Origin of the sequence: Streptomyces malaysiense (assembly GCF_000980885.2) — a bacterium.
GTDB classification, from domain to species: domain Bacteria; phylum Actinomycetota; class Actinomycetes; order Streptomycetales; family Streptomycetaceae; genus Streptomyces; species Streptomyces malaysiense.
Map to the genome: position 1 here is coordinate 228667 of NZ_LBDA02000006.1, position 80744 is coordinate 309410.

An 80744-nucleotide genomic window follows, 5' to 3' on the forward strand; every position below is an offset into this window, starting at 1 on the left:
GCGCTCGCCCACGCCGACGACGCGGGCGGCATCCCCGAGGGCCGCAACCGCCTCACCGGCAAGATCGCCGACGCCAGCTTCATCGGCGTCTCCACGCAGTACGTCATCGACAGCCCGGCCTGCGCCGAACTCTCGGTCTACGTCCAGAACGTCGAACGGGACGCCCGCCTGGTCCCCGGCGCGGACGTCGTCCTGCACTGGAGCCCCGCGCACACCTTCGGCCTCGACGCGGCCCAGGCCATCGACGCGGGCACCGGGGAAGAGGTCGCCGCCTGATGTCGACGCTCACCGAGGCGCCCCCGCCGCTCGCCCCCGCCGAATCCGCGGCCGAGCCCCCGCGCAAGCGCGGCCGCTTCACCCCGTACTGGCTGCTGCTGCCCGGCATCCTGTGGCTGGTCGTGTTCTTCGCGCTGCCGCTGGTCTACCAGGCCTCCACGTCCGTGCAGACGGGCTCCCTGGAGGAGGGCTACAAGGTCACCTGGCACTTCGCGACCTACTGGAACGCCTTCTCCGAGTACTGGCCCCAGTTCCTGCGGTCGATCTTCTACGCCGCCGGTGCCACCGTGCTGTGCCTGCTGCTCGGCTATCCGCTGGCGTACCTGATCGCCTTCCGCGCGGGCCGCTGGCGCAACCTGATCATGATCCTGGTGATCGCGCCGTTCTTCACCAGCTTCCTGATCCGCACCCTGGCCTGGAAGACGATCCTCGCCGACAACGGCCCCGTGGTGCACGCGCTGAACTCGCTGCACGTCCTGGACCTCACCGACTTCCTCGGCTGGACGGCCGGCGACCGGGTGCTGGCCACCCCGCTCGCGGTGGTGTGCGGACTGACGTACAACTTCCTGCCGTTCATGATCCTGCCGCTGTACACCTCGCTGGAGCGGATCGACGGGCGGCTGCACGAGGCGGCCGGCGACCTGTACGCCAAGCCGTCGACCACCTTCCGCAAGGTGACCTTCCCGCTGTCGATGCCGGGCGTGGTCTCCGGCACACTGCTGACCTTCATCCCGGCTGCCGGTGACTACGTCAACTCCGAGCTCCTCGGCTCCACCGACACCCGCATGATCGGCAACGTGATCCAGACGCAGTTCCTGCGCATCCTGGACTACCCGACGGCGGCGGCCCTCTCCTTCATCCTCATGGCCGCGATCCTGGCCATGGTGACGATCTACATCCGCCGGTCCGGGACGGAGGACCTGGTCTAAATGCCCGTCGTCAACTGGCTCAAGCGCCATCTCGTCGTCATCGCGGGACTCTTCACCCTCGCGTATCTGCTGCTGCCGAACGTCATCGTCACGCTGTTCTCCTTCAACAAACCGAAGGGGCGCTTCAACTACCAGTGGCAGCAGTTCTCCCTGGACGCCTGGAAACAGCCGTGCGGCGTCGCCGGCATGTGCGACTCGCTGTCCATCAGCCTCCAGATCGCCGTGTGGGCGACGCTGGGCGCCACCGTCCTCGGCACGATGATCTCCTTCGCGCTGGTCCGCTACCGCTTCCGCGCGCGCGGCGCCATCAATTCACTGATCTTCCTGCCGATGGCGATGCCCGAGGTCGTCATGGCCGCCTCGCTGCTCACCCTGTTCCTCAACATGGGCGCCCAGCTGGGCTTCTGGACGATCCTGATCGCCCACATCATGTTCTGCCTGAGCTTCGTCGTCACCGCGGTCAAGGCGCGTGTGATGTCGATGGACCCGCGGCTGGAGGAGGCCGCCCGGGACCTGTACGCGGGCCCGGTGCAGACCTTCCTGCGGGTCACCCTGCCGATCGCGGCACCAGGAATCGCCGCGGGCGCGCTGCTGTCCTTCGCGCTCTCCTTCGACGATTTCATCATCACCAACTTCAACGCCGGATCGACCGTCACCTTCCCCATGTTCGTGTGGGGTTCGGCGCAGCGCGGCACGCCCGTTCAGATCAATGTGATCGGCACGGCCATGTTCCTGCTCGCCGTGGTGCTGGTCCTGGTGTCGATGCTGATCAACAATCGCCGTAACAGTCAAAAGGCGTAAACCGAAAAGCGCGCAATGGAAAAGCGCGGAAAAGCTCTGTAGGGAGTTGAAATCATGGCCCCAAGCGCCATGAGTCGTGGCCAAGACAAGTGGATCGCATCTCTTTCCGAAGCCCAGCCGGTCCCGTACTGGCTGGAAGACCCCGGCAAGCCGGGGCCCGAGCCCGCCCTCACCGGCCCCGAGACCTGTGACCTGCTGGTCGTCGGCGGCGGCTACAGCGGACTGTGGACCGCGCTCATCGCCAAGGAGCGCGACCCGCAGCGGGACGTGGTCCTGCTGGAGGGCCGCGAGGTGGGCTGGGCCGCCTCCGGCCGCAACGGCGGCTTCTGCGCCGCCTCCCTCACCCACGGCCTGCCCAACGGGCTGACCCGCTGGCCCGAGGAGATCCACAAGCTGGAGGAGCTGGGCCGGCGCAACCTCGACGAGATCGAGGCGGCCGTCGCCCGGCACGGCATCGACTGCGAGTTCGAGCGCACCGGCGAGATCGACGTGGCCACCGAGACCTACCAGGCATCGGAGCTGCGCGACTGGCACGGGGAGCTGCAGGAGCGGGGCCTCGCGGACGGCATCGACTTCCTGGACGAGGCCGCCGTGCGCGCCCAGGTGAACTCCCCGACCTTCAAGGCGGGTCTGTGGGACCGGCGGGGCGTCGCCATGCTGCACCCGGCGAAGCTCGCCTGGGGACTGAAGCAGGCGTGCGTCCGGCTCGGGGTGCGGGTGTACGAGCACACGCCCGCGCTCACCCTCAAGCCGTACGGCGCCGGGATGGCCGTCCGCACCCCGTACGGCGCCGTGCGCGCCCGCAAGGTCGCGCTCGGCACCAACATCTTCCCGAGCCTGCTGCGGCGCGTGCGCTCGTACACCGTCCCGGTGTACGACTACGCGCTGATGACGGAGCCGCTCGGCGACGAGCAGCTCGCGGAGATCGGCTGGCGGGGCCGCCAGGGACTCGGCGACAGCGCCAACCAGTTCCACTACTTCCGGCTGTCCGCCGACAACCGGATCCTGTGGGGCGGCTACGACGCCATCCACCACTACGGCGGCCGGGTCCGGGCGGAGTACGACGACCGCCCCGAGACCTACGCCAAGCTCGCGGGACACTTCTTCACCTGCTTCCCGCAGCTGGAGGGCACCCGGTTCACCCACGCCTGGGGCGGCGCGATCGACACCTGCTCCCGCTTCTCGGCCTTCTTCGGCACCGCCCACCAGGACAAGGTGGCCTACGCCGCGGGCTTCACCGGCCTCGGCGTCGGCGCGACCCGCTTCGGCGCGGACGTCATGCTCGACCTGCTGGACGGGGAGCGCACCGAGCGCACCGAGCTGGAGATGGTCCGCAAGCGGCCGCTGCCGTTCCCGCCGGAGCCGTTCGCCTGGACCGGTATCGCCCTCACCAAGTGGTCGCTGGCCCGCGCGGACGCCCACGGCGGCCGCCGGAACCTGTGGCTGCGCACGATGGACAGGCTGGGCCTGGGCTTCGACAGTTAGTTCGCGTGACCCAGGTCACTCGCCAGGGGTCCCGGAACCCGCGTAATGCTCATCCACGGCCTCCCTCTCTCCTGCCGAGGCGGCGCGTCCGCGCCGCCCGCCGAGGAGAGCGGGAGGCCTTTCGATGGGCGGGACGAAGACGGCGGTGGAGTGGCTGGCGTCCGTGGCACCGGATCCGCGGGGGTGCCGCCGGGAGTGGGAGCGCAATCCGCACGGGGTCGCGCTGCTGCCCGCGGGCCGGGCCTGGGACGTGCTGATCCTGCCGGCCCGGCTGGGGCACCCGACGCTGGCGGTGCTGACCCGGATGTCCGGCCGGCCCGGCCCGGTGCTCGCCGACTCCGGTGACAACCGGATCGGGTTCTTCGTGCCGCCCGGAACCGCGGACCGCTGGCTCGGTACCGGGGTCCGTACCGCCGGCGCCGGCACCTGGATCGTCGTACCGCATCCGGGCCGGCCGAGCCGGGGGGTGCGCTGGGTGGTGCCGCCGGACGGATCGGGCGCGCTGACCGACGCCGCGCCGCTGGAACTGGCGATGCACGAGGCGGCGGCACGGCTGGTGCTCGGGGCGGGGGAGGGCGGGTAGCGCTCGTATGTCTTGACACCAGGATTGGTCTGGACCAAATTGAGTGCCGTTCCACCCTCCAACTCCCCCTTGCCCCGGAGGTCTTCGTGGACCGCTCCAGACCCCTGCTCGCCCTCCTCGCGGCCACGGCCCTCGCCGTGCCCGGCCTCACCGCGCTCTCGTCGGCCGCCCACGCGGCCGACGCGGACGTGCTCCAGAACGGCGGCTTCGAGTCCGGCCTGTCCGGCTGGACGTGCTCCGCCTCCTCCGGTACGACGGTCGACTCGCCCGTGCGCAGCGGCAGTTCGGCGCTCCAGGCCACCCCGGCCGGCAGCGACGACGCCCAGTGCGCCCAGTCGGTGAGCGTCCAGCCCGACTCCCAGTACACGCTGGCCGGTTACGTCCGGGGGTCGTACGTCTACCTGGGTGCGAGCGGCACCGGCACCACCGACGTCTCCACCTGGACCCAGTCGGCACCGGACTGGCAGAAGCTGAGCACCACCTTCACCACCGGGCCCTCGACCACCGAGGTCACGGTGTACACCCACGGTTGGTACGGCACGGGTGCCTACGACGCCGACGACCTCTCCCTCACCGGCCCCGGCGGCAGCGGCACCACCCAACCACCCGCCGTACCGGCCGGGTTGACCGCCTCCTCGGTCACCGCCACGTCCGTCACGCTGTCCTGGTCGGCGGTGAGCGGCGCCACGGGGTACGCGGTCTACCGCGACGGAGTCAAAATGCAGACGGCGAGCGGGACCTCGGCCACCGTCACGGGGCTCACGGCCTCGACCGCGTACAGCTTCCAGGTCACGGCGGTCAACGACGCGGGGGAGTCCGCGAAGTCGGCGGCGGTGGCGGTGACGACGGACTCCGGCGCGGGCGGCGGCTCGGGTGGCGGCGGCTCCGCCGGTCTCCCGGCCCACGCCCTCGTCGGGTACCTGCACGCCGGCTTCGCCAACGGTTCCGGATACACCAGGCTCGCGGACGTCCCCGACAGCTGGGACGTCATCGACCTGGCCTTCGCCGAGCCCACCTCGCCCACCTCCGGGGACGTGGAGTTCACCCGCTGCCCGGTCACCGACTGCCCGAACGCCGAGAGCGACGCCGACTTCAAGGCCGCGATCAAGGCCAAGCAGGCGGCCGGCAAGAAGGTGCTGATCTCCATCGGCGGCCAGAACGGCCAGGTCCAGCTGACCACCGCGGCGGCCCGGGACGCCTTCGTCTCCTCCGTCTCGAAGATCATCGACACCTATGGCCTCGACGGCCTCGACATCGACTTCGAGGGCCACTCGCTGTCCCTGGACACCGCCGACACCGACTTCAAGCACCCCACCACGCCCGTGATCGTCAACCTCGTCTCGGCGCTGAAGACCCTGAAGGCCGAGTACGGCGAGAAGTTCGTGCTGACGATGGCCCCGGAGACCTTCTTCGTCCAGAACGGCTACCAGTACTACGGCACCGGCAAGTGGGGCGGCCAGGACCCGCGCTGCGGCGCCTACCTCCCGGTGATCTACGCCCTGCGCGACGACCTCACCCTGCTGCACGTCCAGGACTACAACTCCGGCCCGATCATGGGCCTGGACAACCAGTACCACTCCATGGGCGGCGCGGACTTCCACATCGCCATGACCGACATGCTCCTCACCGGCTTCCCGGTGGCCGGCGACCCGGACAACGTCTTCCCGCCGCTGCGCCCCGACCAGGTGGCGATCGGCATGCCCGCCTCCACCGAAGCGGGCAACGGCTACGTCGCCCCGTCCGAGGTCACCAGGACCCTGGACTGCCTGACGAAGAAGATCGACTGCGGCTCGTACACCACCCATGGCACCTGGCCGGATCTGCGCGGCCTGATGACCTGGTCGATCAACTGGGACCGCTACTCGAACTGGGAGTTCCAGAAGACGTTCGACGGCTATTTCGGCTGAATCCCGGCAGCGCGCAGAGCGCGGTCAGCAGGACCGCGCTCAGGCACCAGCTGGCCAGCACGTCCAGCGGCCAGTGGTAGCCGTGCCGGACCAGGCCGTAGGAGACGCCCAGGACCAGGGCCGCGCAGAGCACGAGGACGGTACGGCGGGCCGCGCGGGAGCGGAGCCAGGGCAGCAGGAGGAGGGCCGCGGAGCCGTAGGCCACGGCGGCCGTGGCCGTGTGGCCGGAGGGGAAGTAGCCGACGGCCGGGGGCACCGCGGGGGTCCCCGGCCGGGCCGTCCAGTCCTTCAGCGGCACCACGAGCGCCGGGAGCAGCGCCATCAGGACGGCGGCGGCCAGGGGCGGCAGCCACCAGCGCGCGCGTCCGGCGCTCCGGCCGCGCCACAGGGCGTATCCCGCGGCGACGACGAGGACCGGGACGGCGACCTGGACATCGCCGAGGTCGGAGAGGAACTGCGCGAACCCGTCCGGGTGCACCAGCTCCCGGCTGAGGCGGGCGTCCGCGCGCAGCAGCGGACCGTGGCCGACGACCTGCCAGGTGATCAGCAGGAACAGTACGGCCGGGACGCCGAGGAGAAGGGCGCGGCGGGTGCGGGGGGCGGGGGTCGGCACGGGGGCCAGCTTGGCAGGCTGGCGCGGGAGCGGTCGTGCCGGGGCGGGGTTCCGGCCTCGCGGCACTCGCAGAAGCCTCGCGGCACTCGAAGAAGGAGGCCGGCCGCCCCGGAACAGGGGGGGGTGGTCACGGGGCGGCCGTCCGGACCGGAACGTCGCACGCCCCGGGGGGTTTGGGGCGGCGACCGTCCGATCGGTGAGGAGATCCCGGCGTCAGGCGCCGGTTGTGTGCGCGTAGGCACAACCAGGTCGAAGCTGGGGAGGCCCCGGCCTGAAATCGTCCACGGTCCCCCGTGGACGGGGTGCATCTCTCATCTGGGTAGAACCTACGGCAGGCCGAGACGCTTGGGCAGGCGCATTCCCGTCCCGACATGCACCCCGCACACCTTCTTCACACGGCCTGCCGCAGCCGGATTCCCGAGCCTCAGATGCGGGCCAGGGCCTGCTCGAGGACGTCCAGACCCTCGTTCAGCAGGTCCTCGCCGATGACCAGCGGAGGCAGGAAACGCACCACGTTGCCGTAGGTGCCGCAGGTCAGGACCAGCACGCCCTCGGCGTGGCAGGCCTTGGCCAGCGCGGCGGTGGCCTCCGGGTTCGGCTCCTTGGTGGCGCGGTCCTTGACCAGCTCGATGGCGATCATCGCACCGCGGCCACGGACCTCGCCGATGATGTCGAACTTCTCGGCCATGGCGGCGAGCCGGCCCTTCATGACCTCCTCGATGCGCTTGGCCCTGCCGTTGAGGTCGAGCTCCTTCATGGTCTCGATGGCACCGAGCGCACCGGCGCAGGCGACGGGGTTGCCGCCGTACGTACCGCCCAGGCCGCCGGCGTGTGCGGCGTCCATGATCTCGGCGCGGCCGGTCACCGCGGCGAGCGGGAGGCCGCCGGCGATGCCCTTGGCGGTGGTGATCAGGTCCGGGACGATGCCCTCGTCCTCGCACGCGAACCACTGCCCGGTCCGGCAGAAGCCGCTCTGGATCTCGTCCGCGACGAAGACGATCCCGTTGTCGGCGGCGAACTGGCGGACGGCGGGCAGGAAGCCCTTGGCCGGCTCGATGAAGCCGCCCTCGCCGAGCACCGGCTCGATGATGATCGCGGCCACGTTGTCCGCGCCGACCTGCTTGCTGATCTGGTCGATGGCCTGCTTGGCGGCCTCGGGGCCGGCGTTCTCCGCACCGGTCGGCCAGCGGTAGCCGTAGGCGACCGGGACGCGGTAGACCTCGGGCGCGAACGGGCCGAAGCCGTGCTTGTAGGGCATGTTCTTCGCCGTCAGCGCCATGGTGAGGTTGGTGCGCCCGTGGTACCCGTGGTCGAACACGACGACGGCCTGCCGCTTGGTGTACGCACGCGCGATCTTCACGGCGTTCTCGACGGCCTCGGCGCCGGAGTTGAACAGCGCGGACTTCTTGGCGTGGTCACCCGGTGTCAGCTCGGCCAGCGCCTCGGCGACGGCCACGTAGCCCTCGTACGGGGTGACCATGAAACAGGTGTGGGTGAAGTCCGCGAGCTGGGCGGAGGCCCGGCGTACGACGGCCTCGGCGGAGGCGCCGACGCTGGTCACGGCGATACCGGAGCCGAAGTCGATCAGGCTGTTGCCGTCCACGTCCTCGATGACACCGCCGCCGGCGCGCGTGACGAAGACCGGCAGCGTGGAGCCCACGCCCTGGGCGACCACGGCGGTACGGCGGGCCTGAAGCTCCTGCGACTTCGGGCCGGGGATGGCGGTGACGACGCGGCGCTCCTGCGGAAGTGCGGTCATGCGGGGCTCCTGGGGGTATTACGGACGCTTGCCTTCTTTTCTCGCAGGCTAAGACGGGTGCGGGGAGGTGGGCATGCTCCATGTGGGCGTTGTGCGCCACCGCGGTTGTCCGCGGTGGACATAGCGAGCGTACGACCGTCCGGACCCCCGGGCGCCCCCTCCGGCGCCGCAACCCCCGAACTCCCCTCCCCAGGCACTAGATTGCTCGCTGACGGTGGACGGATCGGCTGGTCAGGGGGCAGGGCGGATGCACAACGACGAAACCCGCAACACTCGCGGAACCCAACCCGGCCCACTACCCCACCCGACCCGCCCACCGGAACAAGGGGGGGTACCACCTCGTCCGGCGGTACCACCGAGTGCCCCGCCGAGGCCCGACGGCACGGCCTTCCTGACCTGGCTGCGCACCTCCCGTCCCGAGGCCGCGCCGGGAATTTGGCGCTTCGGCCACCGGAGCCGCCCGCGACAGGAGTCCGAGCGGACCCCCGGCCACCAGCTGATCGGCGGTGCGCTGATCGCGTTCCTCGTGGCCTGGCTGATGTGGTCCCTGCTGTCGCACGGCTATCTCGGCGGCTGGTGGGTGCTGCCGGTCCGCCTGCTCGCCCCGGATTCCTGGCAGAACAGTGACAGCGCGGTCGCGCAGGCACTCCTGTGGGACGGCTACTCCGTCCTCATCGTCGTCCTCCTCCTGGTCGTCGTCGGCCGGCTCGGCCGCTGGGGCGAGGTCTGGCGCCGGTACGGTCCGCCGGCCTGGCGGACCGCGCTGCCGGTGAGCGAGCGCCCGCCCGCCCCCGAAGAAGACCCCGCCGAGTTCTACCACCTCCGTGCCGCCGGGGCGCAGGAGGCGGCCGAGCGGCTGGCGAGGGAGGCGAAGGCCGGGCTGATGGGGGACGTGGACCATGCACGGATCGACCGGGCCTGGCAGGGGGTGCGGTCGGGGCGGCACAGTCTGGCCACGTTCACCGGAGCCGTGGTGAAGGACGGCTCCGCCGCCTGCCCGCACCCCTCCGGCCGGCGTGATCTGCCCGTCCGGCAGGCCAGGCACGACCTGGTCACCGGCCAGGTCCGGCTCGGCGCCACCGCCGACGACCCCCGCAACCCGTACCACTACCGCGGCACCGGCCTGGGCCTCGGCCCCGACCTGCTCGGTACCTCCTTGCTGGCCGTCGGCCCGGCCGGCTCCGGTAAGACCGGCACCCTGGTCCGGCCACTCGCCGAGTCGCTGTGCTTGCACGCCCTCGCGGGCCGCGCCTCGGTCGTGGTGGTCGGCGCGGCCGGCGCGGGACTCGGCCCGGCGGAGTCGTACGACGTCGTGATCCGCATCGGCCAGCCGGACTCCGTGTACGACCTCGACCTGTACGGCGGCACGACCGACCCCGACGAAGCCGCCGTCATACTGGCCGAGGCCCTCGCCGGCGACCTGGCCGACCCGCATCCGGGCAGCGACAGCCGCCGTTCCACCACCGTCCTCGCCCAGTTGCTCGGCCCCTTCCGCGCCGTCCACGGCCGGTTCCCCTCCGTGCCCGAACTGCGGGGTCTCCTCGACGGTGGACCCGGCCCGCTGAACGCCCTGCGTAAGGCGCTGACGGGCACCAGTCACGAGTCGCTGCTACGCGAACTGGACGCCAGGGAAAGGCAGATGGCCCACCCCGGCGATGTCGGCAGCGTGCTCGCCGACCGGATCGCCCTGCTCGACCGGCCCGCCTTCGCCTCCTTCTTCGACACCTCCGGGAGCACTCGGCCCTTCTCGCTCAAGGCACTCGACCATCCGGTCCGGGTGCGGGTCGACCTGCCCCAGCGGGGCCACGCCGACGCCTCCCGGATCCTGGCGCGGCTGGTGCTCGCCCAGTTCACGGCCACCGTGGCCGTCCGCGAGGACCGGTCGCTGTTCGCCTGTCTGATCCTGGACGACGCCACCGGTGTCATCACCCCGGAGGCCGTGCGCGGCATCCAGCGGCTGCGGTCGGCGAACGCCGGCGCGGTGCTCACCCTGCGCACCCTGGACGACGCGCCCCGGCCGCTGCGCGGTCCGCTGCTCGGGACCGTCGGCTGCCGGATGGCGCTGTCCGGGCTCACCCCCTGGGACGGGCAGGATTTCGCCGAGGTGTGGGGCAAGGAGTGGACCGAGACCCGGGACGTCACCGACCGGCAGATCATCGCTGAGACCCCGGCCGGCAAGGCCGTCCACATGGTGCGCCGGGTCATCACCGGCAAGGCGCCCACCGCTCGCGCCGTCACCGTCCGTCAAGTGGAACGCGAGCGCTGGTCGGCCTCCGAGCTCGCGCACGGGGTTCCGGCCGGGCATGCCGTGTTGTCGTTGACCAGTGTGCGGGGGGAGCACGCGCCGCCGTTGCTGGTGGATCTGCGGGCGTGAGCGGCCGCCGGGCCGGAGGGGGTGAAGCGGCCAGCGGGGGGTCGTACGGTGAGGCAGAATCGGGGGAGGCCGTTGGTACGTGGCGGCCAAGACAGATCTCCGTCACCGTGAAGGCAACATGCCCCCGACGCTCGCCTCACTCGTCCACCACTCGGCGCTGAAGCTGACCGTCCGGGCCGGTGCCGACCACCTCGACGTGCCCGTGCGCTGGGCGCACGTCAGCGAGCTGGCCGACCCCGTGCCGTACATGGAGGGCGGCGAACTGCTCCTGATCACCGCGCTCAAGCTGGACGCGGAGGACCCGGAGGCCATGCGCCGGTACGTGCGGCGCCTCGCGGGCGCCGGCGTCGTCGGGCTCGGGTTCGCCGTCGGGGTGAACTACGAGGAGATCCCGGGAGCCCTCGTCGACGCCTGCGCGGACGAGCCGCTGCCGCTGCTCGAAGTGCCCCGCCGCACCCCCTTCCTCGCCATCAGCAAGGCCGTCTCCGCCGCCATCGCCGCCGACCAGTACCGCGCCGTCACGGCAGGCTTCGCCGCCCAGCGCGAGCTGACCAAGCAAACCCTGAACTCCGGCCCCGAGGGACTGCTCACCGCCCTCGCCGCCCAGCTCGACGGATGGGCCGCGCTGTACGACGCCTCCGGCACCGTCGTCGCCGCCGCCCCCGACTGGGCCGGCCGCCGCGCCGCCCGCCTCACCGGCGAGGTGGAAAGACTCAGGGAGCGGCCCGCACCCGCCTCCTCCGTGGTCGGCGGCCCCGAGCACGAGGACCGCGTCGAGCTGCACTCCCTCGGCACCGGCCGCCGCCCCCGCGCCGCCCTCGCCGTCGGCACCGCCGCCGCCCCCGGCACCGCCGAGCGGTACGCCGTGCATTCCGCCATCGCCCTGCTCACCCTCACCACCGAGCGCTCCCGCTCCCTGCACGCCGCCGAGCAGCGCATCGGCACCGCCGTCCTGCGCATGCTGCTCGCCGGGGAACCCGACCACGCCCGCGCCGTGGCCGGCGACCTGTACGGCGGGCTGCTGGACGCCCCGTTCCGGATGATCGTCGCCGAGTCGGTGCCCGCCGCGCGGGCGGCCACGGCCGGCGGCGACCGGCTCGGCACCCTCGCCGAAGCCCTGGAGGCCGCCGCCGCGCGCTCCGGCGAGGCGGTCCTGGTGGTGCCGGAGGGCGAGCGGCTCGTGGTACTGGCCGCGGACGGCGGCGCGGCGGTGGCCGCCTGCACCGGCTGGGCCGCCGCGCTGGAGGCCGCCCGCACGAACGCCGAGCACACGGGCGCGGACGAGGACGAGCTCGTCGTGGGACTGTCCGCCCCGACCGGTCCGATCGCCGCCGCGGCCGCCTACAAGCAGGCCGAGCAGGCGCTGTCGGTGGCCCGGCGCCGGGGGCGGGTCCTGGTCGAGCACGAGCGGCTGGCCGCCGGATCCGTGCTGCCGCTGCTCGCCGACGACGCGGTGAAGGCGTTCGCCGACGGGCTGCTGAGACCGCTGTACGCGCACGACGCCACCGGCCGCGGTGACCTGGTCGCCTCGCTGCGCGCCTGGCTCTCCCGGCACGGGCAGTGGGACGCGGCCGCCGCCGACCTGGGGGTGCACCGGCACACCCTGCGGTACCGGATGCGCCGGGTCGAGGAGATCCTCGGGCGCTCGCTGGACGACCCCGACGTGCGCATGGAGCTGTGGCTCGCGCTGAAGGCCACCTCGACCGACCAGTAGGCGAGCCAGTAGTCCAATCAGTAGTGGCCGCGGCCCGTACTGCTACGGCACGGACAAGCGACCCCCGGCCCCGGCCGCCCTACCGTGGAGCACGAAAGCCAAGGACGCCCCCAAACGCGGAAAGGCCGGGAATCGCACATGACTTCCACCCACGCCTTCTGGCTCGCCGGCCGCCAGGCCACCGGCGACACCACCTTCGACGTCACCTCTTCGTGGGACGGCCGGCTCGTCGGCACCGTCAGCGTGCCGACCGACGCCCAGGTGGAGGAGGCCGTGGCCGCCGCGTACGCCGCCCGCGACGAGTTCGCCGCCACCCCCGCGCACGTACGGGCCGCCGCCCTCGACCACGTGGCCAAGCGCCTGACCGAGCGCACCGAGGAGATCGGCCGGCTGATCTCCGCCGAGAACGGCAAGCCCATCAAGTGGGCCCGCGGCGAGGTCGGCCGCGCCGCCTCGGTGTTCCGCTGGGCCGCCGAGGAGGCCCGCCGGTTCAACGGCGGCGAGGCCCAGCGCCTCGACACCGACGGCGGCGGCGAGGGCCGGCTCGCGCTCGTCCGGCGCTTCCCGAAGGGCGTCGTGCTCGGCATCGCGCCGTTCAACTTCCCGCTGAACCTGTGCGCCCACAAGGTCGCCCCGGCGATCGCGGCCGGCGCCCCGATCATCCTCAAGCCGGCCCCGGCCACCCCGCTGTCCGGCCTGGTCATCGGCGAGCTGCTGGCCGAGACCGAGCTGCCGGCCGGCTCCTGGTCGATCCTGCCGGTCGCCAACGACAAGATGCCCGCCCTGGTCCAGGACGAGCGCCTGCCGGTCATCTCCTTCACGGGTTCCGAGAAGGTCGGCTACGCGATCATGGACTCGGTGCCGCGCAAGCACTGCACCCTGGAACTGGGCGGCAACGGCGCGGCCGTCGTCCTCGGCGACTTCGCCTCGGACGCCGACCTGGACTGGGCCGCGAACCGCATCGCGACCTTCTCCAACTACCAGGGCGGCCAGTCCTGCATCTCCGTGCAGCGCGTGATCGTGGACGCCCCGGTGTACGACCGCCTGCTGCCGCGCATCGTGGCCGCCGTCGAGGCCCAGGTGACCGGCGACCCGGACGATCCCAGGACCGATGTCGGCCCGCTGGTCAGCGAGGACGCCGCCAAGCGCGTGGAGTCCTGGGTCAAGGAGGCCGTGGAGGCCGGTGCCTCGCTGCTCACCGGCGGCGACCGTGACGGCGCCTCGTACGCGCCGACCGTGGTCACCGACCTCCCCGCGGACGTCACCCTCGCCCGCGAGGAGGTCTTCGGACCGGTCCTGAGCGTGCAGAAGGTCAACGGCGAGGCCGAGGCCTTCGCCGCGGTCAACGACTCCAAGTACGGCCTCCAGGCGGGCGTGTTCACCCACGACCTCCAGGCCGCCTTCCGCGCCCACCGCGCCCTCGAGGTCGGCGGCGTGGTGATCGGCGACGTCCCGTCCTACCGCGCCGACCAGATGCCCTACGGCGGTGCCAAGCAGTCCGGCGTCGGCCGCGAGGGCGTCCGCTCCGCGATGGAGGACTACACCTACGAGCGCGTCCTGGTCCTGACCGGGCTCGCGCTCTGACCCGCCCCGGACCCGCCCGGCGGAACCGGTCCGCCGGACAGGTCCGCCAGAGCTGATCTGCCGAGGCACGATCCCCTGGGATCCGGCCCGCCACGGACAGGTCGGAACGGAACGGCCGCAGCCCACTGTGCGGGGGCTGCGGCCGTTCTCCGTGTCCACCGGGATTCGGAGACGGATGTGGCCGAACAGCGCGTCGTCCACAGTTCGCCCACCGCGCCGGGTGCGACCGGTCGCGTGAACTGACCGGGGGCGACGTCCGGTGCCGGTGATCACCGCGACGCACTTATCGACATGCCGGGGTCCGCGAGAGACGTCAATTCCTCCGGGGTGGACCGGAAGCAATTGGAAGGGGCCGGCGCCGATCTCGGGGAATGTGCCTTCGGCGTGGTCGGCAAGGCCGATGTGACGTGGCGGATCCTCGCGTGCGACGGGCCGGGGCCTCCTGTGCGGGATTTGAAGCCGAACAGGCCACGAACGGGAAACGATTGGATCACCGGTTGTGGGCCCGGGGATGTGCCGGAGGTTTCCGTGGAGATGGATTCGGCTGCTCCATACGGTACTTCGCCCCGTTTTGAGGGGCGGATTCGCCGAGAGGGCGGCTCGGGCGTGCCGGATCTCCCGTTCATAAGCCCGTGGCGTGACTGTGTGCGGCCTGGGTAGTGTGCGCCGTCCGCATTCACCGGCCGTCCGCATTCTTCAAGGGATTTTCGTGAACCTCGACTTCAGTGCTGAGCCCCTCTTTTCCTGGTACGTCGTGCTGCTCTTCATCAGTGGTGCCGCGATGTTGATCCTGGGTGCCATCAACTCCAATGGCCTCAGCAAGGGTTGGCGGGCTTTCAGCATGATTGCCGGTGTCGGGTTCATGGGCTACGGCATCTACCTCGGGTTCATCTTCCACGGTGGCACGTACATCGTGTTCTTCAAGGCGTTCATCCTGCCCGTCATGATCATCATCAACTTCTTCCGGTCGCTCTCGCGCCGGAAGGCGACGGCCCCCCGCCAGCCGATGGGTGCTCCGCAGCCGATGGGCGCTCCGCAGCCGATGGCCGCCCCGCAGCCCGTGGGTGCTCCCCAGCCGATGGGTGCTCCGCAGCCCATGGCCGCCCCGCAGTCCGAATCCGCTCCGGGGCGCAACTACTGATCGGTGGAGGGGAGGTGGGCCGTGCCACCGGACGCAGATCCGATGGCACGGCCCGTCTCGCTGATCACCCGCGCGTGAGGTCCAGGCCGGTCGGTCGGGTGCGCAGGGTGACCGTGAAGCCTGGTGATCTCGGGCTGGTGCCGGCCGGCCGAGCCCGGGGCGGGGCCCGGCGGACGAGGCGGTCCCGCGGGCCCCTCGTCGGGAGGCGCGCCGCCCGACACCCGATTGGCTCAAGGGCCCGCGCCAGGGGTGGCGCCCCGCGTCCGATTCAGGTACCAACGAGCCAGTAGCACCGGTCGGTAGCGAACGGCCCCGGTCGGTCCCTCCTCGCGGCGAGGTGATCCCATGTCCGCCCCCACCGAGAATCGCAGCACCGTCACCGAGCGTGAGGCCCGCCAGGTCGCGGAGGCCGCGCGGGAGCAGGACTGGCACAAGCCCAGCTTCGCCAAGGAGCTGTTCCTCGGGCGGTTCCGGCTCGATCTGGTGCATCCGCATCCGATGCCCGACGAAGAGTCCGTACGGCGTGGTGAGGAGTTCCTGGCCAAGCTGCGGGCCTTCTGCGAGACGGAGATCGACTCCGCCCGCATCGAGCGTGAGGCCCGCATACCCGACGAGGTCGTGGCGGGCCTGAAGGAACTCGGCGCCCTCGGGATGAAGATCGACCCGAAGTACGGCGGTCTGGGCCTCAGCCAGCTGTACTACAACAAGGCCCTCGCCCTCGTCGGCTCCGTGAGCCCCGCGGTCGGCGCCCTGCTCTCCGCGCACCAGTCGATCGGCGTGCCCCAGCCGCTGAAGATGTTCGGCACCCAGGAGCAGAAGGACGCCTTTCTGCCGCGTTGCGCGCGCACCGACATCTCCGCCTTCCTGCTCACCGAGCCCGATGTCGGATCGGACCCGGCACGGCTCGCGACCACGGCCGTGCCGCAGGGGGACGGGTACGTCCTCGACGGGGTGAAGCTGTGGACCACCAACGGCGTCGTCGCCGATCTGCTGGTCGTCATGGCGCGGGTGCCGAAGTCGGAGGGGCACAAGGGCGGCATCACCGCGTTCGTCGTGGAGGCCACGTCCGAGGGCGTCACCGTCGAGCACCGCAACGCGTTCATGGGACTGCGCGGCATCGAGAACGGCGTGACGCGCTTCCACCGGGTGCGGGTACCGGCCGCGCACCGGATCGGGCCCGAGGGCGCCGGTCTGAAGATCGCGCTCACCACCCTCAACACCGGCCGGCTCTCACTGCCCGCGATGTGCGCCGGCGCCGGCAAATGGTGTCTGAAAATCGCCCGTGAGTGGTCTGCGGAGCGCGAGCAGTGGGGCAAGCCCGTCGCGCTGCACGAAGCCGTCGGCGCCAAGATCAGCTTCATCGCGGCGACCACCTTCGCCCTGGAGGCGGTGCTCGACCTGTCGTCCCAGATGGCCGACGAGGACCGCAACGACATCCGCATCGAGGCCGCCCTGGCCAAGCTCTACGGTTCCGAGATGGCCTGGAAGATGGCCGACGAGCTGGTCCAGGTCCGGGGCGGGCGCGGCTACGAGACCGCCGCGTCCCTCAAGGCACGCGGCGAACGGGCCGTACCCGCCGAGCAGATGCTGCGCGACCTTCGCATCAACCGGATCTTCGAGGGCTCCACGGAGATCATGCACCTGCTGATCGCCCGCGAGGCGGTGGACGCCCATCTCTCCGTCGCCGGCGACCTCATCGATCCGGCCAAGTCCCTGCCGGAGAAGGCGAAAGCGGGTGCGCAGGCCGGAGTCTTCTACGCCAGGTGGCTGCCGAAGCTGGTCGCGGGGCCCGGTCAACTGCCGTCTTCGTACGGCGAGTTCCGGCACGGTGTCGACCTGTCCACCCATCTGCGGTACGTCGAGCGCACCGCCCGCAGGCTGGCGCGCGCCACCTTCTACGGCATGTCCCGCTGGCAGGGCCGGATGGAGACCAAGCAGGGCTTCCTCGGCCGGATCGTGGACATCGGCGCGGAGCTGTTCGCGATGAGCGCGGCCTGCGTACGGGCCGAACGGCTGCGCACCCGCGACGAGCACGGCCGGGAGGCGTACCAGCTCGCCGACGCCTTCTGCCGCCAGGCCCGCGTCCGCGTGGAGGAGCTGTTCGGGCGGCTGTGGACCAACACCGACGCCCTCGACCGCAAGGTCGTCGAGGGCGTCCTCGGCGGCGCCTACACCTGGCTGGAGGAGGGCATCGTGGACCCGTCGGAGGACGGTCCGTGGATCGCCGACGCGACCCCCGGGCCGGCCACGCAGGCCAACGCCCGCCGCCCGTACGGCGGTTAGCGGTGCCCGGTCAGCAGTACTTGTCGCTCGGGTCCCGCGTCGTCCAGGAGCAGGACCAGACCTTGGCGCCGCTCGCCTTCGTCAGCGTGGCCGTGTCCTTGTCGTTGTTCCAGACGTAGGCGCGGCGGCCCTGGTACTTGTCCGACGCGGTGTCCTTGCCGGACCCGGTGTGGATCTTCATGTACTTCCCGGCACCGATCTTGACGTTCGGGAAGACGTACCGGTGGTTCGAGGCGTCCTTCAGCACCCACCCCTTGAGCGAGACCGCCGAGCCGCCGGTGTTCCTGATCTGCACCCACTCCCCGTTCAAGCTCTTGTTCGAGCGGTTGTCCGGGCCGGGGCTGTCGAACCAGACGTGGTGGATCTTCACACCCCCGGCGGCCTCGGCCGGGACGTCGAGCAGGGTGCCGGTGAGCAGGGCCGCGCCGGCGAGGGCGGGCAGGGCGGCGCGCAGCCGTATGGTCCGCATGGAGAGATCCCCCCAAGGATGTCGTCCGCGAAATGCGTGGGCGCCGAAGCGCAGACTGAAGTGTTATCACACGATCTTCACGCCTACTTCACGTTTGGCCCTCTTGGGGGGACACCCTGTCCTGACCGCCACCACCAGCGGCCACAATGGGGGGATGACCGACAGCCCTGCCCGTCCGGCACCCCTCGCCGACCCCCACCTCGTCTACGACCCCCCCGCGGGCGACGGCCCCAAGGACGTGGTGGTCCTCGGCTCCACCGGATCCATCGGCACCCAGGCCATCGACCTCGTGCTGCGCAATCCCGACCGCTTCCGCGTCACCGCGCTGTCCGCCAACGGCGGCCGGGTCGCCCTCCTCGCCGAGCAGGCGCACCGGCTGCGGGTGCGCACCGTCTCGGTCGCCCGCGAGGACGTCGTACCGGCCCTGCGCGAGGCGCTCGCCGCCGCGTACGGCCCAGGCGAGCCGCTGCCCGAGATCCTCGCCGGACCGCGGGCGGCCACCGAGCTGGCCGCCTCCGACTGCCACACCGTGCTGAACGGCATCACCGGGTCCATCGGTCTCGCGCCCACCCTCGCCGCCCTGGAGGCGGGCCGCACCCTCGCGCTCGCCAACAAGGAGTCGCTGATCGTCGGCGGCCCGCTGGTCACCGCGCTGGCCGAGCCCGGCCAGATCATCCCGGTCGACTCCGAGCACGCCGCCCTCTTCCAGGCCCTCGCCGCCGGCACCCGCGCCGATGTGCGCAAGCTGGTCGTCACCGCCTCCGGCGGCCCCTTCCGCGGCCGCACCAGGGCGGACCTCGCGGACGTGACCGTCCAGGACGCCCTCGCCCACCCCACCTGGGCGATGGGGCCGGTGATCACCGTCAACTCCGCGACCCTGGTCAACAAGGGCCTGGAGGTCATCGAGGCGCACCTGCTGTACGACATCCCGTTCGACCGCATCGAGGTGGTCGTGCACCCGCAGTCGTACGTCCACTCGATGGTCGAGTTCACCGACGGCTCGACGATCGCCCAGGCCACGCCGCCCGACATGCGGGGCCCGATCGCCATCGGTCTCGGCTGGCCCGAACGGGTTCCGGACGCCGCGCCCGCCTTCGACTGGAGCAAGGCGTCCACCTGGGAGTTCTTCCCGCTGGACGACGAGGCCTTCCCCTCGGTGAACCTGGCCCGGCACGTCGGACAGCTCGCGGGGACGGCACCGGCGGTGTTCAATGCCGCCAACGAGGAGTGCGTCGAGGCCTTCCTGAACGGCGCACTGCCCTTCAACGGGATCATGGAGACCGTCACCCGGGTCGTCGAGGAACACGGCACGCCGGGAACGGGAACTTCACTCACGGTGTCGGACGTCCTCGAAGCGGAGACCTGGGCGCGGACCCGGGCCCGTGAGATCACAGCCAAGACGGCGACCGCGGAGGCGCGTGCATGACGACCTTGATGTTCATCCTCGGCATAGTGGTCTTCGCGTTCGGTCTGCTCGTCTCGATCGCGTGGCACGAGCTGGGGCACCTGTCGACGGCCAAACTCTTCGGCATCCGCGTCCCGCAGTACATGGTCGGCTTCGGCCCCACCGTGTGGTCGCGCAAGAAGGGCGACACCGAGTACGGCATCAAGGCGATCCCGCTCGGCGGCTACATCCGCATGATCGGCATGTTCCCGCCGGACGACGCGGGCCGGATCTCCGCCCGTTCCACCTCACCGTGGCGCGGGATGATCGAGGACGCCCGCTCGGCGGCATACGAGGAGCTCCAGCCCGGCGACGAGACGCGCATGTTCTACACGCGCAAGCCGTGGAAGCGCGTCATCGTCATGTTCGCGGGCCCGTTCATGAACCTGGTGCTCGCCATCGCCCTGTTCTTCACGGTGCTCATGGGCTTCGGCATCCAGCAGCAGACCACCACCGTCGCCTCCGTCTCGCCCTGCGTCATCGCGCAGAGCGAGAACCGCGACACCTGCAAGAAGTCCGACCCGGCCTCCCCGGCCCAGGCCGCCGGCATCCAGAAGCGGGACAAGATCGTCTCCTTCGCCGGCAAGCCCACCAAGGACTGGAACACCCTTTCGGACCTGATCCGCGTCAGCGCGGGCAAGGACGTGCCGATCGTCGTCGAGCGCGACGGCAGGCAGCTCACCCTGCACGCGAAGATCGCCACCAACCTGGTCGCGCAGAAGGACTCCAGCGGCACCTACGTGCAGGGCAAGTACGTGAAGGCCGGCTTCCTCGGCTTCAGCTCCGCCACCGGCGTGCAGAAGCAGGGCTTCGGCGACTCGGTGACCTGGATGAGCGACCGGGTCGGCGACGCCGTCGACTCCCTCGCCGCCCTGCCCGGCAAGATCCCGGCCCTGTGGGACGCCGCGTTCGACAACGCCCCGCGCCAGCCGGACTCGCCGATGGGCATCGTCGGCGCCGCCCGCATCACCGGCGACATCGCCACCCTGGACATCCCCGCCTCCCAGCAGGTGGCGATGTTCGTGATGCTGCTCGCCGGGTTCAACCTCTCGCTGTTCCTGTTCAACATGCTCCCGCTGCTCCCGCTCGACGGCGGCCACATCGCCGGCGCCCTGTGGGAGGCGCTGCGGCGCAACCTGGCCCGGGTGCTGCGCCGCCCGGACCCGGGCCCGTTCGACGTGGCCAAGCTGATGCCGGTGGCCTACGTGGTCGCCGGGATCTTCGTCTGCTTCACCGTCCTGGTGCTCATCGCGGACGTGGTGAACCCGGTGAAGATCTCCTAGCCGTCCGGCGTTCACGGCGGCCCGGGACCCTGGGGTTCCGGGCCGCTTCCCGTGCGGCGTCCGGCCGCCCCCCAATGAGGGGGTTTCCCGGGTGGGATGTGCCCGCGCACGCGCCGGTGCCGTAATCTCGGATGCCGGAGCCCGCCGTAGCACGGGGCCGGATCTTGATCCACGACTTGGGGTTGCACAGCAGATGACTGCGATTTCTCTCGGCATGCCGTCCGTTCCGACCAAGCTCGCCGAGCGCCGCAAGAGCCGGCAGATCCAGGTCGGAACCGTGCCGGTCGGCGGAGACGCGCCCGTCTCGGTCCAGTCGATGACGACGACCCGTACGTCCGACATCGGTGCCACCCTCCAGCAGATCGCCGAGCTGACCGCGTCCGGCTGCCAGATCGTCCGCGTGGCCTGCCCCACCCAGGACGACGCCGACGCGCTGCCCACCATCGCGCGCAAGTCGCAGATCCCGGTGATCGCGGACATCCACTTCCAGCCCAAGTACGTCTTCGCCGCCATCGAGGCCGGCTGCGCCGCGGTCCGGGTGAACCCGGGCAACATCAAGAAGTTCGACGACCAGGTCAAGGAGATCGCCCAGGCCGCCAAGGAGCACGGCACCCCGATCCGCATCGGCGTGAACGCGGGCTCGCTGGACCGCCGCCTGCTCCAGAAGTACGGCAAGGCCACCCCCGAGGCCCTGGTCGAGAGCGCCCTGTGGGAGGCGTCCCTCTTCGAGGAGCACGACTTCCGCGACATCAAGATCTCGGTCAAGCACAACGACCCGGTCGTGATGATCGAGGCATACCGCCAGCTGGCCGCGCAGTGCGACTACCCCCTCCACCTCGGTGTCACCGAGGCCGGCCCCGCCTTCCAGGGCACCATCAAGTCGGCCGTCGCCTTCGGCGCCCTGCTCTCCGAGGGCATCGGCGACACCATCCGTGTCTCCCTCTCGGCTCCCCCGGTGGAGGAGGTCAAGGTCGGCACCCAGATCCTGGAGTCCCTGAACCTGCGCCAGCGCGGCCTGGAGATCGTCTCCTGCCCCTCCTGCGGCCGCGCCCAGGTCGACGTCTACAAGCTCGCCGAAGAGGTCACCGCGGGCCTCACCGGCATGGACGTCCCGCTCCGCGTCGCCGTCATGGGCTGCGTCGTCAACGGCCCCGGCGAGGCCCGCGAGGCCGACCTGGGCGTCGCCTCCGGCAACGGCAAGGGCCAGATCTTCGTCAAGGGCGAGGTCATCAAGACCGTCCCCGAGTCCAAGATCGTCGAGACCCTCATCGAGGAGGCCATGAAGCTGGCCGAGAAGATGCAGGACGAGGGCGTCGAGTCGGGCGAGCCGTCCATCTCGGTCGCGGGCTGACCGTACGACTTCACGAGTCCCGTCACCGCCCGGTGGCGGGACTCAGCCGTACCTCCGCCCAGACGGTCTTGCCGGGCCGCCGGGGCGCCACCCCCCACTTGTCGGCGAGCGCCTCGACCAGCACCAGCCCCCGCCCGGACTCCCCGCACGGCACCCGGGGCTCGGGCAGCCGCTCGGCCAGGGTGTCCGAGACCTCCACGCGCAGGACGTCGTCGTCCCCGGTGAGCCGGAGACGGAAGTCCCGCCCGGGGACGCGCCCGTGCCGAACGGCGTTGGCGGCGAACTCGGCCGCGATCAGCGTCACGCTCTCGTTGGCACCGCCGTCGTACGGATGCTCCCACTCGTCCAGCCGCAGCGAGACCAGCCGCCGGGCGAGCCGTGCGCCGCGCGGGGTGGAGGTGAAGCGCATGGCGAATTCCTGGGTGGAGATTTCTGATTTCACGCGGTTACGGTCCCGCACGCTCAGTAGCGTTGAACAGCGGCCGCACCAGGACCACCAGGCGTTGTACAAGGGCGAGGTGCCGCTGTACACGAGCGCACCGTGACCGAGGGCGGCGCGACGGCATTGGGGGTGTACATGAGCGAGGAAGCACAGGAAGACCAGGAGGCGCCGGGCTCCGGCATTCCGCTCGTCTTCGGGCGGGTACTGAAGCGGCTGCGGGTCCAAGCGGGCATGGAACGCGCCGAGTTGGGCCGCCGCACCGGCTACTCGGCCGCGACCATCACCTCGTACGAGGTGGGCAGGCGCATCCCGAACACGAAGTTCATCCGGCAGGCGGACGAGGTGCTCGACGCGGGCGGGTTGCTGGTCGACTTCGTCGAGGACATGGAGAGGGCGCAGTATCCGGCGTTCTTCCGGGATGCGGCGGCGCTGGAGAAACAGGCCGTCGCGTTGCACGTGTTCGCCGTGCAGGCAGTGCCGGGTCTTTTGCAGACGGAGGACTACGCGCGGGCGGTGTTCACGATGTGGCGGCCGCCGCTGAGTACGGAGACGATCGAGCAGCGAGTGACCACGACTGGCCCGCCAGGAGATCTTCGCGCGTCAACCAGCGCCCACCGTGACCTTCGTGATGGAGGAGTCGGTCCTGTGCAGGCGACTGGGTGGACTGACCTTCTGGCGTGGCCAGTTGGAGCAGATCCTGCTGGACGGCCAGCGGCGTAACGTGGAGATTCGGGTCATGCCAAATGACAGCGAGGAGCACGCCACCCTCAACGGTCCATTCACCTTGATCGAGACGGCGAAAGGACGCAGGATCGCCTATGTACCCGCCTACAAGGCCAGTCGCCTCTTCACCGACCGCGCGACGGTCAGGGAAGTGGAGGAGCAGTACGGTCTCTTGCGGGCCCAGGCCCTGACTCCACGCGAGTCCCTGGCATTCGTAGAGAAGTTGCTGGGAGAGACATGACCGTCGAGAAGCCGTCGAACCTGACATGGTTCAAGAGCAGCTACAGCAGTGGCGATGGCGGCGAATGCCTCGAAGTCGCCCTCCCCTGGCACAAGTCCAGCTACAGCACTGGCAGTGGCGGCGAATGCGTCGAGATCGCCACCTGCCCCGCCACCATCCATATCCGCGACTCCAAGCAGAACCCCGCCACCGCCCCCACCCTCGCCGTGCCGACCGCCGCCTGGCAGGCGTTCCTGGGGCTGGTGCAGGGTTGAGTCGCCGGTATCCGCCCTCGGCCGGTCCCGGCGTGCGCCGGGTGCTGGAGCGGATCGCGCGACTCGTCCTGACGTATGTGGTCCTGTACGCCGTGACATGGGTGGTCATCGGCCTCACCCTGCGCGGGGACTACTCGTTCACCGAGGACACCGGGCTCGGCTCGGGCATGTTCGTCATCGTCGGCGGGCCGACGCTGCTCCTCGCTCTCCTCGCGGGTCCGGCTCACACGCAGATGGACGTCACCACGTTCCGGGCCGCGCTGGCCTTCCCGATGGTGTTCTTCGCGTGGCCTCTCGTGGGGGCGGGCGCGCCCGAGCCGCTGGTGTTCCAGGTCCTGTGCCAGATCGCCTTCGCCGCGTACCTGATGCCCGCACCACTCGTACCGGAGAACTGGACGCCGAAGCCGCGATAGCCGCAGAGCCTGCCCTCGGGTTTGCCCTCGGCGGCCTGGTGCGGGCGGGGGCGGCCGGGATAGGTACGTGGTGCGACACCCGTGTGCGGCCTCGAACGGCAGGAGCTGATCATGCACGCCCACCGCGAACCGGAAGGCAGGAACGCGCAGGAGTCCGCCGGGCGGGCGGCCCGGCCGGCGGACCCGGCGAGGGCCGCCGCACCGGCGGCACTGCTGGCGCTGCAGCGCGCCGTCGGTAATGCCGCCGTGGTCAGGATGCTGGGCCACCGGCCCGACCGCGAGGACCCGGCCGATGCCGAGGAGCGCCCCGTCCAGCGGTCGGCCGTGCACGAGGTGCTGCGTTCGCCGGGGCGCCCGCTGGACGGTGCGACCAGGGCGGACATGGAGGCGAGGCTCGGCGCGGACTTCTCCGACGTCCGCATCCACACCGGTCCGGCGGCGGGGCGGTCGGCGCAGGAGATCGGCGCGCGCGCCTACACCTCGGGCAATCACGTGGTCGTCGGCGAGGGGGGCGAGGACCGGCATACGCTCGCCCACGAGCTGGTCCACGTCGTCCAGCAGCGCAGCGGCCCGGTGGCGGGCACCGACAACGGGCAAGGGCTCTCCGTGTCGCATCCGTCGGACCGGTTCGAGCGCGAGGCGGAGCAGGTCGCCACCCGGGTGATGTCCCGGCCGGTGGGCGAGCGGGCGGCGGCCCCCGACGCGTCCTCCGCCGCCGGCGGCGCTGCCGGGCAGCCGGTCCAGCGCATGATGGGGTTCGAGGCGGAGCGGGACAAGCGGGTCAAGTCGCAGAAGGGCGAGAAGCTCCCCGGCGACACCGACATCGCGCAGAGCAAGAGGGCGGACTTCAAGGTCGTCTCGGACTCGCGGGGCCTGGCCGGCGGCGGGGACTACTCCAACATCGAGTTCGTCACCGGCGCCGTGCAGGTGGTGGGCACGCAGGCGGACGCGGGACCCGAGGAACTGGAGCGGATCGCCGACGAGATCAGGCGGGTGAGCGACGGGTTCTACGAGGCGACCGAGGGAACCCGTCTGTCGGCGCTGAAGCTGGACCTGCGGCTGCTGGCCAGGGGCGTGACCCTCAGCAGCGAGGGCTACACCGAGACCGCCGGTCAACCGGGCATGGGCGACGGCCTGTTCGTCCACTACTCCGTCGGCGTGCCGCTGGCCGGCATGCCGGCGTTCTTCGACCTCTACCGGGCCGACGCGCAGCAGCGGACGGACCAGGGCCGGCCCCCCGTGCTCCCGGACGCCCAGCACCGGCTGGCGCAGGCCCGGCCGTTCGCGGCGGCGGAGGCGGCGCGATTCGCGCAGGCCACCCAGTCGACGACCGACACCACGGCGCTCGACGGCTACCTCCAGCTCGTCTACACGCAGGTCGCCGCCATGGCGGACTACGTCGCCGTCGCACAGGGGCAGGGCAACAGCTTCGCCCTGCCGCAGGGCCAGATCAAGAACTGGACCCTGTTCCTCTCCCGCTCGCAGCTGGGCGACGCCTACCAGCTGCTCGACCCCGCGATCAGGGCCTACCTGGCGGCGAACTGCGACGACATCATCGAGCGGCTGTCCGCCTTCCACGAGACGACGGCGACCGGGCGGCAGGCCACGTTCTACGACAACGCCGAGCGCGCGCTTCCGGGTCTCGATCCGGTGTCCCTGGAAACCTACGCGCAGTCGGCGCTGGGCGGCGCACCGGCGGTGTCCCAGCAGCGGGTGTTCGGAGGGATGAACGAGATCCCCCCGCACGGGGTCGAGGGCGCGAACGTGATCCCGATGGAGATCCGCCTGATCGGGGACTCGATGAAGACCTGGGACGGCCTCAAGGCCGAGCTGCGCAAGATCGCGGGATGGGCCCAGCAGTCGTACCAGCAGGACCGGCAGATCAACGCCTAGCGGCGCCCCCGAGGGGATCCCGGCCCCCGAGCTGGACGGCACACGGTCAAGCCCGCGCGGCTATAGTGCCTAGACCAGCACAAACCCCAGGGTGAGGCCCCCGCACTTGTTGACCCAGACCACCTCACGGGTGCTCGATCCGAGCGACCTCGACGCCGCGCTCGCCGTCCTGGACCGCGAGCCGGTCGCGAACGCCTTCGTGACCGCGCGCGTCCAGATCGCCGGGCTCGACCCCTGGCGCCTCGGCGGCGAGATGTGGGGCTGGTACGAGGACGGCATGCTCACGTCCCTGTGCTACGCGGGCGCCAACCTGGTCCCGATCTGCGCCACCGAGCGCGCCGTACGCGGCTTCGCGGACCGCGCCCGGCGGGCCGGCCGCCGCTGCTCCTCCATCGTCGGCCCCGCCGACGCCACCTCCGCGCTGTGGCGGCTGCTGGAGCCCCACTGGGGCCCGGCCCGTGAGGTCAGGTCCCAGCAGCCGCTGATGGTCACCGACCGGATGCCCGACGACATCGCCCCGGACCCCTACGTCCGCCGCGTCCGCAAGGACGAGATGGAGACGATCATGCCGGCGTGCGTGGCGATGTTCACCGAGGAGGTCGGGGTCTCCCCGCTGGGCGGCGACGGCGGCCTGCTCTACCAGGCCCGGGTCGCCGAACTCGTCGGCTCCGGCCGTTCCTTCGCCCGCCTGGACAAGGACGGCAAGGTCGTCTTCAAGGCCGAGATCGGCGCGGCGACCTCCCAGGCCTGCCAGATCCAGGGGGTGTGGGTGGCCCCCGAGCACCGGGGCAGGGGCCTCGCCGCCCCGGCCATGGCGGCGGTCCTGCGCTACGCCCTGGCCGACGTGGCCCCCGTGGTCAGCCTGTACGTCAACGACTTCAACACCGCGGCGCGCCGCACCTACCGCAGGATCGGCTTCCAGGAGATCGGCGCCTTCATGAGTGTGCTGTTCTGAACCCCGATACGCTCCCGGCATGGATCTAGCGATCGGCCCTCTGGACCTGTCGGCCCGCGTGGACGAGGCCCTGGCGGTCCAAGCGGTGGCGTTCGGCCTCGGCCCGGACGAAGTGGCCGTACGGCGCCAGATCGTCCAGCGCCATATGCAGTTCCCCGGCGCGCGGGCCCTCGGCGCGACCGCGGGCGGGCTCCTCGTCGGCTTCGTCTACGGCATGCCCAACTCCCGCACCCACTGGTGGTCGACGGTCGTCGAGCCGTACCTGCGCGCGGCCGGCAACGAGGCCTGGCTGGACGACGCCTTCGTGATCACCGAGCTGCATGTGCACCCGGACCACCAGAACCGCGGCATCGGCCGCCGGCTGATCACCCGGATCACCGACTCGGCCGCCGAACCCCGCTCGATCCTCTCGGCGATCGACACCGACAGCCCGGCCCGCGGCCTCTACCACTCCCTGGGCTACGTCGACCTCGCCCGCCGCGTCCACTTCCCGAGCGCGCCGCGGCCCTACGCCGTCATGGGGGCTCCGCTGCCGCTGCGCAGGCGATAGGGCGTTAACCGATTTCCGCCCGCCCGGCAAGCCCGGCTAACCTCCTATGCCATCACCGTCCCCCATTCTCGGCTGCGCTCGATCGGGGGCACCCCCACCTGGCAGGAGTACGAGAACCATGGCCAACGCACAGGTCCAGCGCATGTCCCAGTTGATGGCGAAGACGCTGCGCGACGACCCGGCGGACGCCGAGGTCCTCAGCCACAAGCTCCTCGTCCGCGCCGGCTACGTCCGCCGCACCGCCGCCGGCATCTGGTCCTGGCTGCCCCTGGGCAAGAAGGTCCTCGCCAACGTGGAGCGCGTCGTACGCGAGGAGATGGACGCCATCGGCGCCCAGGAGGTGCTGCTGCCCGCCCTGCTGCCCCGCGAGCCCTACGACGCCACGGGCCGCTGGGACGAGTACGGCCAGGAGCTGTTCCGGCTCCAGGACCGCAAGGGCGGCGACTACCTCCTCGGTCCCACGCACGAGGAGATCTTCACCCTGCTGGTCAAGGACCAGTGCACGTCCTACAAGGACCTGCCGGTGATCCTCTACCAGATCCAGAGCAAGTTCCGTGACGAGGCCCGCCCCCGCGCCGGCATCCTGCGCGGCCGCGAGTTCCTGATGAAGGACTCGTACTCCTTCGACACCGCGGACGAGGGCCTCGCCGAGGCCTACGCCCTGCACCGCGAGGCCTACCGGCGGATCTTCGCGCGCCTCGGCCTGGACTACCGCATCGTCGCGGCCACCGCCGGTGCCATGGGCGGCTCCAAGTCGGAGGAGTTCCTGGCCCCCGCCGAGGCCGGCGAGGACACCTTCGCGGACTGCCCGAACTGCGACTTCGCCGCGAACACCGAGGCGGTCAAGCACGCGCTCCAGCCCGTCGACGGCTCCGCCGTGCCCGCGCTGGAGGAGATCCCCACCCCCGACACCCCGACCATCGAGACGCTGGCCGCCTCGCTCGGCGTGCGGGCCGCCGACACGCTGAAGAACCTGCTGGTCAAGGTGGACGGCGAGATCGTCGCCGTCGGCGTGCCCGGTGACCGCGAGGTGGACCTCGGCAAGGTGGAGGAGCACTTCGCGCCCGCCGCCGTCGAGATGGTCACCGAGGCGGACTTCGCAGGCCGCCCCGACCTGGTGCGCGGCTACGTCGGCCCCCAGGGCCTCGGCGAGAAGGTCAAGTACATCGCCGACCCCCGGGTGGCCCCCGGCACCGCCTGGATCACCGGCGCCAACAAGGCCGACACGCACGCCAGGAACGTCGTCGCCGGCCGTGACTTCGAGGTCGACGAGTACGTGGACGTCGTCGTGGTCCAGGAGGGCGACCCCTGCCCCGAGTGCGGCACCGGCCTGAAGCTGGACCGCGCCATCGAGATCGGCCACATCTTCCAGCTGGGCCGCAAGTACGCCGACGCCCTCAAGCTCGACGTCCTCGGCCAGAACGGCAAGCCCGTCCGCGTCACCATGGGCTCCTACGGCATCGGCGTCTCCCGCGCCGTCGCCGCGCTCGCCGAGCAGACCGCCGACGAGCAGGGTCTGTGCTGGCCCAAGGAGATCGCCCCGGCCGACGTACACGTGGTCGCCGCCGGCAAGGCCCTCCAGACCGAGCTGGCCCTCGACGTGGCCGGCAAGCTGGCCGCCGCGGGCGTCCGCGTCCTGGTCGACGACCGCGCCGGGGTCTCCCCGGGCGTCAAGTTCACCGACGCCGAACTGATCGGCGTCCCCCAGATCCTGGTCGCCGGCCGTCGCTCGGCCGAGGGCGTCCTGGAACTGAAGGACCGCAGGACGGGCGAGCGCGAGGAAGTGTCGGTCGAGGACGCGATCGCGCGTCTGACCGCGTAGTACCGGGCTGTACGGCCGACGCTCCCCGGGGCCTTCCCCGGGGAGCGTCGCCGCGTTCGCGTCGGGCCGCTCAGGCTAGTGCCGCGGCACTAGAGCCACCCGGCGAACTCCAGCAGCAGCTCCCCGTCCCGCGGCCTGCCGACCCGCACCGCACGCACCCCCGACTCCACCGCCCGGAACAGCGTCCACCCCCGCAGCCGCTCCTGGTCCACCTCAAGCGACTGAGCGAGCCGCTTGATCCGCCGCCGCGTGATGGACGCGCCCGCGGGCGAGGCGATCAGATCCTCCACCCGGTCCCGCACCAGCCGCGCCAGATCGAACGCGTTCTCCCCGACCACCGGATCCGGCCCCACCGCGAGCCACGGCAGCCGCTCCCCGGCCAGCACCTTGCTCTGCCGGAACGTGCCGTGCAGCAGCCGCTCCTCCGGCGGCGCCACCAGCAGGTCGTCCCGCGCCGCCAGCGCCGCGTCCACCAGCGCCGCCACCTCCGGCTCCCGCCGCGCGCCCGCCCGCATCGCCACCGCCTGCCGCGCCGTGCGCTCGGCGACGGTCTCGAAGGGGTGGTCCGCCGGCGGTTCCACCCACAGCCGCCGCAGCGTGCCCGCCGCCTCCAGCAGCGCCTTCGCCTCCGGCAGCGACCGCACCGAGACGTCCGGGTGCAGCCGTTCGAGCAGCAGTGCCCCCTCCTCGCCGTCCCGCGCGTCCGACGCCAGCAGCTGCACGGCGCCCCGTCCGCCCCAGTGCGCCAGCGCAGCGCGCTCGCTCTCCGGGCGGGCCCTGGGCGGGGCCAGCTTGAGCACCGCCGGGGTGCCGTCCGCCTGCCGCACCAGCACCACCAGGCTGCTGCGGCCCCCGGGCACCTGTACCCGCTCGACGGTCAACCCCAGCCGCGCCACCGCCCGTTCGGCCATCTCGGGCAGCCGGGCCAGCCAGTCGTCCCCGGCCGGTGCCGTCTCCCCGAGCGCCCGCACCAGGCGCCGCGGCGGTTCGAAAGCCATGCGCGAGCCGTTCCCTTCCTCGTGGGCCCCGTCCGTCCCGGGGCCGCCGTACGCGGCCCGTACGCCGCTCAGCGGGCCGCCGACGCGGACCCCGACGGCGTCCCGCCCGCGGCCCCCGTCCCGGTCCCCGTGTCCGTGCCGGTACCCGTTCCCTCGCCCGCCCGTTCGGCGAGCCCCGGGAAGGCTACGCTCTGTCCGCTCCAGCCCACCGCCCGCACCGCGGCCTCCCGCAGCGCCGCCGCGGCCGAGGTGCGCCGCGCACCGGTCGTCGAGCGCACCAGGTCGGCGTAGACCCCGGCCACCCGCTGCTCCAGCCGCGCGGCGAGCCGCACCGCGCCGGCCGCGTCGCGCACCGCGAACGGCAGGGCGTAGGCCGCGCTCGCCGCCACCGGCCGGCCGCCCAGGTCCCGCACCTCGCGGGCCAGCGCGTCCCGCCGGGCCCGGTGGGCGTCGTACGCCGCCTTCGCCTCGCTCCGGCGCCGGTCGTCCACCCGGCCGCCGACGACGCCGTACCCGTACACCGCCGCGTGCTCCGCCGCCAACGCGGCCTGGACGGCGTTCAGTTCGGCCGCGCGCTCGCTCTTGTCCGGCCCGTCGCTCACTTCGCGGCCCCCGTCGTCAGCAGATACGCGTGCGCGGCGCCGGCCGCCGCCGTGGAGGCCAGCAGCCGCGCCTGCTCGCCCGGCACCTCCAGCAGCGCCCCGGCCCGCCGGTCGGCGAGTGCCCGCTCGGCGGCGGCCAGCGAGGCGAGGGCCCCCTTCTCGGTCGCCGGCACCGGGGCCGGCGAGGCGGAGGGGGAGGGGGAGGCGGAGCCCGAGGGGGTCGCCGGGGGAGTCGTGCCCTCCTGGAACGCGGCGGCATGGGCCGCGACCTCGGTGCGCAGCGGGCGCAGCCGCTCCGCGAGATCCGGGAACGCCTTGAGCACGGCGTCGTAGCGCTCCAGCAGCGCCGCGCTGTCGGTGGCGGCCTGCGCGCGGGCCCGCTCGGTGGCCGAGGGGCCGTCGCCGCCGGAGCCGGGGCCGGACGTGCAGCCCGCCAGCAGGGCGGCGCCGGCGGCCGAGGCGAGCAGGGTTCTTCTGCGCGGCCCCGAGGGGATGCGCGGTGGCGAGGGGTACGGCACGGCAGACGTCCTCGGGGACTCGTACGACAACAAGAAGAGCGGCGAGCGGCGCCGCGCCGTGATCACCGTACCCGCGCACCTGTCCGATACCAGTCACCGGCACCGCCCTGCCTCACCCGTCCCGCGTCGGGTCGTCCCCAGGTGGACGGCAACACACCCCGCGACCGGATACCCTTTGACCAGACACGCGACCCATCCCACAACAGCACACGCGGCCGAGGAGTCACCCGGATGAGCACCACCCAGAGCGAGAGGCTGCGAGAGCTGCTGGAACCGCTCGTCACCTCCCAGGGGCTGGACCTCGAAGAGATCGCTGTCGACTCCGTCGGACGCAAGCGGGTGCTGCGCGTGGTCGTCGACTCCGACTCCGGGGCGGACCTGGACGCGATCGCCGATGTGAGCCGTGCGCTCTCGGCGAAGCTGGACGAGACCGACGCGATGGGTGACACCGCGTACGACCTGGAGGTCGGCACCCCCGGGGCCGAGCGCCCCCTCTCCGAGCACCGGCACTTCGTGCGGGCCGCGGGCCGGCTGGTGAAGTTCCAGCTGACCGAGGACGGCGAGCTGGTGGCGCGGATCCTGACCGTGGACGAGGAGGGCCTCGACGTCGAGGTGCCCGGCGTCAAGGGCCGCAAGGCCACCACCCGCCGGATCGCCTTCCCGGAGATCGCGAAGGCCCGCGTGCAGGTCGAGTTCAACCGCAAGGACAAGAAGGACAAGGAAGAGGAGGAGGCGTAGCCGTGGACATCGACATGAGCGCCCTGCGGGGCTTGGTCAGGGAGAAGGAGATCTCCTTCGACCTGCTGGTCGAAGCGATCGAGTCGGCCCTCCTCATCGCCTACCACCGCACCGAGGGAAGCCGCCGACGCGCGCGCGTGGAGCTCGACCGGTCGACCGGGCACGTGACCGTGTGGGCGAAGGAGGAACCCGAGGACCTGGAGGAGGGGCAGGAGCCGCGGGAGTTCGACGACACTCCCTCGGGCTTCGGGCGGATCGCCGCCACCACCGCCAAGCAGGTGATCCTCCAGCGTCTGCGCGACGCCGAGGACGACGCGACGCTCGGCGAGTACGCGGGGCGTGAGGGCGACATCGTCACCGGCGTGGTCCAGCAGGGCCGCGACCCGAAGAACGTGCTGGTGGACATCGGCAAGCTGGAGGCCATCCTGCCGGTGCAGGAGCAGGTGCCCGGCGAGACCTACCCGCACGGCCAGCGCCTGCGGTCGTACGTGGTCCGGGTCGCCAAGGGCGTGCGCGGACCCTCCGTGACGCTCTCGCGCACCCACCCGAACCTGGTGAAGAAGCTTTTCGCCCTGGAGGTGCCGGAGATCGCCGACGGTTCGGTGGAGATCGCGGCCATCGCCCGCGAGGCCGGCCACCGCACCAAGATCGCCGTCCGCTCCACCCGTTCGGGCCTGAACGCCAAGGGCGCCTGCATCGGCCCGATGGGCGGCCGGGTGCGCAACGTGATGGGCGAGCTGAACGGCGAGAAGATCGACATCGTCGACTGGTCGGACGACCCGGCGGAGATGGTGGCGAACGCGCTGTCACCCGCTCGGGTGAGCAAGGTGGAGGTCGTGGATCTCGCGTCCCGCTCCGCCCGGGTGACCGTGCCGGACTACCAGCTGTCGCTGGCGATCGGCAAGGAGGGGCAGAACGCCCGCCTCGCCGCCCGGCTCACCGGCTGGCGCATCGACATCCGGCCCGACACCGAGCAGCCGGCGGAGTAGGCGCCCCGCGAGGGAATGGATCCAGGCCGCGAGTGGCTTGGATTACGACAACAGCCGTTCGATCTTTCCCCCAGAGGGGTGAGGTCGGTGCGGGGAGGTAGACTTAGCCGTGTCTGGCCGGACGCATGCCGGAGCATGCCCTGAACGCACCTGTGTGGGGTGCCGGCAGCGGGCGGCCAAGGACGATCTCCTGCGGATCGTGCGGAGCGAGGACGAATGCGTCCCCGATCCGCGCGGTACGCTGCCCGGCCGGGGTGCGTATCTGCACCCCGCCCTGGTCTGTCTCGACCAGGCGGTACGCCGTCGGGCGTTGCCGCGGGCACTGCGCGCCCCGGGAGCGCTCGACACAAAGGCGTTGCGCCGACACGTCGAGCAGGCAACAGTTGCCGAGCAGGCAACGCCGTAAGACATGCCGTACGGAACCCCGTGCGGCTTGGTACCTCGCGAGTCGAAAGCAGGTCGAGATTGCGATGAGCACTCGATGAGTACGCGATGAGTACGCCCATGAACTAGCGACGGTCCGGCTTCACCCGGACCTCAAAGGAGCGAAGTGGCTAAGGTCCGGGTCTACGAACTCGCCAAGGAGTTCGGTGTCGAGAGCAAGGTCGTCATGGCCAAGCTCCAGGAACTCGGTGAATTCGTCCGTTCGGCGTCTTCGACCATCGAAGCGCCGGTTGTACGTAAGCTGACCGACGCCTTCCAGGGTGGTGGCAGCGGCAAGTCCGCCAAGCCCGCCCCGCGCAAGGCTTCCCCCAAGCCCGCCGCGCCCTCCCCGGCGCAGGCGGCCCGTCCGGCTGCCCCGAAGCCGGCGGCTCCCAAGCCCCCGACGCCCGCCGCGCAGCAGCCGGCGGCCCCGGCGGCTCCCGCCGCGTCCGCGCCGGCCCCGGGTCCGCGTCCGGGCCCTAAGCCCGCGCCGCGTCCGGCCCCGGCCGCCCCGGAGTTCACCGCTCCGCCGGCCGCCCCGGCCGCCCAGACCCCGCAGGCCCCGGCCGCGCAGGGTCCGCGTCCCGGTGGCGCCCGTCCCGGTGCCCCCAAGCCCGGTGGCCGTCCGGCCTCCGGTCAGGGTCAGGCCCGTCCGGGCCAGGGTGCGCCGCGTCCCGGTGGTCAGGCCCCGCGTCCGGGTGCCCGTCCCTCCGGTCCGCGTCCGGGTAACAACCCCTTCACCTCCGGTGGCTCCACCGGCATGGCGCGCCCGCAGTCGCCCCGTCCGCAGGGCGGCCCGCGTCCCGGCGGCGCCCCCGGTGCCGGTCCCCGTCCGCAGGCGCCCGGCGCCCAGGGCGGCGGTCCGCGTCCGCAGGCTCCCGGTGGTCCGCGTCCGACTCCGGGCTCGATGCCCCGTCCGCAGGGCGGCGCCCCGCGTCCGGGCGGCCCGCGTCCGAACCCCGGCATGATGCCGCAGCGTCCCGCTGCCGGCCCGCGTCCCGGCCCCGGCGGCCGCGGCCCGGCCGGTGCCGGTCGTCCCGGCGGTGGCGGCGGTCGTCCCGGTGGCGGCGGCTTCGCCGGCCGTCCCGGTGGCGGCGGCGGTGCCCGTCCGGGTGGCGGCGGCGGTTTCGCCGGTCGTCCGGGTGGCGGCGGCTTCGGCGGCGGCCCCGGTGGCGGCGGTCGTCCCGGATTCGGTGGTCGTCCCGGCGGTCCCGGTGGCCGTGGTGGCACGCAGGGCGCCTTCGGCCGTCCCGGCGGTCCCGCGCGCCGTGGTCGCAAGTCGAAGCGCCAGCGTCGCCAGGAGTACGAGGCCATGCAGGCCCCGAGCGTCGGCGGCGTGATGCTGCCGCGCGGCAACGGCGAGGCCATCCGTCTCTCCCGCGGCGCGTCGCTCACCGACTTCGCGGAGAAGATCAACGCCAACCCGGCGTCCCTCGTCGCGGTCATGATGAACCTCGGCGAGATGGTCACCGCGACGCAGTCCGTCTCCGACGAGACGCTGCACCTGCTCGCCGGCGAGATGAACTACACGGTTCAGATCGTCAGCCCCGAGGAGGAGGACCGCGAGCTGCTCGAGTCCTTCGACCTGGAGTTCGGCGAGAACGAGGGCACCGAGGAAGACCTGGTCGTCCGTCCGCCGGTCGTGACCGTCATGGGTCACGTCGACCACGGTAAGACCCGCCTTCTCGACGCCATCCGCAAGACGAACGTCATCGCGGGCGAGGCCGGCGGCATCACCCAGCACATCGGTGCCTACCAGGTCGCGACCGAGGTCAACGGCGAGGACCGCGCGATCACCTTCATCGACACCCCGGGTCACGAGGCGTTCACCGCCATGCGTGCCCGTGGTGCCCGGTCGACGGACATCGCGATCCTGGTCGTCGCGGCCAACGACGGCGTCATGCCGCAGACGGTCGAGGCGCTGAACCACGCCAAGGCGGCCGAGGTGCCGATCGTGGTCGCGGTCAACAAGATCGACGTCGAGGGCGCCGACCCGACCAAGGTGCGCGGTCAGCTGACCGAGTACGGCCTGGTGGCCGAGGAGTACGGCGGCGACACCATGTTCGTCGACATCTCCGCCAAGCAGGGTCTGCACATCGACAACCTCCTGGAGGCGGTCGTCCTCACCGCGGACGCGGCGCTGGACCTCCGTGCCAACCCCCACCAGGACGCGCAGGGTATTGCGATCGAGTCCCGCCTGGACCGCGGTCGCGGTGCGGTCGCGACGGTCCTGGTGCAGCGAGGCACGCTGCGGGTCGGCGACACCATGGTGGTCGGCGACGCGTACGGCCGTGTCCGCGCGATGCTGGACGACAGCGGCAACACCGTTGCCGAGGCCGGCCCGTCGACGCCGGTCCAGGTCCTGGGTCTGACCAACGTCCCGGGTGCCGGTGACAACTTCATCGTGGTCGAGGAGGACCGTACGGCCCGCCAGATCGCGGAGAAGCGCGCGGCCCGCGAGCGCAACGCGGCCTTCGCGAAGCGCACGCGCCGTGTCTCCCTGGAGGACCTGGACAAGGTGCTCAAGGCCGGCGAGGTCCAGCAGCTGAACCTGATCATCAAGGGTGACGCTTCCGGTTCGGTCGAGGCCCTCGAGTCCTCGCTGCTCCAGCTGGACGTCGGCGAAGAGGTCGACATCCGCGTCCTGCACCGCGGTGTCGGTGCGGTCACGGAGTCCGACATCGACCTGGCCATGGGCTCCGACGCCATCGTCATCGGTTTCAACGTCCGTGCGGCCGGCCGTGCCGCGCAGATGGCGGAGCGCGAGGGCGTCGACGTCCGGTACTACTCGGTCATCTACCAGGCGATCGAGGAGATCGAGGCGGCCCTCAAGGGCATGCTCAAGCCGGAGTACGAAGAGGTCGAGCTCGGTACGGCGGAGATCCGCGAGGTCTTCCGCTCGTCCAAGCTGGGCAACCTCGCCGGTGTGCTCATCCGGTCCGGCGAGGTCCGCCGCAACACGAAGGCCCGCCTCCTGCGCGACGGCAAGGTCATCGCGGAGAACCTCACCATCGAGGGCCTGCGTCGCTTCAAGGACGACGTCACCGAGATCCGCGAAGGCTTCGAGGGTGGTATCAACCTCGGAAACTTCAACGACATCAAGGTCGACGACGTCATCGCGACGTACGAGATGCGCGAGAAGCCGCGGGCGTAACCGGCCGACGGTTCACACCGGCCGACAGGACGTGTCCTGTCGGCCGGCGTGCCGTTCCCGGGGGCGATCATTCGCCCACCCACCGGACCGCGGCCGGACGGCCCGAGGCGTCGCCCCGGGCCGTCCGGCCGCGGCTCGCGACGGTCCGGGCGGGTCCGCCGGGCCGCCGACACGGCGCGTGACGGACCGGAGGGGCCTCCGGCCGGCCCGGCCGGCCTGCCGGTTCCCGCCACCCGCTTCGTCCCCGGCCCCCGCGGACGGCCGGCTCGGAAACCCTGTCGAGCCACCGTCCCGCACGCGGTACCGTTTCTTGATGTCCCCGGCCACCCGGCGCAGGGGCCATCGATCCCGTACCGGCGGGTGAACCGGCAACACACATGTACGTGGGGACTCTGTCCTTCGACCTCCTCCTCGGCGACGTCCACTCGCTGAAGGAGAAGCGCTCCGTCGTCCGCCCGATCGTCGCCGAACTCCAGCGGAAGTACGCCGTGAGCGCGGCCGAGGTGGACCACATGAACCTCCACCGGCGGACGATCATCGGCCTGGCCGTGGTCTCCGGCGACGCGGCGCACCTCACCGACGTACTGGACCGGTGCGAACGGCTGGTCGCCGGCCGCCCGGAGGTGGAGCTGCTGTCCGTCCGCCGCCGCTTCCACGGCGACGACGACTGACACCGGACTCCGGGGCCGCGGAGCACGGACCGAAGACCACAGAACACACGCGAAGACCCAGGAACAAGGAAAGAACGGGAGCTGGACCAGTGGCCGACAACGCGCGGGCGAAAAGGCTGGCGGACCTCATCCGAGAGGTGGTTGCCCAGAAGCTGCAGCGCGGGATCAAGGACCCGCGGCTCGGCTCGCACGTCACCATCACGGACACCCGCGTGACGGGTGACCTGCGGGAGGCGACCGTCTTCTACACGGTGTACGGGGACGAAGAGGAGCGGGAGGCCGCCGCGGCGGGCCTGGAGAGCGCCAAGGGCATCCTGCGCTCCGAGGTGGGCCGTGCGGCCGGGGTGAAGTTCACCCCGACCCTCACCTTCGTCGCGGACGCCCTGCCGGACACCGCCCGGACCATCGAGGACCTCCTCGACAAGGCCCGGCAGTCCGACGCCAAGGTGCGGGAGACCTCCGCGGGCGCCAGCTACGCCGGCGGCGCGGACCCGTACCGCAAGCCGGCGGACGACGAGACGGACGGCGACGCCGCGGAATGACCCAGAAGCACACCACGCCCGACGGCCTTGTCATCGTCGACAAGCCGTCGGGCTTCACTTCGCACGACGTGGTCGCCAAGATGCGCGGGATCGCCAGGACCCGCCGTGTCGGCCACGCAGGCACCCTCGACCCGATGGCGACCGGCGTGCTGGTCCTCGGCGTCGAGCGCGCCACCAAGCTCCTCGGTCACCTCGCGCTGACCGAGAAGGAGTACCTGGGCACCGTACGGCTCGGCCAGAACACCCTCACCGACGACGCCGAGGGCGAGATCACCTCGTCCACCGACGCCTCCAAGGTGACCCGGGAGGGCATCGACGCCGGCATCGCCAAGCTGACCGGCGACATCATGCAGGTCCCGTCCAAGGTCAGCGCCATCAAGATCGACGGCGTGCGGTCGTACAAGCGGGCCCGCGAGGGCGAGGAGTTCGAGATCCCGGCCCGCCCGGTGACCGTCTCCTCCTTCACGGTGTACGACGTCCGCGACGCGGTCGCCGAGGACGGCACCCCCGTCCTGGACCTGGTCGTCTCCGTCGTCTGCTCCTCCGGCACCTACATTCGCGCGCTCGCCCGCGACCTGGGCGCCGACCTGGGCGTCGGCGGACACCTCACCGCGCTGCGCCGCACGCGCGTCGGGCCGTACAAGCTCGACGCGGCGAGGACGCTGGACCAGCTCCAGCAGGAGCTGACCGTGATGCCGATCGCCGAGGCCGCCACGGCCGCCTTCCCGCGCTGGGAGGTGGACGCCAAGCGCGCCAGGCTGCTGCTGAACGGGGTCCGCCTGGAGATGCCCGACGAGTACGCGAACGCCGGTCCCGTCGCCGTGTTCGACCCCGAGGGCCGCTTCCTGGCGCTCGTCGAGACGCACAAGGGCAAGGCCAAGAGCCTGGCCGTCTTCGCCTGAGCGAGGGCATTCGCCGTGGAGCGGCGGTCGGCACGGGGTGTGCCCCTGCCGCCGCCCCACGGTCCCCCCACTTCCCCCACCCCTAGGACTGTCCAGCCGCCCTCGCCAATTCACCCGTCCGGGCAGGCGCTCGGAGTGAAACGGGGGAGCGGAAGGGGGCGCGTTCCCCGACGCGCCGCCCCGCCGATCATCACCCGCCTACCGTCGCCACAGGCAAGGGCAAGGGCGGGAAGGCAAGACGATGACGGCAGGAGACCCGCGCACCGGCAGCGCCCGCGGGGCCACGGCGCACGGCACGGGCGACATGGCGGACGCGGCGGGACCGACAGGTGCCCGCACGGCCGGGGTGCGCGGCGCGCGGGTGCTCACGACCCCCCGCCCGCAGGCGGAAGGCGCCCTGGGCGTCCACCGTACGGACCCCGGACCCCTCGGGGACGCCCGCGCCACCGGCCCCCTGGTCCACATCGAGGACCCCGCCGGCCGGCCGCGCGGCACCGGATTCCTCGCCGACCACCAGGGCACCCTCCTCACCAGCCACGAAGCCGTCGACGGCCTCGACCGGCTGGTGCTGCGCGCCGGGGACCGCACCCGGGTGGTCGGCGCCGAGGACGTGATCGCGCTGCCCGCCCGGAACCTGGCCCTGGTGCGCGCGGAGGGCCTGGACGTGCCGCCGCTGCCGCTGAGCGGCCGGGAGGGCGTCGCGGCCGGTACGTACGTACGGATCGCCGCCGGCTGCTGGCGTGAGGCGCGGGTGCTGACCGCCGCCGAGGTGTCGTACGGCCGCCACCTGATCGGCGACGCGCTGGAGCTGGCCATCGGGACGGCGGGCCGGGACGCGCTGCGGCCCGGGGGCGGGGCGGCCGGGGGCCCGGTGGTGGACGCGCGTACGGGCGCTGTCCTCGGCGTCCTCGGCACCATGCTGCACGCCCCGCACCGCGACGCCGGTTTCGCGGTGCCGCCCCGGGCCGCCGACGGCCCCCTCGCCGAACTGCTGGCCCGCAACGCGGCCACCGTGCCCGCGTACGGCGCCGACCTCAACCTCGCGGGCGTCATGGAGCTGACCGCCACCTCGGTGGGCCAGGACGGGCCGCCCAGGGCCCTCGTGCAACCGGTCGAACGGGCCTCGGTGGCAGCCGAGTCGGCCGACTTCGCGGACGGCGAGCGGTGCGTGTTCGGCCTGGTCGGCACCCCGGGCAGCGGCCGTACGACGGAACTCGCGGCCCTCGCCGACCGCCGCGGCCGCGCCCTGGAGCCGACGCTGTGGCTGCGCGGCGCCGACCTGGAGGAGGGCGACGGCTCGGTGGCCGACGCGGCGGGCCGTGCCCTGGAACGCGCCGCCCGCATCGTCGCCGCCGCCCGCCACCTCGACCTGCCCGGCCTCGGCGACCTCACCCCCGAGCACCTCGCCGCCCGCGCGGGCCGCCCCCTCCTGCTCCTCCTCGACTGCCCCGAGGAGATGCCCCCGGCCCTGGCCCACCGCCTCCCCGAGTGGACCGAGGGCACGGTCGGCTGGCTCCGCCGGACCGGCGCCCGCCTGGTGGTGGCCTGCCGCGAGGAGTACTGGGAACGCGCGGGGTTCCCCTCGGCACTCGTCCGGACAGCGGTGCTCGGCGACCTCGGAGCCGACGAGGCCGAGCGGGCGCGGGCGCGGTACGGCATTCCCGAGGGCCTGCTCGCCGCGCCGGACGCCCGGCATCCGCTCACCCTGCGCCTGCTGTCCGAGGTGTGCGCCGTACTGCGGACGGCGCCGTCCGCCGGGCCCGTCGACCGGCACGAGGTGTTCGCCGCCCATCTCGACCTGATGTGCCTGCGCATCGCGGTGCGCCTCGCCGCCGAGCGGGGGCTGCGCGGCACGGCCGTACGACGGCTCGCCGCGCGGGTCGCCGGGCAGGTGCACGAGGCCGCCCGGCTCAGCCTGGGACCGGGGTGCGGCGAGCTGGACCGGGCGTCCTTCGAGGCGGTGTTCCCATGGGGACCGGCCCCCGAACGGCTCGGCGGCGGCACCGGCTGGGCCCCCGCGGTGCTCGCCGAGGGCCTGCTGGTGCCGGCCGGGCGCGGCTACCGCTTCGCCCACGAGGAACTGGCCGACTGGCTCCAGGGCCTGCACCTCGACCTGGACGAGGCCGTGCACACCCTGGTGCACCGCGCCCGGAACCCCGGGGCCGAGGAGGACACGACGCCGGTGCCGCGTCATCGCCTCGGGCCCGTCGTCCAGGCCCTGCTGCACCTCGGACGCCGCCAGGGATCCCGGCAACTCGCCTTCCAGCTGCGTGAGCTGGTGGACGCCCTGGACCTGGACACCGGCTCCTGGTGGGCCGCCCGGCTGCTCGCCGGGACCCTGGGACAGGTGCCGGACGCGACGCCGTACACCGAGGTGCTGCGGCTGCTCGCCGAGCGCGTCGTGGCCTGGCGGCGCGCACCGCGTCCGGTCCCCGAGGAGTTCGGGCCGGCCTTCTGGACCGGCCTGCCCATGTCCGCCGCCGGGCGCCTGGACCTGCTGCGCCGGCTCCTCCTCGCCGATCCGGCCGCGGGCGCGCCGGGCGAGCGGTACATCGACGCCGTGGCCCGGCTGCTGGCCGCCGCGCCCGCCGCCGTACAGCCTTGTCTGACACGGTGGTTCGAGGACGAGCGGCCATTGCCCGCGGCCCCGCACGCGACCGTGGCGACCGCCGCGCAGGCCCTGCTGCACACCCATCGGCACGGCGCGCTGGACGCCCTCACGGAGGCCCTGGCCGCGAGCGGCCACCGGCACGCGGAGGAACTGCTCACGGTGCTCGCCGAGGAGGAGCCGTCGGCGCTGTGCCGGGCCGTGCACCGCTGGGCGCACGACGAGCGGGCCGCCCGGCACCCGGCCGCCGTGACGCTCGCGCTGCGGGCCGCCCCGCATCTGCGCACGGCCGCCGACCGGGGGCTGCTGTGCCGCGCCGCCGCCGCCGTGCTCGCCCACCCCGCCGACCACGCCCTGCACGGCGGTGCCCACGCCCTGCTGGCCGGCGACCCGGGCACCCGCGAACGGCATCTGGCCGAGGCACTGCGGCACTTCGCCGACGGGGACCCGCTCGTTCCCCCGACCGCCCTGCTCCCCGCCCTGGCCAGCCACCCGGAGCCGGTCCTGGACGCCTTCCGGACCCGGCTGCGCGGCCCGCACCGGGAGGCGGCCGACTGCCTGCGCCGCCTGCTCGCCGACGTCACCACCCCGGCCCTCGCCCGCGCCGCCGCGACCCTGCTGCGGGAGGCGGTGCGCCCGCACCCGGAGACCGCCGGACGCGTCGCCACCGCCGTCGACCGCCGCCTGGAACACGGCCCGGCCGCCCGTCCGGTCCTGTTCCCCCTGGTCACCGGCTTGCTCCGGGACGGCCCCGAACCACTGCGGGCCGCCCTCGCCACCGTCCTCGCCGCTTCCGACGGCCGAGCCGCCCACTCGCCGCGCGCCGAACTCCTGGACTTCCTGCTCGCCCGCGAGCAGGAGCCCTCGGTGCTGGTCGCCGTCCTGCACGCGGCGGCCTCGGAGACCGGTCCGGCGGACGACGTCCGCGCCCTCGTCCACCGCACCGGGCTGCTCCTCGGCCGCACACCCGAGGGCGCCACCCGCTTCGACCGCGCCCTGGTCGACCTCGGCCGGCACGTCCCCGGGTTCGCCACCCGGATGACCCGCTGGCTCGCCGGCACCCCGGACGAGTGGGCCGCCGTGGTGGGCCCCAGCACCCGCCGCACCCTGGAGAACCTCGGGGGCGCGAGGGTACCGGCCTGACACCGCCCCGAGCTGCCGTCGCCAACGTGCGCCCGGTCACAGCGCACCTACCGATGCGGGCCCCGGGCACCCGGCATGGCACCCTTAGACCTGCACAATCGTCAAGGTAGACACGGACACGGGTTCGAGGAGCGGTCACAGTGCAGCGCTGGCGTGGCTTGGAGGACATCCCCGAGGACTGGGGGCGCAGCGTCGTCACCATCGGTTCCTACGACGGTGTCCACCGAGGCCACCAGCTGATCGTCAGGCACGCCGTCGACCGCGCCCGCGAACTGGGCGTCCCGGCCGTCGTCGTGACCTTCGACCCGCACCCCAGCGAGGTCGTGCGCCCCGGCAGCCACCCGCCGCTGCTCGCCCCGCACCACCGCCGCTGCGAGCTGATGGCGGAGCTGGGTGTCGACGCGGTGCTGATCCTCCCCTTCACCAGCGAGTTCTCCAAGCTGTCGCCCGCCGACTTCGTGGTGAAGGTCCTGGTGGACAAGCTGCACGCCAAGGCGGTCGTGGAGGGCCCGAACTTCCGCTTCGGCCACAAGGCGGCCGGCAACGTCGAGTTCCTCGCCGAGCAGGGCAAGGTCTACGACTTCGAGGTCGAGGTCATCGACCTGTACGTGTCCGGCGCGGCCGGCGGCGGCCTGCCGTTCTCCTCGACCCTGACCCGGCGTCTGGTCGCCGAGGGCGATGTCGGGGGCGCCCGCGAGATCCTGGGCCGCCCGCACCGGGTGGAGGGGGTCGTCGTGCGCGGTGCCCAGCGCGGCCGCGAGCTCGGCTTCCCCACGGCGAACGTCGAGACGCTGCCGCACACCGCCGTCCCCGCCGACGGCGTCTACGCCGGGTATCTGCACGCGCAGGGCGAGATCATGCCGGCCGCGATCTCGGTGGGCACGAACCCGCAGTTCGACGGCACCGAGCGCACGGTGGAGGCGTACGCCATCGACCGGGTCGGCCTCGATCTGTACGGCCTGCACGTCGCCGTCGACTTCCTCGCCTATGTCCGCGGCCAGGCGAAGTTCGACTCGCTGGAGGCACTGCTGGAGCAGATGGCGGCGGACGTGAAGCGATGCAAGGAGATCGTGGCGGCGGAGGGTCAGCCGCCGCAGGCCTAGCCGCCGGAGGGTCAGCCGCAGAGGGCTTCGCCGGGACAGCGAAGGGCGGCCGGTGCGTCGAGCACCGGCCGCCCTTTCGTCGTGCCGCTACGGCTGCTGCGGGGGCCGGCCCTGAGGGTAGGGCCGGCCGGGCTGCCCTGGGTACGGCTGGCCCGGCTGCGGGGGGTAGGGCTGCTGCCCCGGCTGCTGTTGCTGGGGCGGGTAGGCCTGGGGCTGGGCCTGGGGGGCCTGAGGCGGGTAGGGCTGGCCGGGCTGGCCGGTGTACGGCTGCCCCGGGCCCTGCGGGTACTGCTGTCCCGGAGCCTGCGGATACGGCTGTCCGGGTGCCTGCGGGTACTGCTGCTCCGGGCTCTGCGGGTACTGCTGTCCGGGTGCCTGCGGATGGGGCTGACCCTGGCCCGGCATCGGCGGGGCGGCCACCGGCGGCGGGTTGCCGTCGCTGGTCCACAGCCCGTGCGCCTGCTGGTGCCGCACGAAGTCCTCGGCGATCATCGCGGCGAGGTTGAAGTACGCCTCGCGGGTCCGCGGCCGCATCATGTCGAGGTCCACCTCGGCACCGGCGGCCAGATGCTCGTCGAAGGGCACGACCACGACCCCGCGGGTGCGGGTCTCGAAGTGCGCCACGATGTCCTCGACCTTGATCATCTTGCCGGTCTCGCGGACCCCGGAGATCACGGTCAGCGAGCGGGACACCAGGTCGGAGTACCCGTGCGCGGCCAGCCAGTCCAGCGTCGTACTGGCGCTGGAGGCACCGTCCACGGACGGCGTGGAGATGATGATCAGCTGGTCGGCGAGGTCGAGCACCCCGCGCATGGCGCTGTACAGCAGACCGGTGCCGGAGTCGGTGAGGATGACCGGGTACTGGCGGCCGAGCACGTCGATCGCGCGCCGGTAGTCCTCGTCGTTGAACGTCGTCGAGACGGCCGGGTCCACGTCGTTGGCGATGATCTCCAGACCGGAGGGCGCCTGCGAGGTGAACCGGCGGATGTCCATGTACGAGTTCAGGTACGGGATCGCCTGGACCAGGTCGCGGATGGTGGCCCCGGTCTCCCGGCGCACCCGTCGGCCGAGGGTGCCGGCGTCCGGGTTGGCGTCGATGGCGAGGATCTTGTCCTGTCGCTCGGTGGCGAGGGTGGCGCCCAGCGCGGTGGTCGTGGTGGTCTTGCCCACGCCGCCCTTGAGGCTGATGACCGCGATCCGGTAGCAGGACAGTACCGGTGTACGGATCAGCTCCAACTTCCGCTGCCGCTCGGCCTCTTCCTTCTTGCCGCCCAGCTTGAACCGGGACCCGGCCGCCGCGGGCCGCCCGCTCTTCGCCTTCTGCCGACGGTTGTTCAGCAGCCGGTCCGAGGACAGCTCCACTGCCGCGGTGTAACCCAGCGGCGCGGCACCGGGGTTGGTGGGCTGCCGCTGATCGTGCTGGATCGCCTGCGGCCAGGCGGCTCCGGCGCGGGGGTCGGCGGGGGGCTGCGCGGCGTCGGGCTGGGGCTGCGACTGTCCGCCCTGCTGGGGGAAGCCGTAACCGCCCTGCTGCGGGGGGCTGTCGGGCTGCGGGAAGCCGTAACCACCGGCCTGGTTCGGCTGCGGCACGGCCTGGGGGCCCGGCTGGGCCGGACCCGGCTGGGCGGGCGGGGTGGGCATGCCGGGGTGGTGCGGCTGCGGGGGCTGAACGGGCTGGTGCGGCTGGTTCCAGACCGCGGGCGCGGGCTGCGGCGCCTGCGGCTGGAACGGCGGCTGCTGCGGCTGCGCCGGTCCGGGCTGCGCCGGTCCGGGCTGCGCCGGTCCGGGCTGCGCCGGTCCGGGCTGCGCCGGTCCGGGCTGGTGGGGCGCGGGCTGCTGCGGCAGGGGCTGCTGCGGTCCCGTCTGCTGCGGTCCCGCCTGCGGCGGCATGGGCTGCTGCACGGGCCACTGGGCCGCCGGGGCCGGGGCGGCGGGCTGGTACGACGGCGGCAGCGGGGGCATACCGCTCTGCGGCGCGGGCGGCGGCGTCCAGGCGGCCGGGAAGTCCTGCGGCGTCGGGGGAGCGGGCTGGACGGCGGCGTCCTGGGGGGACGCGCCCTGCGCGGCGGCGTCCTGCGGGGCGGCGTAGCCCGGGGCCGTGTCCCGGGGGCCCTCGGGGGCGGTGTCCGGCCGGGCGGCGTCCGCCGGCGCGGGGGCGGCGCCCACGGCCTTCGAGACGCCGTCGCCGGTCACCACGCCGTCGGCGCCCGCGGCGGTGGCCCCGTCTCCGTCCGTGCCCGCGCTCTCGGGCAGCGCGCCGGACTCGTCCTCCCCGGCCTCCCGCTCCCCACTCGCACCGGACCCGGCGGCGGAGGCACCGTCCTCGGAACCCTCGGCCTCCGCGACGGGCTCGTCCTCGCCCGGTTCCTCCGCCTCGGACTCGGCGGCCGCCTTCTGCATGGCCGCGGCCTGCTCGGCGATCTCGGCCATCTCGCGCTTCAGGGCGACGGCGGAGAACCGCATGGTCGCCCCGCTCTCCAGATCCCCGTTGCCGGTCTCCGGCTCGACGGCCGGCGGCGCGACGGGCGCGGCCTCGGGCTGGGCGGGCCGGCTCTGCGGCTGCTGGAGCTCGAACCCGTCCGGAAGCCTGGGCATCGGAACGGACTCACCGAACGACTGCGGGGGCTGCACCGGCGCCTGGGGCGGCACGGGCGGCGGCGGCATCGGCGGAGCGAACGGCGGCCCCTGCGGCGGCCCACCGACGGGCGGGGCGGCGACGGGCGGGGGTGCGACGGGCTGGGCACCCACCGGCGGCGCGCCGACGGGCTGGGCCCCGACCGGCGGCGGCATCATCCCGGCATCCGGACCCGGCGCCCCCGCACCACCCGACGAGGAGAACGGCGGCGGCGCGGCCGCACCTGAGGACCCACCGGCTCCCGAGGGCACACCGGCCCACGAGGCCGGAGCCCCGTCGGTGCCGCCCTGCGCGTCCGTCACGCCCTCCGCGCCGCCGATCGAACCGCCGGAGCCGGGCGCGTTCTGCGTGTACCAGGCCGGGGGAGCGTAGTCGATGGTGAACTCGCCGGTGGTCTCGACGGCCTCCGCGTCGGGCTGGTCATCGCCGGGTGTGGCCCAGCCCCCGCGCATCCCGTCCCGATCGCTGCTCACAGTTCCTCCTGGTGTGGTCGAGCACCCTCATGCCGTGGCGGGGCGACCATGTCGTGTCGTTCGAGTCGTCCGTAGTGGTCAGGGGCAGTCCGATCCACGGGTCCTGCCGGCACGCCCGCTCCCAGCCTAATCACCACGAGCCGCCCCCCGGCAGGCCCGCCCGCCTGTCGGCCCGCGCGCACCAGGTCGGAAGCCATGACGAAGCGCGTTGCCCGTCAACCGAGTTGTCGCACGAAACCCGGAGCAACCGGAAGAGAGGTGACGAACGGGAAAGAGAGAGAAAGCGAACAAACGTAACAGGCGGGGGCGATTCAGTCCATGCGTCGCGGTGTGCCCAGCAATCCGGTCTCGGCGTCGGTCGGTTGGGTCAGCACATATTGCCGGTCCCGGTCGGTACACCACAGGGTGACGCCGTCCGGCAGCGCCGGCAGCGACTCCACCTCGGTGCGCGTGAGCCCCATAGTGCGGCCGAGTTCGGCCGCCTCGTCCGGCGAGACCCGCTGGATGCCCGTGAGCCGGGCCTGGCGCAGCAGCCGGGGCGCGACCGGGCTGAGATACGGCAGCAGGGTCAGCACCGACTGCCAGGGCCCGGCCACCACCCGGCCGCGCGGGGGCCGCATACCGCAGTCCCGCACCACCACGACCGGCGTACCGGCCGAGGCGCCCTGCGGGGGCACCCGCCCGACGTCGTACACCGACAGTCCGTTCTGCCCGCCGCCCATGGCGTGCACCATCTGCATCCAGGCCTGCGGCCGGCCGGTCTCCACGGCCACGCGGGCGCCGGTGGCGGCCGAACGCAGCGCCAGTACCTGCGCGGTCCACAGCCCGCCGATCAGCACGACGTCGTACGGGGTTGGCCGGTTGATGCCCAGTACGGCGGGCTGGCCCTCGGCGTCCAGACCGGCCACCACGCCGTCGTCCCCGATGGGCAGCGCGAGCGTGTCCAGCAGACGGGCGGGCAGCGCGTGCCGGCCGTGCCGGGGGCCCAGGAGCCCGAGGCCGTGCCGCAGCCGCTCGCCGAGGCCGCGCGGCCCGGAGTCGTCCGCGGGCCGGCGGACCTCGGGGGAAGTCGTGGGAATCGTCGTCACCGAGCACCTCCGAGGGGCAGCGTGGCCAGCATGCCGGGCAGTTGCTCACGGTCGAGGCGGGCCAGGCCGGCGCCGGCCTGCCGGGCCGCCGCCTCCAACGCCCGCCGCGCCGCCACGAGTTCGTCGTCGCCGCGCCCGGTCACCCGCAGGTGCCCGCACAGCGACACCTCCTGCCGGTCGCCGCGCGCGAGGGTGAGGCTGAAGGTGGTGGCGAGCGCCGGTATCGCCGTGACCCGCGCGACCAGTTGCGGCAGCGACTCGCCGCGCCCGCCGCCCAGTTGGGGCCAGCGCCGCACCCAGTAGGTGGTGTGCCGCCGGTTGTCGCAACGCCAGCTGCGCCCGGACTCCTCCGTGCGCCGCTCCCGCGTCTCGCTGCGCCCCGCCTCCGCGGTGACCAGCGGATTGGCGCAGGCCGAGGTGGCGAGCGCGGCGATCAGCTCCTCCTCGTCGAGCACCCGCGCGCGGAAGCCCGCGCCGGTCAGCCGGCTCGCCAGATGGTCCGCGCTGCGCACGACGCACTTCTGCGCCCCGAGCAGCCCGCCGCCACGCGCGGCCACCGCCTCCGCGCACGCCTCCGGGTCCAGCTTCAGCGCGATCCAGGTGATCCGCACGGCCGGGGCCCCGGTCTGCTCCTGCAACGGCAGGTAGTTGGCGACGGCCACCGACTGCTGCGGCAGGTGCAACGCGGGCGCCGGCTGCGTGTGCAGCACCACCTGCGCCGACTCCAGCCGTATCCCGTCCACCTCCAGCGCGTCCCGCACCAGCCCCAGCGGCAACGGCTGCCGGCCGCGCTCCGCCCGCAACGCCGTCGCGTCGGCCTCCACCTGGAGCACCGCCGTGACGAAGGTGCCGTCGCCGACGATGCCGACGGGGCGGCGGTCGCGGGGGTCGTAGGAGTAGGTGCGCAGCGCGGGCTCGCATTCCAGCGCGGGCACCAGCGAGGGTTCGGTGCCCGGCGGTATGGGGGTGCTCGCGGCGCGCCGCTGACGGGCCTTCAACTCCCGTGCGGTGGTCAGCCATTCGGGCAGCGAGCGGCCGCGGCGCCGGACGAACGCGAGGGCGAGCAGCAGCACGGCGACGACCGCGGCGGGCACCATGGCGACCGGGCCGACGGCCCAGCCGACGACGAGCACGGCCAGCGCGAGCTCCGGGAGCACGAGCCGTTGCATGCGGAACGAGCCGGACAGCGCCGGGCGGGCACCCGGACCCGCCGGATCCGGGAGCCGCTGCTCCCGGGGCGACGCCGGCCGGGCCCCCGCCGGTTGCGGACCGGGCGCCGAGGGGCCGGTTCCCCGTCCGTGCCCGCGCGTACGAGAACGCGTCCCGGAAGCCCTCAACTCATCCCCCCGTTTTCCTCACAACTCCCCGCCGTGCAGCCCCTGAGCGGAGCTCCAAGGGCCCCGGTACCCTACCCGCTCCACGGAACCGGTCGGACACCAGGCATAGTAGGGGCTCGGTCCGACAACGGTGTGCCGGAGACGGTGGTCTTCGACCGGTATCCGGACGGCCACACGGGGAGAATCAGGGGCAGATGGCATCTCGGCGGGATCAACTCAACGCCTACACCTTTGCGAAGCAGCGCATGCTCGCGGCGTTCGTCCAGCCCTCCTCCGACGGCTCGGAGGAAGCAGCCCCCAAGCCGTTGCGGGCGGTCCTGCCCGGCACCATCGTCGGAGTGGTCGTCATGGCCGTGTTCGGCGCCTGGGGGATGTTCCGCCCGACCGCCCCGCAGGGCTGGGACACCCCGGGGGAGAAGGTGATCATCGCCAGCAAGTCGACCACCCGGTACGTCGTCCTGAAGACGGACGGCAAGACCCAGCTGCACCCGGTGCTCAACATGGCGTCCGCGAAGCTCCTCCTCGCCGACGGCAAGGGCGACGTGGTCACCGTCGACGAGTCGATCCTGGACAACGGCAAGATCCCGCACGGCGTCACCATCGGCATCCCGTACGCCCCCGACCGCCTCCCCTCCAGTCAGGAGGCCGGCGGCGACAAGCGCTGGGCCGTCTGCGAGCGCCCGAGCGCGGGCGGCAGGGCCATCCAGAAAGCCGCGTTCGTGCTCGCCGCCCGTGACCGCAAGAAGACCGAGGGAGCCCGCCAGAAACTCGGCGGCGGAGACATCATGTACGTCGCAGCCCCGGACGGGCAGCGCTACATCGTGGACGCCCACGGCACCGCGTACGAGGTCGACAAGAACGACGAGTTGCTGCTGCGCACCCTCGTCGGCGCCGGCCGGCAGCCCGAACGGGTCTCCCGGGACTGGCTGGACACCCTGCACACCGGCGACCCGATCGGGTTCCCCCGGATCGAGGGGAACCCGGGCGCGCCCGCCGGTGTCCAGGGCAGCCTCCCGGCCGCCGCGAACAAGGTCGGCATGGTCCTGCGGGCCCCCGACGGCGACCGCCGGCAGTTCTACGTGGTCGAACAGGGCAAGGTCCTGCCCGTCTCCGACTTCACCGCCAAGCTGCTCCTCAACAGCAAGGACCTCGTCGGTCTCAACCAGGCGAGCAAGGCCCTCGACGTCAGCGCGGGCGCCTTCGTGCCGGGCCCGACCGCGTTCGCGGCCGACCGCAAGTGGCCGGCCCTCGTCCCGAAGGTCGTCAACGACGCGGGAACCGCGAACGGCAGCCGCGGCACGGTCTGCAACGTCCTCGACCACGTCGACTCCGGCAACGGTGACACGACCCTCAACACCTGGGCGGGCACGGACTTCCCGGCCGAACTGCCCACCGGATCGTCAAGCGCGTACGTGACTCCGGGCTCGGGCCAGCTCTACCGCCAGTTCCAGGGCACGGACACCAAGGCCGGCGGCGTCTTCCTCGTCACCGACACGGGCCTGCGCTACGCGATGCAGTCCAACGCCGACAGCGGCTCCAAGGGCACCGAGTACGGCATGACGGACAAGCAGCGCAAGGAGCTGCAGCAGGAGGCCCAACTGGCCCAGACCCGGCTCGGATACGCCGGTCTGGACCCCGCCCCGATCCCGGTCGCCTGGTCCATGTTCCTGCCGACCGGCCCCCGCCTGTCGACCACCGCGGCGAGCCAGCCGCAGGGTTCGTAGGAGAAGTCACGTGTCGTACCCGCGTCCGCTCCGTACCGCGGCGATCGCGGCCGCCGCACTGTGCACCGCCACAGTCGCCCTGGCCCCGCCCGCCGCCGCCGACTCCTTCGCCGACCAGTGCAACTTCCCGAACAAGGTGTATCCCGGGCGCCCCTGGGCCCTGCAGCGCGTGCTGCTGGACGAGCTGTGGAGCCAGTCCAAGGGCAAGGGCGTGCGCGTCGCGGTCATCGACACCGGCGTGGACACCAAGAACCCCCAGCTCGCCCACGCGGTGGACGCGTCGAGCGGGGCCAACTTCCTGCCGGCGAAGAACGGCAAGGGCCAGAAGATCGACCGCGGCAAGGCGAACGGCACGACGGACACCGTCGGCCACGGCACCCGCGTGGCCGGCATCATCGCCGCACGGCCCATGCCGGGAACGGGGTTCGTCGGCCTCGCACCCGAGGCGACCATCATCCCCGTCAAGCAGAACGACGCGGAGGGCGACGGCACCGCGGCCACCCTCGCCCAGGCGATCGAGCACGCGATCAAGGAGAAGGCCCAGGTCATCAACATCTCCCAGGACACCGCGAACGCGATCCAGCCGGCCGGCGGCCTGCGCAGCGCGATCGACGACGCGCTGGCGCACGAGATCGTGGTGGTCGCCTCCGCGGGCAACGACGGCCTGGACGGCAACGTCAAGTTCACGTACCCGGCGTCCTACCCGGGCGTCCTGGCGGTCGCCGCGTCGGACCGCAACAACGAGCGCGCGTCCTTCTCCCAGTCGGGTGACTTCGTGGGCGTCGCCGCCCCCGGCGTCGACATGATCTCCACCGTGCCCAAGGGCGGCCACTGTTCGGACAACGGCACGAGCTTCTCGGCCCCGTACGTCGCCGGTGTCGCCGCGCTCATCAAGGCGAAGCACCCTCATTGGACGGCACGCGAGATCGTCGCCCAGATCGAGCAGACCGCGGAACGCTCGGTCGCCGGGCACGACATGCTGGTCGGCTGGGGCGTCGTCGACCCCGTCCGCGCCCTGACCGACGACGAGCACCCCATCGAGAAGCCCGACGCGCACGACGGTCTCAGCCGCGCCGAGGCCCCGACCCCGGCCCGCCTGGTGCTCGGCGAGACGGCCGACGAACGCAACGCCCGCCTGGCGACGTACGTCGCCGTCGGAGCGGCCGTGCTGGTGGCCGCCCTCGCGGGCGCGGCGGTGGCTGTACGCGACGCGCGCAGGAGGGCGACGGGCGGCGGCGTGAAAGATGCGTGAAGGTCGCGGGGCTGCAGCAGACTTGTCACACAAGTCAGTTGGGGCTGTCAGTGGCGTTGACTAGAGTGATTGCATTGCGAAGACCAACGTCCGGGGAGTGCTGCCGCCCCGGGCAGGGGACGGAAACGGGGGTGGCGCAGCGTGCGGCCTGACGACGGCACGGGCGGGTTGAAGGTTGGTCTGGAGGCCCTGAAGACCTTCAAGACACGTGTGGACTCGGTGCTCAAGACTTTCGAGGGTTCGCCCGGTTCGGCGAAGAAGGTGGCGATGCATACGATCACCGCCGACTCGTTCTGCGGCAACGGCGGTTTTCCCGAGGCCGCGGGACTGCACAGTCAGTACTCGCGCGTCCACGGCCGCCTCATGACCCTCTCTCAGTCGCTGACGCTGCAGATCGAGGCGATGCAGATCGCGGTGCACGGGGCGGATATCGGGTTCGCGAATCTGGACGACGAGCAGCGGCGCCGGTTCCATGAGATCCGCACGCAGATCAACGAGCAGTTCGGCGATGTGCGCAAGGACCAGAAGCGCACCGACGACAAGCAGGCCGACGGGGACTTCTAATGGGTGACCACAACAAGCAGCCGGATCTGCACCAGTTCGATCGCTGGGCGGCCGACCAGCAGTTCAAGCAGGAGAAGTCGGCGATGGACGGGCGCCAGTGCGCCGCGCCGAGCCTGAACAAGCAGGGCGGCGGCTGCCAGGTCAGCGACTTCGAGAGCCACCAGTTGAACGACATGATCGACATGGTGAAGGCCGCGAACCCCGAGCATCTGGAGAACGCCGCCAACGGCCTCTGGGACGCGCGGGACGCCATCTGGGGTGCCGCCGACGAACTCCTGGAGCACATCGGCCGGGTCGACTGGCAAGGCGAGGCGGCAACCGCGTTCCACAGCTGGGCCGGCGACCTCGTCAACCACTCGTACGAGCTCGGCTTCTACGCGGACAACGTGGCGACCCAGGTCTCCGCGGCCAGCATGGGCCTCGCCTCGGTGAGCAGTTCCATGCCGCCCCGCGACAACCGGCCCAAGATCCTGCTGCCGGCCGAGCAGGCCAAGTTGGACCCGGGTGGCATCCAGGCCCAGGCCGTCGAGAACCATCGCCAAGAAGCGATCACCCAGATGAACCGGCTGGCGTCGTACTACGCGGTCTCGGAGGGGAACCTGCGGGGGCTGGAGGAGCCCAAGTTCGGGAAGATGCCGGACATGGGGGTGCCCGCGGCATCTCCTGGGTGGAAAGGTGACGACAAGGTCGGCGGAGGTCAGACGTCATTCCCGCACGCACCTGTGGCAGGCGCGCCGGTCGGTCACTTTGTTGCCGCTCCGGTCGGGCACAGTGCGGTAGGGGACGACTCCGGGACGAAGCTGCACCATGTGGTCCTGCCACCGGAACAGCACAGGCAGGTGGACCCGTCCCAGCACGTCGGCACCAACATCGACAGCGTCAACACCCTTCCCCCGGACACGGTGAAGCCGACGGTGCCGGTCGCGCCGACGACCGCGCCCGGTCCTGGTAGCAGTGGTGGAGGGCCGATCGCTCCCTTCCCTCCCGGCCCCATGGTTCCGACCATGGGCATGCCCGTGCCACGCGGTGGAGCAGGCGGCGTCCGGGGCCGGGTCGGGCCGCCACGGATGTCCGTACCCGCCGTTGAGGAGCCGGAAGTCGGAACCGGCACGGGGCGTGGCCCCATCGGTGGGGTACGGCAGTCTGTCGTACCCGGTCAGGCGGGCGCGCGCGGGCCTGCGTCACCGATGGGCAGGACCCCCATGGGGCAGTCCCCCATGGGCAAGGCTCCGGTGGGCCGGGGCCCGGTCGGTCGCAGCATCGTCGGCGGAACGCCTCGGACCGGTGGCGTGCCCGGCGAGCGCATCGGTGAATCGGGCCCGACCGGGGCGGCACGCACCGGCGGTGTCATCGGTGGTCGGCCGACCACGCCTTCCGCGAAGGGCGTCAACGGCCCGCGGATGCCGCGCGGCAATGTCATCGGTGGCGAGCCCGCCGCTCGTGACCCGCACGCCGTGGAGCGACCCGGTCAGCGCGGAGTGATCCGTGGGGCCGAGCCGGAGGGCGCCGAGGCGCAGGCCTCGCGTAGGCCCGTGACTCCCGGCGGGGCGGTCGGGACGCCCAACAGCAAGGCACCGACGGCCAGGAACGGCGCTCGCGCCGCCGACGAGCACGTGCAGGGGCGTTCGCCATCCCGACGCTCCACACGGGACCGCGACGACAAGAAGTCGCGCCGGCGGCAGGCGCCGGTGACCGAGTAACGAGATGAAGCGAGGACGTACGAGAGGCATGTTGTCAGCGAGCACGAGACGACTGACCGCCGCGTGTGCAGCGCTCGGCGCACTGATGGCTCTGCCGGTGGGCCTGGCCCCCAGCGCGGCTGCCGCGGACGTCCAGTCGCAGCAGTGGTACCTGTCGGCGATGAAGGCCGACGAGATGTGGAAGACGAGCACGGGCAAGGGGGTCAAAGTCGCCGTCGTCGACTCGGGCGTCAATCCCTCGACTTCGTCCCTCCGAGGTCAAGTGCTGGCAGACGAAGTACCGAAGTCCCTTTCCTATGGGGCCACGAAGGACTCGGCCGGCCACGGCACGACGATGGCGGAAATCATCGCGGGTACTGGTCAAGGCGGGGGGCTGAAGGGCCTTGCACCGGGCGCCAAGATTGTGCCCTACCGCATCGCGGGCAAGGAGTTGAGCCTGTCCGAGCAGAACAAGGCGCCTGACGTCGCGAAGGTGATCAGGGCCATCGCTGACAGTGACGTCAAGATCATCAACATGTCCTTCGGTGACGACATCCCGTATGAAGATGAAGAAGCCGCGATCAAGTACGCCGCTTCAAAAGGCAAGCTGATGTTCGCGGCCTCGGGAAACGGTGCACAGGCGAAGAACAAAGTCGAATACCCGGTTTCATTTCCTTATGTCGTCGGCGTCGCTGCAGTGGACAAGGCCGGAACGGTGGGAAAGTTCTCGACCCACGGGTATTCCGTTGACCTCTCGGCTCCCGGTGTGGACGTGCCCGGCTGGTGTGATGCGACCTTCCAGTCCTATTGCGCGCACCAACAGGGCACCAGTGAAGCCACCGCCATCGCCTCCGCCTCCGCCGCCCTCATCTGGTCCGCCCACCCCGACTGGACCGCCAACCAGGTCCTCCGCTCGCTGATCGACACGGCAGGTCGAGAGTGGCCCAAGGACACCCCCAGCAATTACCTCGGCTACGGGATCATCCGCCCCCGCAAGGTGCTGGAGAACCCCCACTACGACCCGGGCTCGGCCACGGCCGATCCGCTCGCCACGGAGAACTGGCGCGGCAAGCCGGGCAGCTCGCCCTCCGCTTCCGCGTCCGGCTCGACCCCCTCGGCCCCCGCCAAGTCCACCCCCGGCGGTGCGACCTCCGCGGCCGACACAAGTTCGAAGCCGTCCGGCAACACCCTGACGTGGGTCGTCGTCGGCGCGGCCGCCGCGCTGGTGGTGATCGGTGGCGCGGCCTTCGCCGTGATCCGGTCGCGTCGACGTGCCTGACGGTTCACAGGAAAGACGTCACCACCCGGTGATGCGCAGTCAACAAGAGCACAGCTCTCACGAAGGGGAGTGCCGCAATGGCCGACGGCCGTAAGTTTGTAGATTCACATGCGCAAAAGCTTCAGACGAACGTCATCGACCGCTACGACTCGGTCAGGAAGTGCCTCGGCCGGCTCCAGGGCACGATCGACATGATCGAGACCCAGTGGACGGGGCACGGCTCCAACGCGTTCAAGGCGAAGCAGCACGAGATCAACGAGCACATGGCCGCCATCGGCCGCATGCTCGACGACTTCCTTGAGGGCATCAACCTGAACAAGCAGGACAAGACCAAGCTCGAGGACGAGCTCCACACGACGATCAACAAGATCGAGGTCGACGCCGGCGCGAGCACCTCCGCGCTGAACCTGTACTGACCGGGATCGACTCCCCGAGGAAGAGGAAGACATGAGCACTCCGCATTACGAAGATCTCTCCGTCAAGTACGGCGCCATGGACGCGCTCGCCACCGAGCTGGGCAACGTGGCCAAGCAGCTCGAGGACGACCTCAGCGCGCTGAAGAAGGGCGTCCTCGACGTGGCCGAGGGCTGGGGCGGCGAGGCGTACGAGGCGTTCCAGCGCAAGTCCGTGAAGTGGGACCAGCACGCCACCGGTATCCACCAGGCGCTGCTCTCCATCACCCACCGGGTGCACTCCGCCGGCGGCGACTACCGCGGCGGCGACCTCAAGGGCGCCAGCTACTTCGAGTAGACCGAACGCCGTGAGAGGGGCGAGGGGTGGGCACGCGCGGGAGGTGCCCACCCCTCGTCCTGTTACGCGCAGCCGGCCCTGCGGGCCAGCGCCGTGCGGAAGCTCCGGGCGAGGGCGTCGTTCTCGGAACCGGTCTGTACGAGGGTCTTCTTGCCGTCACAGTTCAGGGTCGTCGACGAGCGATCCGAGCCGGAGCCGTTCAGCCAGAGCAGGTACGGATCCTGGGTGACGGTGAAGTGCGCCTCCTCGTCTCCCGCGCGCAGCGCGCAGCTCCAGAGCCTGAAGTCACCGTCGGTCGCGTACTGCTGTGTGTACTTCGCCGGGACACTGAAGCCCGGCAGGCCGCACGCCTCTCCGGAGGCGGGCGCGTGGCCTTCGAGCAACCGCGGCGCGGCGGCGGTGGCCTTGAAGGCCGCGCTCGGACAGCCGAGTTGACGTGTGAGCCCCGTCGCGGCCGTCATCAGGACGTCGGCCATCCGCCTCTGCAGCGTGCTGTCGCGCCACGCCTTGTCCTGGTCGGCCAGGGTCTGTACCCGGACGTAGGCCGCGCCGCCGAAGTGGAGCCGGGCGGAGCACGACGCCGGCAGCAGTACCCCCGCCATGCTCCGGTTGACCCAGCCGGGCACGCCCGCGAGCGGTGCCCGGAAGGGCGACACTCCTGCCACGTCGTCCGCCAGGTGCCAGACGTCGTTGCTCGGTGAGCCGCCCACGGAAAGAGAGAACTGCAACTGCTTCATCACCCCGTGCGCGTCGAGACCCGCGCCCACCTGACAGGTGGCGAGCGTGCTCCCCTTGAGGTCCCCCTCGTCGGACGCGTACCGATGGAGGGGACGTGTGCCGAGCGCGGCGACGTCGGCACGCTTCAGCGTCCCCCAGCAGAAGGACTTCTGTTCCGCGGGCGAACCGCTGTCACCACCGCGCAGGACCGCGACGGTGAGTCCGGCCGCGGCCACCAGCACCGCCACGGTCACGGCCAGGACGATTCCTGTCCTCTTCCTCCGCTCCATCAGCCTGCGGACTTCCCCATGTAGCCGACGCCGTTCGTCAGGCCGTCGTGGTAGCGGGTCAGTCCGGCGCCCTGGAGGTTGTTCTCGAACTGGCCGGGGTCCTGGTCCATCAGATGCCACTGGCTCTGCGGCAGCTTTTCGTGCACGGCTTTCTCCAGCATCTTGTCCACCTGCTGGTGACCGGCGGAGAAGTGATCGGCGAGATGCTGCCGCGTCTCCTGGTCGACCTGGGAGTTGAGGTTGTTCTGGTACTCGGCGGTACCCACGTCGACCATGCGCTGGATCGTGTCTCCCGCCAGTGGAATGCCGGTGACCGGGGCGCCGATCACGTGGTAGTACATCATCTTGTTCCAGGCGTTGATGCTCTTCTTGTCCTCGCCCATCTGGTAGATGACGTCCGCGCGCACCGCGTCCATCTGGCCGAGCGCGGAGTTCGACTGGCCCACGAACGCCTGCAGCTTGTCGGCGCCGGGCGCGTTCTTGTCCACGAATGCCTGGCCGTCGTACTTGTCGAGTTCCTGAGCGACGTACGACGTCTCGGCGTCGTGCACCTGCGCGAAGGCGTGACCGTCCTCCGCCATCGCCCGCATGACGGGGACCAGATCCTTGTTCTGGATGGTCAGGCCGCTGTAGTCGGTGGGCGTGTCGCGCTCCTGGCCGAGGATCTCGTGGACGTCGCCGATGTAGTCGGAGAGCATGCCGCCCATCGAGTGGCGCAGTCCCGCGGGCATGCCGCCCACCGGATCGCCGGCGATGCCATGGCCGTACGCCGTCACGACGTCGGAGAAGATCGCCGCCTGTGCGGGGTCGTGACGGGCTGGTATCTCCGGCGTCCGGACACCGGGCCGGTGCCCGGTCGACGCCGCTTCGAGTGCGTCCCCGAAGCAGTGCCGCGCGGAGCTGTCGATCAGGTCCTGCGGCATCTTGTTCTCCACGCCGCCGCCCGGCCAGTTCCGGTCCTTGAGGAAGTAGTGGAGGTTGTCGTTCTGGTGCGGGTCGAAGTAGGACTCCGCTGCCCGGGGGTTGCGGCTCATGGCCTGCATCAGGCCCTTCACACGGTCCTCGTCACGAGCCGTCCTTGTAGCGGGGCAGTTCCTCGGGAAAGTTGCGGGGCTCCTTACAATTTGCCAGTTTATAGGCATGCTCAGTGAGTTGATAGGCGAAGTCGGTCAAGTCTTGGCGTCGCCCCGCACCGGTGGATCTGCTCTTCCCGGTCACACTGACATCCGCCACCAAGCCGTAGGTGTGTGGTACGCCGCTTTCCTTCAGGTTTTTCGGCACACAAGGGACGTAGACGGAAGCGGATCCGCTGTCGCCATCAACCTGTGCCAGTGCTTCGAGGTCGCCCTTCGAGGCCCTTACGACGCGCTTTCCTGCAAGGCGCCCGTAAAAATCTACCCATGCGGCTTCGGATGAATCTCGAAGATCCACTTCCCCCGAAAGGGTCGAGCCGCTACTGGTGGAAATACGGCAAGCGAACGAAAACCTACGCCCTGTACCTCCTTGATCGCTCCATTGATCTGCTGCCCGCGTGTGCGGCAGAGTTCGAATCGCAATGCCCCGATTCGCGGCGCCGTCGCACACCTTGCCCGGAAGTAGATACAACCCTTTCATGAAATACAGAAAAGTGGAGCCACCTATGATTGCCATGATGGTCAGGGTTATGAAAAGTGCTTTGGTGGTGTATTGCGGCACGCCTTTTCTTGAAGCCTCTTTATTCATATTGTTCCTTGGAGCGATTCAAGTAGTAATCACTGTCTTTCCAGCCATCGTTGACGGCCTGTCGTACGGTGTCTTTTATCCCGTCCTCCGGCAGGTTTACGTGGTGCCTAGCCAGGGCGTCGTCTACCGACCACTGCGTCTGTTGGCTGACCGAATCCCGCATCTTGAACAGGTCTTGGCTCGAGTGGTACAGCGCCGCATCCTTGGCCCCCTCGAGTTGCTGACCCGTGATCAGACGGTCGACGCCGGCTCCGGCGACGGCTCCGATCCCGCCTCCGATCAGCCCCCCCCATTGTTGCTCCGCCGAGATGTTCGGGGACCTTGATAAAGGTCAGGCCGACATTGACCCAGGATTTCGCGAAATCACCCTTCGCTTGCAAAGCGTCGTTGTATTCGTTCTCGCTGCTGATGGCGCCGTTGACCTCTGCATTTGCGGCGGAATGACCGACGATTCCCTCGATGATCCCTGCATTCCTGCTGATGTCGGCAAGGGCTTGTGCTTGGTCCCCATGGAACAATGAAGGATTCGAGAGGTGCGCTTCAAGGAGATTGCCTGTGTAGATGCTTTCCCCGAAGATGATCCCGGCCCTGCCTGAGGGATCTGCGGATGTCGCCGAAAGGAACCGGGTTACATCCGGAAGCTCAAGCCCTTTAGGGGTTTCACTGTGTGTAATGAAAATGGCGCCGGAATCAGGGCCTGCGAATGTCTGGCTGATCTCCGGCATATAAGCAGCCGCCATGTCTCCGAAGCTGCTGCCCAGCCCATGGGCTACCAGGTCTGCACCTGCGTCGGGCTGGGCCACCGCATGCATGATGTTGGCCATGATCTTGACCTGGGCCGCACTGTGTGATGGGGCCATGGAGGTGGTGTCGCCAGCGGCGATTCCGGTTACGGCACTCTCCAGGGCGTCCCCGAGGGATTCTCCCCGATCCGTGTGCCTGGTGGTACCCAGTATGTGGTCCAGATCCGACTTGGACTCGAAGGCATGCGTCGCGGCCTCAGGATTGTGAGAGAGGGCGTCGAAGAGCCCCTTCAGTGGGTCACGGCCGGTGCCGTTGCCAAAGACCATGTCGACGCTGTCGTAGCCTTTCACCCACAGCGCATTGGTGTTGGAGTCGCCTGCGCCAATGTCCTGTTTGAACAGCTTGGTTCGGTAGTCGTCCAGGAACTCGGTGTCGAACTCGCCCTGATGCATGAGACTGCTGAGCACCTGGGAGCCGAGTGCACCCACGGGACTGAAGTGCTGGGGCCCGGAATGAGAATGGAAGCTCGTATTCGTTTCCTTGAGAAGATTTTTTTTCCATGCTTGCATTTCATCCGAATCAGAGAAAGACGCCGTGGCCAGGGTCAGGCTCAGATTCCTCTGCAACGTCTCCATCTGCTTGAGTTCCGAACCTCTCGCACCGGCATGGGCGTTCACCATGTCCGTCCAGAACTGGAGAGTCCCCTTGCCGCCGAGCCCTTCGGCGAGCCGCTCCGAGAACAGAGAGTCGTCGTGGTACTTCTCCAGATAGCGGTTGAACTCCGCAATGTCGGCGAGGGACATTTTATCCGGATGCTTGGCCATCTTCGCCAGCTTGTCGGCGGCCTTCACCGCGTCGGCCGCAGTGTCGCGGTCTTCGTAGTGGACGTCTGAGAAACCGTATTTGGTCTGGTCGACGAGGAGTCTGAGGACCGTGGCGGCGCTGTTGTCGCTTTCGGTCGCCTTGTGAAGGATCCGCTGGACCTCGTCCCGCAGGTCGTCCACGTCCTTCTGGCTGGGCTCGGGAACGTCGACGCCTTTGGCGGAGCGATCGGGGTGGACGTTCATGGTGACGGTGAACGTGCCGCCACCCGTGTCCATCACGGTGAGGTTCTTCTTGCGGCCACGCGCGATGGCCTCGTCGAGCTGCGTTCGATAGTCAATCAGCTCGTCCCGGGTATCGGAGAGGATCTTAGTGATCGAGTCGGCCTGGGTATGCGCGTCAGCGAACTCGTCGGCTGTCTTGTCCACGAACTCGCGAGTTACTGTGGCATTGACACCAGCCCAGTCCGCCGCGTCTGCCTTGGCCTTGAGGTTGTTCTCGGCATCGTTCTTGAGTTCTGCGAGCTTCTTTGTCATCCATTCCCAGTCGGTGATTGCGTCACCGAGCTTCGAGAAGTTGCCGAAGCGGAGCGCGTCGAGATCCACCGCTGTTAGTCACCCTTCCGGTGGTCGAAGCCCTCGTCCAGGACGGAGATGCTGCTGAGAGTGCCGGCGATGTACGTGTCGTCGGCGGCGTGCTGGTTCTTCGTGAAACGCAGGTGGTTGGAGATGTGCGCGCAGGCATCCAGTAGGGTCTGCACCTGATCCACCCAATGCTCGGCGACGTGATCGAGTGCCGCACCGAGAGCGAAGCCTTCACTCTCGAGCCCACCTGCGGCTTTCATGGAAGAAATACGCGCATGGTCGCTGTACAGCCCGAAGTTCTCGAACAGTTCGTGCGCTGCTTTACCCACTGCGGCGAGATCCGTTTGGCTGACCTTCAGATCTCCCCAGGCGCCTTTGCCGTTGCCCCCGCCACCCCCTTCGGGCACCAGATGGTTGAGTTGCATGTGTGCCGACTGCTTCTTCAGAGCCTCGGTCTTCAGCTGTTCCCACTCATCCCGCGCCATGCTGGCCCCTTCCCCGTTTACCGGACCCCGGCCGGGACCCTCTGGGGCTCCGGCCGGATGAGTCAATCAGGTAAGCAGACGAATCGGTCACGTTCATCGACTCGCGCTTTAAAACTGTTCCTCCACCAACCCCGTCTGCACCAGCATCTTCCCCCGCCTGCGCGACACGAAGACCCCCCGGCCCGTCGGCATCGGACGCGCCCGGACGCCGCCGAGGATGTCGCCCTCGCTCGGGTCGCCGGCCAGTACCACGCCCTGCGCGCCCAGTTCCATCATCCGCTGCATGAACGCCTCGAACGACGCCCGGCCCGCGCCCGCCGTCGAGCACGCGATGATGAAGCGCACGCCGACGTCGCGGGCGAACGGCAGCAGGTCGGTGAGGCCGCTCAGCGGGTTCCCGCTGGAGGTCGACACCAGGTCGTAGTCGTCCACCACCACGTACACCGTCGGGCCCCGCCACCAGCTGCGCTCCCGCAGCTGCTGGGCCGTCACATCGGCCGTGGGCGTACGCCGCTTCATCAGGTCGGCGAGGGCCACCATGTGGTGGTCCATGGAGTTCGACATCGGGATGTACTCGGCCAGATGCGAGGCCGGGGTGACGTCCAGCAGCGAGCGCCGGTTGTCCACCACGAAGAACTTCGCCTCGTCGCCCGAGTAGCGCCGCGTCAGCTGCGTGATGAGCAGCCGCAGCAGGTTCGACTTGCCCGACTCGCTCTCGCCGAAGACCATGAAGAACGGGTCCGTCTCGAAGTCGACGAACACCGGCTCCAGGTCGTTCTCGTCGATGCCGAAGGCGATCCCCTGCCGGGGGAACCGGTCGCCCGCGGGCAGCTGCGCCACGGGGAGCTCCCGGGGCAGCATCCGCACCTGCGGCGCCCCCGGTGCCTGCCAGTGCCGGGAGACCTCGGCCGCCAGCGCCGCCGTCGCGTCCGCCAGGTCCGTGTCGGAGGTCAGGCCGTCGATGCGCGGCACCGCCGCCATGAAGTGCAGCTTCTGCGGCGACACACCGCGACCGGGCACACCCGCCGGCACGTTCGCCGCCACCTTGCGGTCGATCTCGGAGTCCATGGTGTCGCCGAGCCGCAGTTCGAGCCGGTTCATCAGGTGGTCCTTGAGGTTCGCGCGGACCTCCATCGAGCGCGACGCCGTCAGGACCAGGTGGATGCCGTAACCGAGGCCGCGGGAGGCGATCTCCAGGACGGCCGGCTCCAGACTGTCGTAGTCCGTGCGGAAGTTGCCCCAGCCGTCGATGATCAGGAAGACGTCGCCCCAGGGCTGGTCGGTGACCGAGATCTCGCTGCGCTCGCGCCGGGTGCGGAAGTCCTGGATCGAGGCGATGCCCGACGTCCGGAAGTACTCCTCACGACGCCGAAGCACCCCGTAGACCTCGGACACCGTACGCCGCACCCGCTCCGGGTCCAGCCGCGAGGCGATCCCGCCCACGTGCGGCAGACCGGAGACCGCCGCCATACCGCCGCCACCGAAGTCGAGGCCGTAGATCTGCACCTCGTGGGGCGTGTGCGTCAGCGCGAAGGAGCAGATCAGCGATCGCAGCAGCGTGGACTTGCCGGACTGCGGGCCGCCCAGCAGCTGCAGATGGCCCGCCGCACCCGAGAAGTCGAGCCACAGCGGCTCACGACGCTGCTCGTACGGCTTGTCGACCAGACCCACCGGGACGACGAGGCGTCCGGCACCCTCGTAACCGGGCTGCGTGAGCCCGCGCCCCTCGACGGCCGTGAGCCGGGGCAGCAGCCCGTCCAGCGAGGGCGGGCTGTCCAGCGGCGGCAGCCACACCCGGTGCGCCGCCGGACCCTGCGCCTCCAGCCGGCGCACGATCACGTCGAGCACCGTGTCCGCGAGGGCGTCGTCGACCTGGGACGCCGACTCGGTGCGCTGCTTCGGTACCGGCGCGTAGTGCACCGGCACCTCCGCGGCCGTGAACAGCACCGGGCGCCGGTCCACGGGCAGCGGCCCCCCGCCCGCGGCGTCCTGCCTGCCGCCGGAGCGGTACACCCCGGACACGTACGCCGCCTTGAAGCGCACCATCTCGTCGGTGCCGAACTTCAGGAATCCGGAACCGGGCACGTTCGGCAGCTCGTAGGCGTCCGGGACGCCGAGCGCCGCGCGGGACTCGGCCGCGGAGAAGGTGCGCAGACCGATCCGGTACGACAGATACGTCTCCAGGCCGCGCAGCCGGCCCTCCTCCAGGCGCTGCGAGGCCAGCAGCAGGTGCACGCCCAGCGAACGGCCGATGCGGCCGATCTGCACGAACATCTCGATGAAGTCCGGCTTGGCGGTGAGCAGTTCGGAGAACTCGTCGATCACCAGCACGAGCGAGGGGATCGGCTGGAGCGGGGCGCCGGCCGCGCGTGCCTTCTCGTAGTCGTGGATGTTGGCGTAGTTGCCCGCGTCGCGCAGCATCTCCTGGCGTCGGTTCAGCTCGCCGCGGATCGAGTCGCCCATGCGGTCGACCAGGGTGAGGTCGTCGGCCAGGTTGGTGATGACCGCCGCCACGTGCGGCATCTGCGCCATGCCGGCGAAGGTCGCACCGCCCTTGAAGTCGGCGAGGACGAAGTTCAGGGTCTCCGAGGAGTGGGTGACCGCGAGGCCGAGCACCAGGGTGCGCAGCAGCTCCGACTTGCCGGAACCGGTCGCTCCCACGCACAGGCCGTGCGGGCCCATGCCCTCCTGGGCGGCCTCCTTGAGGTCCAGCATCACGGGCCGGCCGTCCGGGCCGACACCGATCGGCACCCGCAGCCGTTCGGCGAGCCCCCGGGGCCGCCAGGTGCGCTGCGGGTCGACGGACGCGGCGTCGCCGAGGTTCAGCAGCTCGGTGAACTCCAGGTTGGCGAGCAGGGGTTCGTCGTCGTCACCGCCGGAGGCCAGCCGCAGCGGGGCGAGCTGGCGGGCGAGGGCCTCGGCCGACTCGTACGACAGGGCGTCCGGCGTGCCCTCGTAGATCTCGCCGTTCGCTGACTCCAGGCGGAGAAGGGCGGGCTGGGCGACGACCGCGAGGTCGCCGCGGACGGCGGTGAGCTCGCCGGGCACGACCTCGATCACCGTCACCCCCTGCAGCCCCTCCATGTTGGCCAGGACGGAGTCCTGCGGCAGGGACACCCCGTCGAGGACGACGACGACGTGGGGTTCGTCCAGGAGCGGCGCGCCACCCGGGTGGAACCGGGGGCGGCCGGCCAGACGGTCGGCCAGCAGGTCTTCCAGCTCGCGGGCGTCGGGGCCGATCAGCCGGCGCGTGCCCGCCCCGTCCACGGCGCCGGGCGCCTGGGCGTGCGGCAGCCACTTGGCCCATTCCCAGCGCGGGAGCGTCTCGCGGCCCGCCGCCACGGCGATGACCAGGTCCTCGGGGGAGTGCAGCGCGGCCAGCGAGCCGGTCAGGGCGCGGACGGTCGAGCGGGCGGACTCCGCGTCGCCGCTGACGCTGACGTGGTAAAAAGCGCGCAGGGACACGGCCATCGGCAGATCGTTCAGGGTGCCGTGGACGTCGAGGAAACGCTCCATGGCCCCGGCCGTCAGCGGCTCCAGCCGGCCGGCCGGGCCGGACTCGGGTGCGATCAGGGGCGTGGCCAGCTCCTGCGAGCCGAGCCCGATGCGCACCTGCGCGAAGTCCTCGTCGCCCGGCCTGCGCTCCCACACCCGGCTGCCCTCGGCGACCAGCGCCCACAACTGCTCGGGCGAGGGGTGCAGGTAGTACTGCGCGTCGCGCTGTGCCTTCGCGGTGTCCACGGCAGCGCCGCGGGTCTGCGACAGATAGCGCATGTAGTCGCGCCGCACATCGGCGAGTTGGCCCTGCGAACCACGCCGGAAACGGATGACCATGGCGATGGACATACCGACCGTCGACGCGATCATCACCATGCCCATGATCTTCATGAACGGCTGCCCGTTCGTGAAGAAGAAGACCACCGAACCACCCATGCCGAGCGTCGGCAGCAACTGCATGAGGACGCTTTCCTGCGGCCCCCGCGGCAATTCCGGAGGAGGCTGGAGAACGACCTCCCCCGTGGGCACTTCGGACGGCAGCGCCCGCGGCGGGCGCTTCACGACGATGTGACTCACTGCTCCCCAATTCCTTTGCCGGGCCCCACGAATGAGGTCCGTCCCCCGTGAACGGACGGACGCAGGCCGCCGCGTGATCCTACTGACTCCATGAGTCACCGGTGCGGGGTAGGGTGCCGGGTGTTCGCTCGAGCACACGCGAACAAACCCCGTGAACCGGGGTATTCCGTGCGAGGCGTCGCCGCATACCACCCCCGGTGGAGCCGGCCGGCGCCCGCTGCGCCGATTCCCGGGAATTCCATCCGGTGACAGGCGCAGGATTTTCACATCACGGGCGCAGGACCATTACTGAGGGGGAGTACGAGGTGAGCACGACGACCACGGGAACAGCGGTGCCCGGCACGGGATCGGGGTCGGGGCTCGGTTTCTGCCGGGTCACGATCGTCGCACCCGACAGCCGGATCGACGTGGCGCTGCCCGACGACATCCCGGTCGCCGACATCTACCCGGAGGTCCTCCGGCTCTCCCGGCAGGACCCCGCCGAGGGCGCGCCGGTCGGCTACCACCTCGTGCGCCGGGACGGCGCTGTCCTCGACAGCGCGCGCTCCTTCTCCGCGCAGCGGATCCTCGACGGTGAACTGCTCACCCTGCGGCCCTTCTCCGAGTCGCTGCCGCCGGCCGTCTTCGACGACGTGTCCGAGGCGGTCGCCTCCTCGGTCACCCGGCACCGCACCTTGTGGAGCGACGACCTCACCCGCGCCGCGGGCCTCGTCGGCGCGGGCGTCCTGGCCGCCCTGCTCGCCTTCGTCACCTGGCAGGCCGACCCCCGGCACGACATGCACAGCCTGCCCGGCGTCCTCGCCGGCGTCGCCGGATCGCTCCTGGTCGTCTTCGCCGCCGTCCGCGGCCGGGTCTACGACGACCGGGGCGCGGCCATCGCCCTGGGCCTCGGCGCCCTGCCCAACGCCGGCGTGGCCGGCTCCGGCCTCCTCGCCCTCGCGCACGGCCAGGGCATCGGCAAGCTCCAGTTCCTGCTCGCCTGCGCCGCCGTCCTGATCGCCTCGGTCGTCCTGACCCTGTGCACGCCCGGCGGGGACGCCCCCTTCGTCGCCTTCGTCCTGGCCTCCGGGCTCGGTCTGATCACCGTGTTCACGGCGATCCTCGTGCACTGGACGCCCACGGACGTCGCCGCCCTGTGCGCGCCCCTCGCGGTCGGCGGTCTGGCCTTCCTGCCGGGCCTGTCCATGCGCTTCGCCCGGCTGCCCATCGGCTTCGAACCGCCGAACTCCGCCCAGAGCAGCGCCTACGGCACGGAGACCGTCGTACAGGAGCCGGTCGACATGAAGCGGATCGAGGCCCAGGCCCGGCGCGGCCACGAGATCCTCGTCGGGCTCGTCGGCGGCTGCGCGCTGACCGCCCTCGCCTCCTGCGCGGTGCTCGGCTTCTCCGACGACATCTGGGCCCAGCTGCTCGCCCTCGCCACGGCCGTGGCCCTGCTGATGCGCGCCCAGCTCTTCCGCTACACCGGACAGGTCGCCCCGCTCCTTGCGGCGGGCCTCGGCTCGCTCGTGCTGCTCGGCCTCGGGCTGGCGCTCGACCCGCCGCAGTCCGTCCTGCGCGCGGCGCTCACCGGCGACCGCTCCGGCCTCGACATCCGTGCCGTCTGGCTCGCCGCGGCGATCGCGGGCGGCGCGGCCCTCGTGGCGGCCCTCGGACTCATCGTCCCGCGCCGGGGCCTGAGCCCCTTCTGGGGCCGGCTCCTGGAGATCGTCGAGGGCTTCGTCCTGCTCACCCTGGTTCCCCTCGCGCTCGCCGTGTTCGACGTGTACTCGGCGGCCCGCGCGATGACCAGCAAGTGACCCGGGCCTCGCGCCGGCGGTCCGCCCGCCCCTGGCGAGGCGGCGAAGAGGAGGAACGTCCGACATGAGCTTCGGCCCGCCCCCGTCCGTGTACACACAGTCCGCGCTGGCGGCCGACCGGTCCCGCGGCCGGCGCCGCCGACGCCTTCTGGGGGCGCTCGCCGCGGCCGTGGTGATCATGCTGTGCGTCGGCGGAGGCCTGTTCTGGTACCACTCGGCCGACGACGGAAACGGCCGCACCGACGCCAAGCAGGCCCGGCAGTCCCCGGACGACGTCCGCGACAACCGCCTGGCGGTGGAGAAGGCACCCGTCTCCCCGGAGGGCCAGACCGTCGTCGAACACGAGGAGAAGATCGCCAAGGGGGACACCCGGTACTCGCCGGGTGTCTGGGCCACGGGCAAGATCGTCGCGCGGGCCGTCGCCAACCGGATCACGGGCTACGAGATCGGCGACTCGCTGGACCCCGACAACACGGCCTGGACCCTGCGTCTCGACGGCTCCGTCTGCGCCGTCAGCCGTGATGTCACCGTCGACGGCCGGACCGCGGTCGTCGTCCAGCCGGCGCACGGCATCTGCGACCAGGTGCTCATGTTCGACGTCGCCACCGGCAAGCAGCTGTGGAAGCGGAAGATCCCGGCTGCCGATTTCGCCTATGTCACCAACACCGACATCGCACTGACCCGCGGTGTCGTGGCCATCGCCTGGGGCCAGGGCTCGGCGGCGTACGACATGGACAGCGGCAGGCGGCTGTGGAACACCACCCTCGCCACCTCCCAGTGCCACGACACGGGCTACGCCGGGGGCCCCGCGCTACTGGCCCTGGTCATCTGCAAGCAGGCCGACGAGAAGACCTACCGGGTGGAGAAACTCGAACCGCGCACGGGCAGGGTCCTGTGGCGGTACCCGGTCGGCAAAGGCGTCCAGGACGTCTACCTGCCGTCCTCCGACCCGCCCGTGATCGCCGTGGCGGCCGGGGACACCACCCCCACGGACCTGATCACCCTGGACCCCGGGAACGGCGGGCTCCGGGCCACCGTCTCGCTGAAGAAGTACGAGCCCTACTGCGACCCGGAGATCCTGGGCTACTTCGGTGTCGTCGACAAGTGCACCGGCATCGTGGTCGGCCGGGACCGGATCTTCCTCACCGGCAAGGACGCGAGCGACATCTCCAAGCCCGCGAACCACATCACGGCGTTCGACGTCAGGACGGGCAGGGCCGTCGCCACCTTCCAGGGCCGGCGATTCCAGTCGGTGCTTCCCGTCCGCATGAACGGTGACGACCTGATCCTCTACCGCGACTGTCTGGACGACGTGCAGTCCGCGGCCATGGTCGACTGGAACCCCCGCACCGGCAAGGAGACCCCGTACCTTCTCTTCCGTGTGCCGCAGGGCGACGTGGAACACGGCGGGAAGGTGGAGGACAACCCCGAGTTCTCCTTCATCCTGTACGCGGAGGGCCACGCGTTCTTCGTCCCTTACCAGCTGGAGTCCGACGACCCGCGCAAGGCAGGCTCCGTCATCTCGGTGTTCGGCGTCGGCACCGCCGGCCTCAAGCACTGACCCCGGCCTCAGGCACTGACCCCGGCCTCAGGCACTGGCCCCGGCCTCAGGCACTGACCCCGGCCCGGAAAGGACAGGCCCCCGCACGCGAAAGGGGCGGCACCCCCGGGCGCCGCCCTTTCCCCGACCGGTGCCGCGCCTACTGCACGTCCAGCCCGCCGTTGTGCGCCATGGGCTTGAGATCGAACTCCCCGTCCCGCGCGCCCAGCACGAACGCCCGCCACTCGGCCTCCGTGTAGCGCAGCACCGTGCCGGGGTCCAGGGAAGAGCGCATGGCCACGGCTCCCTCGGGGAGGTACGCGATCTCCACGCGCTCCTCGTGCTCCTCGGTGCCCGGGGCGCAGTGCCACTCGACGTCCGAGATGTCGAGCGCGTACAGCTCGTCGCGCTCGCGCTCCTTGCGTGCCTTGGTCTCGGCTTCCGTTTCCGCCATCTCGCGGCGACCCCTTCCCGACGTAACGTACGGTCCCGGTGACGTACGGTCCCGGCGCTCACCCTAGTGGCCGTACGCCGCCCCATCGAGTGGTTCGCCGACCGGGGCGAACGGGCCCGCGACCGCCTGGTACCCTGAGTGACGGCCGTTCGTGTACGCACCCCCGGAGCCCCGTGCCCTGGAGGCCGCGCGCAGCGGATCCCCGCCTTCCGAGTCAAGGAAGCTCCCCCGAGACGTAGACCGGGGGCACTCGGTGGCCTCAACAGACTATGAGGAGTACGCGTGTCGCTCGACGCCGCTACGAAGAAGCAGATCATCGGCGAGTTCGGTACCAAGGAGGGTGACACCGGCTCCCCCGAGGTCCAGGTCGCTCTGCTGTCCCGTCGGATCTCCGACCTGACCGAGCACCTCAAGGCCCACAAGCACGACCACCACAGCCGTCGTGGCCTGCTGATCCTGGTCGGTCAGCGCCGTCGCCTGCTGCAGTACCTGGCGAAGAAGGACATCCAGCGCTTCCGTGCGCTGGTCGACCGCCTCGGCATCCGCCGCGGTGCGGCCGGCGCCAAGTAAGGACGCCGTGAGGGGAGCGGTTCCCGGCAGGACTCGGGAGCCGCTCCCTTTGCTGTACGTGCGGAAACGTGCGCGGTGTCACTCACGCTTTGTAGTGTGGTAGCACAGCGCAGGAACGCAGAACGCAAGAACGCACCACACACATGAGGAGAAGCGCACCACGCCGCCGCCGGTCCTCGGTAGTGGCCCCCGGGGGGAAGCGAGCCCCGGGTGCTTCGATCGAAGACCGGCCCGCACCGCAGGCGCGCTTCTCCACCACCGTCCCCCTGCCACACGGGCAGGCCAGGGACAAAAGACGATAAGTAACGGAGAAAACGCTAGTGGAGAACGAGACCCACTACGCCGAGGCCGTCATCGACAATGGCGCCTTCGGTACCCGTACCATCCGCTTCGAGACGGGCCGCCTGGCCAAGCAGGCCGCCGGCTCCGCCGTGGCGTACCTGGACGACGACACCATGGTGCTGTCGGCCACCACCGCCTCCAAGAACCCCAAGGACCAGCTCGACTTCTTCCCCCTCACGGTGGACGTCGAGGAGCGGATGTACGCCGCCGGCAAGATCCCCGGCAGCTTCTTCCGCCGCGAGGGCCGGCCGAGCGAGGACGCGATCCTCACCTGCCGCCTGATCGACCGCCCGCTGCGCCCGTCCTTCAAGAAGGGCCTGCGCAACGAGATCCAGGTCGTCTGCACGGTCATGGCGCTCAACCCCGACCACCTGTACGACGTCGTCGCGATCAACGCCGCGTCCGCGTCCACCCAGCTGGCCGGTCTGCCCTTCTCCGGCCCGATCGGCGGCGTCCGCGTCGCGCTGATCCGCGGCCAGTGGGTCGCCTTCCCGACGCACACCGAGCTCGAGGACGCCGTCTTCGACATGGTGGTCGCGGGCCGCGTCCTGGAGGACGGCGACGTCGCGATCATGATGGTCGAGGCCGAGGCCACCGACAAGGCCATCAAGCTGGTCGAGGGCGGCACCGACGCGCCGACCGAGGAGATCGTCGCCGCCGGCCTCGACGCCGCGAAGCCGTTCATCAAGGTCCTGTGCCGCGCCCAGGCCGACCTCGCCGCCAAGGCCGCCAAGCCGACCGGCGAGTTCCCGATCTTCCTGGACTACCAGGACGACGTGCTGGAGGCCCTGACCGCCGCGGTCAAGCCCGAGCTCGCCCAGGCGCTCACCATCGCCGGCAAGCAGGAGCGCGAGGCCGAGCTGGACCGCGTCAAGGCTCTGGCCGCCGAGAAGCTCCTCCCGGAGTTCGAGGGCCGCGAGAAGGAGATCTCCGCCGCGTACCGCTCGCTGACCAAGGCCCTGGTCCGTGAGCGCGTCATCAAGGAGAAGAAGCGCATCGACGGCCGCGGCGTGACGGACATCCGTACGCTCGCCGCCGAGGTCGAGGCCATCCCGCGGGTGCACGGCTCCGCGCTGTTCGAGCGTGGCGAGACCCAGATCCTGGGCGTCACCACCCTCAACATGCTCCGCATGGAACAGCAGCTGGACACCCTCTCCCCGGTGACCCGCAAGCGCTACATGCACAACTACAACTTCCCGCCGTACTCCACCGGTGAGACCGGCCGCGTCGGCTCCCCGAAGCGCCGCGAGATCGGCCACGGCGCCCTCGCCGAGCGCGCCCTCGTGCCGGTGCTGCCGACGCGCGAGGAGTTCCCCTACGCGATCCGCCAGGTGTCCGAGGCCCTCGGCTCCAACGGTTCGACGTCCATGGGCTCGGTCTGCGCCTCCACCATGTCGCTGCTGAACGCCGGTGTGCCGCTCAAGGCCCCCGTCGCCGGTATCGCCATGGGCCTGATCTCCCAGGAGATCGACGGCGAGACGCACTACGTCACCCTCACCGACATCCTCGGTGCGGAGGACGCCTTCGGCGACATGGACTTCAAGGTCGCCGGCACCAAGGAGTTCGTGACCGCTCTCCAGCTCGACACCAAGCTGGACGGCATCCCGGCCTCCGTCCTGGCCGCGGCCCTCAAGCAGGCCCGCGACGCCCGTCTCCACATCCTCGACGTGATGATGGAGGCCATCGACCGGCCCGACGAGATGAGCCCGCACGCCCCGCGGATCATCACCGTCAAGATCCCCGTCGACAAGATCGGTGAGGTCATCGGCCCCAAGGGCAAGATGATCAACCAGATCCAGGAGGACACGGGCGCCGAGATCACCATCGAGGACGACGGCACCATCTACATCGGTGCCGCCGACGGTCCCTCGGCGGAGGCCGCCCGCGCCACGATCAACGGCATCGCCAACCCGACGATGCCCGAGGTCGGCGAGCGCTACCTGGGTACGGTCGTCAAGACCACCACCTTCGGTGCGTTCGTCTCCCTGCTGCCCGGCAAGGACGGTCTGCTGCACATCTCGCAGATCCGCAAGCTGGCCGGCGGCAAGCGCGTGGAGAACGTCGAGGACGTCCTCGGTGTGGGCCAGAAGGTCCAGGTCGAGATCGCCGAGATCGACTCGCGCGGCAAGCTCTCCCTCATCCCGGTGATCGAGGGCGAGGACGGCGACGAGGCGAAGGACGACGCCGAGAAGTGACGTCCCGTGGCTCGAAGGTGACGGCCCGCCCCTCCTCGGAGGCGCGGGCCGTCGCCCGTACCCAAACGCTCATCAAGGGCACCGGCGGCATCGGTACCGTCCGCAAGACCACCCTTCCCGGGGGCCTGCGCGTCGTCACCGAGACCCTGCCCTCCGTCCGCTCCGCGACCTTCGGCATCTGGGCGCACGTCGGCTCCCGTGACGAGACCCCGTCCCTGAACGGCGCCACGCACTACCTGGAGCATCTGCTCTTCAAGGGCACCGGGCGCCGCTCCGCGCTGGACATCTCCGCCGCGATCGACGCCGTCGGCGGCGAGATGAACGCGTTCACGGCCAAGGAGTACACGTGCTACTACGCACGCGTGCTCGACACCGACCTGCCGCTGGCCATCGACGTCGTCTGCGACATGCTGACCGGCTCGCTCATCGTCGAGGAGGACGTCGACGTCGAACGCGGCGCGATCCTCGAAGAGATCGCGATGACCGAGGACGATCCCGGCGACTGCGTGCACGACCTGTTCGCGCACACCATGTTCGGCGACAACGCCCTCGGCCGCCCCGTCCTCGGCACCGTCGACACCGTCAACGCCCTGACCGCCGACCGCATCCGCCGCTTCTACAAGAAGCACTACGACCCGACCCACCTCGTGGTCGCCTGCGCCGGCAACGTCGACCACAACAAGGTCGTACGACAGGTCCGCGCGGCCTTCGAGAAGGCGGGCGCCCTGAAGGACCCGGCCGCACAGCCCATCGCGCCGCGCGCCGGCAGCCGTACGATCCGCACCTTCGGCAAGGTCGAACTGCTCGGCCGCAAGACCGAGCAGGCCCACGTCGTCCTCGGCATGCCGGGCCTCGCCCGCACCGACGAGCGGCGCTGGGCCATGGGCGTACTCAACACCGCCCTCGGCGGCGGCATGTCCTCGCGGCTCTTCCAGGAGGTCCGCGAGAAGCGCGGCCTGGCCTACAGCGTGTACTCGTACACCTCCGGCTTCGCCGACTGCGGTCTGTTCGGCGTCTACGCCGGCTGCCGTCCCAGCCAGGTGCACGACGTGCTGCGGATCTGCCGCGACGAACTCGACCAGGTGGCCGCCGACGGGCTGACCGACGACGAGATCGCCCGCGCCATCGGCCAGTTGCGCGGCTCCACCGTGCTCGGCCTGGAGGACACCGGCGCGCTGATGAACCGCATCGGCAAGAGCGAGCTGTGCTGGGGCGAGCAGATGTCCGTGGACGACATGCTGGCGAAGATAGCCGCGGTCACCCCGGACGAGGTCCGCTCGGTCGCCCGCGACATCCTGGGCAGGCGCCCGTCGCTGTCGGTCATCGGCCCGCTGAAGGACAAACAGGCCGCGCGACTGCACGACGCCGTCGCCTGACCCCCGCACCGCCGTCACCGGACGGCACGTCGACACGTCGGTAAGCCGACGAGGATCGGTAAGGAAGCGAAGATGAGCAAGCTGCGCGTGGCGGTCCTCGGGGCCAAGGGCCGGATCGGGTCCGAGGCCGTCAAGGCGGTCGAGGCCGCCGAGGACATGGAACTGGTGGCCGCCCTCGGCCGCGGCGACAAGCTGGAGACGCTGGCGGAGACCGGCGCCCAGGTCGTCGTCGAACTGACCACCCCCGCCTCGGTCATGGGCAACCTCGACTTCTGCGTGCGCCACGGCATCCACGCGGTCGTCGGGACGACCGGCTGGACCGAGGACCGCCTCGCGCAGCTGAGGAGCCGGCTCGACCAGTCCCCGGGGACCGGCGTGCTCATCGCCCCGAACTTCTCCATCGGGGCCGTGCTGACCATGAGGTTCGCGCAGCTGGCCGCGCCGTACTTCGAATCGGTCGAGGTGGTCGAGCTGCACCACCCCGACAAGGTCGACGCGCCGTCCGGTACGGCCACGCGCACGGCGCAGCTCATCGCCGAGGCCCGCCGCGCGGCCGGCACCGCGCCGGCCCCGGACGCCACGGTCACCGCGCTCGACGGTGCCCGCGGCGCCGACGTGGACGGCGTCCCCGTGCACGCCGTGCGGCTGCGCGGCCTCCTGGCCCACCAGGAGGTGCTGCTCGGCGCCGAGGGCGAGACCCTCACCATCCGCCACGACTCCCTGCACCACAGCAGCTTCATGCCGGGCATCCTGCTCGGCGCGCGCCGCGTGGTCACCACCCCCGGGCTGACCTTCGGCCTCGAACACTTCCTCGACCTGAGCTGAGAACAGTCCCTGCCATGCGCGCGAAGATCAATTACCTCGTCACGGCCGCCGTCCTGGTCTTCTACTTCGTCCTGGTCGGCAGCCGCGGCGTGCTGCTGATAGAGACCGGTACGGTCCTCACCGTGACCTTCGGGATCGCGGTGCTGATCCTGCCGGTCATCGGCCTGTGGTTCCTGTGGAAGAACACCCAGTTCGTCCGCCGGGCCAACCAGCTCGCCGCCGAACTCGACGCGGAGGGAGGCCTGCCCGTGGACGAGCTCAAGCGCACGGCGGGCGGCCGTATCGACCGCGACTCGGCCGACGAGGTCTTCGCCAGGCGGAAGGCCGAGACGGAGTCCTCCCCGAACGACTGGCGCTGCTGGTTCCGGCTGGCGGTCGCCTACCACGACGCCCGCGACACGCCTCGGGCGCGCAAAGCGATGCAACGGGCGATCGCCCTGCACGCGGGCCGTACTCCGATGGAGGCGTGACGGTCCCTGCCGTACGTCGCCGGCCGCGGGCACGCCCTGGCCGCTCGCGCGCTTCCCCGCGCTCCGGAAGCGGCGCTTCGCCCGCGCCGCGGGCGGTCATGCCGCCGGGTGCGGCACGGGTGGGCGCAGGGCGGCACCCCGCAGGCGCGGGCACGCGCCCCGGCCCCCGGCCGGCCACAGCACAGGGCGCCCGACCGGCACCGAGCCTCACGGGCGACGTTCCGCCGCCCACGCCTCCACCGTGTCCGCCGCCCGGTCGAACGCCGCCGGCCGGTTGAGGAAGTCCAGCGTGTGCGTCGTGAGCAGCGGCACCGAGTCCTGCGCCGGCCCCGCGGGGACGCGCACCAACGCCTGCCCCTGCACCGTCCTCGGCAGCCCCAGCCACCGCACCGGCTGCTGCACCGTCCGCACGGACCCCACTCGCGCCCAGGGCACCGTCCGCGTCATCAGCAACCTGACCTGCCGCACTCCCCGGGGACTCACCCACACGCCCATCCGCAGCAGCCGCAACGCCCCGGCGATCACCACCAGACCGAGGCCGAGCACGGCGACCGCGGACGACGACGAGCCGGTCAGGGCGATCAGCACCGCCGCGAACAGCACGAACGACGCCACCATCAGCACCAGCGCCGCCACCCCGACCCGCCAGGGACCGGGACGGTAGGGGCGCCGCCAGCGGTCCCGGTCGTCGTACGGCAGGGCGCTCTCGGAGGCCGCCTCGAAGGTACGGTCGGCCGTCAGGAAGGACAGGGGCACGGCGGTTCCTCACTCGGTCCTCGCGGGGGTTGTGCCCGGTGAGGCTATCCGCCCGCATGGCCGCTCACCAGCCCGGAGCCGCCGTAAGGGTCAGTGCCCCTGGGACGCCTGGGACTGCGGCACCGGCGGATCCGCGGGCGTGGACAGCGCCGGCATGCCGATGACCAGCGCGCCCACCAGCCCGGCCACGACGGTCAGACCCAGCAGCCAGCGCCCGGCTATCTCGCCGAAGGACCCCCGCGCGCGCGGCGGGGGAGCCACATTGCTGCGGAACGTGTCGCCTTCGGCGAGGAAGGCGAAGGGTACGGGCTCGCGGCGGCGGGACATCGCGGCTGCCACTCCTTTCCACGTTCGGGGCCGAACGTACGGGTCTCACCGGTACAGACGCTCGAGTGCGGCAAAAGGTGCCCATGTCCGAAAAAATCGTCGGCATGTCTTGGGGTGAGGTGCCGCTCCGGCCCCCGGCGGGTGCCCCGTAAGGTGGGCGCGAACCACCGAAGTGATGGGAAGGACCCCAACCCCCGTGACCACCCCCGAGTCGCTCACGTTCCGCAGCGATGTCACCGTCGAGCTGGTCAAGTCCAGCGCTTCGGACGCCGACGTCCTCTTCGCCGCCCGCGTCTCCACCGCCGGCGAGCAGTCCCTGGACGAGCTGAAGAAGGACCCCGAGCGCTCCAAGGGCCTGATCAACTACCTGATGCGCGACCGGCACGGCAGCCCGTTCGAGCACAACTCGATGACCTTCTTCATCAGCGCCCCGATCTTCGTCTTCCGCGAGTTCATGCGGCACCGGGTCGGCTGGTCGTACAACGAGGAGTCCGGCCGCTACCGCGAGCTGGAACCCGTCTTCTACGTCCCGGGCACCGACCGCAAGCTCGTGCAGCAGGGCCGCCCCGGCAAGTACGTCTTCGTCGAGGGCACCCCGGAGCAGCACTCCGCGGTCAAGGGCGCACTGGAGGAGTCGTACGAGCAGTCGTACGCGGCCTACCAGCGGCTGCTCGCCGAGGGGGTCGCCCGTGAGGTCGCCCGCTCGGTGCTCCCCGTCGGCCTGTACTCCTCGATGTACGCCACCTGCAACGCCCGCTCCCTGATGCACTTCCTCGGCCTGCGCACCCAGCACGAGCTGGCCAAGGTGCCGTCCTTCCCGCAGCGGGAGATCGAGATGGTGGGCGAGAAGATGGAGGCGGAGTGGGCGAAGCTCATGCCGCTGACGTACGCCGCGTACAACGCGAACGGCCGCGTCGCACCGTAGCGAGCCCTGCACGGAGAGCCCCCGCGAGACGCCGTTCCGTCGCGCGGAACGGATGTACGGGTCAGCCTCCTGAAGTGTCCGTATTGCGGCATTTAGAGAAGTTCATCTAGCCTGATCAAACGGACCCGGCACTGCTTGAACCCCCGAGCAGGCAGTGCCGGGTTCCACCTTTGTCCTGACTTGCCCGGCCCCCCAAGGGCAGACCGCGCATGCCGCACCGAGTAGCGTGTTACCCATGGCTCCGACCTCGACTCCGCAGACCCCCTTCGGGCGGGTCCTCACCGCCATGGTCACGCCCTTCACGGCGGACGGCGCACTCGACCTCGACGGCGCGCAGCGGCTCGCCGCCCACCTGGTGGACGCAGGCAACGACGGCCTGATCATCAACGGCACCACCGGCGAGTCCCCCACCACCAGCGACGCGGAGAAATCGGACCTCGTACGAGCCGTACTGGAAGCGGTCGGCGACCGCGCCCACGTCGTGGCCGGGGTCGGCACCAACGACACCCACCACAGCATCGAGCTGGCCCGTGAGGCCGAGCGCATCGGCGTCCACGGCCTCCTGGTCGTCACGCCGTACTACAACAAGCCCCCGCAGGAGGGCCTGTACCGGCACTTCACGGCCATCGCCGACGCGACCGGCCTGCCGAACATGCTCTACGACATCCCCGGCCGCAGCGGCGTCCCGATCAACACCGAGACGCTCGTCCGGCTCGCGGAACACCCCCGCATCGTCGCCAACAAGGACGCCAAGGGCGACCTCGGCCGCGCCAGCTGGGCCATCGCCCAGTCCGGCCTCGCCTGGTACTCCGGCGACGACATGCTGAACCTACCGCTGCTGTCCGTGGGCGCGGTCGGCTTCGTCTCGGTCGTCGGCCACCTGGTCACCCCGGACCTGCGCGCCCTGGTCGACGCCTACATCTCCGGTGACGTCGTCAAGGCCACCGAGATCCACCAGAAGCTGCTCCCGGTCTACACCGGCATGTTCCGTACCCAGGGCGTCATGACCACCAAGGCCGCGCTCGACCTGCTGGGACTGCCCGGCGGTCCGCTGCGCTCGCCCATGGTCGAGTGCTCGCCCGAGGAGATCGCCCAGCTCAAGATCGATCTTGCCGCCGGCGGGGTACAGCTCTAGCAACAGACTTCAGCACCACCCGGACCCCCGCGGTCCAGGAGTTCCCGGAAGTTTCCGGGGCTTCACAACTGAAGACACCACAACCGAATACGCGGGCCACCGGTCCCGCATTCCACAACGACAACTGCTTCGCACGAACGTCATGCGCGCCACGTGCCGTACCGGTACGTGGCGCGTGTGGTTGAGGAGAGTCTTTTGAGTCATCCGCATCCTGAACTCGGCCCGCCCCCGCCGCTGCCCGAGGGCGGCCTACGGGTCACCCCGCTCGGCGGTCTCGGCGAGATCGGCCGGAACATGACGGTCTTCGAGTACGGCGGCCGTCTGCTGATCGTCGACTGCGGAGTGCTCTTCCCCGAGGAGGAGCAGCCCGGAATCGACCTGATCCTGCCCGACTTCTCGTCCATCCGGGACCGCCTCGACGACATCGAGGGCATCGTCCTCACCCATGGTCACGAGGACCACATCGGCGGCGTCCCCTTCCTGCTCCGCGAGAAGCCGGACATCCCGCTGATCGGCTCCAAGCTGACCCTCGCGCTGATCGAGGCCAAGCTCCAGGAGCACCGCATCCGGCCGTACACGCTGGAGGTGGCCGAGGGGAACCGCGAGCGCATCGGCCCCTTCGACTGCGAGTTCGTCGCCGTCAACCACTCCATCCCGGACGCCCTGGCCGTCGCCATCCGCACCCCCGCGGGCATGGTGGTGCACACCGGCGACTTCAAGATGGACCAGCTGCCGCTGGACAACCGGCTCACCGACCTGCACGCGTTCGCACGGCTCAGCGAGGAGGGCATCGACCTCCTGCTGTCCGACTCCACGAACGCCGAGGTCCCCGGGTTCACCGCGCACGAGCGGGACATCTCCAGCGTGCTGCGCCAGGTCTTCGCCGGCGCCCGCAAGCGGATCATCGTGGCGAGCTTCGCCAGCCACGTGCACCGCATCCAGCAGATCCTGGACGCCGCGCACGAGTACGGCCGCCGGGTCGCCTTCGTCGGCCGCTCCATGGTCCGCAACATGGGGATCGCCCGCGACCTCGGCTACCTGAAGGTTCCGCCGGGCCTGGTGGTCGACGTCAAGACGCTGGACGACCTGCCGGACCACGAGGTGGTCCTGGTCTGCACGGGTTCCCAGGGCGAGCCGATGGCGGCGCTGTCCCGGATGGCAAACCGCGACCACCAGATCCGCATCGTCGACGGTGACACGGTCATCCTGGCCTCGTCGCTGATCCCCGGTAACGAGAACGCCGTCTACCGCGTGATCAACGGCCTGACCCGCTGGGGCGCCAACGTCGTCCACAAGGGCAACGCCAAGGTGCACGTCTCCGGCCACGCCTCCGCCGGCGAGCTGCTGTACTTCTACAACATCTGCCGGCCGAAGAACCTGATGCCGGTGCACGGCGAATGGCGCCATCTGCGGGCCAACGCCGAGCTGGGCGCGCTCACGGGCGTCCCGCACGACCGGATCGTCATCGCCGAGGACGGCGTGGTGGTGGACCTGGTCGAGGGCAAGGCCAAGATCTCCGGCAAGGTCCAGGCCGGTTACGTGTACGTCGACGGGCTCTCCGTCGGTGACGTGGGCGAGCCCGCGCTCAAGGACCGCAAGATCCTCGGCGACGAGGGCATCATCTCGGTCTTCGTGGTCGTGGACTCCTCCACCGGCAAGATCACCGGCGGCCCGCACATCCAGGCCCGCGGCTCGGGCATCGAGGACGCGGCCTTCACCGAGGTCGTCCCGAAGATCAACGAGGTCCTGGAGCGGTCCGCCCAGGACGGCGTCGTGGAGCCCCACCAGCTCCAGCAGCTGATCCGCCGCACGCTCGGCAAGTGGGTCTCGGACAACTACCGCCGCAGGCCGATGATCCTGCCTGTGGTCGTGGAGGTCTGACGACCCGTCGGCTCGGACCGGGAGCGGGGCGCCTCGATTTGCATCGGGGCGCCCCGCTCCAGTACGTTTACGACCTCGCCCGGTTGGGAACCCCAGTACTTCACGTGCTGGTCAAGGTGCCCGGGACCGGGAGGGAAATCCGGCTCAGAACTTCTGATAAAGTCGGAATCGCCGGAAAGGGAAACGCGAGAGCGAGAACCTGGAAAGCACCGAGGAAATCGGATCGGAAAGATCTGATAGAGTCGGAAAC

65 protein-coding genes and 1 pseudogene (1 of these 66 running past the window's edge) are annotated in these 80744 nt (G+C 71.2%); 47 read left to right on the top strand and 19 right to left on the bottom strand.

Translation table 11 applies throughout. The features are described from left to right. The 6 genes from VT52_RS03365 to VT52_RS03390 form a co-directional block, all read left to right on the top strand. A protein-coding gene (locus tag VT52_RS03365; protein WP_046421077.1) for an ABC transporter ATP-binding protein crosses the window boundary here: on the top strand, positions 1-276 show its 3' portion. The gene continues 870 nt to the left of window position 1, outside the view; the window shows 276 of its 1146 coding nt (coding positions 871-1146); its start codon lies off the left edge, out of view; the stop codon is at positions 274-276. Beyond that, positions 276-1205, top strand: a complete 930-nt coding sequence (locus VT52_RS03370; protein WP_046421078.1) for an ABC transporter permease — start codon at positions 276-278, stop codon at positions 1203-1205. The genes VT52_RS03365 and VT52_RS03370 overlap by 1 nt, the downstream gene beginning before the upstream one ends. Further along, the gene (locus VT52_RS03375) at positions 1206-2006 is read left to right on the top strand and encodes an ABC transporter permease (protein WP_046421079.1); all 801 of its coding nucleotides are present in this window, start codon (positions 1206-1208) and stop codon (positions 2004-2006) included. Between the two features lie 54 nt (positions 2007-2060). Beyond that, the gene (locus VT52_RS03380) at positions 2061-3491 is read left to right on the top strand and encodes an NAD(P)/FAD-dependent oxidoreductase (protein ID WP_046421080.1); all 1431 of its coding nucleotides are present in this window, start codon (positions 2061-2063) and stop codon (positions 3489-3491) included. Positions 3492-3615: 124 nt separating this feature from the next. Continuing rightward, positions 3616-4074, top strand: a complete 459-nt coding sequence (locus VT52_RS03385) for a hypothetical protein (protein WP_046421081.1) — start codon at positions 3616-3618, stop codon at positions 4072-4074. 86 nt (positions 4075-4160) lie between these two features. Beyond that, entirely contained in the window at positions 4161-5981 is a 1821-nt protein-coding gene (locus VT52_RS03390) for a chitinase (protein WP_046421082.1), read from the top strand. On the opposite strand, the gene VT52_RS03395 is transcribed toward VT52_RS03390, so the two are convergent. Both VT52_RS03395 and gabT read right to left on the bottom strand, forming a co-directional pair. Beyond that, positions 5920-6594 carry a phosphatase PAP2 family protein gene (locus VT52_RS03395; RefSeq protein WP_046421083.1) on the bottom strand — a complete coding sequence of 225 codons (675 nt, stop codon included), beginning with the start codon at positions 6592-6594 and terminating at the stop codon, positions 5920-5922. The two genes, VT52_RS03390 and VT52_RS03395, sit on opposite strands and share 62 nt — an antisense overlap. Before the next feature lie 424 nt (positions 6595-7018). Beyond that, positions 7019-8353 (bottom strand): 4-aminobutyrate--2-oxoglutarate transaminase, encoded by a 1335-nt coding sequence (gene gabT / locus VT52_RS03400; RefSeq protein WP_046421085.1) that lies wholly within the window; start codon positions 8351-8353, stop codon positions 7019-7021. A 247-nt stretch (positions 8354-8600) separates the two neighbouring features. Between gabT and VT52_RS03405 the strand changes: the two genes are divergently transcribed. From VT52_RS03405 to VT52_RS03425, 5 genes are all read left to right on the top strand, one after another. After that, positions 8601-10727 (top strand): hypothetical protein, encoded by a 2127-nt coding sequence (locus tag VT52_RS03405; protein WP_046421086.1) that lies wholly within the window; start codon positions 8601-8603, stop codon positions 10725-10727. Positions 10728-10845: 118 nt separating this feature from the next. Beyond that, a complete protein-coding gene (locus tag VT52_RS03410) occupies positions 10846-12441 on the top strand; it encodes a PucR family transcriptional regulator (RefSeq protein WP_046421087.1) in 1596 nt (531 codons plus the stop codon). 138 nt (positions 12442-12579) lie between these two features. Then, entirely contained in the window at positions 12580-14025 is a 1446-nt protein-coding gene (locus tag VT52_RS03415) for an aldehyde dehydrogenase family protein (protein ID WP_046421088.1), read from the top strand. A 709-nt stretch (positions 14026-14734) separates the two neighbouring features. Beyond that, the gene (locus VT52_RS03420; protein ID WP_053055502.1) at positions 14735-15166 is read left to right on the top strand and encodes a hypothetical protein; all 432 of its coding nucleotides are present in this window, start codon (positions 14735-14737) and stop codon (positions 15164-15166) included. A gap of 345 nt (positions 15167-15511) precedes the next feature. Then, complete coding sequence (locus VT52_RS03425) at positions 15512-17449, top strand: acyl-CoA dehydrogenase family protein (protein ID WP_046421090.1); 1938 nt, start codon at positions 15512-15514, stop codon at positions 17447-17449. A 10-nt stretch (positions 17450-17459) separates the two neighbouring features. Here the strand turns inward: VT52_RS03425 and VT52_RS03430 are convergent, their stop codons facing one another. Continuing rightward, positions 17460-17918 carry a lamin tail domain-containing protein gene (locus VT52_RS03430; RefSeq protein ID WP_046421091.1) on the bottom strand — a complete coding sequence of 153 codons (459 nt, stop codon included), beginning with the start codon at positions 17916-17918 and terminating at the stop codon, positions 17460-17462. Positions 17919-18072: 154 nt separating this feature from the next. Between VT52_RS03430 and dxr the strand changes: the two genes are divergently transcribed. The 3 genes from dxr (at position 18073) to ispG (ending at position 21996) form a co-directional block, all read left to right on the top strand. Then, positions 18073-19344: a 1-deoxy-D-xylulose-5-phosphate reductoisomerase gene (dxr, locus tag VT52_RS03435; protein ID WP_046421092.1), complete on the top strand. Its 1272-nt coding sequence runs from the start codon at positions 18073-18075 to the stop codon at positions 19342-19344. Further along, positions 19341-20645, top strand: coding sequence for a M50 family metallopeptidase (locus VT52_RS03440; RefSeq protein ID WP_046421094.1), 1305 nt, complete (start codon positions 19341-19343; stop codon positions 20643-20645). Before dxr ends, VT52_RS03440 begins: the two co-directional genes overlap by 4 nt. 193 nt (positions 20646-20838) lie before the next feature. Beyond that, a complete protein-coding gene (gene ispG, locus VT52_RS03445; RefSeq protein WP_046421095.1) occupies positions 20839-21996 on the top strand; it encodes a flavodoxin-dependent (E)-4-hydroxy-3-methylbut-2-enyl-diphosphate synthase in 1158 nt (385 codons plus the stop codon). A gap of 22 nt (positions 21997-22018) precedes the next feature. Here ispG and VT52_RS03450 read toward each other — a convergent pair whose 3' ends face one another. After that, positions 22019-22438: an ATP-binding protein gene (locus VT52_RS03450; protein ID WP_240509630.1), complete on the bottom strand. Its 420-nt coding sequence runs from the start codon at positions 22436-22438 to the stop codon at positions 22019-22021. Between the two features lie 135 nt (positions 22439-22573). Between VT52_RS03450 and VT52_RS03455 the strand changes: the two are divergent. From VT52_RS03455 to VT52_RS03485, 7 genes and pseudogenes are all read left to right on the top strand, one after another. Next, a pseudogene (locus tag VT52_RS03455) lies at positions 22574-23402 on the top strand (helix-turn-helix domain-containing protein). Further along, a complete protein-coding gene (locus tag VT52_RS03460; RefSeq protein ID WP_046421098.1) occupies positions 23399-23656 on the top strand; it encodes a DUF397 domain-containing protein in 258 nt (85 codons plus the stop codon). Before VT52_RS03455 ends, VT52_RS03460 begins: the two are co-directional and overlap by 4 nt. Continuing rightward, positions 23653-24069 carry a hypothetical protein gene (locus tag VT52_RS03465; RefSeq protein WP_143070827.1) on the top strand — a complete coding sequence of 139 codons (417 nt, stop codon included), beginning with the start codon at positions 23653-23655 and terminating at the stop codon, positions 24067-24069. Before VT52_RS03460 ends, VT52_RS03465 begins: the two co-directional genes overlap by 4 nt. Before the next feature lie 81 nt (positions 24070-24150). Then, positions 24151-25962 (top strand): eCIS core domain-containing protein, encoded by a 1812-nt coding sequence (locus VT52_RS38410; protein WP_053055503.1) that lies wholly within the window; start codon positions 24151-24153, stop codon positions 25960-25962. A gap of 106 nt (positions 25963-26068) precedes the next feature. After that, positions 26069-26917 carry a GNAT family N-acetyltransferase gene (locus VT52_RS03475; RefSeq protein ID WP_046421101.1) on the top strand — a complete coding sequence of 283 codons (849 nt, stop codon included), beginning with the start codon at positions 26069-26071 and terminating at the stop codon, positions 26915-26917. 19 nt (positions 26918-26936) lie between these two features. Further along, positions 26937-27467 carry a GNAT family N-acetyltransferase gene (locus tag VT52_RS03480; RefSeq protein WP_046421102.1) on the top strand — a complete coding sequence of 177 codons (531 nt, stop codon included), beginning with the start codon at positions 26937-26939 and terminating at the stop codon, positions 27465-27467. Positions 27468-27585: 118 nt separating this feature from the next. After that, positions 27586-29289, top strand: a complete 1704-nt coding sequence (locus VT52_RS03485) for a proline--tRNA ligase (protein ID WP_046421104.1) — start codon at positions 27586-27588, stop codon at positions 29287-29289. A gap of 89 nt (positions 29290-29378) precedes the next feature. On the opposite strand, the gene VT52_RS03490 is transcribed toward VT52_RS03485, so the two are convergent. From VT52_RS03490 to VT52_RS03500, 3 genes are all read right to left on the bottom strand, one after another. Beyond that, the gene (locus VT52_RS03490; protein ID WP_046421105.1) at positions 29379-30287 is read right to left on the bottom strand and encodes an aminoglycoside phosphotransferase family protein; all 909 of its coding nucleotides are present in this window, start codon (positions 30285-30287) and stop codon (positions 29379-29381) included. Between the two features lie 68 nt (positions 30288-30355). Further along, positions 30356-30889 carry a ferritin-like domain-containing protein gene (locus VT52_RS03495; RefSeq protein ID WP_046421107.1) on the bottom strand — a complete coding sequence of 178 codons (534 nt, stop codon included), beginning with the start codon at positions 30887-30889 and terminating at the stop codon, positions 30356-30358. Continuing rightward, positions 30886-31407, bottom strand: coding sequence for a hypothetical protein (locus tag VT52_RS03500; RefSeq protein ID WP_046421108.1), 522 nt, complete (start codon positions 31405-31407; stop codon positions 30886-30888). The genes VT52_RS03495 and VT52_RS03500 overlap by 4 nt, the downstream gene beginning before the upstream one ends. A 231-nt stretch (positions 31408-31638) precedes the next feature. On the opposite strand from VT52_RS03500, the gene rimP reads away from it, so the two are divergent. The 9 genes from rimP to VT52_RS03540 all read left to right on the top strand — a co-directional run bounded on the left by rimP (position 31639) and on the right by VT52_RS03540 (position 43680). Then, positions 31639-32145: a ribosome maturation factor RimP gene (gene rimP / locus VT52_RS03505; RefSeq protein WP_046421109.1), complete on the top strand. Its 507-nt coding sequence runs from the start codon at positions 31639-31641 to the stop codon at positions 32143-32145. A 2-nt stretch (positions 32146-32147) separates the two neighbouring features. After that, positions 32148-33134, top strand: coding sequence for a transcription termination factor NusA (nusA, locus tag VT52_RS03510; RefSeq protein ID WP_046421111.1), 987 nt, complete (start codon positions 32148-32150; stop codon positions 33132-33134). A 109-nt stretch (positions 33135-33243) separates the two neighbouring features. Continuing rightward, complete coding sequence (locus tag VT52_RS35220; protein WP_079174807.1) at positions 33244-33540, top strand: YlxR family protein; 297 nt, start codon at positions 33244-33246, stop codon at positions 33538-33540. 144 nt (positions 33541-33684) lie between these two features. Then, positions 33685-36711: a translation initiation factor IF-2 gene (gene infB, locus VT52_RS35225; RefSeq protein ID WP_079174808.1), complete on the top strand. Its 3027-nt coding sequence runs from the start codon at positions 33685-33687 to the stop codon at positions 36709-36711. Positions 36712-37088: 377 nt separating this feature from the next. Further along, positions 37089-37382, top strand: a complete 294-nt coding sequence (locus VT52_RS03520) for a DUF503 domain-containing protein (protein ID WP_046421114.1) — start codon at positions 37089-37091, stop codon at positions 37380-37382. An 89-nt stretch (positions 37383-37471) separates the two neighbouring features. Further along, positions 37472-37924, top strand: coding sequence for a 30S ribosome-binding factor RbfA (rbfA, locus tag VT52_RS03525; RefSeq protein ID WP_046421115.1), 453 nt, complete (start codon positions 37472-37474; stop codon positions 37922-37924). Further along, positions 37921-38826, top strand: coding sequence for a tRNA pseudouridine(55) synthase TruB (gene truB / locus VT52_RS03530; RefSeq protein WP_046421116.1), 906 nt, complete (start codon positions 37921-37923; stop codon positions 38824-38826). Before rbfA ends, truB begins: the two co-directional genes overlap by 4 nt. Positions 38827-39067: 241 nt before the next feature. Then, positions 39068-42577, top strand: coding sequence for a trypsin-like peptidase domain-containing protein (locus VT52_RS03535; protein ID WP_079174809.1), 3510 nt, complete (start codon positions 39068-39070; stop codon positions 42575-42577). A 140-nt stretch (positions 42578-42717) separates the two neighbouring features. Next, the gene (locus tag VT52_RS03540) at positions 42718-43680 is read left to right on the top strand and encodes a bifunctional riboflavin kinase/FAD synthetase (RefSeq protein WP_046421118.1); all 963 of its coding nucleotides are present in this window, start codon (positions 42718-42720) and stop codon (positions 43678-43680) included. Positions 43681-43767: 87 nt separating this feature from the next. Here the strand turns inward: VT52_RS03540 and VT52_RS03545 are convergent, their stop codons facing one another. The 3 genes from VT52_RS03545 to eccE all read right to left on the bottom strand — a co-directional run bounded on the left by VT52_RS03545 (position 43768) and on the right by eccE (position 49213). Then, positions 43768-46788, bottom strand: coding sequence for an SCO5717 family growth-regulating ATPase (locus tag VT52_RS03545; protein ID WP_071387352.1), 3021 nt, complete (start codon positions 46786-46788; stop codon positions 43768-43770). Positions 46789-47099: 311 nt separating this feature from the next. Continuing rightward, the gene (locus VT52_RS03550) at positions 47100-47867 is read right to left on the bottom strand and encodes a hypothetical protein (RefSeq protein WP_046416835.1); all 768 of its coding nucleotides are present in this window, start codon (positions 47865-47867) and stop codon (positions 47100-47102) included. Between the two features lie 5 nt (positions 47868-47872). After that, complete coding sequence (gene eccE / locus VT52_RS03555; RefSeq protein ID WP_420856254.1) at positions 47873-49213, bottom strand: type VII secretion protein EccE; 1341 nt, start codon at positions 49211-49213, stop codon at positions 47873-47875. A 194-nt stretch (positions 49214-49407) separates the two neighbouring features. On the opposite strand from eccE, the gene eccB reads away from it, so the two are divergent. The 7 genes from eccB to VT52_RS03590 all read left to right on the top strand — a co-directional run bounded on the left by eccB (position 49408) and on the right by VT52_RS03590 (position 56461). Then, positions 49408-50937 carry a type VII secretion protein EccB gene (eccB, locus tag VT52_RS03560; protein WP_046416824.1) on the top strand — a complete coding sequence of 510 codons (1530 nt, stop codon included), beginning with the start codon at positions 49408-49410 and terminating at the stop codon, positions 50935-50937. Positions 50938-50947: 10 nt separating this feature from the next. Continuing rightward, positions 50948-52189 (top strand): type VII secretion-associated serine protease mycosin, encoded by a 1242-nt coding sequence (gene mycP, locus VT52_RS03565; RefSeq protein ID WP_046416822.1) that lies wholly within the window; start codon positions 50948-50950, stop codon positions 52187-52189. 141 nt (positions 52190-52330) lie between these two features. Then, a complete protein-coding gene (locus VT52_RS03570; RefSeq protein ID WP_063888331.1) occupies positions 52331-52753 on the top strand; it encodes a hypothetical protein in 423 nt (140 codons plus the stop codon). Beyond that, the gene (locus VT52_RS37765; protein ID WP_053055404.1) at positions 52753-54453 is read left to right on the top strand and encodes a relaxase family protein; all 1701 of its coding nucleotides are present in this window, start codon (positions 52753-52755) and stop codon (positions 54451-54453) included. Before VT52_RS03570 ends, VT52_RS37765 begins: the two co-directional genes overlap by 1 nt. Positions 54454-54481: 28 nt before the next feature. Then, the gene (locus tag VT52_RS03580; protein WP_206306426.1) at positions 54482-55711 is read left to right on the top strand and encodes a S8 family serine peptidase; all 1230 of its coding nucleotides are present in this window, start codon (positions 54482-54484) and stop codon (positions 55709-55711) included. A 77-nt stretch (positions 55712-55788) separates the two neighbouring features. After that, positions 55789-56127: a WXG100 family type VII secretion target gene (locus VT52_RS03585; protein WP_046416818.1), complete on the top strand. Its 339-nt coding sequence runs from the start codon at positions 55789-55791 to the stop codon at positions 56125-56127. 31 nt (positions 56128-56158) lie between these two features. Next, positions 56159-56461, top strand: coding sequence for a WXG100 family type VII secretion target (locus VT52_RS03590; protein ID WP_046416817.1), 303 nt, complete (start codon positions 56159-56161; stop codon positions 56459-56461). Between the two features lie 62 nt (positions 56462-56523). Here the strand turns inward: VT52_RS03590 and VT52_RS03595 are convergent, their stop codons facing one another. From VT52_RS03595 to eccCa, 6 genes are all read right to left on the bottom strand, one after another. Then, on the bottom strand, positions 56524-57432 hold the full coding sequence (locus tag VT52_RS03595; protein WP_053055403.1) for a hypothetical protein: 909 nt from the start codon (positions 57430-57432) through the stop codon (positions 56524-56526). A gap of 35 nt (positions 57433-57467) precedes the next feature. Beyond that, entirely contained in the window at positions 57468-58502 is a 1035-nt protein-coding gene (locus tag VT52_RS03600; RefSeq protein ID WP_143070828.1) for a hypothetical protein, read from the bottom strand. Between the two features lie 31 nt (positions 58503-58533). Then, on the bottom strand, positions 58534-59190 hold the full coding sequence (locus VT52_RS37460) for a hypothetical protein (protein ID WP_143070829.1): 657 nt from the start codon (positions 59188-59190) through the stop codon (positions 58534-58536). Between the two features lie 107 nt (positions 59191-59297). Then, on the bottom strand, positions 59298-61361 hold the full coding sequence (locus VT52_RS38585; RefSeq protein ID WP_053055401.1) for a hypothetical protein: 2064 nt from the start codon (positions 61359-61361) through the stop codon (positions 59298-59300). 5 nt (positions 61362-61366) lie between these two features. Then, positions 61367-61825 carry a hypothetical protein gene (locus VT52_RS03610; protein WP_046416815.1) on the bottom strand — a complete coding sequence of 153 codons (459 nt, stop codon included), beginning with the start codon at positions 61823-61825 and terminating at the stop codon, positions 61367-61369. Positions 61826-61933: 108 nt separating this feature from the next. Then, the gene (eccCa, locus tag VT52_RS03615) at positions 61934-65899 is read right to left on the bottom strand and encodes a type VII secretion protein EccCa (protein ID WP_079174813.1); all 3966 of its coding nucleotides are present in this window, start codon (positions 65897-65899) and stop codon (positions 61934-61936) included. Between the two features lie 305 nt (positions 65900-66204). Here eccCa and eccD point away from each other — a divergent pair, with 305 nt between their 5' ends. Then, positions 66205-67698, top strand: a complete 1494-nt coding sequence (gene eccD, locus VT52_RS03620; protein WP_046416813.1) for a type VII secretion integral membrane protein EccD — start codon at positions 66205-66207, stop codon at positions 67696-67698. A 64-nt stretch (positions 67699-67762) separates the two neighbouring features. Continuing rightward, entirely contained in the window at positions 67763-69259 is a 1497-nt protein-coding gene (locus VT52_RS03625; RefSeq protein ID WP_046416812.1) for an outer membrane protein assembly factor BamB family protein, read from the top strand. Between the two features lie 139 nt (positions 69260-69398). Here the strand turns inward: VT52_RS03625 and VT52_RS03630 are convergent, their stop codons facing one another. Beyond that, positions 69399-69692 carry a DUF397 domain-containing protein gene (locus VT52_RS03630; protein ID WP_046416810.1) on the bottom strand — a complete coding sequence of 98 codons (294 nt, stop codon included), beginning with the start codon at positions 69690-69692 and terminating at the stop codon, positions 69399-69401. A gap of 282 nt (positions 69693-69974) precedes the next feature. Here VT52_RS03630 and rpsO point away from each other — a divergent pair, with 282 nt between their 5' ends. From rpsO to VT52_RS03655, 5 genes are all read left to right on the top strand, one after another. Beyond that, a complete protein-coding gene (gene rpsO / locus VT52_RS03635; RefSeq protein ID WP_046416809.1) occupies positions 69975-70262 on the top strand; it encodes a 30S ribosomal protein S15 in 288 nt (95 codons plus the stop codon). 320 nt (positions 70263-70582) lie between these two features. Next, on the top strand, positions 70583-72799 hold the full coding sequence (locus VT52_RS03640; RefSeq protein ID WP_046416807.1) for a polyribonucleotide nucleotidyltransferase: 2217 nt from the start codon (positions 70583-70585) through the stop codon (positions 72797-72799). Then, positions 72796-74175 carry a M16 family metallopeptidase gene (locus VT52_RS03645; RefSeq protein ID WP_046416805.1) on the top strand — a complete coding sequence of 460 codons (1380 nt, stop codon included), beginning with the start codon at positions 72796-72798 and terminating at the stop codon, positions 74173-74175. The genes VT52_RS03640 and VT52_RS03645 overlap by 4 nt, the downstream gene beginning before the upstream one ends. Positions 74176-74247: 72 nt before the next feature. Then, the gene (dapB, locus tag VT52_RS03650; RefSeq protein WP_046416804.1) at positions 74248-75000 is read left to right on the top strand and encodes a 4-hydroxy-tetrahydrodipicolinate reductase; all 753 of its coding nucleotides are present in this window, start codon (positions 74248-74250) and stop codon (positions 74998-75000) included. Between the two features lie 14 nt (positions 75001-75014). Next, positions 75015-75470 carry a tetratricopeptide repeat protein gene (locus tag VT52_RS03655; protein WP_046416803.1) on the top strand — a complete coding sequence of 152 codons (456 nt, stop codon included), beginning with the start codon at positions 75015-75017 and terminating at the stop codon, positions 75468-75470. Positions 75471-75677: 207 nt separating this feature from the next. Here VT52_RS03655 and VT52_RS03660 read toward each other — a convergent pair whose 3' ends face one another. Both VT52_RS03660 and VT52_RS03665 read right to left on the bottom strand, forming a co-directional pair. Continuing rightward, the gene (locus VT52_RS03660; protein WP_046416801.1) at positions 75678-76226 is read right to left on the bottom strand and encodes a phage holin family protein; all 549 of its coding nucleotides are present in this window, start codon (positions 76224-76226) and stop codon (positions 75678-75680) included. Between the two features lie 90 nt (positions 76227-76316). After that, complete coding sequence (locus tag VT52_RS03665) at positions 76317-76553, bottom strand: hypothetical protein (RefSeq protein ID WP_046416800.1); 237 nt, start codon at positions 76551-76553, stop codon at positions 76317-76319. A gap of 175 nt (positions 76554-76728) precedes the next feature. Between VT52_RS03665 and thyX the strand changes: the two genes are divergently transcribed. The 3 genes from thyX (at position 76729) to VT52_RS03680 (ending at position 80494) form a co-directional block, all read left to right on the top strand. Further along, positions 76729-77478 carry an FAD-dependent thymidylate synthase gene (gene thyX / locus VT52_RS03670; RefSeq protein WP_046416798.1) on the top strand — a complete coding sequence of 250 codons (750 nt, stop codon included), beginning with the start codon at positions 76729-76731 and terminating at the stop codon, positions 77476-77478. Between the two features lie 235 nt (positions 77479-77713). After that, a complete protein-coding gene (gene dapA / locus VT52_RS03675) occupies positions 77714-78613 on the top strand; it encodes a 4-hydroxy-tetrahydrodipicolinate synthase (RefSeq protein ID WP_046416796.1) in 900 nt (299 codons plus the stop codon). 195 nt (positions 78614-78808) lie between these two features. Beyond that, the gene (locus VT52_RS03680; RefSeq protein WP_046416795.1) at positions 78809-80494 is read left to right on the top strand and encodes a ribonuclease J; all 1686 of its coding nucleotides are present in this window, start codon (positions 78809-78811) and stop codon (positions 80492-80494) included. Positions 80495-80744: the final 250 nt, after the last annotated feature.

What these genes read in the sequence shown, in the direction of transcription:
- VT52_RS03370 (WP_046421078.1), top strand. Translation starts at nt 276, where the DNA reads ATGTCGACGCTCACCGAGGCGCCCCCGCCGCTCGCCCCCGCCGAATCC.
- VT52_RS03375 (WP_046421079.1), top strand. Translation starts at nt 1,206, where the DNA reads ATGCCCGTCGTCAACTGGCTCAAGCGCCATCTCGTCGTCATCGCGGGA.
- VT52_RS03380 (WP_046421080.1), top strand. Translation starts at nt 2,061, where the DNA reads ATGGCCCCAAGCGCCATGAGTCGTGGCCAAGACAAGTGGATCGCATCT.
- VT52_RS03385 (WP_046421081.1), top strand. Translation starts at nt 3,616, where the DNA reads ATGGGCGGGACGAAGACGGCGGTGGAGTGGCTGGCGTCCGTGGCACCG.
- gabT (WP_046421085.1), bottom strand. Translation starts at nt 8,353, where the DNA reads ATGACCGCACTTCCGCAGGAGCGCCGCGTCGTCACCGCCATCCCCGGC.
- VT52_RS03405 (WP_046421086.1), top strand. Translation starts at nt 8,601, where the DNA reads ATGCACAACGACGAAACCCGCAACACTCGCGGAACCCAACCCGGCCCA.
- VT52_RS03410 (WP_046421087.1), top strand. Translation starts at nt 10,846, where the DNA reads ATGCCCCCGACGCTCGCCTCACTCGTCCACCACTCGGCGCTGAAGCTG.
- VT52_RS03415 (WP_046421088.1), top strand. Translation starts at nt 12,580, where the DNA reads ATGACTTCCACCCACGCCTTCTGGCTCGCCGGCCGCCAGGCCACCGGC.
- VT52_RS03425 (WP_046421090.1), top strand. Translation starts at nt 15,512, where the DNA reads ATGTCCGCCCCCACCGAGAATCGCAGCACCGTCACCGAGCGTGAGGCC.
- VT52_RS03430 (WP_046421091.1), bottom strand. Translation starts at nt 17,918, where the DNA reads ATGCGGACCATACGGCTGCGCGCCGCCCTGCCCGCCCTCGCCGGCGCG.
- dxr (WP_046421092.1), top strand. Translation starts at nt 18,073, where the DNA reads ATGACCGACAGCCCTGCCCGTCCGGCACCCCTCGCCGACCCCCACCTC.
- VT52_RS03440 (WP_046421094.1), top strand. Translation starts at nt 19,341, where the DNA reads ATGACGACCTTGATGTTCATCCTCGGCATAGTGGTCTTCGCGTTCGGT.
- ispG (WP_046421095.1), top strand. Translation starts at nt 20,839, where the DNA reads ATGACTGCGATTTCTCTCGGCATGCCGTCCGTTCCGACCAAGCTCGCC.
- VT52_RS03460 (WP_046421098.1), top strand. Translation starts at nt 23,399, where the DNA reads ATGACCGTCGAGAAGCCGTCGAACCTGACATGGTTCAAGAGCAGCTAC.
- VT52_RS03480 (WP_046421102.1), top strand. Translation starts at nt 26,937, where the DNA reads ATGGATCTAGCGATCGGCCCTCTGGACCTGTCGGCCCGCGTGGACGAG.
- VT52_RS03485 (WP_046421104.1), top strand. Translation starts at nt 27,586, where the DNA reads ATGGCCAACGCACAGGTCCAGCGCATGTCCCAGTTGATGGCGAAGACG.
- VT52_RS03490 (WP_046421105.1), bottom strand. Translation starts at nt 30,287, where the DNA reads ATGGCTTTCGAACCGCCGCGGCGCCTGGTGCGGGCGCTCGGGGAGACG.
- rimP (WP_046421109.1), top strand. Translation starts at nt 31,639, where the DNA reads ATGAGCACCACCCAGAGCGAGAGGCTGCGAGAGCTGCTGGAACCGCTC.
- VT52_RS03520 (WP_046421114.1), top strand. Translation starts at nt 37,089, where the DNA reads ATGTACGTGGGGACTCTGTCCTTCGACCTCCTCCTCGGCGACGTCCAC.
- truB (WP_046421116.1), top strand. Translation starts at nt 37,921, where the DNA reads ATGACCCAGAAGCACACCACGCCCGACGGCCTTGTCATCGTCGACAAG.
- VT52_RS03535 (WP_079174809.1), top strand. Translation starts at nt 39,068, where the DNA reads ATGACGGCAGGAGACCCGCGCACCGGCAGCGCCCGCGGGGCCACGGCG.
- eccB (WP_046416824.1), top strand. Translation starts at nt 49,408, where the DNA reads ATGGCATCTCGGCGGGATCAACTCAACGCCTACACCTTTGCGAAGCAG.
- VT52_RS37765 (WP_053055404.1), top strand. Translation starts at nt 52,753, where the DNA reads ATGGGTGACCACAACAAGCAGCCGGATCTGCACCAGTTCGATCGCTGG.
- VT52_RS03580 (WP_206306426.1), top strand. Translation starts at nt 54,482, where the DNA reads ATGTTGTCAGCGAGCACGAGACGACTGACCGCCGCGTGTGCAGCGCTC.
- VT52_RS03585 (WP_046416818.1), top strand. Translation starts at nt 55,789, where the DNA reads ATGGCCGACGGCCGTAAGTTTGTAGATTCACATGCGCAAAAGCTTCAG.
- VT52_RS03590 (WP_046416817.1), top strand. Translation starts at nt 56,159, where the DNA reads ATGAGCACTCCGCATTACGAAGATCTCTCCGTCAAGTACGGCGCCATG.
- VT52_RS03600 (WP_143070828.1), bottom strand. Translation starts at nt 58,502, where the DNA reads ATGAGCCGCAACCCCCGGGCAGCGGAGTCCTACTTCGACCCGCACCAG.
- VT52_RS37460 (WP_143070829.1), bottom strand. Translation starts at nt 59,190, where the DNA reads ATGAATAAAGAGGCTTCAAGAAAAGGCGTGCCGCAATACACCACCAAA.
- VT52_RS03610 (WP_046416815.1), bottom strand. Translation starts at nt 61,825, where the DNA reads ATGGCGCGGGATGAGTGGGAACAGCTGAAGACCGAGGCTCTGAAGAAG.
- VT52_RS03625 (WP_046416812.1), top strand. Translation starts at nt 67,763, where the DNA reads ATGAGCTTCGGCCCGCCCCCGTCCGTGTACACACAGTCCGCGCTGGCG.
- VT52_RS03630 (WP_046416810.1), bottom strand. Translation starts at nt 69,692, where the DNA reads ATGGCGGAAACGGAAGCCGAGACCAAGGCACGCAAGGAGCGCGAGCGC.
- dapB (WP_046416804.1), top strand. Translation starts at nt 74,248, where the DNA reads ATGAGCAAGCTGCGCGTGGCGGTCCTCGGGGCCAAGGGCCGGATCGGG.
- VT52_RS03655 (WP_046416803.1), top strand. Translation starts at nt 75,015, where the DNA reads ATGCGCGCGAAGATCAATTACCTCGTCACGGCCGCCGTCCTGGTCTTC.
- VT52_RS03665 (WP_046416800.1), bottom strand. Translation starts at nt 76,553, where the DNA reads ATGTCCCGCCGCCGCGAGCCCGTACCCTTCGCCTTCCTCGCCGAAGGC.
- thyX (WP_046416798.1), top strand. Translation starts at nt 76,729, where the DNA reads ATGGGAAGGACCCCAACCCCCGTGACCACCCCCGAGTCGCTCACGTTC.
- dapA (WP_046416796.1), top strand. Translation starts at nt 77,714, where the DNA reads ATGGCTCCGACCTCGACTCCGCAGACCCCCTTCGGGCGGGTCCTCACC.